This is a genomic window from Aurantimonas aggregata (assembly GCF_010500835.1).
Lineage (GTDB): Bacteria > Pseudomonadota > Alphaproteobacteria > Rhizobiales > Rhizobiaceae > Aurantimonas > Aurantimonas aggregata.
Map to the genome: position 1 here is coordinate 54,417 of NZ_JAAAMJ010000006.1, position 110,877 is coordinate 165,293.

At 67.1% G+C, this 110,877-nt stretch carries 115 protein-coding genes, 1 tRNA gene, 1 other RNA gene, 1 pseudogene and 1 riboswitch (2 of these 119 running past the window's edge); of the genes and pseudogenes, 53 read left to right on the plus strand and 65 right to left on the minus strand.

What is annotated here, in order from left to right:
• From GTW51_RS10295 to GTW51_RS10305, 3 genes are all read right to left on the minus strand, one after another.
• Positions 1-96, minus strand: the start of a protein-coding gene (locus GTW51_RS10295) for a cupin domain-containing protein (RefSeq protein WP_163043845.1). Its footprint begins 282 nt before the window's first position; 96 of the gene's 378 nt are visible here — the first part of the coding sequence; its start codon is at positions 94-96; its stop codon lies beyond the left edge, outside the window.
• 46 nt (positions 97-142) lie between these two features.
• Complete coding sequence (hemA, locus tag GTW51_RS10300) at positions 143-1,423, minus strand: 5-aminolevulinate synthase (protein ID WP_203566010.1); 1,281 nt, start codon at positions 1,421-1,423, stop codon at positions 143-145.
• A gap of 221 nt (positions 1,424-1,644) precedes the next feature.
• Entirely contained in the window at positions 1,645-1,824 is a 180-nt protein-coding gene (locus tag GTW51_RS10305; RefSeq protein WP_163043788.1) for a hypothetical protein, read from the minus strand.
• A gap of 170 nt (positions 1,825-1,994) precedes the next feature.
• Between GTW51_RS10305 and GTW51_RS10310 the strand changes: the two genes are divergently transcribed.
• Together GTW51_RS10310 and GTW51_RS10315 are read left to right on the plus strand one after the other, a co-directional pair.
• The gene (locus GTW51_RS10310) at positions 1,995-3,311 is read left to right on the plus strand and encodes an NAD(P)H-dependent oxidoreductase (protein ID WP_203566011.1); all 1,317 of its coding nucleotides are present in this window, start codon (positions 1,995-1,997) and stop codon (positions 3,309-3,311) included.
• A complete protein-coding gene (locus tag GTW51_RS10315; protein WP_163043846.1) occupies positions 3,283-4,011 on the plus strand; it encodes an endonuclease/exonuclease/phosphatase family protein in 729 nt (242 codons plus the stop codon). The genes GTW51_RS10310 and GTW51_RS10315 overlap by 29 nt, the downstream gene beginning before the upstream one ends.
• On the opposite strand, the gene GTW51_RS10320 is transcribed toward GTW51_RS10315, so the two are convergent.
• The 7 genes from GTW51_RS10320 to GTW51_RS10350 all read right to left on the minus strand — a co-directional run bounded on the left by GTW51_RS10320 (position 4,012) and on the right by GTW51_RS10350 (position 10,828).
• On the minus strand, positions 4,012-4,425 hold the full coding sequence (locus GTW51_RS10320) for a MarR family winged helix-turn-helix transcriptional regulator (RefSeq protein WP_163043847.1): 414 nt from the start codon (positions 4,423-4,425) through the stop codon (positions 4,012-4,014). It abuts the gene before it with no gap.
• A gap of 289 nt (positions 4,426-4,714) precedes the next feature.
• Positions 4,715-5,692, minus strand: a complete 978-nt coding sequence (locus GTW51_RS10325) for an oligopeptide/dipeptide ABC transporter ATP-binding protein (RefSeq protein ID WP_163043848.1) — start codon at positions 5,690-5,692, stop codon at positions 4,715-4,717.
• Positions 5,689-6,678, minus strand: coding sequence for an ABC transporter ATP-binding protein (locus tag GTW51_RS10330; protein WP_163043849.1), 990 nt, complete (start codon positions 6,676-6,678; stop codon positions 5,689-5,691). The genes GTW51_RS10325 and GTW51_RS10330 overlap by 4 nt, the downstream gene beginning before the upstream one ends.
• Positions 6,675-7,526, minus strand: a complete 852-nt coding sequence (locus GTW51_RS10335; protein ID WP_163043850.1) for an ABC transporter permease — start codon at positions 7,524-7,526, stop codon at positions 6,675-6,677. Before GTW51_RS10335 ends, GTW51_RS10330 begins: the two co-directional genes overlap by 4 nt.
• Positions 7,523-8,470 carry an ABC transporter permease gene (locus GTW51_RS10340; protein ID WP_163043851.1) on the minus strand — a complete coding sequence of 316 codons (948 nt, stop codon included), beginning with the start codon at positions 8,468-8,470 and terminating at the stop codon, positions 7,523-7,525. The genes GTW51_RS10335 and GTW51_RS10340 overlap by 4 nt, the downstream gene beginning before the upstream one ends.
• Positions 8,471-8,477: 7 nt before the next feature.
• The gene (locus GTW51_RS10345; RefSeq protein ID WP_163043852.1) at positions 8,478-9,986 is read right to left on the minus strand and encodes an ABC transporter substrate-binding protein; all 1,509 of its coding nucleotides are present in this window, start codon (positions 9,984-9,986) and stop codon (positions 8,478-8,480) included.
• Positions 9,987-10,111: 125 nt separating this feature from the next.
• Positions 10,112-10,828 (minus strand): class I SAM-dependent methyltransferase, encoded by a 717-nt coding sequence (locus GTW51_RS10350; RefSeq protein ID WP_343033984.1) that lies wholly within the window; start codon positions 10,826-10,828, stop codon positions 10,112-10,114.
• Between the two features lie 186 nt (positions 10,829-11,014).
• Between GTW51_RS10350 and GTW51_RS10355 the strand changes: the two genes are divergently transcribed.
• Complete coding sequence (locus GTW51_RS10355; RefSeq protein ID WP_163043854.1) at positions 11,015-13,708, plus strand: bifunctional acetate--CoA ligase family protein/GNAT family N-acetyltransferase; 2,694 nt, start codon at positions 11,015-11,017, stop codon at positions 13,706-13,708.
• Positions 13,709-13,729: 21 nt separating this feature from the next.
• Here the strand turns inward: GTW51_RS10355 and GTW51_RS10360 are convergent, their stop codons facing one another.
• Entirely contained in the window at positions 13,730-13,981 is a 252-nt protein-coding gene (locus tag GTW51_RS10360; RefSeq protein ID WP_343033985.1) for a hypothetical protein, read from the minus strand.
• A 212-nt stretch (positions 13,982-14,193) separates the two neighbouring features.
• Between GTW51_RS10360 and GTW51_RS10365 the strand changes: the two genes are divergently transcribed.
• On the plus strand, positions 14,194-14,865 hold the full coding sequence (locus GTW51_RS10365) for a hypothetical protein (protein WP_163043855.1): 672 nt from the start codon (positions 14,194-14,196) through the stop codon (positions 14,863-14,865).
• A 21-nt stretch (positions 14,866-14,886) separates the two neighbouring features.
• Here GTW51_RS10365 and GTW51_RS10370 read toward each other — a convergent pair whose 3' ends face one another.
• The 6 genes from GTW51_RS10370 to cpdR all read right to left on the minus strand — a co-directional run bounded on the left by GTW51_RS10370 (position 14,887) and on the right by cpdR (position 18,384).
• Positions 14,887-15,129, minus strand: coding sequence for a hypothetical protein (locus tag GTW51_RS10370; RefSeq protein ID WP_163043856.1), 243 nt, complete (start codon positions 15,127-15,129; stop codon positions 14,887-14,889).
• 85 nt (positions 15,130-15,214) lie between these two features.
• Positions 15,215-15,418: a hypothetical protein gene (locus GTW51_RS10375; RefSeq protein ID WP_163043857.1), complete on the minus strand. Its 204-nt coding sequence runs from the start codon at positions 15,416-15,418 to the stop codon at positions 15,215-15,217.
• Between the two features lie 39 nt (positions 15,419-15,457).
• Positions 15,458-15,931, minus strand: coding sequence for a hypothetical protein (locus tag GTW51_RS10380; protein WP_163043858.1), 474 nt, complete (start codon positions 15,929-15,931; stop codon positions 15,458-15,460).
• A 213-nt stretch (positions 15,932-16,144) separates the two neighbouring features.
• On the minus strand, positions 16,145-17,521 hold the full coding sequence (locus GTW51_RS10385; protein WP_163043859.1) for a GGDEF domain-containing protein: 1,377 nt from the start codon (positions 17,519-17,521) through the stop codon (positions 16,145-16,147).
• Between the two features lie 334 nt (positions 17,522-17,855).
• Positions 17,856-17,930: transfer RNA gene (locus tag GTW51_RS10390), tRNA-Val, on the minus strand.
• Positions 17,931-18,018: 88 nt separating this feature from the next.
• Positions 18,019-18,384 (minus strand): cell cycle two-component system response regulator CpdR, encoded by a 366-nt coding sequence (cpdR, locus tag GTW51_RS10395; protein ID WP_163043860.1) that lies wholly within the window; start codon positions 18,382-18,384, stop codon positions 18,019-18,021.
• A 163-nt stretch (positions 18,385-18,547) separates the two neighbouring features.
• On the opposite strand from cpdR, the gene GTW51_RS10400 reads away from it, so the two are divergent.
• Together GTW51_RS10400 and hisN are read left to right on the plus strand one after the other, a co-directional pair.
• Positions 18,548-19,444 (plus strand): N-formylglutamate amidohydrolase, encoded by an 897-nt coding sequence (locus tag GTW51_RS10400; RefSeq protein WP_425483238.1) that lies wholly within the window; start codon positions 18,548-18,550, stop codon positions 19,442-19,444.
• A gap of 229 nt (positions 19,445-19,673) precedes the next feature.
• Positions 19,674-20,447: a histidinol-phosphatase gene (gene hisN / locus GTW51_RS10405; RefSeq protein WP_163043862.1), complete on the plus strand. Its 774-nt coding sequence runs from the start codon at positions 19,674-19,676 to the stop codon at positions 20,445-20,447.
• Here hisN and GTW51_RS10410 read toward each other — a convergent pair.
• Positions 20,397-21,494 (minus strand): alpha/beta fold hydrolase, encoded by a 1,098-nt coding sequence (locus GTW51_RS10410; protein ID WP_163043863.1) that lies wholly within the window; start codon positions 21,492-21,494, stop codon positions 20,397-20,399. The two genes, hisN and GTW51_RS10410, sit on opposite strands and share 51 nt — an antisense overlap.
• A 581-nt stretch (positions 21,495-22,075) precedes the next feature.
• Between GTW51_RS10410 and GTW51_RS10415 the strand changes: the two genes are divergently transcribed.
• Positions 22,076-22,543: an Hsp20 family protein gene (locus GTW51_RS10415; protein ID WP_163043864.1), complete on the plus strand. Its 468-nt coding sequence runs from the start codon at positions 22,076-22,078 to the stop codon at positions 22,541-22,543.
• An 89-nt stretch (positions 22,544-22,632) separates the two neighbouring features.
• On the opposite strand, the gene GTW51_RS10420 is transcribed toward GTW51_RS10415, so the two are convergent.
• The 4 genes from GTW51_RS10420 to GTW51_RS10435 form a co-directional block, all read right to left on the minus strand.
• A complete protein-coding gene (locus GTW51_RS10420; protein ID WP_163043789.1) occupies positions 22,633-22,854 on the minus strand; it encodes a ribosome modulation factor in 222 nt (73 codons plus the stop codon).
• Between the two features lie 74 nt (positions 22,855-22,928).
• Entirely contained in the window at positions 22,929-23,978 is a 1,050-nt protein-coding gene (locus GTW51_RS10425; protein ID WP_163043865.1) for a threonine aldolase family protein, read from the minus strand.
• Between the two features lie 68 nt (positions 23,979-24,046).
• The gene (locus tag GTW51_RS10430) at positions 24,047-24,373 is read right to left on the minus strand and encodes a metal-sensing transcriptional repressor (RefSeq protein WP_163043972.1); all 327 of its coding nucleotides are present in this window, start codon (positions 24,371-24,373) and stop codon (positions 24,047-24,049) included.
• 133 nt (positions 24,374-24,506) lie between these two features.
• On the minus strand, positions 24,507-25,361 hold the full coding sequence (locus GTW51_RS10435; protein ID WP_163043866.1) for a manganese catalase family protein: 855 nt from the start codon (positions 25,359-25,361) through the stop codon (positions 24,507-24,509).
• A 533-nt stretch (positions 25,362-25,894) separates the two neighbouring features.
• Between GTW51_RS10435 and gltB the strand changes: the two genes are divergently transcribed.
• From gltB to GTW51_RS10455, 4 genes are all read left to right on the plus strand, one after another.
• On the plus strand, positions 25,895-30,568 hold the full coding sequence (gene gltB / locus GTW51_RS10440) for a glutamate synthase large subunit (protein ID WP_246232971.1): 4,674 nt from the start codon (positions 25,895-25,897) through the stop codon (positions 30,566-30,568).
• 108 nt (positions 30,569-30,676) lie between these two features.
• The gene (locus GTW51_RS10445; protein ID WP_163043868.1) at positions 30,677-30,928 is read left to right on the plus strand and encodes an antitoxin; all 252 of its coding nucleotides are present in this window, start codon (positions 30,677-30,679) and stop codon (positions 30,926-30,928) included.
• Positions 30,925-31,326: a PIN domain-containing protein gene (locus GTW51_RS10450; protein WP_163043869.1), complete on the plus strand. Its 402-nt coding sequence runs from the start codon at positions 30,925-30,927 to the stop codon at positions 31,324-31,326. Before GTW51_RS10445 ends, GTW51_RS10450 begins: the two co-directional genes overlap by 4 nt.
• A 23-nt stretch (positions 31,327-31,349) precedes the next feature.
• Entirely contained in the window at positions 31,350-32,804 is a 1,455-nt protein-coding gene (locus GTW51_RS10455) for a glutamate synthase subunit beta (RefSeq protein WP_163043870.1), read from the plus strand.
• Between the two features lie 18 nt (positions 32,805-32,822).
• Here the strand turns inward: GTW51_RS10455 and GTW51_RS10460 are convergent, their stop codons facing one another.
• Positions 32,823-34,205, minus strand: a complete 1,383-nt coding sequence (locus tag GTW51_RS10460) for an SGNH/GDSL hydrolase family protein (protein WP_163043871.1) — start codon at positions 34,203-34,205, stop codon at positions 32,823-32,825.
• A 21-nt stretch (positions 34,206-34,226) separates the two neighbouring features.
• Complete coding sequence (locus tag GTW51_RS10465; RefSeq protein ID WP_163043872.1) at positions 34,227-35,456, minus strand: lytic murein transglycosylase; 1,230 nt, start codon at positions 35,454-35,456, stop codon at positions 34,227-34,229.
• 217 nt (positions 35,457-35,673) lie between these two features.
• On the opposite strand from GTW51_RS10465, the gene galU reads away from it, so the two are divergent.
• A complete protein-coding gene (galU, locus tag GTW51_RS10470; RefSeq protein ID WP_163043873.1) occupies positions 35,674-36,567 on the plus strand; it encodes a UTP--glucose-1-phosphate uridylyltransferase GalU in 894 nt (297 codons plus the stop codon).
• A gap of 18 nt (positions 36,568-36,585) precedes the next feature.
• On the opposite strand, the gene GTW51_RS10475 is transcribed toward galU, so the two are convergent.
• Positions 36,586-38,304, minus strand: a complete 1,719-nt coding sequence (locus GTW51_RS10475) for an outer membrane beta-barrel protein (RefSeq protein ID WP_163043874.1) — start codon at positions 38,302-38,304, stop codon at positions 36,586-36,588.
• Between the two features lie 205 nt (positions 38,305-38,509).
• Here GTW51_RS10475 and GTW51_RS10480 point away from each other — a divergent pair, with 205 nt between their 5' ends.
• The gene (locus GTW51_RS10480) at positions 38,510-39,499 is read left to right on the plus strand and encodes a KpsF/GutQ family sugar-phosphate isomerase (RefSeq protein WP_425483239.1); all 990 of its coding nucleotides are present in this window, start codon (positions 38,510-38,512) and stop codon (positions 39,497-39,499) included.
• A 9-nt stretch (positions 39,500-39,508) separates the two neighbouring features.
• Here GTW51_RS10480 and GTW51_RS10485 read toward each other — a convergent pair whose 3' ends face one another.
• The 6 genes from GTW51_RS10485 to GTW51_RS10510 form a co-directional block, all read right to left on the minus strand.
• Entirely contained in the window at positions 39,509-39,976 is a 468-nt protein-coding gene (locus tag GTW51_RS10485) for an NfeD family protein (protein ID WP_343033987.1), read from the minus strand.
• Positions 39,973-40,989 (minus strand): SPFH domain-containing protein, encoded by a 1,017-nt coding sequence (locus GTW51_RS10490; protein ID WP_246232935.1) that lies wholly within the window; start codon positions 40,987-40,989, stop codon positions 39,973-39,975. Before GTW51_RS10490 ends, GTW51_RS10485 begins: the two co-directional genes overlap by 4 nt.
• 100 nt (positions 40,990-41,089) lie before the next feature.
• Complete coding sequence (hemH, locus tag GTW51_RS10495) at positions 41,090-42,151, minus strand: ferrochelatase (protein WP_163043875.1); 1,062 nt, start codon at positions 42,149-42,151, stop codon at positions 41,090-41,092.
• A 163-nt stretch (positions 42,152-42,314) separates the two neighbouring features.
• Positions 42,315-42,692 (minus strand): Omp10 family outer membrane lipoprotein, encoded by a 378-nt coding sequence (locus tag GTW51_RS10500; protein ID WP_163043876.1) that lies wholly within the window; start codon positions 42,690-42,692, stop codon positions 42,315-42,317.
• Between the two features lie 146 nt (positions 42,693-42,838).
• Entirely contained in the window at positions 42,839-43,282 is a 444-nt protein-coding gene (locus GTW51_RS10505; protein WP_163043877.1) for a nuclear transport factor 2 family protein, read from the minus strand.
• Positions 43,283-43,377: 95 nt separating this feature from the next.
• The gene (locus GTW51_RS10510) at positions 43,378-44,772 is read right to left on the minus strand and encodes a homospermidine synthase (protein ID WP_163043975.1); all 1,395 of its coding nucleotides are present in this window, start codon (positions 44,770-44,772) and stop codon (positions 43,378-43,380) included.
• 257 nt (positions 44,773-45,029) lie between these two features.
• Here GTW51_RS10510 and GTW51_RS10515 point away from each other — a divergent pair, with 257 nt between their 5' ends.
• Complete coding sequence (locus GTW51_RS10515; RefSeq protein WP_163043878.1) at positions 45,030-46,004, plus strand: small ribosomal subunit Rsm22 family protein; 975 nt, start codon at positions 45,030-45,032, stop codon at positions 46,002-46,004.
• 9 nt (positions 46,005-46,013) lie between these two features.
• On the opposite strand, the gene GTW51_RS10520 is transcribed toward GTW51_RS10515, so the two are convergent.
• Positions 46,014-47,843, minus strand: coding sequence for a M3 family oligoendopeptidase (locus GTW51_RS10520; protein WP_163043879.1), 1,830 nt, complete (start codon positions 47,841-47,843; stop codon positions 46,014-46,016).
• A 158-nt stretch (positions 47,844-48,001) separates the two neighbouring features.
• On the opposite strand from GTW51_RS10520, the gene GTW51_RS10525 reads away from it, so the two are divergent.
• Both GTW51_RS10525 and GTW51_RS10530 read left to right on the plus strand, forming a co-directional pair.
• On the plus strand, positions 48,002-49,462 hold the full coding sequence (locus GTW51_RS10525; protein ID WP_163043880.1) for a sigma 54-interacting transcriptional regulator: 1,461 nt from the start codon (positions 48,002-48,004) through the stop codon (positions 49,460-49,462).
• Positions 49,463-49,696: 234 nt separating this feature from the next.
• On the plus strand, positions 49,697-51,394 hold the full coding sequence (locus GTW51_RS10530) for a peptidoglycan L,D-endopeptidase MepK (protein ID WP_163043881.1): 1,698 nt from the start codon (positions 49,697-49,699) through the stop codon (positions 51,392-51,394).
• 236 nt (positions 51,395-51,630) lie between these two features.
• Here the strand turns inward: GTW51_RS10530 and GTW51_RS10535 are convergent, their stop codons facing one another.
• Complete coding sequence (locus GTW51_RS10535) at positions 51,631-51,888, minus strand: hypothetical protein (RefSeq protein ID WP_163043882.1); 258 nt, start codon at positions 51,886-51,888, stop codon at positions 51,631-51,633.
• 237 nt (positions 51,889-52,125) lie between these two features.
• Here GTW51_RS10535 and GTW51_RS10540 point away from each other — a divergent pair, with 237 nt between their 5' ends.
• Complete coding sequence (locus tag GTW51_RS10540; protein ID WP_163043883.1) at positions 52,126-52,557, plus strand: Ros/MucR family transcriptional regulator; 432 nt, start codon at positions 52,126-52,128, stop codon at positions 52,555-52,557.
• Between the two features lie 86 nt (positions 52,558-52,643).
• Here the strand turns inward: GTW51_RS10540 and GTW51_RS10545 are convergent, their stop codons facing one another.
• Both GTW51_RS10545 and GTW51_RS10550 read right to left on the minus strand, forming a co-directional pair.
• On the minus strand, positions 52,644-52,907 hold the full coding sequence (locus GTW51_RS10545) for a DUF2312 domain-containing protein (protein WP_163043884.1): 264 nt from the start codon (positions 52,905-52,907) through the stop codon (positions 52,644-52,646).
• A 103-nt stretch (positions 52,908-53,010) separates the two neighbouring features.
• A complete protein-coding gene (locus GTW51_RS10550) occupies positions 53,011-53,316 on the minus strand; it encodes a DUF1244 domain-containing protein (protein WP_163043885.1) in 306 nt (101 codons plus the stop codon).
• Positions 53,317-53,640: 324 nt separating this feature from the next.
• On the opposite strand from GTW51_RS10550, the gene GTW51_RS10555 reads away from it, so the two are divergent.
• Both GTW51_RS10555 and pyk read left to right on the plus strand, forming a co-directional pair.
• Entirely contained in the window at positions 53,641-54,111 is a 471-nt protein-coding gene (locus GTW51_RS10555) for a DUF1036 domain-containing protein (RefSeq protein WP_246232941.1), read from the plus strand.
• Positions 54,108-55,544, plus strand: coding sequence for a pyruvate kinase (pyk, locus tag GTW51_RS10560; RefSeq protein WP_163043886.1), 1,437 nt, complete (start codon positions 54,108-54,110; stop codon positions 55,542-55,544). The genes GTW51_RS10555 and pyk overlap by 4 nt, the downstream gene beginning before the upstream one ends.
• Before the next feature lie 71 nt (positions 55,545-55,615).
• Here the strand turns inward: pyk and GTW51_RS10565 are convergent, their stop codons facing one another.
• The 6 genes from GTW51_RS10565 to GTW51_RS10590 form a co-directional block, all read right to left on the minus strand.
• Complete coding sequence (locus GTW51_RS10565) at positions 55,616-55,843, minus strand: hypothetical protein (RefSeq protein WP_163043887.1); 228 nt, start codon at positions 55,841-55,843, stop codon at positions 55,616-55,618.
• 58 nt (positions 55,844-55,901) lie between these two features.
• Positions 55,902-56,645, minus strand: coding sequence for a tetratricopeptide repeat protein (locus GTW51_RS10570; protein ID WP_163043888.1), 744 nt, complete (start codon positions 56,643-56,645; stop codon positions 55,902-55,904).
• A gap of 80 nt (positions 56,646-56,725) precedes the next feature.
• Positions 56,726-56,851: a type B 50S ribosomal protein L36 gene (ykgO, locus tag GTW51_RS10575; RefSeq protein ID WP_163043889.1), complete on the minus strand. Its 126-nt coding sequence runs from the start codon at positions 56,849-56,851 to the stop codon at positions 56,726-56,728.
• Between the two features lie 177 nt (positions 56,852-57,028).
• Entirely contained in the window at positions 57,029-58,105 is a 1,077-nt protein-coding gene (locus tag GTW51_RS10580) for a 5-(carboxyamino)imidazole ribonucleotide synthase (RefSeq protein WP_163043890.1), read from the minus strand.
• The gene (gene purE / locus GTW51_RS10585) at positions 58,102-58,599 is read right to left on the minus strand and encodes a 5-(carboxyamino)imidazole ribonucleotide mutase (protein WP_163043891.1); all 498 of its coding nucleotides are present in this window, start codon (positions 58,597-58,599) and stop codon (positions 58,102-58,104) included. Before purE ends, GTW51_RS10580 begins: the two co-directional genes overlap by 4 nt.
• A complete protein-coding gene (locus GTW51_RS10590) occupies positions 58,596-58,799 on the minus strand; it encodes a YdcH family protein (protein WP_163043892.1) in 204 nt (67 codons plus the stop codon). The genes purE and GTW51_RS10590 overlap by 4 nt, the downstream gene beginning before the upstream one ends.
• Before the next feature lie 210 nt (positions 58,800-59,009).
• Here GTW51_RS10590 and GTW51_RS10595 point away from each other — a divergent pair, with 210 nt between their 5' ends.
• The gene (locus GTW51_RS10595; protein ID WP_163043893.1) at positions 59,010-59,186 is read left to right on the plus strand and encodes a YdcH family protein; all 177 of its coding nucleotides are present in this window, start codon (positions 59,010-59,012) and stop codon (positions 59,184-59,186) included.
• A gap of 46 nt (positions 59,187-59,232) precedes the next feature.
• Here GTW51_RS10595 and GTW51_RS10600 read toward each other — a convergent pair whose 3' ends face one another.
• Together GTW51_RS10600 and GTW51_RS10605 are read right to left on the minus strand one after the other, a co-directional pair.
• Positions 59,233-60,864 (minus strand): acyl-CoA synthetase, encoded by a 1,632-nt coding sequence (locus GTW51_RS10600; protein WP_163043894.1) that lies wholly within the window; start codon positions 60,862-60,864, stop codon positions 59,233-59,235.
• Positions 60,865-60,927: 63 nt separating this feature from the next.
• Positions 60,928-61,719, minus strand: coding sequence for a sulfite exporter TauE/SafE family protein (locus tag GTW51_RS10605; protein WP_163043895.1), 792 nt, complete (start codon positions 61,717-61,719; stop codon positions 60,928-60,930).
• 170 nt (positions 61,720-61,889) lie between these two features.
• Between GTW51_RS10605 and GTW51_RS10610 the strand changes: the two genes are divergently transcribed.
• From GTW51_RS10610 to GTW51_RS10645, 8 genes are all read left to right on the plus strand, one after another.
• Positions 61,890-62,543: a thiamine phosphate synthase gene (locus GTW51_RS10610; RefSeq protein WP_163043896.1), complete on the plus strand. Its 654-nt coding sequence runs from the start codon at positions 61,890-61,892 to the stop codon at positions 62,541-62,543.
• Positions 62,543-63,562, plus strand: a complete 1,020-nt coding sequence (locus tag GTW51_RS10615; protein ID WP_163043897.1) for a tetratricopeptide repeat protein — start codon at positions 62,543-62,545, stop codon at positions 63,560-63,562. The genes GTW51_RS10610 and GTW51_RS10615 overlap by 1 nt, the downstream gene beginning before the upstream one ends.
• Before the next feature lie 200 nt (positions 63,563-63,762).
• Positions 63,763-64,326 (plus strand): elongation factor P, encoded by a 564-nt coding sequence (gene efp / locus GTW51_RS10620; protein ID WP_163043898.1) that lies wholly within the window; start codon positions 63,763-63,765, stop codon positions 64,324-64,326.
• A 69-nt stretch (positions 64,327-64,395) separates the two neighbouring features.
• Positions 64,396-65,259 (plus strand): inositol monophosphatase family protein, encoded by an 864-nt coding sequence (locus GTW51_RS10625; protein WP_163043899.1) that lies wholly within the window; start codon positions 64,396-64,398, stop codon positions 65,257-65,259.
• A 171-nt stretch (positions 65,260-65,430) separates the two neighbouring features.
• Positions 65,431-66,462: a MotA/TolQ/ExbB proton channel family protein gene (locus GTW51_RS10630; RefSeq protein ID WP_163043900.1), complete on the plus strand. Its 1,032-nt coding sequence runs from the start codon at positions 65,431-65,433 to the stop codon at positions 66,460-66,462.
• Between the two features lie 3 nt (positions 66,463-66,465).
• Positions 66,466-67,494, plus strand: a complete 1,029-nt coding sequence (locus GTW51_RS10635; RefSeq protein ID WP_163043901.1) for a peptidoglycan -binding protein — start codon at positions 66,466-66,468, stop codon at positions 67,492-67,494.
• A 145-nt stretch (positions 67,495-67,639) separates the two neighbouring features.
• Positions 67,640-68,896 (plus strand): PQQ-dependent sugar dehydrogenase, encoded by a 1,257-nt coding sequence (locus GTW51_RS10640; protein WP_163043902.1) that lies wholly within the window; start codon positions 67,640-67,642, stop codon positions 68,894-68,896.
• Positions 68,897-69,014: 118 nt separating this feature from the next.
• Positions 69,015-69,350: a c-type cytochrome gene (locus GTW51_RS10645; protein ID WP_163043903.1), complete on the plus strand. Its 336-nt coding sequence runs from the start codon at positions 69,015-69,017 to the stop codon at positions 69,348-69,350.
• Between the two features lie 18 nt (positions 69,351-69,368).
• Here GTW51_RS10645 and GTW51_RS10650 read toward each other — a convergent pair whose 3' ends face one another.
• A complete protein-coding gene (locus GTW51_RS10650) occupies positions 69,369-71,162 on the minus strand; it encodes an ABC transporter transmembrane domain-containing protein (protein ID WP_163043977.1) in 1,794 nt (597 codons plus the stop codon).
• 202 nt (positions 71,163-71,364) lie between these two features.
• Between GTW51_RS10650 and rpmE the strand changes: the two genes are divergently transcribed.
• The gene (gene rpmE, locus GTW51_RS10655) at positions 71,365-71,586 is read left to right on the plus strand and encodes a 50S ribosomal protein L31 (RefSeq protein WP_163043904.1); all 222 of its coding nucleotides are present in this window, start codon (positions 71,365-71,367) and stop codon (positions 71,584-71,586) included.
• A gap of 64 nt (positions 71,587-71,650) precedes the next feature.
• Here the strand turns inward: rpmE and GTW51_RS23545 are convergent, their stop codons facing one another.
• From GTW51_RS23545 to rcdA, 6 genes are all read right to left on the minus strand, one after another.
• Entirely contained in the window at positions 71,651-71,818 is a 168-nt protein-coding gene (locus GTW51_RS23545; protein WP_203566012.1) for a hypothetical protein, read from the minus strand.
• Positions 71,815-73,146, minus strand: a complete 1,332-nt coding sequence (locus GTW51_RS10660) for an amidase (RefSeq protein ID WP_163043905.1) — start codon at positions 73,144-73,146, stop codon at positions 71,815-71,817. Before GTW51_RS10660 ends, GTW51_RS23545 begins: the two co-directional genes overlap by 4 nt.
• A complete protein-coding gene (locus GTW51_RS10665; protein WP_163043906.1) occupies positions 73,139-74,554 on the minus strand; it encodes a TRAP transporter large permease in 1,416 nt (471 codons plus the stop codon). The genes GTW51_RS10660 and GTW51_RS10665 overlap by 8 nt, the downstream gene beginning before the upstream one ends.
• Complete coding sequence (locus tag GTW51_RS10670) at positions 74,551-75,135, minus strand: TRAP transporter small permease subunit (protein WP_163043907.1); 585 nt, start codon at positions 75,133-75,135, stop codon at positions 74,551-74,553. Before GTW51_RS10670 ends, GTW51_RS10665 begins: the two co-directional genes overlap by 4 nt.
• Positions 75,136-75,212: 77 nt before the next feature.
• Positions 75,213-76,373 carry a TRAP transporter substrate-binding protein gene (locus tag GTW51_RS10675; RefSeq protein WP_163043908.1) on the minus strand — a complete coding sequence of 387 codons (1,161 nt, stop codon included), beginning with the start codon at positions 76,371-76,373 and terminating at the stop codon, positions 75,213-75,215.
• Between the two features lie 287 nt (positions 76,374-76,660).
• Positions 76,661-77,191: a protease adaptor protein RcdA gene (gene rcdA / locus GTW51_RS10680; protein ID WP_163043909.1), complete on the minus strand. Its 531-nt coding sequence runs from the start codon at positions 77,189-77,191 to the stop codon at positions 76,661-76,663.
• Positions 77,192-77,518: 327 nt separating this feature from the next.
• Here rcdA and GTW51_RS10685 point away from each other — a divergent pair, with 327 nt between their 5' ends.
• Both GTW51_RS10685 and GTW51_RS10690 read left to right on the plus strand, forming a co-directional pair.
• On the plus strand, positions 77,519-78,511 hold the full coding sequence (locus GTW51_RS10685; RefSeq protein WP_163043910.1) for an NAD(P)H-quinone oxidoreductase: 993 nt from the start codon (positions 77,519-77,521) through the stop codon (positions 78,509-78,511).
• A gap of 172 nt (positions 78,512-78,683) precedes the next feature.
• Positions 78,684-79,391: a cell cycle transcriptional regulator TrcR gene (locus GTW51_RS10690; protein WP_163043911.1), complete on the plus strand. Its 708-nt coding sequence runs from the start codon at positions 78,684-78,686 to the stop codon at positions 79,389-79,391.
• A 69-nt stretch (positions 79,392-79,460) separates the two neighbouring features.
• Here GTW51_RS10690 and GTW51_RS10695 read toward each other — a convergent pair whose 3' ends face one another.
• Both GTW51_RS10695 and GTW51_RS10700 read right to left on the minus strand, forming a co-directional pair.
• A complete protein-coding gene (locus tag GTW51_RS10695) occupies positions 79,461-80,252 on the minus strand; it encodes an SDR family NAD(P)-dependent oxidoreductase (protein WP_163043912.1) in 792 nt (263 codons plus the stop codon).
• Positions 80,253-80,337: 85 nt separating this feature from the next.
• Positions 80,338-81,147 carry an SDR family oxidoreductase gene (locus GTW51_RS10700; RefSeq protein ID WP_163043913.1) on the minus strand — a complete coding sequence of 270 codons (810 nt, stop codon included), beginning with the start codon at positions 81,145-81,147 and terminating at the stop codon, positions 80,338-80,340.
• 267 nt (positions 81,148-81,414) lie between these two features.
• Here GTW51_RS10700 and GTW51_RS10705 point away from each other — a divergent pair, with 267 nt between their 5' ends.
• The 8 genes from GTW51_RS10705 to phoB all read left to right on the plus strand — a co-directional run bounded on the left by GTW51_RS10705 (position 81,415) and on the right by phoB (position 90,208).
• Positions 81,415-82,518, plus strand: coding sequence for a hypothetical protein (locus tag GTW51_RS10705; RefSeq protein ID WP_163043914.1), 1,104 nt, complete (start codon positions 81,415-81,417; stop codon positions 82,516-82,518).
• A gap of 113 nt (positions 82,519-82,631) precedes the next feature.
• Entirely contained in the window at positions 82,632-83,948 is a 1,317-nt protein-coding gene (locus GTW51_RS10710) for an ATP-binding protein (RefSeq protein ID WP_163043915.1), read from the plus strand.
• Positions 83,949-84,085: 137 nt separating this feature from the next.
• A complete protein-coding gene (locus GTW51_RS10715) occupies positions 84,086-85,120 on the plus strand; it encodes a substrate-binding domain-containing protein (protein WP_163043916.1) in 1,035 nt (344 codons plus the stop codon).
• A gap of 73 nt (positions 85,121-85,193) precedes the next feature.
• Positions 85,194-86,576 (plus strand): phosphate ABC transporter permease subunit PstC, encoded by a 1,383-nt coding sequence (gene pstC / locus GTW51_RS10720; RefSeq protein ID WP_246232943.1) that lies wholly within the window; start codon positions 85,194-85,196, stop codon positions 86,574-86,576.
• Positions 86,569-87,858, plus strand: a complete 1,290-nt coding sequence (pstA, locus tag GTW51_RS10725) for a phosphate ABC transporter permease PstA (RefSeq protein WP_163043917.1) — start codon at positions 86,569-86,571, stop codon at positions 87,856-87,858. The genes pstC and pstA overlap by 8 nt, the downstream gene beginning before the upstream one ends.
• 85 nt (positions 87,859-87,943) lie before the next feature.
• A complete protein-coding gene (gene pstB, locus GTW51_RS10730) occupies positions 87,944-88,690 on the plus strand; it encodes a phosphate ABC transporter ATP-binding protein PstB (RefSeq protein ID WP_425483240.1) in 747 nt (248 codons plus the stop codon).
• 25 nt (positions 88,691-88,715) lie between these two features.
• Entirely contained in the window at positions 88,716-89,453 is a 738-nt protein-coding gene (phoU, locus tag GTW51_RS10735; RefSeq protein WP_425483241.1) for a phosphate signaling complex protein PhoU, read from the plus strand.
• A 5-nt stretch (positions 89,454-89,458) separates the two neighbouring features.
• Positions 89,459-90,208, plus strand: a complete 750-nt coding sequence (gene phoB, locus GTW51_RS10740) for a phosphate regulon transcriptional regulator PhoB (protein ID WP_163043920.1) — start codon at positions 89,459-89,461, stop codon at positions 90,206-90,208.
• 24 nt (positions 90,209-90,232) lie between these two features.
• On the opposite strand, the gene GTW51_RS10745 is transcribed toward phoB, so the two are convergent.
• Positions 90,233-90,787 carry a GcrA family cell cycle regulator gene (locus GTW51_RS10745; RefSeq protein ID WP_163043921.1) on the minus strand — a complete coding sequence of 185 codons (555 nt, stop codon included), beginning with the start codon at positions 90,785-90,787 and terminating at the stop codon, positions 90,233-90,235.
• Between the two features lie 404 nt (positions 90,788-91,191).
• On the opposite strand from GTW51_RS10745, the gene GTW51_RS10750 reads away from it, so the two are divergent.
• The 5 genes and pseudogenes from GTW51_RS10750 to GTW51_RS10770 all read left to right on the plus strand — a co-directional run.
• Complete coding sequence (locus GTW51_RS10750) at positions 91,192-92,400, plus strand: aspartate aminotransferase family protein (RefSeq protein WP_163043979.1); 1,209 nt, start codon at positions 91,192-91,194, stop codon at positions 92,398-92,400.
• An 11-nt stretch (positions 92,401-92,411) separates the two neighbouring features.
• Positions 92,412-93,356 carry an ornithine carbamoyltransferase gene (gene argF / locus GTW51_RS10755; protein ID WP_163043922.1) on the plus strand — a complete coding sequence of 315 codons (945 nt, stop codon included), beginning with the start codon at positions 92,412-92,414 and terminating at the stop codon, positions 93,354-93,356.
• Positions 93,349-94,389: an Hsp33 family molecular chaperone gene (locus GTW51_RS10760; protein ID WP_163043923.1), complete on the plus strand. Its 1,041-nt coding sequence runs from the start codon at positions 93,349-93,351 to the stop codon at positions 94,387-94,389. The genes argF and GTW51_RS10760 overlap by 8 nt, the downstream gene beginning before the upstream one ends.
• A 190-nt stretch (positions 94,390-94,579) precedes the next feature.
• Positions 94,580-95,038: a DUF4126 domain-containing protein gene (locus tag GTW51_RS10765; RefSeq protein ID WP_163043924.1), complete on the plus strand. Its 459-nt coding sequence runs from the start codon at positions 94,580-94,582 to the stop codon at positions 95,036-95,038.
• Positions 95,039-95,075: 37 nt separating this feature from the next.
• Positions 95,076-95,198: pseudogene (locus GTW51_RS10770) on the plus strand (Hsp33 family molecular chaperone HslO); the annotation flags it as partial.
• Positions 95,199-95,441: 243 nt separating this feature from the next.
• On the opposite strand, the gene GTW51_RS10775 reads toward GTW51_RS10770, so the two are convergent.
• From GTW51_RS10775 to apaG, 3 genes are all read right to left on the minus strand, one after another.
• The gene (locus GTW51_RS10775; protein WP_203566013.1) at positions 95,442-95,969 is read right to left on the minus strand and encodes a hypothetical protein; all 528 of its coding nucleotides are present in this window, start codon (positions 95,967-95,969) and stop codon (positions 95,442-95,444) included.
• A 162-nt stretch (positions 95,970-96,131) separates the two neighbouring features.
• A complete protein-coding gene (locus GTW51_RS10780; RefSeq protein WP_163043927.1) occupies positions 96,132-97,010 on the minus strand; it encodes a DMT family transporter in 879 nt (292 codons plus the stop codon).
• 156 nt (positions 97,011-97,166) lie between these two features.
• A complete protein-coding gene (apaG, locus tag GTW51_RS10785) occupies positions 97,167-97,559 on the minus strand; it encodes a Co2+/Mg2+ efflux protein ApaG (RefSeq protein ID WP_163043928.1) in 393 nt (130 codons plus the stop codon).
• 89 nt (positions 97,560-97,648) lie between these two features.
• On the opposite strand from apaG, the gene GTW51_RS10790 reads away from it, so the two are divergent.
• Positions 97,649-98,254, plus strand: coding sequence for a CDP-alcohol phosphatidyltransferase family protein (locus GTW51_RS10790; RefSeq protein ID WP_163043929.1), 606 nt, complete (start codon positions 97,649-97,651; stop codon positions 98,252-98,254).
• Positions 98,255-98,258: 4 nt separating this feature from the next.
• Here the strand turns inward: GTW51_RS10790 and GTW51_RS10795 are convergent, their stop codons facing one another.
• Positions 98,259-99,455 (minus strand): O-succinylhomoserine sulfhydrylase, encoded by a 1,197-nt coding sequence (locus GTW51_RS10795; protein ID WP_163043930.1) that lies wholly within the window; start codon positions 99,453-99,455, stop codon positions 98,259-98,261.
• Between the two features lie 71 nt (positions 99,456-99,526).
• Positions 99,527-99,604: riboswitch (SAM riboswitch) on the minus strand.
• A gap of 70 nt (positions 99,605-99,674) precedes the next feature.
• Here GTW51_RS10795 and GTW51_RS10800 point away from each other — a divergent pair.
• From GTW51_RS10800 to GTW51_RS10810, 3 genes are all read left to right on the plus strand, one after another.
• Positions 99,675-100,772, plus strand: coding sequence for a 2'-deoxycytidine 5'-triphosphate deaminase (locus tag GTW51_RS10800; protein WP_163043980.1), 1,098 nt, complete (start codon positions 99,675-99,677; stop codon positions 100,770-100,772).
• Positions 100,773-100,846: 74 nt separating this feature from the next.
• Positions 100,847-101,002, plus strand: a non-coding RNA gene (gene ssrS, locus GTW51_RS10805) — 6S RNA.
• A 69-nt stretch (positions 101,003-101,071) separates the two neighbouring features.
• On the plus strand, positions 101,072-101,677 hold the full coding sequence (locus GTW51_RS10810) for a 5-formyltetrahydrofolate cyclo-ligase (RefSeq protein WP_163043931.1): 606 nt from the start codon (positions 101,072-101,074) through the stop codon (positions 101,675-101,677).
• Here the strand turns inward: GTW51_RS10810 and GTW51_RS10815 are convergent.
• On the minus strand, positions 101,674-102,189 hold the full coding sequence (locus tag GTW51_RS10815) for a CAP domain-containing protein (RefSeq protein WP_246232945.1): 516 nt from the start codon (positions 102,187-102,189) through the stop codon (positions 101,674-101,676). The two genes, GTW51_RS10810 and GTW51_RS10815, sit on opposite strands and share 4 nt — an antisense overlap.
• A gap of 385 nt (positions 102,190-102,574) precedes the next feature.
• Here GTW51_RS10815 and GTW51_RS10820 point away from each other — a divergent pair, with 385 nt between their 5' ends.
• Positions 102,575-103,396: a TIGR00282 family metallophosphoesterase gene (locus GTW51_RS10820; RefSeq protein WP_163043932.1), complete on the plus strand. Its 822-nt coding sequence runs from the start codon at positions 102,575-102,577 to the stop codon at positions 103,394-103,396.
• A gap of 21 nt (positions 103,397-103,417) precedes the next feature.
• On the opposite strand, the gene GTW51_RS10825 is transcribed toward GTW51_RS10820, so the two are convergent.
• From GTW51_RS10825 to GTW51_RS10845, 5 genes are all read right to left on the minus strand, one after another.
• The gene (locus tag GTW51_RS10825; protein WP_343033989.1) at positions 103,418-103,861 is read right to left on the minus strand and encodes a PIN domain-containing protein; all 444 of its coding nucleotides are present in this window, start codon (positions 103,859-103,861) and stop codon (positions 103,418-103,420) included.
• A complete protein-coding gene (locus GTW51_RS10830) occupies positions 103,858-104,097 on the minus strand; it encodes a type II toxin-antitoxin system Phd/YefM family antitoxin (RefSeq protein ID WP_163043983.1) in 240 nt (79 codons plus the stop codon). Before GTW51_RS10830 ends, GTW51_RS10825 begins: the two co-directional genes overlap by 4 nt.
• 283 nt (positions 104,098-104,380) lie before the next feature.
• Positions 104,381-105,181: an MBL fold metallo-hydrolase gene (locus GTW51_RS10835; RefSeq protein WP_163043933.1), complete on the minus strand. Its 801-nt coding sequence runs from the start codon at positions 105,179-105,181 to the stop codon at positions 104,381-104,383.
• A 34-nt stretch (positions 105,182-105,215) separates the two neighbouring features.
• Positions 105,216-105,824 carry a tetratricopeptide repeat protein gene (locus GTW51_RS10840; RefSeq protein ID WP_163043934.1) on the minus strand — a complete coding sequence of 203 codons (609 nt, stop codon included), beginning with the start codon at positions 105,822-105,824 and terminating at the stop codon, positions 105,216-105,218.
• Positions 105,825-105,965: 141 nt separating this feature from the next.
• Positions 105,966-106,481: a GFA family protein gene (locus tag GTW51_RS10845; protein ID WP_163043935.1), complete on the minus strand. Its 516-nt coding sequence runs from the start codon at positions 106,479-106,481 to the stop codon at positions 105,966-105,968.
• 89 nt (positions 106,482-106,570) lie between these two features.
• Here GTW51_RS10845 and GTW51_RS10850 point away from each other — a divergent pair, with 89 nt between their 5' ends.
• On the plus strand, positions 106,571-107,320 hold the full coding sequence (locus GTW51_RS10850; RefSeq protein ID WP_163043936.1) for a YebC/PmpR family DNA-binding transcriptional regulator: 750 nt from the start codon (positions 106,571-106,573) through the stop codon (positions 107,318-107,320).
• 10 nt (positions 107,321-107,330) lie between these two features.
• On the opposite strand, the gene GTW51_RS10855 is transcribed toward GTW51_RS10850, so the two are convergent.
• Positions 107,331-108,365 (minus strand): serine hydrolase domain-containing protein, encoded by a 1,035-nt coding sequence (locus GTW51_RS10855; RefSeq protein WP_203566014.1) that lies wholly within the window; start codon positions 108,363-108,365, stop codon positions 107,331-107,333.
• A 184-nt stretch (positions 108,366-108,549) separates the two neighbouring features.
• Here GTW51_RS10855 and ruvC point away from each other — a divergent pair, with 184 nt between their 5' ends.
• On the plus strand, positions 108,550-109,068 hold the full coding sequence (ruvC, locus tag GTW51_RS10860; RefSeq protein WP_163043937.1) for a crossover junction endodeoxyribonuclease RuvC: 519 nt from the start codon (positions 108,550-108,552) through the stop codon (positions 109,066-109,068).
• Positions 109,069-109,110: 42 nt separating this feature from the next.
• Here the strand turns inward: ruvC and GTW51_RS10865 are convergent, their stop codons facing one another.
• Positions 109,111-109,302 carry a hypothetical protein gene (locus GTW51_RS10865; protein ID WP_163043938.1) on the minus strand — a complete coding sequence of 64 codons (192 nt, stop codon included), beginning with the start codon at positions 109,300-109,302 and terminating at the stop codon, positions 109,111-109,113.
• Positions 109,303-109,491: 189 nt separating this feature from the next.
• On the opposite strand from GTW51_RS10865, the gene ruvA reads away from it, so the two are divergent.
• Positions 109,492-110,112, plus strand: a complete 621-nt coding sequence (ruvA, locus tag GTW51_RS10870) for a Holliday junction branch migration protein RuvA (RefSeq protein WP_163043939.1) — start codon at positions 109,492-109,494, stop codon at positions 110,110-110,112.
• A gap of 46 nt (positions 110,113-110,158) precedes the next feature.
• Positions 110,159-110,877, plus strand: the 5' portion of a protein-coding gene (gene ruvB, locus GTW51_RS10875; RefSeq protein ID WP_163043940.1) for a Holliday junction branch migration DNA helicase RuvB. The gene runs 328 nt beyond the window's last position; only the first 719 of its 1,047 coding nucleotides appear in the window; the start codon lies at positions 110,159-110,161; the stop codon falls past the right edge of the window.

The window sequence follows — 110,877 nt, forward strand, 5'->3', positions numbered from 1 at the left end:
GTGCGCCAGCGCCTCGATGTCGAAGACGCCGTCGGGCCATTCGGCCGTGGCGGGGCGGGGCAGCTTGCCGACGAGGGCAGGGAGAGACAGCTTCATCGAATACCCATGGTGCGAAAGGGCGCCCGTGGGTCTTGCGAAGCGATCAGCCGCCTGCCTGCGAGACCACGAGCGAGGTAACCGCGGACGAACGCTCGGCATGCTGCGGCTGTTCCGTCGAGAACCGGATGCCGACGGTCTGCCAGGTCTCGACCAGCGCGTCCTTGAGCGTTTCGATCAGCCCGTCGCCGTGCAGCGGCGTCGGCGTGATGCGCAGCCGCTCGGTGCCGCGGGGCACGGTCGGATAGTTGATCGGCTGGATGTAGATGCCGTGGCGCTGCAGGAGGTGGTCGCTCGCCTTCTTGCAGAGGTCGGCATCGCCTACCAGCAGGGGCACGATATGCGTGTCGGAGGGCATGACCGGCAGCTTGGCGTCGCTGAACACCGCCTTGGCGCGGGCTGCTTGGCGCTGCTGCGCGTCGCGCTCGCTCTGCGAGGTCTTCAGGTGCCGGATCGATGCGGTGGCCGCGGCGGCGAGCGCCGGCGGCAGCGCCGTCGTGAAGATGAAGCCGGGCGCATAGGAGCGGATCGAGTCGATCAGCGCCCGGGTGCCGGTGATGTAGCCGCCGAGAACGCCGAAGGCCTTGGCGAGGGTGCCCTCGATGACGTCGATGCGCTCGGCGATGCCGTCGCGCTCGGAGATGCCGCCGCCGCGCGGGCCGTACATGCCGACCGCATGGACCTCGTCGATATAGGTCATGGCGTTGTAGTATTCGGCCAGCTCGACGATCTTCTCGATCGGCGCGACGTCGCCGTCCATCGAGTAGACGCTTTCGAAGACGATCAGCTTGGGCCGGGCCGGATCGGCGGCCTTCAGCAGCTCTTCCAGATGCGCGACGTCGTTGTGGCGGAAGATCTGCTTCTTGGCGCCGGACTTGCGCACGCCTTCGATCATCGACGCGTGGTTCAACTCGTCGGACAGGATCAGGCAGTCGGGCAGCAGCTTGGCGATCGTCGAGATTGAGGCCTCGTTGGAGACGAAGCCGGAGGTGAAGACCAGCGCCGCTTCCTTGCCGTGCAGGTCGGCGAGCTCGCGCTCCAGCTCGACCAGCGGATGATTGGTGCCGGAAATGTTGCGCGTGCCGCCGGCACCGGAGCCCATGGCGGTGACGGCCGCCGTCATCGCGGCGATGACGTCCGGATGCTGGCCCATGCCGAGATAGTCGTTGGAGCACCACACGGTGATCTCGCGCGCCTTGCCGTCATGGCGCCAGAGCGCCGTCGGGAACCGGCCCGCAATCCGCTCGAGATCAGCAAACACCCGGTAGCGTTTCTCGGCGTGGAGAGCTTCGATCGCGGACTGGAAATGGCTCTGATAATCGATCATGAGTGCTCCTTGTCAGAACCGTTCTAAGTCGGCCGTCCGGCGAAGTCCATGCCGTAGGGGGGCCTTGCCTGCCCATAAATGTCAATCTGAATTGACAGTAATCGTAATAATAATTGGACACATGCCGGATGGACATGAGCCGGGAGATACGCGCGATCCGGTGGTCGATGAACCAGGTAAACGCCCGGAACCGGGCGCCCGCCGGCCTTGCCGGATGTCGGTCAGTCGGTTGTTTCTCCGCCCGTCGCCGGCAGGCTGTCGCCGGGAAGCACGCCTTCCTTGCGGGGCTCGCGGCGAGCCCGGGCCTGTTCCTTGCGGCGCTTCAGATTGGCGCGGAGCTGTTCCTGGAGTCGTTCCTCCCGGGTCGGTTTGGGCGTGCGTGGTCTCTCGTCGTCGGTCATGTAATTGTTCCGTTTCTAGGAAGCGAGTGTGGGAGCGGCCTTGATCGAGGTCAAATCGCCGCGCCGGCGACGTGATGCGAACGGCGGTTACATCTGCGGTGAAAACCGTTAGATACCCCGCACTTGGCCGGAGCCATCCTGGCCATGCCCGCATCGAGGACGCCAGCCCCATGATCGAACGCGTCGGCTTCGCCGCCGAACTTGCCGCCTATACCGATCGGCATGGGCCGGTCACCATAGGTCTTGCCGGCGCGGGACAGATGGGCACCGACATCGTCGTCCAGGTGGCCCTGATGGCGGGCGTGAGGATCGGTGCGGTGGCGGCCAAAAGCCCGACCCGTCCGATGGCGGCGATCGCCATGGCCGGCCACGACGACGGACACGGCGCGATCGTCTCGGGCGCCGAGGCCATCGACCGGGCGATCGAGGCGGGGCGCATCGCCGTGACCGACGATCTCGGGGCGCTTTGCGCCAGCGGCCATATCGACGTGATCGTCGATGCCACCGGCAGCCCGGAGATCGGCACGTTCCTGGCGCTGGAAGCCATTTGCAATGGCAAGCATATCGTCATGCTCAATGTCGAGGCCGACATCACCGTCGGCCGGTTGTTGGCGCGCAAGGCGCGGGAGGCCGGTGTCGTCTATACCGGCTCGGCCGGCGACGAGCCGGCGGCGACGCTGGAACTGATCGGCTTTGCCCAGAGCCTCGGCATGGAGGTCATCGCCGCCGGCAAGGGCAAGAACAACCCGCTGCGCCATTCCGCCGTGCCGGAGGAGTACGAGGAAGAGGCGCGCGCCCGCGACATGAATGCGCGGATGCTGGTCGAGTTCATCGACGGCTCGAAGACCATGGTGGAGATGACCGCCATCGCCAATTGCACCGGCCTCAAGCCCGACGTGCCCGGCATGCACGGGCCGGAAGCGACGGTGGACAATCTCGGCCAGATTCTCTGCACCGAAGAGGATGGCGGCATCCTGTCGCGGTCCGGCTGCGTCGACTACACAATCGGCAAGGGCGTCGCGCCGGGCGTGTTCTGCATCGTCAAGCCGCGCCATCCGCGGGCTATCGATCGGATGGCCGATCTCAAGGTCGGTCCCGGTCCCTGCTTCGCCCTCGTCCGGCCGTTCCACCTGACCAGCCTCGAGACGCCCCTCTCGGCCGTCCGCGCCGTCATGTACCAGCGCCCCGACATGGTGCCGATCGACCGGCCGGTCGCCGAATGCGGCGCCGTCGCCAAGCGTCGGCTGATGCCGGGCGAGACGCTGGGACGGATCGGCCAGTCGGACTATCGCGGCTACGCCATGACCTGGGCCGACGGGCGCGCCAGGCGGGCTTTGCCGCTGGGCCTGGCGGAAAAGTCCCGCGTCACGGCGATCGTCGAGCCCGGCGATCTCCTCACGCACGACAACTGCACCGCCGATACCAGCCTGCTCGTCACCCGGATGCGCGCGGATCTTGATGCCGCCGACGAGCCGTACCTCGCCTGATCCTCGCGCCCCACGGCGCCTGCGCATCGTTTCATGGAACTGCCACGGCTCGGTCGGTCGCGACGGTCGCTGCGACCCGGAACGCACGCTTGCGGTCATCGCCGCGCTCGAGCCCGACATCCTCGCGTTGCAGGAGGTCGACGGCCGCTCGCATCTCGGACGCCGGAAACGGGCCTTCGAGTTCTTCGCCGAGCGCCTTGGTGGGCACAGGGTCGAAGCGCGCACCGTGCGACGGGAGCAGGGCGACTACGGCCATCTGCTCTGGTCGCGCGGCGCGATCCGGGACAGCCGCGTCCATGATCTGCCCGGCGGCGGCTTCGAGCGCCGCGCGGCGGTGGATGTCGTATGCGAGACGGCGCTTGGACCGGTGCGGATGATCGCCACGCATCTCGGTCTGGGGCCGCGGAACCGTCGCGTGCAGGCGGGCTTCCTTGCCTCGACGATCGGGACGGATGAGGGGCAGGTCGTCGCGCTCGGCGATTTCAACGAGTGGCGCCGGGACGGCGCGGTCGACGCCGCGCTGTCGGCGCCGCTCCCGGTCCGCGCCTCGGTGCCGAGCTGGCCGGCGCGCTGGCCGCTGGTTCACATGGATCGGCTTTACGCGTCGGCGTCCCTGCAGGTGACAATCCTGCCGGTGCCGGCGTGGATGGCGGCGGCATCCGACCATCTGCCGCTGGTCGTCGAGCTTCAGCAGGCCTGATCAGGGCAGGGTGGGAACTTCGCCGGACGTCGTCGCCCGGATCGCCTTCTCCAGGCTCTTCACCAATGTCTGCCGCTCATCCGCGCCAAGGCCGTCAAGGGCATCGGCGACCTTGCGGAGCGGATCCTTCTTGAGCAGCGTCAGACCGCGATCCGTCAGCTCCAGCTGTTCGGCCCGGCCACGCCCGATCGTGCCGCGCTTGATTAGATAGCCTTTGGTGATCAATGTCCGGACGGTCCGTGCTACCGCACCGGAAGCCAGTCCCTGGAACCGCGCTAGATCGATCGCGGTGCGCCGCTCCGGAGCAGCCAGCTGCACATAGCGAAGCGCGGCCCATTGTGCGGGAAACAGATGCGACGCGTAGCCCTGCGAATGCAGTCGTCGCGCCATCTGCTCCAGCAGGGCTGCCAGCACACCCGTCGAGATTTCCTCAGTTTCCAATAGTGTAAGGCCAATTTAGTTTCGCATCGCGCGACAAGCGCTTCGCTTCGAACAACCTACGGTACACGCTACTAAGGTAGCATAAATGTGGCGCGAGGTATTTAAGGCAATTTATGCATTACCGGGTTTAGTGGTGGTCCGCTCTGGCACTGTCCTGTAGCCGTTGAGCTTCATTTGCTCACTCGACGAATAAGAGCAGGTCATTTCGATCGGTTATATTAACGTTGCATGGCCTGGTATCACTCGAACCATTGGGGTTACCTCACTGGGACAGGGCTCCGGCGAAGTGACAGGCGCTCCTGCGAGATGGTCCGACCCGGCGCAGTAGAGGTTCCTCGGCGCAGATCGGGGCGGCAATGGGGCAGAAGCCGCGATAGAGGCACCCGCTTGCCGCAGGTGCGGCGAATCCAGCGTCCCGCGCGTCGGCCGGTCGAGGCTTCAGCGATTCGGGCCTGTCCAACGCGGGTTCGGCCAGGGCAAGCGCCCGCGTGTAAGGATGTCTGGGATCGACGAAGATCGCCTCGGCAGGCCCCGTCTCGACGATCCGTCCCCGGTACATGACGGAAACGATATCGGCGATCGCGGCGACAGCGGAGAGATTATGGCTGATGAACAGGATCGCCAGCCCCTCCTGATCCGAGAGATCGAGGAACAGGTTCAGGATCTGCGCCTGTACGGAAAGATCGAGCGCCGAGACCGCCTCGTCCGCGACCAGCAGCTTCGGGCGGGTGACCAGTGCCCGGGCAATGGCGATGCGCTGGCGTTGCCCGCCGGAGAATTCGTGCGGCCGGCGCATCGCGTCCGAAGCAGCGAGCCCGACGCTTTCGAGCACGACCTCGACCCGTGCCATACGCTCCGCCCGCGACAGCTTCGGCACGACAAGATGCAGCGGCTCGGCGACGATACGGCCGACACGTTGGCGCGGGTCGAGCGAGCCGTAGGGGTCCTGGAAGACCATCTGGATCTCCCGCCGCCTCGCCCGCAGCGCGGCAGCAGGCAGATCGTGCAGATCGTCCCCCTCGAGCAGCACGCGCCCGCTGCTCGGCCGGTCCAGCGCCGTGACGATGCGCGCCAGGGTAGACTTGCCGCTGCCGCTCTCACCGACGATGCCGTGGATCTGCCCCGCGCTCACCTCCAGGCTGACGCGGTCGAGCGCCGGCAAGGGCGGTCGACGGCTGAACAGCCCGCCGCCGGCGTAAAGCTTCGAGACCGCATCGACGGCGAGCAGCGACGCGCTCATGGCCTGGCGCCTTCGCGCGTCGCCCGGATGCAGCGCACGGCCCGCTCTGGTCCGATCGCCCGCCAGGCGGGCTCGCCGTCGTCGCAAGCCGGGATGTGCTCGGGGCAGCGATTGGCAAATCGGCAGCCGGGCGGGAGCGCGCCGAAGGCCGGCACGGTGCCGGCGATGACCGCCAGGCGCTGGCGGCCGGCGCCCGCGTCTGTTCGCCGGCGCGGCATCGCGCCGATCAGGCCGCGCGTATACGGATTGGCCGGTTCGGCCAGCAGCGCACTGGTCGGCGCTTCCTCGAAGCGGGTTCCGGCATAAAGCACCAGCGTCCGGGCGACGGTCCGGGCGATGACCCCAAGATCATGGCTGACGAGGATCAGCGCCATGTTCGCCTCGGCGACGAGCTCGCCGAGAATGTCCAGCACGTCCCGCTGCACCGTCACGTCGAGCGCCGTCGTCGGCTCGTCGGCGACCAGCAGCGAGGGCGATCGCGCCAGTGCGATGGCGATTATGACACGCTGGCGCTGGCCGCCGGACAATTCGTGCGGAAAGGCGTCGATGCGGTTCGCCGCATCCACGATGCGCACTCGGTCGAGCAGCGCCAGCGCCCCGGCGCGGGCCGCCGCCGGGCGCGCCCCGTCCAGCCGCAGCCCCTCGGCGATCTGGTCGCCGATCCGCATCGCCGGGTTGAGCGCCGTCATCGGCTCTTGGAAGATCATCGCAATCCGTCGGCCCCTGATCGCGCGGAGTTCCGCCTCGCTCGCCCCGACGAGGTCGCTGCCCTCGAAACGGATGCTGCCGCTGAGGACCGCGGATCCGGGCAGGAGTCCGATCAGCGCCAGCGCCAGCAGCGACTTGCCGGAACCGGATTCGCCGACGATGCCGAGCGTCTCGCCTGCCGCAAGATCGAAGCCGACATCGTGAAGGATCGGCAGGAGCGATCCGTCCGGCTGGGCCAGCGACACGCCGAGATTCGCGACGGAGAGCAGCGGGCTCATCGACCGAGGTCCCGGCGCGGATCGAGGCGGTCGCGCAGGCCGTCGCCCAGGAGGTTCAGCCCAAGCACGGCGATGGCGATCGCCAGCCCCGGCGCGACGGCGAGCCAGGGCGCGGTGGTCAGATAGGTCTGCGAATCGGCCAGCATCCGGCCCCAGCTGGGCGCCGGCGGCGCCAGGCCGAGGCCCAGGAAGCTGAGCCCTGCTTCGGTCAGGGTTGCGAGGCCCAGCTGGATCGTCGCCTGGACGATCAGGTCGCCCGAGATGTTCGGCAGCACGTGCTCGACCGCGATGCGCGGACCGCTCTTGCCGGCGCCCCGCGCGGCGAGGATGTAGTCGCGGGCGAGAATCCGCATCGCCGCGCCGCGGGTGATGCGGGCGAACACCGGAACCATGAACACGGCGATCGCGACGATGGCGTTGATCATGCCGGTCCCGAGCAGGGCCGCCAGCATCATCGCGGAGAGGATCGGCGGAAACGCGAAGACGACGTCCATCGCCCGCATCACCCCGGCCTCGATCCAGCCGCGGCGCGACGCCGCGATCAGGCCGAGCAGCGTGCCGAGACTGGCGCCGATGGCGACGGCGGTAACGGCGATCACCAGCGAATTCACCGCCCCCGCCATCAGCAGCGACAGCACGTCCCGGCCCAGCTGGTCGGTGCCGAGAAGGCCACCCGTCAGGGGCGGGCGGAGCCGGGCGGCGATGTCGAGCTTCGTCGGAATGGCCGGCGTCCATACCAGCGACAGCAGCGCGACGGCGACAATCCCGGCGACGATCGCGCCGCCGACGGCGAGGCGCCATCCGGGTGCGGTGCCGCGCATCCGCGTCGCTCCGACGACGACGCTCATGCCGACGCCCTCAGCCGCGGATCGAGCACGAGATAGGAGAGATCGACCAGGAAGTTCACTACGATGACCAGCGCCGCCAACAGCAGCACGACGTCCTGCATGACGACCAGGTCGCGCTGCTGCAGCGCCTGCAGGGCGAGGCGGCCGAGGCCGGGGAGGCCGAAGACGTTCTCGACCAGCACCGCGCCGGCGATCAGGAAGGTGAATTGCAGGCCGACGACCGTCACCACCGGCAAGAGCGCGTTCGGCACCGCGTGACGCCAGAGGGCCGCGCGCTTCGTCAGGCCCTTGGCGCGCGCGGTCCGCACGAAATCCTCGTGCAGCACGTCGAGGACCGCCGACCGTGTGACGCGGGTCAGCACGCCGGCCTGCGGAAGCGCCAATGCGATGGCAGGCAGCGCCAGGGCGGCAAGGGCCGGCGGGATGCCGGCATCCCAGCCCGGAAAACCACCGGACGGCATGATCCCGAGGGTCGAGGCAAAGACCAGGATGAGCAGGATGCCGACCCAGAAATTCGGCATCGCGACGCCGATCTGGGCGACGCCGGTGGCCAATAGATCCCAGGCACTGCCGCGCCGCGACGCCGCGAGAATGCCGAGCGGCAGCGCCAGCGCGACCGACAGGACGATCGCCATCAGCGCCAGCGGCAGCGTTACCCCCAACCGGTCGAGGATCAGGCCTGCCACCGGGCCGCCATAGGTGGTGGAGGTGCCGAGATCGCCTGTCAGCACGCCGCCAATCCAGGCGGCAAAGCGCAGCGGCAGCGGCTGGTCGAGCCCGAGCTCGAGGCGCAGCGCCGCCAGCGTGTCGGGTCGTGCAGAGGTGCCGAGCATGATCGCTGCCGGATCGCCTGGCAGCACGTCCATGACCAGGAATATTACGACCGATACCGCCAGCAGCGTGACGACGAGGCCGGCGAGCCGCCAGGCGATCATCCGCAGCATGGACGGGTCAGTCGGTCCACGCGACGTCGGTCAGGTCGTTGGAAGGGATCGGCTCGTTCTCCCAGAGACCGGTGAGGGCGGCGTTCCAGACGCCGAGCTTCGGCATCACGAAGAGGTAGAGGGCCGGCACCTCGTCGGCGAGGATGCGCTGTGCCTCGCCGTAGCGGGCAATCCGCTCCGCCGGATCGGTGGCGGTCTCCGCCGCGACGATGGCGGCGTCGAAGGCCGGGTTGGCATAGCCGAAATAATAGTCCGGCCGCGCGTAGATCCCGATGTCGAGCGGCTCGGCATGGGCGACGATGGTCATGTCGAAATCATGCCGGGTGAACACCTCGTCGACCCAGCGTGCCGGAAACTCGGTGGGGACGATCTGAAGCGTCACGCCGATATCGGCGAAGAAGGCCTGCAGTACCTCGGCGGAACGGCTCGCATAGGCCATTTGCGGCGCCTTGATCGTCAGCGCGAACCCGTCCGGATAGCCCGCCTCGGCGAGCAGTTGCCGCGCCGCCACCGGATCGTAGGCGTAGGTGCCGGTAAGATCGACATAGCCCGGATCGTTCGGCGCGTAATGACTGCCGATCGGCTCGCCATAGCCGGCATAGACTCCCTGGATCAGCGTCTCGCGATCGACGGCCATCATCAGCGCCCGGCGGACCCGCGGATCGTCGAACGGTGGTTTGCGGCCGTTCATCCCGGCGACGACCTTCAGTTCTGTGCTGCCGACGACCGTGGCGAGATCGGCTTCGCCCTCCAGCGTCGCGTAAAGCTCCGGTGCGCCGAATTCCGGGAAGGCGTCGATGTCGCCGCTGCGGATTGCCGCGGCCTGCGCCTGGGGGTCGGCGACGAAGCGGAACGTCGCGCCCGCCAGCGCCGGGACGTCATCGGCGTTCCAGTAGTCCTCGCGGCGTCTGAGCTCGATCCGATCGCCCTGCCGCCACTCGGCCAGCGCGAAAGGCCCTGTGCCGACCGGCCGGACATTGTTGGTTGCGGCGGAACCGGGCTCGACCATCACCGCCGCCGGCCAGGCGAGCCAGTAGAGCAGGTTGCCGGTCGGCTGCGACAGCGTCACGGTGAGCGTCTGCGGATCCGTCGCCTCGACCGTCTCGATCGTCGCGAAGAACTGCTTCTGCGGGTTGGTCGAGCTCTCGCCACGCGCCCGGTCTAGCGCGAACTTCGCCGTTTCGGCGGTGAAGGCCGCGCCGTTGGAGAAGCTGACGTCCGGCTCGAGCGTGAAGACGTAGGTTAAACCGTCCTCGGAGATCGTCCACGCGCGCGCCAGCTGCGGCTGCACGTCGCCGTCGCGGTCGATCCGGGTCAGGCCCTCGTAGATGTTCTGCCAGGTCACCTGACCGATGGCGACGGGCGCCGCAGCGGTCGGGTCGAGGCCGGCGGGCTCGATCGCCATGCCGATGGTCGCCGTGTCGCGCGCCTGCGCCAGGGCGGCATCGGGCAACGCGGCGAGGGCCATCACGAGGGCGGCGAGAACCCGAAGGCCGGCGACGGGACGGATCGGCATGGAGCGGCTCCGGAATGTGTGGAAGGACGAACGGGCAGGGCTGGCGGCCGGCGCGACTGCCCTGCGGCATTCGGACGGAAAACCCGCCCGGGTGCAAGACACGACGCCAATTCTTGCGCGGCTCGTCAGACGGGAACGCGAAGCCAGTAGATCCGCAGCGGCTGGGTGAGAACCTTGCGGCCGGACGCGTCGGTCGTCGCGCGTGCGGCAAACAGCCGGGCCACCTCGTCGCGCTTTTCCTCGATGATGGCGGCGCGTGACGGGGCGATCGCCTCCAGCCGCTGGATGAAGGCCTCGGCATCCGCATAGGGCTGGTTGCGCCGGTAGACGACGTTGCCGCGCAGTTCCAGCAATTGCGACCGCACCGCGTCGGCGACGGCCCGCGCCGCGGCGTCCAGCACGGCCGTCTCGTCTTCCACCGGCCGCATCACCTCGTGTTGCGGCCCCTCGGCCAGCGGCTCGACGACGAAGATCGTCCCGCCGCGGCGGGTGACCCGGGCGGCTTCGCCGAGAGCCTTGGCCATCTGCTCGACAGGCACGTGATGCAGCGAGTTGACGAATACCGCCGCGTCGAAGCCGGCGTCCGCAAACGGAAGGGCCTCGGCACCGCCGATGTCGAACCGGGCGCCCCGAAAATCCGCCTTGGCGCGCTCGATCGCTTCGGCATTCGGGTCGATGCCGGTGACGGCAAAGCCGCCATCGCTCAGCGCCCTGGCAAGACCACCGCTGCCGGCGCCGATGTCGAGCACCGTGCGCGCCTTCTCCTCGGCGAGCCCCGCCGCGATTACCGCCGCCGTGTCGCCGGCGGCGAAAGCCTTATCCAGAGTACCCGGTGTCAGCACGATCGTTCTCCTCGCGAGGCCAGCCCCCTCGCGCCGACATAGGCGACGCGGCGCCAAAGAGCGAGGCCGAAGCGATTCCGGTTTGACCCTGATCAGGGCCATGCGACGCTGGCTGGCGCTAGCTTGGCCCCATCGTGCCTCGCGCCTCGCCGCACGATCCGCAGACGCCCACACGACGGAGACCCGATGAGCATCCGCAACTTCGACGCGATCTTCGCGCCGCGCGCCATCGCGCTGGTCGGCGCCAGCAACGAGCCGGGGACGGTCGGCCGGGTGCTGGCGGAGAACCTGCTGCGCGGCGGCTTCGCCGGACCGGTGATGACCGTCAATCCGCACGAATTCGCCATCCAGTCGACGCTGAACTACCGCTCGATCGATGCCTTGCCGATTACCCCGGACCTCGCCGTGGTGGCGACGCCGGCAGCCTCGGTGCCGGGCGTCATCGGCGAGCTGGCGCGGCGCGGCTGCCGCGCGGCCGTGGTGATCAGCGCCGGGCTGGGGATCGACGAGCATGGCCACGACCTCAAGCGCGAGATGCTGGAGGCCGCCCGGCCGCATCTGATGCGCATCGTCGGGCCGAACTGCATCGGCGTGATCTCGCCGGCCAAGGGGCTCAACGCCAGCTTCGCGCATCTGACGCCGCGATCCGGCGACATCGCGCTGGTCAGCCAGTCCGGGGCGATCGTCACGTCGGTGCTGGACTGGGCCGACGAGCGCGGCATCGGCTTCTCGCACGTGATGTCGCTCGGCGACATGGGCGACGTCGATTTCGGCGACATGCTGGATTTCCTCGCCGGCGACCGGGCGACCCGGTCGATCCTGCTCTATGTCGAGAACGTCACCCACGCGAAGAAATTCATGTCGGCGGCGCGCATCGCCGCGCGCGCCAAGCACGTCGTGGTGATCAAGGCCGGACGCAGCGCCGAGGGCGCCCGCGCCGCGCAGTCGCATACCGGGGCGCTAGCGGGGTCTGACGCCGTCTACGACGCAGCTTTCCGCCGCGCCGGTCTCCTGCGGGTCGGCCAGCTCGACGAGATGTTCGAGGCCGCCGCGACGCTGGCGACGCGGCTGCGCGTCGTCGACGACCGGCTGACCATCCTGACCAATGGCGGCGGCGCCGGGGTCCTCGCCGTGGATGCGCTGGAGGCCGAGGGCGGCCGGCTGGCACCGCTCAGCGATGCGGCGATCGCCCGGCTCGACGCGGTGATGCCGTCCACCTGGTCGCGCGGCAATCCGGTGGACATCATCGGCGATGCGGACGGCGCGCGCTACGCCGCGGCCCTCGACATTCTCGGCGAGGAGCAGGACAGCGACGCCATCCTGGTGATCAATTGCCCGACTGCCGTCGCCAGCCCGATGCAGGGCGCGCAGGCGGTGGCCGACGCGGTGGTGCAGCGGCCGCAGCGACCGATCCTGACCACCTGGCTCGGCGGAACCGCCGCGGCGCCGGCCCGGGCGTTCTTCGCCGCCCGCAAGATTGCCACCTTCGACGGGCCGGACAAGGCGATCCGCGCCTTCATGCATCTCCATCGCTACCGACGGAACCAGGAGATGCTGATGGAGACGCCGGCAGCGGGCGTGGTGATCGGCCCCGACGACCTCGAGGCGGCGCGCGCGATGGTGCAGCAGGTCCTGGCGACGGGGCGCACGGTTCTCACCGAGCCGGAGTCCAAGCAGCTCCTGTCCTTGTTCGGCATCCCGATCGTCCAGACGCTGCTGGCGGCGGACCCGGAGGAGGCCGGCCGACGCTTCGGCGAAGTCGGCGGACCGGCGGTGCTGAAGATCGTCTCGCCGGCGATCAGCCACAAATCCGACGTCGGCGGCGTCCGCCTGAACATCCGCTCGGCCGAGGAGATGGAGGCGGCGGCGCGGACGATGCTGGAAACGATCCGGCAATCCCTGCCGGATGCGCCGCTGGAAGGCTTCTCGGTGCAGCCGATGGTGGTCCGCGCCGATGCGCAGGAACTCATCGCCGGCATCGCGTCCGATCCGACCTTCGGGCCGGTGATCCTGTTCGGGCGCGGCGGCAAGGCGACGGAGGTGATCGGCGACCGGGCGATCGGCCTGCCGCCGCTCAGCTCGGTGCTGGCGCGCGAGATGATCGCCTCGACGCGGATCTCCAAGCTGCTGGCCGGCTTCCGCGACGTGCCGCCGGTGCCGCTCGACCGCATCGTCGACGTGCTCTTCCGCCTTTCCGAGTTGGCGGTGCTGCTGCCGGAAGTCGCCGAACTCGACATCAACCCGCTTCTGGCCAATGCCGGCGGGGTGATCGCCCTCGACGCGCGCGTCAGCGTCCGGCCCGCCTCCGCGGCCCTGGTCGGCCCGGCAATCCGCCCCTATCCGCGCGAGTTCGAGCAGATGATCGAGATCGGCGACGGCACCTCGCTGCTCCTGCGGCCGATCCGCCCGGAGGACGAGGCGGCGCTGGCCGCAATGGTCGAGCGCTGTACGCCGCGCGATCTCCGGCTGCGCTTCATGGGACAGATGCGGGCATTCCCGCACCAGACGGCGGCGCGCTTTTCGCAGATCGACTACGACCGCGAGATGGCGCTGGTGGCGATGGGCGAGCCCGACGAAGCCGGTAGGCTCTCGATCCTTGGTGTCGTGCGGCTGGTCTCCGATCCCGAGAACGAGGCGGCGGAATTCGCCGTGCTCGTGCGCTCCGACATGAAGGGGCGCGGCCTCGGCTACCGGCTGATGACGGCGATCCTCGACTACGGCCGTCGGCGCGGCCTGCAGCGCGTCTATGGCGAGATCCTGCGCGAGAACGCCACTATGCTGCGCATGGCGCGCGAGCTGGGCTTCGAAACGGAGGAGGGCGACCCGCAGGACGACACGGTCAAGGTCGTCGTGGCGTTCGACGCCCGGACGCCTGCATGACGCGGGGCCTGCCCGCCGAACTCACGCGATGGCGGACCGGATCCAGGCGACGGCCTCGTTCAGTGAGGCGAAGGGCGGCAGCTTGGTTCCCGTCGGATCACACCGGCCAAACCCTGCCTCCAGGAACCAGTGCCCGTCATGGGAGCCGTAATGCTCGCCGCTTAGCTGGGTGAGCACGGCCACCAGCACCCCGTCGACGAAGACGATCTGGCCATCCAGTTGCTCGGCCCCGCAGGCGATCGGCGCGGACTGACATGAGAGAACTTGTTCCACCGCCTGGAATCCCGTCGTCGATTGACTGGGACAATACGCCGCGCGGGCCCTCCGGTTCACGAAATTGGTGAAAATCTCCTCAGCCGGGAAAGCATCTGCGGCTCTCGCAGCGCCGAGCGGTGGGCCGATGATGGCAACCCGTCGCGTGCCGAATGCGCGATGCTCGTCTCGGGAAATCGGCTAAGGGAGTGGCAGCAGCCAGGAGGCAAAGGATGCGTTTCTTCGATTTCAGTTCGTGGCAGAGCGTGCTCACGACCATGCTCGGGATCGCCATATTCGCGCTGGTCGGCGTCGGCATTCGCGTCTTGATGATGCTCACGCTGCAGCAGCGCCAGCAGCGGATGAACCGGCAGATCAACGAGCGCCTCAAGACGCTGATCGCGGCGTATCGAACGCTGGGCGGCTCGTTTACCGGCGAGCTGACAGTCAGTCCGGGGCATCTGCGGGACCTTCGCGGCGGCGCCGAGGGCCAAACCACCGAGCCGGCAGACCTGCCGGCGGCTGCGCCCTCCGATCGTCCGCGCCGCATTCGCGATGCCGTCGAGGCGGCCTTGTCGGATATCCTGCTGCTGGGGACAGAAGAGCACGTGCGCCTCGCCGGAAAGGCGGCAAGCGACATGGCGGCCGGCCGGCCGATCCATACGGCGGAGCTGGTCATTTCGCTGCGCAACTACGTCCGCAAGGCGCTCGACCTCGATCCGATCCCCGCGGCGGTGGCGATACCCCTGCAAGGCCCGACGAGACTGCAGGGCGGGCAGGGTCGCGGCGGCGGAAGGGGTGACGCAGGCAAGGGCGGCGGCGGCGCAGGCGGCGGCGGAATGGGCGGCGACGGTGGAATGGGGATGGGCGCGGGACAGAAGTCCGACCCAACGACCGGAAACTAGAGGACGGGCCGGATCAGGGTGCTACAGGGCCGGTGGGGCGGGCGCCGTCTGCTGCTGGGCAGGCGAGGTGCCGGGCGCTGCCTGCTGGGCAGGCAGATCGCCGGGCGCTGCCTGCTGCTGCACGCTGCTGTCGGCGGGGGCGCTGCTGCGCAGGTCGTAAAGGATCAGCGCGGCGACGCCGAGACCGACAATCGCCAGCACGACATAGCCCGCCGCCGATCGGTCCGAAGCGGATCGGTCCTCGTAGTCGTGATCTTTCGGCATCGTCTCTCCCTGAGCGGCTGCGAAACGGCATCAGAGTAACCGGCGAAAGCGTGCGCCACGAAGGTAGCGCACGCTTTGTGGGCCGTTATTCAGCCGGCGGGACGACCACGGGCGCTGTGCCCTCTTCGGTCACCATCGGCACGACCTCTGCCTCTTCCTCGTCGAAGGAGCCAAGGGCCCATGCCAGCAGGATCAGCGCGAGGATCACGGCAATGGCGATGCCGATCCATTTGCCGACGCTGCTCTTGTTCTCGGTCGTGGTTACTTTCGGGTCACGGTAATTGCTCACGGGATAATTCCTTGATTGAATTTCTGGATCAGAACGGGATCAGTTGTCGCTCAGCGACGAGCCGCGACGGTAGGACCGCACGTCGGAGCCGGTGTAGGCGGGGTCCCGCTCGGCGCGCAGCGCCGGGTCGACGGTCCGGGTCGTGTCGCTGGGTGCGAGGAAATCGTAGTCGCGGAATTCCTCGTCGCGCGCGTCGAGATTGTGAGCTTCGGCTTCCGGGCGGCGCATGATGGCCTGGATGCGCTCGATCCGATCGTCGCCGGCATTGACCGAGACGACGTAGTCGCCGTTCCGGATGCTCGCCTGGTACGTCCGGGCGTCCGCGTCCGGCAGATGCAGGTCATGGATCGCGTCGTTGTAGCGCGTGTGGTCAGTGTCGGTGGCGTCGACGCGGCGGTCGTGATCCGGGATCACGTGGATGTGGCCGCTCGAAACGCCCTCCGCTTCGAGTTCCTGGCGAACCAGTTCGGCGACAGCGTGGGTGCGGTAAATGGCGGTTACGTTGCGGTTCATGTTTTGCCTCCTGAAACATTATCGTTGTGAGGCTAATCCAGCCGGCCCTTTGGAGTTCCATAGGCAATCGAGCACCCGTGCCGAACTCGGACGGCGCCGCTTCACAGTCCAGTTGCTGGAATGTCTGCAGTGAGCGTCAGGAGGCATTCGAGACTATCGGGCCCGGAGCGGTTTCGGCACTCACGCGATACTTCGCGGTGACAGACGAATTCTCTAGGGCGTCCTCGAGGCCAGATTAGCGGGCGCTAATGATGGCGCCCGCGAATGCGGTGGGCTTGCTGCGGGAGGCGCGGAAACGCCATCTCTCGACGGGATGAGGTCGGTGTCCCCCGATCCATGCAGAACGACGCGATTTCTCCCGGCCAACTTGGCCTGATAGAGGGCCGCGTCCGCCTGGTTCTGCAGTTTTTCCGGTGAGATATCGGCGCCAGGCACCTTGACCGCCAGTCCGATGCTCACTGTCACGAAGGGCGACGTCTGGGATGTAGGATTGGGCAGTGCCGCAGCTTCGACGGCCAGGCGGATCCGTTTGGCCGCCGCGAGGGCACCCCGCTCACCGGCTCCGGGAAGGACCACCAGGAACTCTTCGCCGCCATAGCGCGCCAGATGATCGTTTCCCCGGCGCAGGCAGCCCTGGATGATGGCCGAGACCGCCACGAGACAGCGGTCGCCTTCGGCATGGCCGAGGTGGTCGTTGAGGTTCTTGAAATCGTCGAGGTCGCACATCAGCAAAGCGACGGCTGCAGGGGCCGACTCATGACCGACCCAGATGTCGTCGAGGATTTCCTTCATCCAGCGCCGGTTCGCTGCCCCCGTCAGCGGATCCGTCCGTGCCAGCTGCTCCAGCCGGTCATTGGCTTCGGCAAGGTCTTCGACGCGCTTGCGGTCGCGGAGCTCCAGCAGAAATGCCTTCTGAGCCAGGAGCGTCATCGTCCGTCGAGCGACGACCGTGGCAATGATGCCGCTGGCGAAGAACAGCGCGCCGTCCACTGCACTCGAAAGGGCGATGCCGGGATTCTGGAACTGGAAGAAGACATAGATCCCCATGGCGATCGCCGCGATCGTCACGGTCCAGGCAAGGGGCACGCTGAAGATGATGATGCCGGTGATCGCCACGAACAGCATGATGTTCAGATGGCGCTCGTAGAACTCGCCGCCCGCACTGACGCCGGCGAGGGCGATTGAAAGGAGGATGAGTGCCATCCCGCCGACGAGGGAGAGTTGCTGCAGCCAGAGGGCACGCGGCTGCCGCCAGAGGAGCAGGACGGCGATGGCTACCGGCGGGAGGATGGTGGCCGGGAGTATCATCGACGCAGAGATGGCTTCGGGAAGCGTCAGCAGGCTGAGCACCAGGGTCAGCATGGCGAGGATCGCGACCCATTTCATCCATGAGCGGATGATCGTCGCCGTCTGCGGCCAGGAACGCTCGCGAAACAGCCGGTGGATTTCGCCGGTCAAGCGCACACTGCGCGTGCGTCCAGCCAAAAGCCGCTCGACCTCGGCCATGACGGCGGGATTCGGCACGGCCAGGGGCGGACGAGCATGTCCGTGCGTCGGGGTCGCGAGCGCCGTGTGCTTCTGAATGGTCATGGAAGCCAACTTTCGGAAACTTGCCGTGTCGATCTCGGCTAGTCCCGGGATGTCGAACCGTGATCGCCGCGTCCAGCGCAGATCCGATCATGAAAGACATAGGGCGGAGGCGAGCGAAAGCTATCGCCATCCGCCGTCGATTCTGCTGCGGCGACCATTATGGCGCGACAGGCAGGCATGGTCGGGTTCACCGTTGAAGGGTATCAGGCGACGCGCGCTTGGCCGACGCCGGTTCGGCTGGATAGCTCCGTCTACGAGACCGCCGAGGTCGCGTCCCCAATGAAAGACACTCCTTCAGTGGATCGCCGTATTCGATTTTTGGGAAGAAGTCGGATGGTGGGCGTGACAGGGATTGAACCTGTGACCCCTTCGATGTCAACGAAGTGCTCTCCCGCTGAGCTACACGCCCATCCGACGGAGCGGCATAGATCACAGGACCAAAGCCGCCGTCAATAGTCTTCCGCCACGGGACGAAAACGCGCCCCGTGTGGCGGGTTTCAGGCAGCGTCGGCCAGCATCTTCGCCACTTCGTCCACCAGTTCGCGCAAGTGGAACGGCTTCGACAGGATCTTGGCGTCCTTGGGAGCCTTCGAATCGGGGTGCAGTGCGACGGCGGCGAAGCCGGTGATGAACATGACCTTCAAATCGGGATCGAGTTCGGTGGCGCGACGCGCCAACTCGATCCCGTCCATCTCCGGCATGACGATGTCGGTCAGGAGCAGCGAGAACGGCTCCTCGCGCAAGCGCTCGTAGGCGCTGCCGCCATTGTCGTAGGTGACCACCTCGTAGCCGGCGCGTTCCAGCGCCTTGGCGAGGAAGCGGCGCATGTCGTTGTCATCTTCGGCAAGTAGGATCTTTGACATTCACGTTATCCGCATGCGCCGTGGCAACGATCCCGGCGGCTGGTTCGTTCATAAGCCAATCCCATAGCAGAATGCCCGAACATTTTCTAAAAGGAATGGCCGGCGTGGGCCCGGTTTGTAAAATTTTGCAGGGCAGTCACCGAAAGGGGCGAGATTGGGGAACGTGCCAACAGTCAGGACCGCCAGCGGCGACGTCCCGGCCTATGAACTCATCGAGCCCGCCGAAGCACGCATTCCCTTCGTCTTCTGCTCCCCCCATTCCGGCAGCGATTATCCGCTGGAGCTGATCGCCGCCACGCGACTCACCGACCAGACCGTCCGCCGCTCGGAGGACCTCTTCGTCGACCGCCTGTTCGACTTCGTGCCGGGCATGGGCGCGCCGCTGCTCGCCGCCCGCTTTCCGCGCGCCTATCTCGACGTCAACCGCGAGCCCTACGAGCTCGATCCGGGGATGTTCTCCGAGGAGCTGCCCGATTACGCCAATGTCGCTTCGGTCCGGGTCGCGGGGGGGTTGGGTACGATCCCGCGGATCGTCGCCGAAAACGAGGAAATCTACCGGACGGCCTTGCCGCTGTCCGAGGGGCTGCAGCGGATCGAGACCGTCTACAAGCCGTTTCACCGCACGCTGGAGGAAGCCCTCGGCCGGGTGCGGGACCGCTTCGGCATCGCGGTCCTCGTCGACTGCCATTCGATGCCGTCCAGCGTTCGGGCGCTGCCGGGCGGCAGGCGTCCGGACATGGTGATCGGCGACCGATTCGGCACCAGTGCGGCGGGGCGCCTGGTGACCATCGCGACGTCACGGCTCGCGGCCCAGGGCTACGACGTCGCCCGCAATAAGCCCTATGCCGGCGGCTTCATCACCGAACGCTACGGGCGCCCGCCGGTGGGGTTTCATGCCATCCAGATCGAGATCAACCGCGCGCTCTACGCCGACGAGCGGACCTATCTGCCGCATGAGGGATTCGCCGTCCTGCGGGACCGGCTGGCAGCCTTCGTGGCGGGCTTTGCCGCGGACGTCGATGCCGAATACCTGCAACCTTCCGCCGCCGCGGCCGAGTAGAATCGGACCTGGGGAGCCCAAGGCCAAAAAGAACCGCACTGCGGTGAGACAGTGCGGTCTAGTCTAGGGAGGAAACGCCCGTAAGGGCAACGGCACGCCAATGCCGCACTGCAAAACTACGACTCCCGCCAGAGGGTGTCAAGATGATTCTGCACCATATCCGTGCAGATTCGAAACCGCCGTTTCTTTTTGCACATGCTGCGCAATGACTGAGCCCGATCGGATTCCCATGCCCTCTCCGGATATCGACTTCCTGCTGGCGCTCGCCGACGTCGCCGACGCCGAGACGCTGCCGCGCTTCCGGAATGGTGCTGGCGTCGACAACAAGCTGGTCGCGGCCTTCGATCCGGTCACGGAAGCGGACCGCGCGGCCGAACTTGCGATCGTGTCTGCCATAAGGGGCCGGTACCCGGAGCACGCCGTCCTCGGCGAGGAATATGGCCTCACCGGCGAGGGCGACCGGCTCTGGGTGATCGATCCGATCGACGGGACGCGTGCCTTCATCGCAGGCGTACCGGTCTGGGGCACGCTGGTCGGGTATTGCGAGGCGGGCATCGCCCGTCTCGGCCTGATGTCGCAACCCTTCACCGGCGAACGCTTCATCGCCGACACCGATGCCGCCTGGCTCGAGCATGGCGGCCGGCGACAGCGCCTCGCCGTGCGCCGGACGGAGGAACTCGCGGCAGCGACGCTCTTCACCACCACGCCGCGGCTGTTCACGGGCGAGGCGCTGCGTCGCTTCGAGGCGCTGGAGAGCCAGGCACGCCTGACGCGCTTCGGCGTCGACTGCTACGCCTTCTGCATGCTCGCCGCGGGCCATGCCGACCTGGTCGTGGAAACGGGCCTTAAGCCCTACGACATCGTCGCGCTGGTGCCGATCATCGAGCGGGCCGGCGGGGTGATCACCAATTTCGCCGGTGATCGGCCGGAGGCCGGCGGCGACATCGTCGCCTCAGCCACGCCCGTCCTGCACCGCCAGGCCCTCGATATCCTGAACGGCTGATTCGTCGTCCACGATCGCGAGATCTGCGGCATCGATCGACAGATCATCGGGCGCCTCCGGCTTGGTGCCGGCGTTCTCCGGCAGCGGCAGAGCGGTTGCCGTGAACGCCTCGAAGGCTTCCAGCAGCGGCTCGCGATAGTGGTCCGCTTCCTGGAGCAGTTCGTGGCGGGCAAGCGGTATCGTCAGGCTGGAGCCGCTGCGCATCCGCCAGGCCAGCCGTTCCGCCGAGGCGGTGCCGACCACCGCGTCGCCGCCGGCACAGATCATCAGCGTCGGAACCGCCAACCGGGCGATCTCGTCGGAATCGTCCAGCCGGATCATGGCCCCGGTGACGGCCGCCAGCCACGACACGGTCGGCTTGCCGAGGAACAGCTGCGGTGCCGCGGCGACGAGGTCGCGGTTACGCGCGAACCGGCGCGGATCGCTGGTGAGGACGTTGTTTGCGACGGTCATGTCGCGGGCGGGGACGAACCGCATCGGCACCGCCATGCGGCCGAGCCCGACGAGCCGGGCCGCCTTGGCGAGGCGGTGGATCGCCCGTGTGCCCATCCGGCGCCGCTTGAAGGCGATCAGCGGCGCGCAGAGCACCATGCGCTCGACGATGTTGGTCAGCCGCGCCGAGGCGCGCAACGCCACCAGCGCCCCCATCGAATGGGCGAGAATGGCATAGGGGCCGCGGCAGTCCGGCAGCACGATATCCTGGATGACGCATTCGAGGTCGCCGACATACTGGCCGACATGCCGGACATGGCCGAGATTGCTGCCGCGCAGCAGCCGGCCCGACCCGCCCTGGCCGCGCCAGTCGAAGGTCACCACGATGTAGCCGCGGCGGTTGAGGTCGCTGATCGTCTCGAAATATTTCTCGATCGCCTCGTTGCGGCCCTGTAGCAGGATGACGGTGCCGCGGGTTGCGTCGAGCTGGCTGGGCGAGACGGCGCAGCGCAGCCGCGTCCCGTCGAGCGTCCGCACGGTCTGCACGACGATGCCCGCCGGGGGCGGATTGCCCTCCACGATGACCAGTTCGTTCGCTTGGTTGGTGGCGTCCATCGATCCGGGCTCGGCGCAACGCCCGCTCCGGCCGGTCCGGAAGGGTGCACGACGACCGGCTTTTAGGCGGCCTGCCGCGACCGGTCAAAGCTTCTGTCGTTCGCCCACCCTCGAGAGCAGGCCCAGCGGACAGATAGGAGGGGAGGGTAAGGAGGCCGGGAACCTCTTTCGGAGGCTCCCGGCCGGAGCGGCCGCAACGGAAGGGACGGGACGTTGCGACCGTTTGACGGCCCGCCTTCGTGCGGCGGGCAAACGGTGGGTCGCCTGGCTCGTCTGTTCCCCTCGAGGCGGGGAAGTGAACCGGTTGACCATGACGGCCAATATGCCGGGGCCGAGGTGAACGCTGTCGGACGGGCGCGTTCATCCGCGGTTCACGCAAGCTGCCCGCTGCGCACGACGCCGAGGAAAGGCGCCATTTCTCCGCGTAATCGCGTGACGAAAAAAACTCTTGAACCCGAAAATGCGGCCCCCCATTTTTGTCCTGCGGTCGCCAGAACGGGGCCGCTGGCCGGAGGTGTCGCCCATTGCGGGATGCCGTGCCGTGTCAATCGAACGCCAACGTTGCTCTTAAGGAGAACACCATGCGTCACATCGACTTTGCCCCCCTCTATCGCTCCACCGTCGGCTTCGACCGGCTCTTCTCGATGCTCGACGGCGTCTCCCAGCCGGAGAACGGGCAGACCTATCCGCCCTACAATATTGAGCGGACGGGCGAGAACGCCTATCGCATCACCATGGCGGTCGCGGGCTTCGGCGAAACCGAACTCTCGATCGAGTCGCGCGAGAACGTGCTGACGGTAACGGGCGAGAAGTCCGAGAAGACGGAAGAGGCCGCCGAGACGCTCTATCGCGGCATTGCCGGCCGTGCCTTCGAGCGCCGCTTCCAGCTCGCCGAATATGTCGAGGTGAAGGGAGCCAGCCTGAAGAACGGGCTGCTGCACATCGATCTCGTGCGAGTCATCCCCGAGGCGATGAAGCCGCGCAAGATCGACATCACCACCGCCGCCGGGAACGAGAACGCCCGGCAAATCGAGGCGAACGCCGCCTGACACGACGACCGTCGAAACGAAAACGGCGCCCTCTCGGGCGCCGTTGCATTTGGTCGAAGCAGTCGCGCGGCATGCCGCGCGACTTTTTGTCAGGACTCGTGGACGTCCGGCTGCCCGACGCGGGCGGCGCGCTTGGCGTCCGCCATCATGCCGGGACGGTCACCGCCGCCCGCCGGCGTAGCGTTGCGGGCTTCCGTCCAACCATCCATCCAAGCCTGTCGAAGCGACGACCCTTTCGGGTAGTCGCAGGAAGACATCGGGTGATTGTGCTGGAAGGCGAGTTTGCCTTGCTCGTACGCATCTGTGGACATGACAGCCTCCTTTGCGTTTAGGAAGCAATTCTACCCCGCGCCGTTGGTTCCGTCACGTTGCGATCGTGATCGCCTCAGGCCAGCAGCTGGCTGAAGCGATCGACCTCGGCTTCCTCGGTCGACCAACTGGTGACCAAACGGACCAGCGTCTCGTTCTCGCCGATCAGCGTGTGCAGGGCATGCGGTGGGTTCCAGTCGTAGAACACCGCGCCTTCCGCCCGCAGACGCTCCGCCGTGGGCTTCTCCAAGATGGCGAAGCTCTCGTTGGTGTGTGTCTCCCAGGCCTGGCGGGCATGCGGGCTGGCGTCGATGCCGGCGCGCAGCCGGTCGGCCATGGCGTTGGCATGGGTGGCCATCTCCAGCCACAGCCCGTCCCCGAAATATGCCATGAACTGGGCCGCGACGAAGCGGGTCTTGGAGAACAGCTGGGCGCCGCGCTTGCGGATATAGGGGAACTGCCGGGCGCGCTCGGGCTCGAAGAACACCACCGCCTCGGCGCACCAGCAGCCGTTCTTCGTCGCCCCGAAGGACAGGATGTCGACGCCGCGCTTCCAGGTCATCTCGGCCGGCGACAGGCCCGATGCGATCAGCCCGTTGGCAAAGCGCGCGCCGTCCATGTGCAGCGCCAGGTCGCGGCCATGGGCGATCCCGGCGATGACCTGGATTTCCTCGGCCGAATAGAGCGTTCCGGCCTCGCCGGGCTGGCTGATCGAGACCGCCATCGGCTGGCCGGCATGGACGAAGTCCGGCTTGAAGCGGCTGAGTTCGCGCTGCAGGTTGACCGGATCGATGCGGCCGCCGTCCCCGTCGATCGGCGCCATGCGCGCGCCGTGGGTGAAGAACTCGGGCGCGCCGCACTCGTCCTCGATGACATGCGCCTCGCGATGACAAAGAACGACGCCGCCCGGCCGGTTCACCGCGGCGAAGGCCAGCGAATTGGCCGCCGTGCCGGTGCCGACGAAGAACACCGCCACCTCACGCTCGAAGATTTCGTTGAAGCGCTGTTCGACCGCACGGTCGAGGGTGCTGGCGCCGTAGGCGGCGGCCATGCCCCCGCTTTCTGCGGCGATGGCGGCATTGACAGCGGGGTGGGCGCCGGACCAGTTGTCGGAAGCAAATATCATGGCGCCGACCTATAATGCAGCGCGGTAAAGGGCAAGCGCCGCCCGCGGGCGGACCGGCGGACGCACCGTCAGTCGCGCTCACGCATCGCGGCCCGCAGCACGCGCATCACGTCGTCGACGGCGATCTCCACGGTCTTTTCGGATTCGCCACGGTGGGATGCGAAACGAATGCCCTCGGTGACGTGCTGGCCGATGACGATCAGCGAAAGTTCGCGCAAGGCCGCGGTGATGGCGTTCACCTGCTGGATCTCGTCCAGGCAGTACCGGTCCTCGGCGATCATCGCCTTCAGACCGCGGACCTGGCCTTCGATGCGGTTCAGGCGCTGCAGGAGAGGCTTCTTTTCCTCGTCGCTCCGCCTGAGCTCGATGTGACTGTCTACAACCGTACTTTCGATGTCCGTGCTCCTTCACGCCTTCCCGATCAAGGGAATAGCCGGAAAGGCCGGAGCAGGTGAAGGGCTCTTCACCTGCTCGTGCACAACCTGAAGGGCCCCGCGTGACAGGCGGGACCCTTCCCTCGACAGATTGTTACATCTGCTCCTTCTGGGCGCTGCTGTCCGGACGTGCCGGCCCGAGATCCGGGACGTCGCCGAGCGGCTGGTTCTGGAACACGGTGAACTCGCCCTTGCCGTCGAGCGAGGGTCCTTCGGTCCAGCGTCCGGCCGGCGGCGGGGAACCGTCTGCCGCGGTGGCGAAGAAGTCGTAATTGTGCTCCTGGTTTTCCTTCTCCTGCGGGAAGCTGTTCGGAATAGGCAGGGCGCCGGCGTGACCGCCAAGTTCCTCGATGACCGCGAGCCACTGCTGCTGATGCATGGTGTCGCGAGCAATCATGAAGTGGAGCATGTCCTTCATGCCGTCGTCATGTGCCGCATTGTAGATGCGGGTCGCCAGCACCCGGCCCGTCGCCTCGGCCGCGACGTTGCAGTACATGTCGGCCGCGAGGTTGCCGCTGGCGTAGATGTGCGACATGTCGAACGGCACGCCGTCGGCATTGGCCGGATAGGCCGACATGCCGGTCGACAGGATGTGCCGCTGCAGCATGCCCTCGATGACGTGGCGCGGATTCTCGCCGCCCATCACGGCGCCGACGATATTGTCGGCCGCCCCGGCTTCCTGCAGGCTGGCAGGGGCTTTCTCGAGGTTCAGCGCGACGGCGGTCGCCAGCATCTCGATATGCCCCATTTCCTCGGTCGCGGTATGCAGGAGCATGTCGCGGTATTTGGGGTTCCGGCCGCGGGCGCCCCATGCCTGGAAGAAATACTGCATGGCGACGCGGATTTCGCCTTCGACGCCGCCGATGGCCTGCTGGAGCATGCGGGCAAAGGCGGGGTCTGGCGTTGTGACCTTGACGGGGTACTGCAGACGCTTGTCATGATAGAGCATAGCTGGTGTCCCTTTGTTCATCAGGAGCCTGCCGCCGTCCTTGAGACGCGGCTTCCACGATACTCTGGGCGAGTATGTTCTCCTGCTGGCCGAACGGCTCACGAGCGGTGTAGGTTCAGGGCCGATGGATCGAATTTCGTGACCCGGCTATCGGATGCGGCCAAGCCTGGCTGCCAAAGCCTCAGAAACCAGCGCATTACCCGCGGTCTTGTTCCGCGACCGCAGTTCTGTCATATTGCCGAGGATAGGACAGTAGCACTGCCATAAAATGGGCAGCACAGGCGGATCGGCGCAGGGCATCGCCGAAAAGACGCGGCCGGGTTCTATCCTTGACACGGACGGCCATGCGAAAAGGCCGATAATATGGCGAACGATGTTCGGCAGCCTGAGCGCGGCCCCGGGACGATGCGTCCCGAGCCGCCGCTGGTGCCGGACGCAACCGCGCGGCCGGTTCTGGCTGCGCGACGACGGGAGACGACGCGATGACGAAGCTGACGCCAGCACACGCCGCGCCATCCGAGGCAATCGCCCCGATGGTCGAGACAGCCGCTGTCCGCGCTGCGCCGCGCACGTTGCCGGACGCGGTGGGCCTGTATGATCCCCGCAACGAACACGATGCCTGCGGCGTCGGCTTCATCGCGCACATGAAGAACCAGAAGTCCCACTCGATCATCGAGAAGGGCCTGCAGATCCTGCAGAACCTGACGCATCGCGGCGCCGTCGGCGCCGACCCGCTGATGGGCGACGGCGCAGGCATGCTCGTGCAGATCCCGCACCGTTTCCTTGGCGAGGAGATGGTGGCGCAGGGCGTGACGTTGCCGGAGCCCGGCCATTACGGCGTCGCGCATGTCTTCATGCCGCAGGATGCGGACAAGCGCGCTCATATCGAGGCCTTGTTCGAGGAAGTGGTGCGCGCCGAGGGCCAGTCGGTGCTCGGCTGGCGCGACGTGCCGGTTTCCAACGAGGAACTGTCGAAGGCACCGGAAATCGTCGCGACCGAGCCTGTCCACCGGCAGGTGTTCATCGGCCGCGCCCAGGCGATCACCTCGGACGACGAGTTCGAGCGCAAGCTGTTCATCCTGCGCAAGGTCGTCTCCAACCGCGTCTATGCCGAGACCGATGGCCGCGACATCGGCTTCTACATCGTCTCGCTGTCGTCCCGCACGCTGGTCTACAAGGGCATGTTCCTCGCCTACCAGCTCGGCGCCTACTACAAGGACCTCACCGATCCGCGCTTCGAGAGCGCGCTCGCCCTCGTGCACCAGCGCTTCTCGACCAATACCTTCCCGTCCTGGAAGCTCGCCCATCCGTACCGGATGGTCGCCCATAACGGCGAGATCAACACGCTGCGCGGCAACGTCAACTGGATGGCGGCGCGCCAGGCATCGGTCGATTCCGAGCTTTACGGCAACGACATCTCCAAGCTCTGGCCGATCTCCTACGAGGGCCAGTCGGACACCGCCTGTTTCGACAACGCGCTCGAGTTCCTGCACGAGGGTGGCTATCCGCTGACCCACGCGATGATGATGCTGATCCCGGAAGCCTGGGCCGGCAACAAGCAGATGTCGCCGGAGACCAAGGCCTTCTACGAATACCACGCGGCGCTGATGGAGCCGTGGGACGGGCCGGCGGCCGTCGCCTTCACCGACGGTCGGCAGATCGGCGCGACGCTCGACCGCAACGGCCTGCGGCCGGCGCGCTACGTCGTCACCGACGACGATCTGGTGGTCATGGCGTCGGAAGCCGGCACGCTCGAGATCCCGGAGGAGCGGATCGTCAAGAAGTGGCGGTTGCAGCCGGGCCGCATGCTGCTCATCGACCTCGAGAAGGGCCGCATCGTCTCCGACGAGGAGATCAAGCGCGAGATCGCCGGTGCCAACCCGTATCGCGACTGGCTGAAGAACACCCAGATCATCCTGGAAGACCTGAAGCCGGTGGCGCCGCGCGCCTCGCGGTCCGACGTATCGCTGCTCGATCGCCAGCAGGCCTTCGGCTACACGATCGAGGACACCCGCACGCTGATGGCGCCGATGGCGACCACCGGCCAGGAAGCCATCGGCTCGATGGGCACCGACACGCCGATCTCGGCGATGTCGGACCAGTCGAAGCTGCTCTACACCTATTTCAAGCAGAACTTCGCCCAGGTCACCAACCCGCCGATCGATCCGATCCGCGAGGAGCTCGTGATGAGCCTCGTCTCCTTCATCGGGCCGCGGCCGAACATCTTCGACCTCGAGGGTTCCTCGCGCCGCAAGCGGCTGGAGGTGCGCCAGCCGATCCTGACCAATGGCGATCTCGAGAAGATCCGCAACATCGGCCACACCGAGGATCGCTTTGACACCAAGACCATCGACATGACCTACGCCGCCGACAGCGGCGCGGGCGGCATGGCGGGGGCGCTCGACCGGCTCTGCGAGCGGGCCGAGGCGGCGGTCGTCGGCGGCTACAACATCATCATCCTGTCGGACCGGCAGATCGGACCGGATCGCATCCCGATCCCGGCGCTGCTCGCCTGCGCCGCCGTGCACCACCATTTGATCCGCAAGGGGCTCCGCACGGCCGCCGGCCTGGTCATCGAATCCGGCGAGCCGCGCGAGGTGCACCACTTCGCCTGCCTCGCCGGCTACGGCGCCGAGGCGATCAACCCGTATCTGGCCTTCGACACGCTGCTGGAGATGCACCGCCGCAAGGAGTTCCCGCCGGAGGTGGACGTCAGCGAAGTCGTGACCCGCTACATCAAGTCGGTGGGCAAGGGCCTGCTGAAGGTCATGTCCAAGATGGGCATCTCGACCTACCAGTCATATTGCGGCGCGCAGATCTTCGACATCGTCGGCATGCAGTCGGACTTCGTGAAGCGCTACTTCACCGGCACCGCGACGACGATCGAAGGCGTCGGCCTCGACGAGGTGGCACGCGAGACCGCCGAGCGCCACGTCCGGGCGTTCTCCGACGATCCGATCCTTGCCCGTTCGCTGGAAGTCGGCGGCGACTATGTTTACCGGATGCGCGGCGAGAGCCATATCTGGTCGCCGGACGCCGTGGCGACGCTGCAGCATGCGGTGCGCACCGACTCCTGGGACAAGTACCAGGACTATGCCGCGATGATGAACGAGGCGGCGGTCGAGAACTCGACGATCCGCGGCCTGTTCCGGATCCGCAAGGCCGAGGAGGCCGGGCGCACGCCGATCCCGCTGCACGAGGTCGAGCCGGCCAAGGACATCGTCAAGCGTTTTGCCACCGGGGCGATGAGCTTCGGTTCGATCTCGCGCGAGGCGCACACGACGCTGGCGCGGGCGATGAACCAGATCGGCGGCAAGTCGAACACCGGCGAGGGCGGCGAGGAGTCCGATCGCTTCCTGCCGTTGCGCGACGGCTCGGCCAATCCCGAGCGCTCGGCGATCAAGCAGATCGCCTCGGGCCGCTTCGGCGTGACGGCGGAATATCTCGTCAATGCCGACATGCTGCAGATCAAGGTCGCCCAGGGCGCCAAGCCCGGCGAGGGCGGGCAGCTGCCCGGCCACAAGGTCGACGCGACCATCGCCAAGACCCGGCACTCCACCCCCGGCGTCGGCCTGATCTCGCCGCCGCCGCACCACGACATCTATTCGATCGAGGATCTGGCGCAGCTCATCTACGACCTGAAGAACGTCAACCCGGCGGCCGACATCTCGGTCAAGCTGGTCTCGGAGGTCGGGGTCGGCACCGTCGCGGCCGGTGTCGCCAAGGCGCGCGCCGACCACATCATCGTCGCCGGCTATGACGGCGGCACCGGCGCCTCGCCGCTGACCTCGATCAAGCATGCCGGCTCGCCCTGGGAGATGGGGCTCGCGGAGACCCAGCAGACGCTGGTGATGAACGGTCTGCGCAGCCGCGTCTGCCTGCAGGTCGACGGTGGCCTCCGGACTGGCCGCGACGTCATCATTGGCGCGCTGCTCGGAGCCGACGAGTTCGGCTTCTCGACTGCGCCGCTGATCGCCGCCGGCTGCATCATGATGCGCAAGTGCCATCTCAATACCTGCCCGGTCGGCGTCGCGACGCAGGATCCCGTGCTGCGCAAGCGCTTCAAGGGCACGCCCGAGCACGTCATCAACTTCTTCTTCTACGTCGCCGAGGAAGTGCGCCTGCTGATGGCCGAGATGGGCGTTCGCCATCTTTCCGAACTGATCGGCCGGTCCGACCTGCTCGACCGCCGCGAGATGATCGACCACTGGAAGGCCAAGGGGCTCGACTTCACCAAGGTGTTCCACAAGCCGGCGGCGGAACCGGACGAGCTTCGCTGGACCAAGCGCCAGCAGCATCCGATCGACGACGTGCTCGACCGCCGGCTGATCGCCGAGGCCGAGCCGGCGCTGACGGCGCGCCAGAAGGTGACGATCGAGACGGCGATCACCAACGTCGATCGCTCGACCGGCGCGATGCTTTCCGGCGAAGTCGCCAAGCGCTTCGGCATGAAGGGACTCCGCGACGACACGATCACCGTCAAGCTGACCGGCACCGCCGGCCAGAGCTTCGGCGCGTTCCTCGCCCGCGGCATCACCTTCGAGCTCACCGGCGACGGCAACGACTATGTCGGCAAGGGCCTGTCGGGCGGGCGCATCGTCGTGCGGCCGCGGCCGAACAGCCGCGTCGTGCCGGAGGAGTCGATCATCGTCGGCAACACCGTGCTCTACGGCGCGATCTCGGGCGAATGCTACTTCCGTGGCGTCGCGGGCGAGCGCTTCGCGGTCCGCAACTCCGGCGCGATCGCCGTCGTCGAGGGCGCCGGCGACCATGGCTGCGAGTACATGACCGGCGGCGTCGTGGTGATCCTCGGCCAGACCGGGCGCAATTTCGCGGCCGGCATGTCCGGCGGCGTCGCCTATGTCTACGACGAGGCCGGCGACTTCGCCGAGCGCTGCAACATGGCGATGGTCGATCTGGAGCCGGTTCCCGAGGAGGACGACCTCCTCGAGAAACTGCACCACCATGGCGGCGACCTGCAGCACAAGGGCCGCGTCGACGTCTCGTCGGACATGACCGGCCACGACGACGAACGGCTGTTCCAGTTGATCTCCAACCATCTCCACTACACCGGCTCCGGCCGGGCGAAGGAGATGCTGGAGAACTGGGAGACCTTCCGGCCGAAATTCGTGAAGGTCATGCCCGTCGAGTACCGCCGGGCGCTGCAGGAAATGGAACGCATGCGCATGGGCGTGGCGGCGGAATAGCGGCCGACGTTTGCCTTCTGCCCCCGGGTCCAGGATCGTTCGCCCGGGACGGGGGCGGGAGACTGCATTGATTGGCGGGGAGGTGGCTCGATGGCGACCAGGCAAGAGATGGAGAAGGAAGTCAGCGTCTTTCGGGACGGAGGGCGTCAGGCTGTCCGGATACCGGAGGAGTTCGAGATCGCTTCTGATCGCGTGATGGTGTCCCGGCAGGCTGACGGATCGCTGCTGCTTCGTCCCACCCACAGTCGGATGTCGCTCGTCGAGGCGCTGGACTGGATGAAAGAGCAGGGCCCGCTCGAGGACTTTCCGGGCGATCCGGGCGACGAGGGAATGCTGGCGCTGGATGACGTCAAGCTTTGACGCGGTTCCTGCTGGATACGAACATCATCTCCGATGTCTTCCGCAACCCAGGAGGCCGGGTTGATAATGCGCTGCGGGAACGTCAGAACGCGGGGATAGGGACCAGCCTGATCGTGGTGGGAGAAATTCTGTACGGGCTGAAGAAGAACCAGAACATGCGTGGCCTGCAGCGGTTCGAAGTGTTCATGCGGTCCATTTCGGTATGGGCGCTGGAGCCGCCGGTCGCGACGATCTACGGGGAAGTCAGGAATGCCTGCGAACGTATGGGCAAGAGCGTGGGGCCAAACGATCTGTGGATCGCCGCGCACGCTGTCGCCCTCGACGCGACCCTGGTCACCGACGACAGAGCCTTCGAGCACATCTCGGCTCTGACTGTTGAAAATTGGTTGCGCGCCTAGGCGCCCGAAAAATTGAGAAGAATATGGGTAAGGTAACCGGATTTCTCGAGATCGACCGGCAGACGCACAAGTACCAGCCGGCGTCCGACCGCATCCGGCATTTTCGCGAGTTCACGCTGCCGATGTCCGACGAGGAAGTCGGCAAGCAGTCGGCGCGGTGCATGGATTGCGGCATTCCCTATTGTCATGGGCCGACCGGCTGTCCGGTCCACAACCAGATCCCGGACTGGAACGATCTCGTCTATTCCGGCGACTGGGAGGGCGCGGCACGCAACCTGCACTCGACCAACAACTTCCCCGAATTCACCGGCCGCATCTGCCCGGCGCCGTGCGAGGAAGCCTGCACGCTGAATCTCGAGGACGCGCCGGTGGCGATCAAGACGATCGAGCAGGCGATTGCCGACAAGGCCTACCAGCTCGGCCTGATCAAGCCGCAGCCGCCGAAGCAGAAGACCGGCAAGCGCGTCGCCGTCATCGGCTCGGGTCCCGCCGGCATGGCGGCGGCCCAGCAGCTCGGCCGCGCCGGCCACGACGTCCATCTGTTCGAGCGGGAGTCGCGCCCGGGCGGCCTGATGCGCTACGGCATTCCCGACTTCAAGATGGAGAAGCACTGGATCGACAAGCGCGTCGAGCAGATGCAGGGCGAGGGCGTGACGTTCTTCTGCGGCGTCAATGTCGGCGTCGACCGCAAGCTCACCGACATCGCGGCCGAATACGACGCCGTGCTCTATTGCGGCGGCTCCGAGCAGCCGCGCGAGGCGGGTATCCCGCGCAACGGCCTCGGCGGCATCTACGACGCCATGCCCTATCTCGTGCAGCAGAACCGCCGGGTCGGCCGCGAGCCGATCGGCAGCGTCGGCTGGCCGTCTGAGGAGATATGGGCCGGCGGCAAGCATGTCGTGGTCGTGGGCGGCGGCGACACCGCTTCGGACTGCGTCGGCACCGCCTTCCGGCAGGGCGCCGTCAAGGTCACCCAGCTCGACATCCGGCCGCAGCCGCCGAAGACCGAGAACAAGCTGGAAGTCTGGCCCTACTGGGCGACCAAGATGCGAACGTCGTCGAGCCAGGCCGAAGGCGCCATCCGGGAATTCCAGATCGCCACGCTGGAGTTCGTCGGTGAAGACGGGGTGCTGACCGGCGTTCGCTGCGCCGAGGTCGACGAGGCCCGCAAGCCGATCCCGGGCACGGACTTCATCATCAAGGCCGATCTCGCCTTCATCGCCATCGGCTTTGCCGGGCCGATCGCCGACGGTTTCCTCAAGGATGCCGGCGAAGCGCTCGCGACGAAGACCGATCGGCGCGGCAATGTCTCGATTGCCGCCGACGACCAGACCTATCTCACCTCGGTCGAGAAGCTCTACACGGCAGGCGACGTCCGCCGCGGCCAGTCGCTGGTGGTCTGGGCGATCCGCGAAGGGCGCCAGGCGGCGCGGGCGATCGATCTCGACCTGATGGGCACCACGACACTGCCGCGCTGACGATCGCGCCCGGTCGGCCTATTCCGGCCGGGCCGCGTCGTTCTGGCGGCTCCAGTCCTCGATGATCGCATCGAGGATCGTCGGCATTTCGTCGGGCGGCACTATGCCTTCCGATTCCCGCACGCTCTGCAGGCTGACCGACCCGCGCGAGACGATGGGCGGCCCGCTGGGCGTCACGGCCGCGCTCTTCTCGCTCCAGGCGAAATCGTCGGCGCGGCCTTCGGTGCCGCCGGTGCCGCCGCCATTGATCACCAGCCGCTCGCGCGGCGACGGCTCCAGCGAGAAGCCGCTGGCTGATCCGGTCCCGAGCAGCGTGTCGGGACCGTCGAGGGAGGGGTCGTCGATCGAGACCGGCGCCGCCTGCAGGGCATTTGCGGCATTGCCGATCGGCGGCAGCTGGATCGTCGGCAACTGGTCGGGGCCGAGCGTGAACGCACCCGTCGCCGCGAGCGTCGTCCCGAGCAGCCGGTTGATCGCCCGTTCGGCGAAGAAGGCGAGCTTGTCCTCGCCGGCATTGCTCATCGTGATGCCGTCGGAGTTGCGCAGCTGCGTCGTCTGGCCGTTGACGCCGGGACCGGAATAGACGAACGCACCATTGGCGTCGACGAACCCGTCCCAGATGTCGACATACTCGCCGGAGACGCTCGATGCGGCCTTGCGGTAGAGGTCGTTGAGGAAGACCATGTCCTCGCTCATCCGGTCGAACTTGAAGGCCGGCATGCCCACCCAGACCAGCGGAATGCCGCGGCTCTTGGTCGCCTCGGTGATCTCGCCGATGCGTTGCTCGTAGTTCTTCACCCATTCCTCGGAGCGCGAGGGAAAGGACTGCGAGCCGACGGCCATCGGCTGGCGGTCGTTGGAGCCGAGCATCATCACCAGGACGGCAGGCTTGGCCTCGTCGAGGATCGGGCCGAGCTTTTCCGTCCAGTCATAGTGATCTTCGCGGACGAGGCCGGACGAGCCGTCCGTCCGGGCCTCGATCACGATCATCTCGTTGTCGGCGTAGAGATTGGAGAGCCCGTCCGCCAGTGATGCGGCGAGGAAATCGCCGGCGACGAGGACCGTCTTGGCATCCTCGTTCTTGGACGTCGGCGCCACGGCGGCCGCGGCGGCGCTCTGCTGCTGGCCGGATGGCTTCGGCCGGGCCGCCTGGGTGCGCTGCTTCTTCTGCCGGGCCGGCCTCGTCGCCCGGACCTTCTTCTTGCGTACCACCGGCTTGCGGACGGCAGGCCGTTGCGGCGCGGCCTGCTGCCCGCCGCCGAAGAGCATCTCGAGCACCGTACGGGGCCGCTGCTGCGCCTCGGCGGTGAAGCCCGTCACAAGGACGGCGAAGGCGGCCAGCAGAGCGACGAGGGCCGTCCGAATGGGCCGGGCACTTGCGCTGCGTTCTGCTGCCGCCATCCGATGATGTCTCCGTTCCGCTTAGTTCCGTCGCAGGAAGTCGAGAAGCGCCTTCGACGCGTTGCCGTCCTGTGCGAGGCCGGCATTACCCTGCAGTGCCATGATGGCGGTTTTCGAGCCATCGCCGATCTTACCATCGATCTTGCCGTCATACAGCCCGCGCGAGGCGAGGTGCTTCTGGAGCTCGTAGCGCTCCTGCGTCGACAGCGGCGTGTAGCCGCGCGGCCAGTCGCGCTGTGGGCCGCCATAGCCGGCGATCCGGTCGGCGAGCAGGCCGACGCCCAGGGCGTACGTGTCGGCATTGTTGTAGTTCTTCAGCACGAAGAAGTTCTTGGTCATCAGGAAGGCCGGGCCGTTGTCGCCGGCAAGCCGGACCAGGTTGGCGCGGTCCGACGGATAGGCAAAGCCCGATCCGCTCGGCCGCTGGAAGCCGAGGCCCTGCCACTGCGCCAGGCTGCGGTTGTCCCGCTCGAGCTTCCCACGGTACTGTGCCGGCACATTGACCTCGTAGCCCCAGGTCTTGCCGCTCTCCCATCCGTTCTTGCGCAGGAGGTTGGCGGCCGTCGCCAGCGCGTCCGGCACCGATTCCCAGATATTGGCGTGGCCGTCGCCGTCCATGTCGGCGGCATAGGCCTGGTAGCTGGTCGGGATGAACTGCGTGTGGCCCATCGCGCCGGCCCATGAGCTGGTCAGCTTGTTCGGCGCGACATGGCCTGCCTGGGCGATCTTCAGGGCTGCGATCAGCTGCTGGCGGGCAAACTTCGCCCGGCGTCCGTCCTGATAGGCAAGCGTCGCCAGCGACCGCGGCAGGCTCTTCATCACGCCCTCGCGGCTGAGGGCTGCACCGTAATTGGTCTCCATCGACCAGATCGCCAGAAGGATGTGGCGGTCGACGCCGAAGCGCTTCTCGATGCGGTCGAGCCAGCTGGCGTATTTCACCGCCATGGCGCGCCCCTCGGCGACGGACTCGTCGTTGACGCGGTTGTCGATATAGTCCCAGACCTTGGCCTTGAACTCCGGCTGGTAGGCGGCCTTCTGCAGGACCTCGGGGTCAGGGCTGGTGACGCCCGCAAAGGCTGCGCGGTAGACGTTGCGGCTGACGCCGTTGCTCGCCGCCACGCCCTCGAACTGCTGGATCCAGCGCTGGAAGCCGGCGTCGGCCGCGGCGGGCAGGGCGAAGGAGGTCGCGATGATCATCGCGACGAGAGCCGAGCCGAGACGGGTCATCCGGGATGCGGTCGATCGTTGCATGGCAGGCATTCTCCTCGATAAGTCCATGGAAAGACCGGAACGCTACAGGTCGCGTGGTTAAGAAGCCGTTTACCAATCCCTGTGCACCGAGCGGGGACGAGGGCTGGCATTCCTTCAATGTTTCGCTATTTCACGGCGAAAGCACGGCGCCGGGAAGTCTCGGCGCAGCCGCGGCGTGTTATCGCCTGCGTTTGAGGGGAAACATCCGAGGATGGTGATGAAGAAAGTCAGAAAGGCCGTATTCCCGGTAGCCGGGCTCGGCACGCGGTTTTTGCCGGCCACCAAGGCGATTCCAAAGGAGATGCTGACGGTCGTCGACCGTCCGGTGATCCAGTACGTGGTCGACGAGGCATGGGAAGCCGGCATCGAACATCTGATCTTCGTCACGGGTCGTAACAAGGCTGTTATCGAGGACTATTTCGACATCCAGGTCGAATTGTCGGCGACGCTCGCCGAGCGCGGCAAGAAGATGGAGCTGCAGCTTCTCGACGATCTGCAGCCGAAACCCGGCACCTCCAGCTTCACCCGCCAGCAGGCGCCGCTGGGTCTCGGCCACGCCGTCTGGTGCGCTCGCGAACTGGTCGGCAACGAGCCTTTTGCCCTGCTCCTGCCGGACATGATCATGCAGGCCGAGAAGGGCTGCCTGTCGGAGATGGTCGAACTCTACGAGGCCACCGGCGGCAACGTCATCTCGGTCGAGCAGTGCGATCCGCAGGAAACGCACAAATACGGCATCGTCGGCAGGGGCGACGACGTCGGCACGGGCTTCCGGGTCACCGGCATGGTCGAGAAGCCGAAGCCGGAGGAAGCCCCGTCGAACTATTCGATTTCCGGCCGCTACATCCTCCAGCCGGAGATCTTCGACATCCTGTCGACGCAGGAGCGCGGTGCCGGCAACGAGATCCAGCTGACCGACGCGATGCTCAAGCTCGCCGACCAGCAGGATTTTTCCGCCTACCACTTCACCGGGCGGACCTTCGACTGCGGCTCCAAGGAAGGCTTCATCGAGGCGAACGTCGCCTTCGCGCTCTGGCGCCCGGATATCCGCGAGAAGGTCATCGGCAATATCGGCCGCCTGCTGCGGACGGTGGAACCGGCCGATTTCGACTAGGGTTTGACGCGGCGCGGCTCAGCGCTGCAGCTTGACGCCGAGGCGGATGGTGTCTGCCCGGTAGTCGGCGCCGGCGACCTCCGAATAGAGCTCGCGGTGGCTGTAGATGCCGGTCAGCGCGAGGCTTCTTGTCAGCCAGTAATTGAACCCCGCCTCGCCGATCCACTCGATCTCGTCGCTGCTGGGCAGCGATGAGTCGGCGAGGGTGGCGGTGATCGCGGCGGTCAGGTCGGTTCGAGCGGTGAGGATGTGCGTCACCCCGAGCGATCCCTCGTAGGAAACCGTGGTCGACTGGCCGGAACTCTCCGGCTCGAACGTCGTGCGAGCGGCGAGCGTGACGTCGGTGCCGCGGCGCGGCGACCATTGCAGGGAAGCGTCCAGCGTCGGCGCGGCGGTCGTCTCCGCCCGGTCGTCCTCGGGCTGGTTCCACGCATAGCCGGCCGCGATTTCGCCGCTCAGCTTCTCCGAAAGATCGATCCCGACGCCGGCGCGCAACGCGGGGATCAGCGAGTCCCGCCCGACGTCGCCGGTATCCGTCTCGTCGAACAGGCGCTGGCCGAGACTGCCTTCGAGGAAGGGCTGCAAGGCCGGTGACAGCCGGTAGCCGGCCCGCAATGCGCCGGTCAGCGTGGTGTAGCTCTGATCGGAGAAGCCCTCGGGTAGGCCCGAGTAATCCTCCCGCGCCACCGTGCCGGTCCCACCCAGCACCAGCCGGCCGAACTCGCGCTGCAACTGCGCCGAGGCGGAGCCGCTGAGCACGTCCGGGCGCTCGGCGCCGGCCAGCGCCACGTCGATCTCGACGGGGTCCTCGCGCCGATATTCCAGCGCGCCGCGAAACGTTGCGGTGGTCACCCGATCGATGTCGAGCCGCAGGCGGCCATCGACGGCGGCGCGCGGATCCTCCGGCACCTCGCCGGCGAAGTTCCGACGATAGGTCAGCCGCGTGTTGAATTCCGCTTCGTGCATCGACCAGTCCGACAGGAGGCGGGCGGAGACCGTCGTCTCGCTGAAGACCCCGCCTTCGCCGCCCGGTTCCTCGTCGAGATTGGTCGAGGCACCGATATCCTGGATCAGCTCGGGAAACAGGATGAAGCTGCCGGCGCGGATGCCGATCGGCGCGAACGGGTCGTCGGCTGGCCGGCGGACGATGCGCTGCAGCGCCAGCGCCGGGCGGTTGCCGCGCAGCTGGTCGAACGAGCCGGGCGTCTCGCCGGCGACGCCGGCTGACAGCGGCGGGTTGCTGGCCGTCGGTAAGGCGGGTGTGGCCGCTGACTGCCGGAATGCCGGATCCTCGAAATCGTCCTCCTGATCGGAGCGCAAGGCCGCGCCGGGAATCGGCCGCACCGGCCGGGAGCGGCCGGATAGGCCGGCCTGTCCGGCAGGGCGGGGCGGGGCTGCCTCGAACAGGTCGAAGCTCGGCGCGACGGGCGGCTCCTCCTCGTCGATCTCCTCCGCCAGCGGCTCGTATCTCTCGTCCGGTGGTAGCGCCTGGTCGGACGACCGCCCGGACCGAAGATCCTGCGAATTTGTGTCGAGCGCCTCGCCTGTCCCGACCCTCGGCTTGTCGGCCTGGCGCCGTATCCCGTCCAGTGCCTCGCCGCCCATCAGGTCCGAGCCGGTGCGCAGTTCCGGCATGACCAGGGTCTGGGCGGCGGCATGATCGGGCGACGCGGTCGTCAGCGCGCCGAGGGCGGCTGCAACGAGCAGGGTCGAAAGACGGGGGAAAAGCGGGGTCATCGCGTGTATTCGGGCACCTTGATCGATTGTCCGCGGACCGCCGGGCTTGCCGAAACGTAAATTTTCTTGGTTAAGGATTGGTTGACGAGATTGTCCGAATCCTGCGTCGCCGACGCCCTGTCGCTGCGTCATGATTTGGCCCGACGCGCCTGATCAGTTGCGCGCCATGCCGGCCGAAGGGCCGTACCGGAGAAGCCAGACAGTGATCCCCCAAACGCTTGCCGCACCCGAGAGCCTTGGCTCCGCATCGGCCGTCCACACGATCGAGACCGAGGCCGAAGGGCTGCGGGTCCTCGCCGGCCTGCTGCGGGGCGAGATGGCGGCGCCCTTCGAGCGCGTGCTGGAGCTGATCTCGCGGGTCACCGGGCGCATCATCGTCACCGGCGTCGGCAAGAGCGGCCATATCGGCGCGAAGATCGCCGCGACCTTCGCGTCCACCGGCACGCCGGCCTTCTTCGTCCACCCGTCGGAAGCCAATCACGGCGATCTCGGCATGATCGGCCGCGACGACGCGATTCTTGCAATGTCATGGTCGGGCGAAAGCGCCGAGCTGAAGGGTATCGTCGCCTATTCGCGCCGATTCCGCATCCCGCTCGTCGCGCTCACCTCGCGGCGCGAATCGACGCTGGGCCGCGAGGCCGACGAGGCGCTGATCCTGCCCCGCGCGGCGGAAGCCTGCCCGCATGGTCTGGCGCCCACGACGTCGACGACGCTGCAGGTGGCGCTGGGCGATGCGCTCGCCGTGGCGCTGCTGGAGCGCCGCGGCTTCACGCCGAGCGACTTCCGCGTGTTCCACCCCGGCGGCCAGCTCGGCGCGAGCCTGACCCATGTCGGCGACATCATGCATGTCGGCGAGTCGCTGCCGCTGGTGCCGGAAGGCATGCTGATGTCGGAAGCGATCCTGATCATGTCGCGCAAGGGGTTCGGCTGCGTCGCCGTCGTCGACGGCGAGGGGCTGCTGCGCGGCCTTGTCACCGACGGCGATCTGCGGCGGCATCTGGCCGGGGACCTGCTCAGCAAGCAGGTCGATGCGGTGATGACCCGCAACCCGAAGACGATCGAGCCGGAGACGATGGCGGCCAAGGCCCTCGACATCGTCAACAGCCTCAACATCACGGCGCTGATGGTGGTCAGGCAGGGTCGTCCGGTGGGCATCGTCCACCTCCACGACCTCCTGCGGATCGGCGCCGCCTGAGGCGAGGGATCAGCCCGCCGGAGACGTTGCAGGCTCGACCCTGAGCACGCTGCCGTCGGCGCCGACGACCCGCACCCGCGCGCCCGCCGGCAGGTCGGGTCCCTCGACGCTCCACCAGCTGTCTTCCAGCCCGACGCGTCCGCGTCCGTTGACGATGTCGTCGCTGAGCACAGCCTCGCGGCCGATGAGCCGCTGCGTGCGCTTGTTGAGCGTGTCGGATTGCGGGGTCTCGCTCTTCGCCCCGTACCATTTCCGGCCGAGAAACACCGCGACGGCCGATACGACGACATAAGCGAGGACCTGCTGCTGCCAGCCGAACCACTCGCCGCCGATCAGGAGCACGTTCATGCCGACGACCAGCGCCGCAATCCCGAAGAACAACAGATAGACCCCCGGCAGCACCGTTTCGAGCATCAGCAGCAGGAGGCCCAGAATCCACCAGCCGTAGTCGGACAGGGCGCCGGTCCAGTCCGTCACGTGTCGCTCCCGCCGCCCGGGAAGGTCGGTACCGCGCTGCGCCGCCCGGTGCCACCCTTGCGCGGCGTCGTGGGCGTGCCGGGGGCGTTCGGCTCGGGATCGTTGAACGTCGCGCGGGCGATCTCGGCGATGCCGGCGATCGAACCGATGAGCGACGATGCCTCGAGCGGCATCAGGATGACGCGCTGGTTCGGGGCGGAAGCAATCTTGCCGAGTGCCTCGGTGTATTTCTGCGCCACGAAGTAGTTGATCGCCTGGACGTCGCCGGCGGCGATCGCCTCGGAGACCAGCCGGGTCGCTGTGGCTTCCGCCTCGGCCAGCCGCTCGCGGCCCTCGGCCTCGCGATAGGCGGCGTCGCGCCGGCCCTCGGCCTGCAGGATCTGCGACTGCTTCTCGCCCTCGGCCCGCAGGATCGACGCGTTGCGCGAGCCTTCCGCCTCGAGGATCTCCGCCCGCTTCTCGCGCTCGGCCATCATCTGCCGCGCCATCGAGTCCACGAGGTTCTTCGGCGGATTGATGTCCTTGATCTCGATGCGGGTGATCTTGATTCCCCAGCCACTGGCCGCCTGGTCGACGACCCGCAGGATCTTCTCCGAGATTGCGTCGCGATTGGACAGGAGGTCGTCGAGATCCATCGAGCCCATGACCGAGCGCAGATTGGTCATCACCAGGTTGAGGATGGCGTTCTCCAGACCCGAGACTTCGTAGGCGGCCGCCGCCGCGTCCAGAATCTGATAAAAGGCGACGCCATCGGCCGCGACGGAGGCGTTGTCGCGGGTGATCACCTCCTGGGTCGGCACGTCCAGCACCTGCTCCATCATGTTGAGCTTGCGGCCGACGCGCTCGATGAAGGGCATGATGACGTTGAGGCCGGGGGTCAGGGTGCGGGTATAGCGGCCGAAATTCTCGACCGTGTAGTGATAGCCTTGCGGCACGATCTTGATCGTCGAGAACAGGACGACGATCGCGAAGAACAGGACGACCAGGACCAGGATACCGGTAGCGGTGAGCATGTTGTGGTCTCCGTTCAACGCGACTGGCTGCGGTCTCGAGGCACCGCAGCGGGATTGACTATCGGTGCCCGACCGGGCCGCGGCAAGCCGTGTCCGTTTGTCAGTCGACCCAGCCGCGCAGCTCGCGCCGCACCATCGCTTCGATGACGTCCATGCCGGGCTCGGAATCGTTCAGGCACGGGATGTGGGCGAAGTGCTCGCCGCCCGCCTCGTGGAAGATCTCGCCCGCCTCGCCGGCGATTTCCTCGAGCGTCTCCAGGCAATCGGAGACGAAACCCGGATTGAACACCGCAATCCGCTTGATGCCCTCTTTCGCCAGGGCCTCGACGGTCTTGTCGGTGTAGGGCTGCAGCCACTCTTCCGGGCCGAAGCGCGACTGGAAGCAGGTCATCAGCCGGCCCTTCGGCCAGCCGAGCCGCTCTTCCAGCAGCCGCGAGGTCTTCTGGCAGTGGCAGTGATACGGATCGCCCTTGCGGAAATAGCTCTGCGGAATGCCGTGATAGGAGGCGATCACCCGCTCCGGCTCGAAGTCGAGCGTCGCCAGATGCGTCTCGATCGAGCGGGCGAGCGCGTCGATGTAGATGGGCTCGTCGTGATAGGGCGGCACGGTCCGGACCGCCGGCATCCAGCGCTTGCTCATCATGTGCTCGAAGAACTTGTCGTTCACCGTCGCCGTCGTTGCCGCCGCATATTGCGGATAGAGCGGGTAGACGAGGATCCGGTCGCAGCCCTGCTCGAGCAGGTAGTCGGTCCGCGCCGCGATCGACGGATTGCCGTAGCGCATCGCCCAGTCGACGACGATCTCGCCCCGTCCCGCGAGCCGCAGCGCCAGCTTCTCGCCCTGCGCCCGGGTGAAGGTTCGAAGCGGCGACTCGTTGCGCTCGTGGTTCCAGATCTCGGCATAGGCAGCGCCCGACTTCTTAGGCCGGGTGTTGAGCACGATGCCGTAGAGGATCGGGTACCAGGCGGCCCGGGGCCATTCGATGACCCGCTTGTCGGAGAGGAACTCCTTCAGGTAGCGGCGCATCGGCTTGAAGTCGGTCCCGTCCGGGGTCCCGAGATTGACCAGCAGGACGCCGACCTTCGGCTGCTTCACCGTCGGATGACCGGCAGGCAGCGGGCCCGTCGCCCGCTCCGCGATGGTCTTGGTCAGGGCGTTCATGGTCGCATCCTCAAGCAGTTTCGGCACTCCGCTTCCCGCGGCACGGCCATGTCGACCGGCCCACTGGTGTCCGTGCCCCCATGCGCCGTCTCTGACAGGCGATATAGGCGCGTTTACCGCCAGGCGAAACGCGACGGACCGTCTTGCCGGTGCGACGAATTGCTCAGCCGCGCGCCAGGCTGAAGCTCGAACCGTCGGCCGCGGTGCAGGTCATCTGCCCGGCGGCGTGGTTGCAGTTGGCGGCCAGCTGCTGGTTTCGCTGCAGCGAACGGTAGTTGATCTGGATCTGGCCGGCGCCCGTTGTCGTGTAGGTGCCTTCGGCGAGCAGGCCGTTGGTGGCGCTTTCGGCCGAGGTGAAACGGCCGTTCTGGAACCGGGCATTATAGGGAACAGGCCCGCCGACATTGCGCCAGCTGCCTTCGACACCGAGCGGCATCTGCTGCTGCGGCGGCAGGGATGGCGCGAGCGAAGCCTGGCGTTCCGACTGGCAGGCCGCAAGAGTGAGGGTCAGCAGGGCAAGGCACAAGGCAGAACGGCGCATGCAAAAGTCCTTCGACTGCGCTGCCAACGGCTCGCGCGGAACACAACATTACGAGCGGCAATCAGGCACGCGGCATGATTCCAGGGTCGCTGATGCCAAGGTTAACCCATTCCCGCAACACTGTCATCGCGCCGCGACGGTGCGGATCAGACAGTTTCGGGCCGCCGCAGGGCCAGGACGGAATGGATCGAGCCGATCGTCTCGATCGAGCGGATCCGGCCGTCGGTGGTGAAGGCGAACCAGTACATCGTCGTGCCGGTGATCAGGGTTCCGGTCTGCTCGTCCCGGCGCGTCCAGTCGCAGCGGCTGGCGGCTTCGTCGAGCTCGCAGACGATGCCGCGGGGCTCGTAGGAGATGTAGTTGGTCCGCTTCATCAATTCCTGGAGGAAGGCGGTCGCCTCCTCCTCGCCCTGCAGGCGGAACTCGCCTTCCATTCGCCCGAACCAGGGGGCATCGGCCATCGCGTCGTTGCTGCGCTGGGAGAATACCGCGCCGGGCGCGAAATGGCGCGCAATGTTGCCGGGCGTGCCCGACATCACCGCGTCCATTACAGCCTCGACCACCTGGCGCCGGGCATCGTTGTCGGTCATCACATGCTCCATTGCGGTGGTACATTTGTAGCCACCTAATGGTAAAGCGCACGCTTTACCAGCCCGACCAAGATGATCGGGCCGGAGCAAAACGATCACCTGACGAGGATGTTCCTGAACTGCCACGGATCCTTGTCGTCGAGGTCTTCCGGGAACAATCCCGGGCGGTCCTTCAACGGCGTCCAGTCGGTATAGTAGCCCTTGACCGGGCCGAGATACGGTTGCTGCACTTCCAGGCAGCGCCGGTAATCCATCTCGTCGGTCTCGACGATCCCCGCTTCGGGGTTCTCCAGCGCCCACACCATGCCGGCGAGCACCGCAGAGCTCACCTGCAGGCCGGTGGCACTCTGGTAGGGCGCCAGCTTGCGCGCCTCTTCGAGCGACAATTGCGAGCCATACCAGTAGGCGTTCTTCTCGTGGCCGTAGAGCAGCACGCCCAGCTCGTCGACGCCGTCGAGAAGTTCGCTCTCGTCGAGCACGTGATGCTCGGGCTGGATCTTGCCGGCCGCGCCGAACAGTTCGTCCAGCGACAGCACCGCGTCGTTGCACGGGTGATATGCGTAGTGGCAGGTCGGCCGGTACGTCACCTCGTCGTCGCGGTTGCGATGGCTGAAATAGTCGGCGATCGAGATCGACTCGTTGTGGGTGACGAGGAAGCCGTATTGCGGCCCTGGCGTCGGGCACCAGGATCGGACCCGCGTGTTGGCGCCGGGCTGTTCGAGGAAGATCCCCGACTGGTGGCCCTTCTTGTGCATGCGGGCGTTCTTCGGCATCCACTTCTCATGGGTGCCCCAGCCTAGCTCCGCCGGCTGCATGCCTTCCGACAGGAAGCCTTCCACCGACCAGGTGTTCCAGAACACGTTGAGCGGCTTCGGCGCCTTGGCGCGCTGGGTGTCGCGCTCGGCGATGTGGATGCCCTTGACCCCGACGCGCTTCATCAACTTCGCCCAGCCCTCGCGATCGTCCGCGGTCGGCTCGGTGGATTCGAGGCCGATCTCGCGCGACACGTCGATCAGCGCCTGCTTGACGAACCATGAGACCATGCCCGGATTGGCGCCGCAGCAGGAGACGGCCGTGGTGCCGCCCGGATGCTTGCGCTTCTCCTTGCGCACCGTTTCGCGCAGCGCATAGTTCGTGCGATCGGCGTTGGACAGCGACTCGTTGAAGTAGAAGCCGAGCCACGGCTCGACGACCGTGTCGATGTAGAGAACGCCGAGCTTGCGGCAGAGCTTCATCAGGTCGAGCGAGCCGGTATCGACCGACAGGTTGACGCAGAAGCCCTGGCCCTTGCCTTCGGTCAGCAGCGGCGTCAGCAGTTCCTCGTAATTCTTCTTGGTCACCGCCTCGTTGACGAAGCGGATGCCGCGCTCGTCGAGGAGCGCCTTGTCGGCATCGTTCGGATCGATGACGGTGAAGCGCGACTTGTCGTAGTCGAAATGCCGCTCGATCAGTGGCAGGGTTCCCTTGCCGATCGAACCAAAGCCGATCATCACGATGGGCCCTGAAATCTTTGCGTGTATCGGGTGCTTGTCACGTTTCACGGACAGCCCTCCTGGTAGTTGAATTGTGCCGAGGGGTTTCGGCGAAGGCGCTAGTACAGATTTAAGACACGGGCTAGGACAGTTAGGTGACAAATGAAAGGGCGAGGGCCCTGACCGGCGCTCCGACGTCAGTGTCGCCCTGCGTCTCAGGGCGGTCAGATATCCCTCGCTCATCTCCCTCCGAGACCGCAACGACCGAGACCTGAATGCAGCTTCCCCCGGCCTTGCGGCTTGCCCTCGACGCTCATCTAGACGACCGGCCCCTCGCCGGTCTGCGCACCGAAGGCGCACGACTGTCGCAACGCTACCGTGCCGAGACGCGCGACGGCAAACGCCATCTGGACGGCGAGGCGGCGGTGCTGGCCTATCTGGCGGCCCGAATGCCGGCAACCTTCGCCGCGGTGAGGGCGAGCCTTGCCGCAGTCGCCCGGCGTCAGCCGGATTTTACCCCGCGAACGCTGCTCGACGTCGGGGCAGGGCCGGGCACCGCGCTCTGGGCCGCCCTCGACGCGTTCGACAGCCTTGTCGCGGCGACATTGGTCGAGGCCAGCCCACCGGCCATGGCAGTCGGCCAGGCGCTCTGCGATGCGGGCCTGTCGGACTCTGTCGTCGATGTCGAATGGGTCGCGGGCGATGCCCTGTCCGGCCTTTCGGCCCGCGAGCCGGCCGACCTCGTCTCGCTCGCCTATGTCCTCGACGAACTGCCGCCGGCCGCCATCCCCCGCCTCGTTGCCGACCTCTGGCGCCTGACGCGCCACGTGCTGGTGATCGTCGAGCCCGGCACCACGGCGGGCTGGCGCCGCATCCTCGCAGCACGCGACCAGCTGCTGGCCGAAGGCGGCGCGATCCTGGCGCCGTGCCCGCATGCCGCCGCCTGTCCGCTGACGCCGCCCGACTGGTGCCATTTCGCCGAACGGGTCGAGCGCTCGCGCACCCATCGCCTGACCAAGGGCGGCACCGTGCCCTACGAGGACGAGAAGTTCATCTATCTCGCCGTCGCCCGCGAGCCCGCCGCCCCGCCTGCAGCGCGGGTACTGGCGCCGCCGCGCAGCGGCAGCGGCAAGGTCCAGCTGAAGCTCTGCACCGCCGGCGGCACGCTGCAGGAGCGACTGGTGACCAAGCGCGAAGGCGAGACCTTCCGCTCGGCGCGGCGGCTGGAATGGGGTGATGAATGGGGATGATCTGGAGGTTCAATCCTCCATCGCTTCCAGCTCGTCGATGAAGCCGGAGATCATCGCCAGGCCGCGCGACCAGAAGGCCGGGTCGGAGGCGTCGAGGCCGAAGGGCTTCAGGAGTTCGGAGTGATGCTTGGTGCCGCCGGCCTTCAGCATCGCGAAATACTTCTCCTGGAAGCCGGATTCGGAGTTCTCGTAGACCGCGTACAGCGAGTTCACCAGGCAGTCGCCGAAGGCGTAGGCGTAGACGTAGAACGGCGAATGGATGAAGTGCGGCACGTAGGTCCAGTAGGTCTCGTAGCCGTCGCCGAGCCGCAGCGACGGGCCGAGGCTCCTGGCCTGGACGTCCATCCAGATCTCGCCGATCCGCTCCGTCGTCAGCTCGCCCTGCCGGCGCTCCTCGTGCAGCGCCCGCTCGAACTGGTAGAAGGCGATCTGGCGCACCACCGTATTGATCATGTCCTCGACCTTGGAGGCGAGCAGCGTCTTGCGCTCAGCCTTGGTCCTGGTCTGGTCCAGCAGCGAGCGGAAGGTCAGCATCTCGCCGAAAACCGAGGCAGTTTCGGCCAGCGTCAGCGGCGTCGCCGCCATCAGCGCGCCCTGGCGCCCGGCCAGCACCTGGTGGACGCCATGGCCGAGTTCGTGCGCTAGCGTCATCACGTCGCGCGGCTTGCCCATATAGTTGAGCAGCACATAGGGATGGACGCTCGGCACCGTCGGGTGGGCGAAGGCACCCGGCGACTTGCCGGGCCGGATCGCCGCGTCGATCCAGCCATTGCTGAAGAACGGCTCGGCGATCGCGGCCATCTCCGGCGAGAAGCCGGAATAGGCCGACAGCACCGTCTCGCGGGCCTCGTCCCAGGAAATGTCGCGGCGGCGGGCGTCCGGCAGCGGCGCGTTGCGATCCCAGAAGTCGAGGACCTCGAGCCCCAGCCACTTCGCCTTCATGGCGTAATAGCGGTGCGAGATCGACGGATAGGCATCCGACACCGCCTTCTCCAGCGCGTCGACCACCTCCCGCTCGACCCGGTTGGCGAGGTGGCGCGAATCGGCGACGTCCTCGAAACCGCGCCAGCGATCGGAGATTTCCTTGTCCTTCGACAGCGTGTTGGTGATCAGCGTAAAAGTTCGCAGATTGTCGCTGAAGACGTTGGCCAGCGCGCTCGCCGCCTTGCGGCGCTTCTCGCCATCCGGGTCCTGCAGGAGGTTGAGGGTCGCCTCCAGCGCCAGGTCGTCGCCGTCGACGGTGAAGCGCAGCGAGGTCAGCGTCTCGTCGAACAGCCGATTCCAGGCGCCCCGGCCGGTGATCGCCTTTTCGTGGAAAAGCTCCTCGACCCGGTCCTCCAGCTGGAACGGCTTGTCCTGGCGAAGGTCGACCAGCCACGGCCGGTAGTGGGCGAGCGCCGGGTCCCGATCCATCGCCGCATCGACCACCGCATCGTCGATCCGGTTGAGCTCCAGCGGGAAGAACAAGAGACGCGACGAGATGTCGGTTACCGCCGACTGGATGTCGCCGTAGAACTTGGCGCGCGTCGGATCGGACGTGTCGCCGGAATAGATCAGGCCGGCATAGGAGATGATCCGACCGAGCAGTTCCTCAAGCGCCTCGAAGGCGACGACCGCTTCGGCAAGGCTCGGCTCCCCGGTCGTCGCCGCCTCGGTCAGCGTTCCGCGCCAGCGCGCCTGGAAGGCCTCGGCGAGGCGGCGCGCCTCGGCCAGATCGTCGGCGAGCTCCTGGCTGTCCATCGACGGATAGAGGTCGGCGAGGTTCCACTCCGGCAGCGCGGCGGTGCCGTCGCCGGCAGCCTCGAGGGCGGAGAAGATCGGACGGAAGGGCAGGTTCATCGCGTCATGCTCGTTCTGGAGGGCAGGCGGCCATCAGCCGAATCGTTCGAATTGTCGCCAAATCGGATCGCGGTCGTTGATCACGTCCGTTCAGCCGAATTTCAGTCGGTCGTGCCAAATTGGGTCATCCTCGCGCCGTGACGAGGTCGGAGGCTGACGTGTCGCGAACTGTACTCATTGTCGACGACGATCCTATACAACGCCGATTGCTCGACGCCCAAGTCGCGCGCATGGGCTACACCCCGATTTGCTGCGCCGGCGGCCGCACCGCGCTGGACGCGCTCGACGGCAAGCATCGCGGGTCGATCCTGGCCGTCGTCCTGGACCTGATGATGCCCGATTCCGGCGGCCTCGATGTTCTGGCTGAGATGCGCCGCCAGGAAATAGAGATTCCCGTCGTCGTCCAGACTGCAAAGGGCTCGATCGAGACGGTCGTCGAGGCGATGCGGGCGGGGGCGTTCGACTTTCTCGTGAAGCCGTTCTCCCCGGAGAAGCTGCGCGACGTGCTGGGCAGCGCCGCCCGCATGCAGGCCGCGCCACGTCGGCCGGTTTCGGCGGCGAGGACACGAAAGCTGCTGGCAGAGACCAACGCGTCCCCAGCGCTCCGCCCGGTTCTGCTGGCGGCGGCGAAGGCGGCCCGCTCGGCCATCCCGGTGCTGATCGAGGGCGAGACCGGTGCCGGCAAGGAATGGCTGGCCGCTGCGATCCAGGCTGAAGGCGACCGCGCCGAGCGCCCTTTCGTGACGCTTAACTGCGGCGCCATCCCCGCCGACCTCGCCGAAAGCATCCTCTTCGGACACGAGAAAGGTGCCTTCACCGACGCCGGACGGCGCCATGACGGCAAGTTCCTGCAGGCCGAGGGTGGCACGCTCTTCCTCGACGAGGTGGGCGAACTGTCCATGGCCGCTCAGGTCAAGCTGCTCCGCGTGTTGCAGACGGGCGAAGTCGATCTCGTCGGGGGCTCGGCCAGGCGCCGCGTCGACGTGCGGATCATCTCGGCAACCAATCGCAGCCTTGCGGCCGCCGTGGCGACGGGCCGATTCCGCGAGGATCTCTACTACCGGCTGAACGCCTTCGAGATCCACGTCCCGCCGTTGCGCGAGCGTCGGGACGAAATTTCCCACCTCGCAAGCGGCTGTCTGGAGCGCTTCGGGCGGGTCGAGCGGCAGGCACCCGGGCGCCGCCTGTCGCGCGGCGCGCTCGACCTGCTGCAGCGATACGACTGGCCGGGCAATATCCGCCAGCTGGAGAATGCGGTCTACCGCGCCCTGGTGCTCAGCGAGTCGGAAATCCTCGAAGCGGCGGGTTTCGCCCATGTCGCCGCGCTGGTCTCGGCGACGTCGCGGCCGGCGGCAGTGGTATCCGGCAGCGCGCCCGATGACGCAAGCGAGCCGAATGCGGTGCCGAGCCCGACGAGCCTGGAGACTGACGTTGCGCCGACGGCATTTCCCCTGCGCGACGAGGCGGGACAGATCCGCCGCATCGACGATATCGAGGCGGATGTCATCCGTGTGGCGCTCTGCCAGTATGGCGGGCAGATGAGCGAGATCGCCCGCCGGCTGGGCATCGGGCGATCGACGCTCTACCGCAAGATGCGCGAATACAATATCGGCGCCTGACGTTCCGACCGGCGAATCTAACGCGGCGATGCGCCGAGCAGTAGCCAAGTCCCGGGCAAATAACCTTAATTGGAGCTTAACGCTTTCGGAGCAAAATCCGCAGGAAGTTTGGCGACTGTCATCTTGATGCCGCAGTTTTGGAAAAACTGGACGTGTGGGGTGACAGTTCCTATGACAGCAGTGCCCCGGGGGACAGGCGCGGGGCCTGCAGCGGTTTTTGAGGGGAAACACCGAATGCTCGGACACACCGCCCGCGCGGGCCGCTTGGCCAAGCGCATCGCGATGCTCGCCGCTCTCGTCATGTTCGGATTGGGGGCTACGACGGCGGCCAAGGCCGAGACAAGGGTCATCAAGCTCTACAACGTTCACAACAAAGAGCAGGGCTCCTTCGCCTACAAGCGCAATGGCCGCTACGTCGCGGCCGAGATGAAGAAGATCAACTGGTTCCTGCGCGACTGGCGCCGCAACGAGCCGACCACGATCGATCCCCGCCTCATCGATCTCGTCTGGGAAGCCTACCGCCAGACAGGCTCGCGCAACGCCATCAACGTCGTCAGCTCCTACCGCTCCTCCGCTACCAACAACATGCTGCGTTCGCGCAGTTCCGGCGTCGCCAAGACCAGCCAGCACACGGCCGGCAAGGCGATGGACTTCTTCATCCCGGGCGTGCCGATCAAGAAGATGCGCGACATCGGCCTGAAGATGCAGGTCGGCGGCGTCGGCTATTATCCGAAATCCGGCTCGCCCTTCGTGCACTTCGACGTCGGCAATGCCCGCCACTGGCCGCGCATGAGCCGCAAGGAACTCGTTGCCGTCTTCCCGAAGGGGAATACCGTGCACGTTCCGTCAGACGGCAAGCCGCTGCCCGGCTACCAGCAGGCGCTCGCCTCCTACAAGCAGCGCAAGGGCGCCTCGGACATCCAGGTTGCCAACGCCAGTTCGTCGGGCGGTGGGGGCAAGACGCTTCTCGCCATGCTGTTCGGCGGCGGAGCAGACGAGGCCGACGACGAGGCGGAGGTCGCGGCGCCAGCCCGTGCCGCCCCGGCAGCCCGTACGCCGCGCCAGGCGGCGCCTGAAGTCGTCGTCGCCGCCGTGACGCCGCAGTCCCGCCCGAACCAGACCCAGCCGAATGCCGTCGCCGTGCCCGTCGGCGACCGCTTCGACGTGAGCTCGCCAGCCCGTGCGAGTGCCCCGGCCACCGAGACCGAGGTCGCGTCGTTGGAGTCTGCCAAGATCCCGGTCCCGACCTGGGCGCCATCGCGCGCCATGGCTGAAGCCATCGCGGAAGTGCCCGCCGCAGCCGAGCCCGACGCCGTTTCATCCCTGGTCGCAGCCCTCGAGACCCAGGCCGCCGAGACGGTTGCCATGGGTGAGATGGCCTATGCCGTGCCGACACCGCGTGACCGGCCGCAATTCGACGCCGTACTGAACGAGCCGGCTGTGGTTGCCGCCGCGCCGGCACCGGCCCCTGCCGCCGCGCCCGCTAGCGCTCCGGCCGCGCCGACGGTCGTCGCGGCCGCCCCGGTTCCGGCTGCCTCGCCGCGGCCGCTGGTCAAGCCGGAAGCCACCCAGGTCGCCTCCCTGATCACCGCCGCATCCAGCCGGCCAACTCCGCTGGTGCAGCCGGCGCGGGCGCCGCTGGTCGAAGGCAAGGGCGGACGTGTGCTGAAGGAAGCGACCCTTCCGCCGGCCAAGGCCATCACCGTCGACCCCCAGGAAGCCATCGCTTCGCGCATCGCCGTCGCCGCTTTGGTCGCCGATCCTGCCCAGCGCGCCCGCGAGCCGCAGCAGATGCCGGACGGGAAGAGTCTGGTCAGCGACATCCCGTCATCGGTGTTCGCCGCAGGCTTCGCGCCCGCAACCGCTGCGCAGAAGACCGGTCGCTTCTCGGGTTCGGCGGTGACCTTCCTGCCGCTCGTCAAGCTGCAGTAGCAGCGCAGCCGACTGTTCTTGCGCGACAGGTCGCCGCAGAACACGTCTGGAAGCATCCATCGGGGGCAAGCAGCGGCAACCGGCCCGCTGCTTGCTCCCGATGCGTTCGGCATCAGGTGAGTGGGCGTCATGCGCTTTGGCGGCCAACGGCTTCCCTCGGCCTTTGCCGCAACAGCGAACGCCAAGGTCTTCCACGCCGTGATATGCGGCGGAACCCTTGGCAAACTCGCGCATTTTCAAAATACCGCAGAGCTATAGGCCGCGCCGCTGTCGCCGGAATCGTCGGTAGTTCCGAAATAGGTGTTCCGGCGCGAGCAAAACGTGCGGATGCGGTACGCCTGCAACTCACTGGCGAAATCAATTCGGCCTGAAAATATTGGGATCGTCGCTGAACCGCGGGCGGAAAACTTCGCCTGAAGGAATTGAATTGTGACAGCGTAGGTCAGCGTGGAAATGATGGGCTCTGTGAATTCTTGCCGGCGCGTGATGATCACGTCGCCGTAGTCCGGCTATGCTCGCGATTGAATGATCCCATGACCACTCGGAAATGAAAAACCTTGGGATTGTAAAGCCTTCGCTTGACACTAAGTATAGAACTATGAATACGGATCTCTAAGGTCGTTGTATGACGCATCGTACCGCCGAATCGCACGTAACATGTACGCTGCCGCGGAGATCACCACTGCGGACCAGCTAGTCCGCCTCCCTCTTCGCACACGATTGGAAAAAACATGGATCAGATCGAAAACGTCGACAACAACGAGATGCTGATGGAACTGACGGCCGAAGTGGTCGCCGCCTATGTCAGCAACAATTCTCTGCCTGTGTCTGAGCTTCCGGGACTTATCTCGGACGTCTATGGCGCCCTCGGACGCACCACCATCGCGCCGCAGGCGCCTCTGGCCGAGAAGCCGAAGCCGGCCGTGCCGGTGAAGAAGTCGGTCACCGATGACTTCATCATCTGTCTCGAGGACGGCAAGAAGTTCAAGTCGCTGAAGCGCCATTTGATGACCCACTACAGCCTGACGCCCGAGGACTACCGCGAGAAGTGGGATCTGCCTTCGGACTACCCGATGGTCGCCCCGAACTACGCGGCGGCGCGTTCGCGTCTCGCCAAGCAGATGGGCCTCGGCCACAAGCGGCGCCGTGCCGCAGCCCGGTAATTGATCCGGCGGCAGCCTGCTGCCGTCGCCATGAAAAAAGGCCCGCCGGCTTTCGCCCGCGGGCCTTTTTCTTGTCGATCGGGAAGTCAGTCCTTGGCGAGATCGGCAGCCATGCCGAGTGCCTGCAGATAGAGGTCGAGGATCGCCTCCTGCTCCTGGCGCTCGTTCTGGTCCTGCTTGCGCAGCGAAATCACCCGCCGCAGCACCTTGGTGTCGAAGCCGTTGCCCTTGGCTTCCGCATAGACGTCCTTGATGTCGTCCGCGATGGTCTTCTTCTCTTCCTCGAGTCGTTCGATCCGCTCGACGAAGGAGCGTAGTTGATCCTGAGCGACATCATGCACGTCGGACATGTCGGGTCTCCGTATGGCGCCGTCATGCGGCATTCGCGCAGCGGCCTAGCAGACGCGGGCGATTCGTTGAATGGGCCGGCGCGAAGGCCGGGCGTATCTCTCGTCAGTCGTGCGGGCGCGACGTCTCGAAGCGCGCCTGGGAATCGGGGGCGGCTTCCGTCTGGTAGGTCTCGCGCCACACCTCGTAGGGCATCCCGTAGACGATTTCCCGCGCCTCGTCCTTCGAGATTTCCTGCCCGTCCGCAGCGGCCGCGTCGCGAAACCAGTTGGACAGGCAGTTGCGGCAGAAGCCGGCGAGATTCATCATGTCGATGTTCTGCACATCGGTGCGGGCGCGCAGGTGATCGCGCAGCCGCCGGAATGCGGCGGCTTCGTATTCGAGGCGCTGCCTGTCGCTGATCTCGTCCATGCTTGCGGCTCCTTGTGCGGCTCTGCTGGTCCCAAGCCCCGCATATCGCCCCCGCCGCGACACGGATCAAGCCCGGGGGCGGTGATGGCCGGGCTCGCCTATTGCGGCGCGATAGGCTAGGTGCGGAGCAGGTCGTGCGCGTTGGGGGCCGGCAATGCTTCGCCGCCGGTGCGATCGGCGGCACTCGGCAGCTTCAGCGCGGGGCCGCCCCGGTGGCCGGAAGCTGCGCCAGGGCAGCCTCACGCAAGTCATCGCGTTGACAGCATTGGCCGCTATGCGAAGAAGAGGCATTCTGCGACCCGATCCGCAAGCGAGGATAGCGTGATGAAATCTGACTCCCTGCGCTGGCTTTGGAACGGCGCGGCAGCCTGCGTGACGGCCATCGGCCTCACCATCCTGTCGGCGCCGCTCACGGCCGACGCCGCAAAGGCCGATTTCCGCGTCTGCAACGGCACGCAGTCGCTGGTCGGCGTCGCCATCGGCTATCGCGCCGAGGCAGGCTGGACCACCGAAGGCTGGTGGCGCATCCCGGCGACGACCTGCAAGTCGATCATCGAGGGGCCGCTGTCGTCCCGCTATTACTACCTCTACGCCGAGGATGCCGACGGAAACGGCCGCTGGGCTGGCTCCGTCAGCCTCTGCATCGCCGAGAACGAGTTCAAGATCGCCGGCGTCAAGGACTGCTTCCAGCGCGGATACCAGAAGATGGGCTTCCGCGAATACGACACAGGCGAGCAGGCCAGCTGGATGGTCCAGCTGACCGAGGCGCCGCGCGAAGGTACGGATACACAATGAGACGCAATCGCAGGGTCAAGATTCTCGCCACGCTCGGACCCGCTTCGTCGTCGGAGGAGATGATCCGCAAGCTGCACGAGGCAGGTGCCGACGTCTTCCGGATCAACATGAGCCATGCCGATCACGACACGATGCGGGAGCTGGTCAAGCGGATCCGCCGGGTCGAGGAAGCGGTCGGGCGGCCGATCGGCATCCTCGCCGACCTCCAGGGACCGAAGCTGCGGGTCGGCCCCTTCGAGGACGGCAAGGTCACCCTCGCCGTCGGCCAGGAATTCACCCTCGACGACGACCCGACGCCCGGCAACCCGACGCGGGTCTACCTGCCGCATCCCGAGATCCTCGTGGCGGTGCAGGAGGGTCATAGGCTGCTGATCGACGACGGCCGGCTGCAGCTCGTCTGCATCTCTACCGACCAGCACCACATCAAGTGCCGCGTCGTCGCCGGCGACAAGATCTCCGATCGCAAGGGCGTCAGCCTTCCCGACACGACGCTCGCCACTGGCGCGCTGACCGACAAGGACCGCCGCGATCTCGACGCGGTGCTGGCCGAGAATGTCGACTGGGTGGCTTTGTCATTCATCCAGCGCCCCGACGATCTGGCCGAGGCCCGCAAGATCGCCCGCGGCCGCGCCTTCATCCTGTCGAAGATCGAGAAGCCGCAGGCGGTCGAGCGCCTCGACGAGATCATCGAGCTGTCGGACGCGATCATGGTCGCCCGCGGCGATCTCGGCGTCGAGCTGCCGCTCGAGACCGTCCCCGGCATCCAGAAGCGCATCACCCGTGCCGCCCGCAAGGCCGGCAAGCCGGTGGTCGTCGCGACGCAGATGCTGGAATCGATGATTTCCGCGCCGGTGCCGACGCGCGCCGAGGTCTCGGACGTTTCCACCGCCGTCTACGAGGGCGCCGACGCGGTCATGCTGTCGGCGGAATCGGCCGCCGGCGACTATCCGGTCGAGGCGGTCGCGACGATGGACCGCATCGCCGTGCAGGTCGAAAAGGATCCGCTCTATCCCGGCATCATCTTCGCCCAGCGTCCGGCGCCCGAGCCGACCGGCGCCGACGCCGTCTCGCTCGCCGCACGGCAGATGGCCGAGACCCTCGGCGTCGCGGTGATCGTGACCTATACGGCGACCGGCACCACCGGCCTGCGCACGGCCCGCGAGCGGCCGCAGATCCCGATCCTGGCGCTGTCGCCGGTGGTCGAGACGGCCCGCCGCCTGTCGCTTGTCTGGGGCCTGCATTGCGTCGTCACCGAGGACGCGCAGGATCTCGACGACATGGTCGATCGCGCCTGCCGCATTTCGGTCGAGCAGGGCTATGCCCGATCGGGCGAACGGCTGATCGTCACGGCCGGCGTGCCGCTGCGCACCCCCGGCGCGACCAACATGCTGCGCATCGCCTATATCGGTTCGGATGGCCTCTCCGCCGTCTGACGCTGCTGCAAGCCTCGATGAGATCCGCTCGCGACATTTGTTATGCGCGAGCGGCTCTCTTCAGCGCTGCTTCAATTGCGATATTTTGAGAAGACAGCGCTTACCGCCGCATCCGTGGCTATCTCGCCGCGCCGGACTTCGGCCTCGGCCTCGATGAGATCGGCTTCTTCCCCCGGTGACAGTTGATAGACGGCGTCGTCGTCGCCAGTCAGGCGCAGAAGGATGCGCGCGTACTCATCCTGCAGTTCAGCAGGCAGGGTCCGGACTCGCTCCAGGGCTTGTTCCAGCAATGCTGTCATGACGCCGTTATCCCTGTGATTTACAGCAAATAAAGTGCTCGCTCGCCTGCCGCCGAGCTCAGAGCAGCGGGCCGACCAGTTCATCGGACAACCGCCCGGCGGCGTCCTGCGCCGATTTGAGCGACGGATAGACGCTGAGCACCTGCATGTAGGCCTCGAGCGCCTTGTCCTTGTGGCCGGTCCGCTCGAGGATCGTGGCAAGGCCCATGAGGGCGCCCCAGTGGCGCGGCTCGCGGAGCAGCGTCTGCTCGATGTCGGCGAGCGACTTGCCCCAGTCATCGGTGGTGAAGCTCAGCGTCGCGCGGCGATTCCATGCCTCGGCATAATCGGGCGCGAGCACCAGCGCCTGGTCGAGCAGGTCGCGCGCCGCGGCACTGTCTTCCTCGGACATCGCCTTGGCGGCACGCAGCATCAGGAGATCGATCGTGGCGCTGCCGCTGCGTCGCCATTGCCGCTCGATCCGCGAGGCGATCAGGCGCGCCTTGCCCTCGTCGGGTTCCTTGCGCAGTTCGGCGAACAGCCCGTCGATGGTCCGCTCCGGCGTCGCCGGGTCGTCGTCGGTCACGGCGGCTTCCTGCGCGTCCCCGTCGGGAAGCGGCTCGCTGCCGAAGGCGTCGGGTGATTCTTCGAGGTCCTCGTCCGGTGCCGGCAGGACCATCGGCGGGTCCTCGGGGCCCGGCGCCATATCCGGCGACGCCTCGGGCAAGGCCGCCGGCGGCTCGACGCCCTGCGCGAGGGCAGGGGAGACTGCCGAAGACGCGAGGATGAGGCTGAGGGCGGTAGAAATCAGAACGGCGCGCATGGGAAGAACCTACGTCTCCCGTGCGCGCCGTCAAACTGAAATATCGGTGAGCGGCCTGCCCGAAGGCGGCCGGCTCGGGATCAGCCCTGGCGGGCCTTGAAGCGCGGGGCTTCCTTGTTGATGATATAGACGCGGCCCTTGCGGCGAACCAAGCGGTTGGCGCGGTGGCGGGTCTTCAGTGCCTTGAGCGAATTCTTGATCTTCATGACATCACCGGATCGTCTGAAGCGACGATCGGATCCTTTCCGTTCCGCCGCATAGGGAAGGGGCGCGCTGGCCGAGGCCTGCTACGCAAGTGCTGCGGAGATAGCTTTGCCCGCCGGCATTGTCAACGAGTCGTGGCCGAGCCGGGCGATTGTGTCGGCCGCCGCGACCATCGCCATCTATCGGCGCGCCAGACGGGTGAAATGGCCCATCTTGCGGCCCGGCCGGGCCGCCGCCTTGCCGTAGAGATGCACCACGGTCTCCGGCTCGGCGAGCAGTTCGGCGACGCGGCCGATCTCGTCGCCGATGAGATTTTCCATGACGCAGTCCGAGTGCCGGACGGGATCGCCGAGCGGCAGGCCGGCAATGGCCCGGACATGCTGGTCGAACTGCGACACGGCGCAGGCGGCTTCAGTCCAGTGGCCGGAATTGTGGACGCGCGGCGCGATCTCGTTGACCCGCAGGCTGTCGTCGGCCAGCACGAAGAACTCGACACCGATGACGCCGACATAGCCGAGCCGCTCGGCAATGCGGGCGGCGATCGCCTTGGCGGCTTCGGCCACGCCCGGGCTCACCCGCCCCGGCACGGTCGAGCGCCGCAGGATGCCGAGACTGTGGACGTTCTCTGCCGGATCATAGGCGATGACGGCGCCATCCGTGCCGCGCGCCGCGATCACCGAGCATTCGTAGGCAAAGGGGACCTTCTTTTCCAGGATCGACGGCACGCTGCCGAGGCTCTCGAAGGCGTCGGCATAGGGGCCGTTCGGCCGGATGATCGCCTGGCCCTTGCCGTCATAGCCGAAGCGGCGGGTCTTCAGGATGCAGTCGCCGCCGAGATCGAGCAGCGCATGGCCAAGTTCCTCGATCGAATCGACGGCCCGCCATTCGGCGGTCTCGACGTCGATGCCGTTGAGAAACGCCTTTTCCACCACGCGGTCCTGCGCGACTTCGAGCGCCTCGGCAGGCGGATAGAGCAGCGCCACGCCGATCGCCGCGCGCACCGGCTCGACGGGGACGTTCTCGAATTCGTAGGTGACGACATCGCAGCTTTTGGCGAGCCGGCCGAGTGCGCCGACATCGTCATAGGAAGCGACAATGATCTCGCTTGCCACCTGCGCCGCCGGACAACCGGCGTCCGGGTCGAGGACGGTGAGGCGATAGCCGAGGCGAGCCGCGGCCATGGCCAGCATGCGGCCGAGCTGGCCGCCGCCGATGATGCCGATCATGCTGCCGGCGGGCAAAGGCGCGCCGTTCATGCCTCGTCCCGCGGCTCGGACGCGACGGCGTCCGTCTGGGCCTGCCGCCAGGCATCGAGCCGGGCGGCGAGGGCATCGTCGGAGAGCGCCAGCACGGCGGCGGCGAGCAGGGCGGCGTTGACCGCGCCGGCCCGGCCGATCGCCAACGTCCCGACCGGAATGCCGGCCGGCATCTGCACGATCGACAGCAGGCTGTCCTTGCCGGACAGCGCCCGGCTTTCGACCGGCACGCCGAAGACCGGCAGTGGGGTGAGGGCGGCGGTCATGCCCGGCAGATGCGCCGCGCCGCCGGCGCCGGCGATGATGACCTTGAAGCCCGCGTCGCGTGCGCCGCGGGCGAATTCGTAGAGCCGTTCCGGTGTGCGGTGCGCCGAGACGATCCGCGCGTCGAACGCCACGCCGAGCGCGTCCAGCGTGTCGGCGGCGTTCTTCATCACGCTCCAGTCCGACTGGCTGCCCATGATGATGGCGACGGGGGTGGCGGCCTGGCTCATGCGCTGATGTCCGGGATGATCTGGTCCTCGAGGTCCTGCAGGCGGTCCTTGATCGCGAGCTTCTTCTTCTTCATGCGCTGCACCTGAAGCCTGTCGCAGCCCATTGCCTCCATCGCATTCACGGCGGCGTCGAAATCCGCATGTTCCTGCCGCAGGCGCGCGACCTGGAGCCTCAGGCCCGCCTGTTCCTGATCCGCCATCATCATCCTTTCGGAACGTCTGCTCGCCGTCGAATCGTGCCCCGGCATTGCCATTGTGCGGGCTCGGCGATGATTAACAAATGCCGCATTGAGGCGATAGCAATGGACCTGTCAGCCGTTCGACAGTGCTACCGAATTATGACACCTTCGAACGGTCGACGTCGCGGTCCCGCAGTCGGGGCCGCGGCCTCACTCACGAAGGGAGAAGCCATGTCCTTGGATACCCATCTCGCGACGCTCGAACAACGCCACACGGCGCTGGATGACGAGATTTCGAGCGCCCTGGTTTTGAAGCCGGCCATGACCGACGCGGAACTTGCGGAGATGAAGCGGCGGAAGCTGAAGCTGAAGGACGAGATCGAACGTCTCCGCCAGCCCAGGAACTGAGCCTTTCGCCGGGTGCGGGAACGCCCCGCGCCCGGTCGCCGACCCTTTATTCGAGCATCTTTCGCAGCACGTATTTCTGGATCTTGCCGGTGGATGTTCGTGGCACCTCGGCGAAGCGGATTTCCTTCGGGCACTTGAACCGCGCCAGATGCGCCCGGCAGTGTTCCATGAGCGCCTCGGCGGTCACGCTGCGGCCGGGCTTCAGTTCGACGAAGGCCAGCGGCGTCTCGCCCCATTTCTCGTCGGGCCTTGCCACCACCGCCACCGTCGCCACGTCCGGATGGAGGTACAGCGCGTTCTCCACCTCGATCGACGAGATGTTTTCGCCGCCCGAGATGATGATGTCCTTCGCCCGGTCCTTGAGCTCGACATAGCCGTCCTCGTGCATCACGCCGAGATCGCCCGAGTGGAACCAGCCGCCGCGGAACGCCTCCGCCGAGGCGTCCGGGTTCTTCAGGTAGCCGCGCATGACAATATTGCCGCGGAACATCACCTCGCCGATCGTCTCGCCGTCGGCGGCAACCGGCGCCATCGTCGCCGGATCCATCACGGCAAGGTCTTCGAGCGCCGGATAGCGCACGCCCTGCCGCGCCGTCTGCGCGGCGCGGGCCGGTCCCTCGAGACCGTCCCATTCCGGTTTCCATTCATTGACCACCGCCGGCCCGTAGGTCTCGGTCAGCCCGTAGAGATGCGTCACCTCGAAACCGGCGTCGCGCATCCCGGCCAGCACCGCCTGCGGCGGCGGCGCGGCCGCGGTGTTGAAGGCGACGCCCTGCGCAAAGGCCCGCTTCTCGCTGTCGTCGGCGTTGATCAGCATCGACATGACGATCGGCGCGCCGCAGAGATGGGTGACGCCGTGCTCGGCGATCGCCGCGTACATCGCCTTCGCCCGCACCCAGCGCAGGCAGACATGCGTGCCGGCCTGCACCGCCAGCGTCCAGGGGAAGCACCAGCCGTTGCAGTGGAACATCGGCAGCGTCCACAGATAGACGGGGTATCGCCCGAGCCCGGCGGCGATGACGTTGGCATAGCCCATCAGCGCCGCGCCGCGGTGGTGGTAGACGACGCCCTTCGGGTTGCCGGTCGTCCCGGACGTGTAGTTGAGCGAGATCGCATCCCATTCGTCGCCCGGCATCTGCCAGTCGTAGGCGGGGTCGCCCTCCGCCAGCAGCGCCTCGTATTCGAGACTGCCGATGAGGTCGCCCTTCTGAGCCGGGGCGTCGGCGGGAAACTCCGGATCGTCGTAGTCGATCACCAGCGGCCGGCACGCGGCCATTGCCAGCGCCTCGCGCATCACCGCGGAGAACTCCCGGTCGACGATCACTACTGTCGCCTCGGCATGGTCGAGCTGGAAGGCGACGATCGCGGCGTCCATCCGCGTGTTGATCGACAAAAGCACGGCACCCGCCATCGGCACGCCGTGATGGGCCTCGAGCATCGCCGGCGTGTTCGAGAGCATCACCGCGACCGTCTCGCAGCGCTTGACGCCGCGGCGCTCCAGCGCCGAGGCGAGCTGCCGCGAACGGCGGTAGAAGTCCGCATAGGTCCGGCGGAGCGAACCGTGGATGATCGCGACCCGGTCTGGGTGCACCTGTGCCGCGCGCGACAGGAAGGTGAGCGGCGTCAGCGGCTGGTGGTTCGCCGGGTTGCGGTCGAGATTGTCGTCGTAAATGCCCATGGTTCCCCCCGATCGGCGTTCCGCCGTTGCGGGAAACCATAGAAGACCGCGAAGCGTCCGTCATCACGACGCCAGGCCGACCACTCCGTCATAGACGAGCTTCGCCCCGACCGGGATCAGGACGCCATAGGTGACCCAGTAGAACGACGCCGGATCGATACGCCGCACGATCCAGACGCCGGCAAGCGTGGTCACGAGGGCGACGGGCAGCAGGACCGCCGATGTGGCAAGGTTCTCGGCGGAAAACTGCCCGAGCAGGAAATAGGCCGGCAGCTTGGCGGCGTTGACGGCGGCGAAGAACACCACCGAGGTGCTGGCATAGACCGGCGGCGTCAGTCGCAGCGGCAGGACGTAGACCTGGTAGGGCGGCCCGCCGGCATGGCTGACGAAGCTCGCAAAGCCCGACATCGCGCCCCAGAAGCCGGCCCGCAGCCGGTTCGGCGCCCGCGCGTGCTCGTGATGGCGCGACGACAGGAACCACTGGAGGGCGAACCACAGCGACAACAGCCCGAGCAGCACGCGGAAACCGTCCGCCGGGATCAGCGCCGCGGCGAAATAGCCGAACGCGATGCCGCCGAACGCCGCCGGGAGCATCGACAGGAGCACCTTGCGGTCGAACTCGCGGCGCCAGGCGACGAGGCCGATCAGGTCGGTCGCGACGAGGATCGGCAGGAGGATGCCGGCGGCCGCGACCGGGTCGATGACGAAGGCCATGAGCGGCACGCCGAGCAGCGTGATCGAACCGCCGAAGCCGCCTTTCGACAGGCCGACGAGGATGACCGCGGGAACGGCGAAGACGTAGAAGAGCGGGTCGGTGATCAAGCGCTGGCCGGTCCGGTGACGATCGGTCGCCATCCTTACGGTCGGCGCCGGGCCCCCGCAACCATGGCCGGCAGCGTGGCCGCCGTTCGCGCGCTTGTGTGCACGGCCGGTTTCGCAAGCCGCGCGGGATTTGCTAAAACCCCCGCGGGCGTCCAAGTGTCGCCACGAACCAGCCAGAACTCCCGCGAGAACGCCGTCCGCCGATGAATGAAGACCTGATCCGTCCGAGGCTCGTCCTCATCACCACGCCGCTTTCCGACGCCGATGCGGAGACTGCGATGCGCGCGGCGCTCGCCGGCGGCGACGTCGCCTCCGTCATCATCGACCCCGCCGGGCGCGACGACGCTGCGTTCCAGCGCCTCGCCGAGCTGCTGGTGCCGATGATCCAGGAGGCGGGCGCCGCGGCGATCATCGTCGACGACACCCGCTGCGCCGGCCGGGTCGGCGCGGACGGCATCCACGTGACCGGCGGCGACATCGCCGCCCTGGCCGAGACGATCGAGCGTTTCGCGCCGAAGTTGATCGTCGGCGGGTCCGGCTTCGAGACCCGCCACGAGGCGCTGGAGGCCGGCGAGAAGCTCCCCGACTATCTGTTCTTCGGCCGCCTCGGCGCCGATCTGGCCGACGAGGCGCACGAGAAGAACCTCGAGATGGCCGAATGGTGGGCCGATATCGTCGAGCTCCCCTGCATCGTGATGGCCGGCCGCAGCATCGAGAGCGTTGCCGAGGCGGCGTTGACGGGCGCGGAGTTTGTCGCGGTGTCGACGGCGGTCTTTGCCGACCCGCAGGCCGCCGGAGCCGCGGTCGCCCGCGCCAATGCCCTGTTCGACGAATATATGGAAAGCGAGGCGGCGTGATGCGTCTTCGCCTGCTTCGGGTGCTCGCGCCGCTGCTGGGCGGGTTGGCCGCGCTCGCCGCGGTCCCGGCGGCGGCGCAGGAGGACGACGGCAAGGTGACGATCGACGAGATGCTGCGCGGCTCGCAGGGCGAGGATCTGCCGACGCCGTCCGCGGTGCCGGAACAGGCAGCGCCCGCTGCCGCAGCGCCGGCAAGAGCCGATCTCGCCTACGGCGCCTTCCAGCGCGGCTTCTACCTCTCCGCCCTGAAGATCGCCGAGCCGCTGGCCAATCTCGGCGACCCGGCGGCGCAGACGCTGCTCGGCGAAATCTATTCGCGCGGCCTCGGCGTGCCCCAGGATCTTGCCGCGGCAGCCAAATGGTATGAGGCCGCCGCAAATTCGGGCAGCGCCGAGGGGCAGTTCCGCTACGCGATGATGCTGCTCGACGGCACGGCCGGCAAGGAAGACCTCGCCCAGTCGCGCGACCTGATGAAGGCGGCGGCCGACCAGGGCCTGCCGCTGGCGCAGTACAATTATGCGCAGATGCTGATCGAGGCCGCGCCCACCGCCGGGTTCGACGAGGCCCGGCCGCTGTTCGAGAAAGCTGCCAATGCCGGCGTTCCGGACGCGCAATATGCGATGTCGCAGCTCTATGCCTATGGCCGGGGCGTTGCCGCCGACGCGGCCCGTGCCCGCACATGGCTGCGGGCGGCGGCGATCAACGGCCAGGACACCGCCCAGGTCGAGTACGGGATCTGGCTGATCAACGGCAAGGGCGGGGAGGCCCGGCCGGAGGAGGGGTTCCGCTTCCTCAGACGCGCCGCCGACCTCGGCAACCCGATCGCCATCAACCGCGTCGCGCATCTCTACAAGGACGGCATCGGCACCGAGCCGGACACGGTGGAGGCTGCGAAATGGGCGGTGCTGGCCAAGCGCCTCGCCAACACCGATCCGGTCCTCGACGATTTCTTCCGCGGCCTCGACGCCGAAGCGCAGAAGTCCGCGCTTGAAGCTGCCAACCGCCTCGGCTCGGGCTGAGCCACGCTGCCAAGACTTGAAAGAAACGCGCGATTGTGGTCTTGAGCCGCGATCGGTGAGCTTCGCGCGCGATCTCGGCGCGCCTCGCGCAAGGCCAGCAGCAGTGCCCGGCGCCCGATTGAAGATGCCCGACGTTACGCCCAACCGATGATGCCGCGCGACCGCGACAAGGGTCGCGGCCGAACCCTTCGAGAGCTTTCATGAAGATCAACGGAAACGAAATCCGCCCCGGCAATGTGATCGAGCACAATGGCGGCCTGTGGGCTGCCATCAAGACCGCCCACGTCAAGCCGGGCAAGGGCGGCGCCTTCGCTCAAGTCGAGCTGAAGAACCTGATCGACGGCACCAAGCTCAACGAGCGGTTCCGGGCGTCGGAGACGGTCGAGCGGGTTCGCCTCGAGCAGAACGACTACCAGTTCCTCTACGCCGAGGGCGAGATGCTGGTGTTCATGGACACCGGCACCTACGAGCAGCTGGAACTCCAGAAGGATTTCGTCGGCGACCGCGCCGCCTTCCTGCAGGACGGCATGATGGTCACCGTGGAAAGCCACGAGGAGAAGCCGATCGGCATCAAGCTGCCCGACCAGGTCGTGCTGACCATCGTCGAGGCCGATCCGGTGGTGAAGGGGCAGACCGCCGCCTCGTCCTACAAGCCGGCGGTGATGGACAACGGCATCCGGGTGATGGTCCCGCCCTTCATCGAGGCGGGCGAGAAGATCCTCGTCGATACCAACGAGATCACCTATCTGCGGCGCGCCGACTGATCGGTCGCCGCCCGACATTCGCTTCTTCTTCCCGGGCCCCGGCCCAAACTTCCTTTCTGAAAGCATGCAATGGCTCGTTCTGCCCTTCTCAACGTCATGGTCCAGGCCGCCATGAAGGCCGGCCGCGGGCTGATCCGCGACTTCGGCGAGGTTGAGAACCTGCAGGTCTCGATGAAGGGGCCGGCCGACTTCGTCTCGAACGCCGACCGGCGTGCCGAAGAGGTGATCTTCCAGGAACTCTCCCGCGCCCGGCCGGACTGGGGCTTCCTGATGGAGGAGCGCGGCACCGTCGAGGGCCGCGATCCGCAGCACCGCTGGATCGTCGACCCGCTCGACGGCACGACCAACTTCCTGCACGGCCTGCCGATGTTCGCGATCTCGATCGCGCTGGAACGCGACGGCCAGCTGGTCGCCGGCGTCATCCTGAACCCCGCGATGGACGAACTCTTCACGGCCGAAAAGGGCGGCGGCGCCTTCCTCAACGATCGCCGTCTGCGGGTCGCTGCGCGCAAGAGCCTGCCGGAATCGCTGTTTGCCACCGGCATCCCGTTCCTCGGGCAGGGCGACCATGCCGCCGCGCTCTACGAGATGCGCCAGATCATGGGCGAGACCTCCGGCATCCGCCGCATGGGCGCCGCCGCGCTCGACCTTGCCTATGTCGCGGCCGGCCGCTTCGACGGCTACTGGGAGCGGGCGCTGCGGCCATGGGACGTCGCGGCCGGCGCGGTGCTGATCCGCGAGGCCGGCGGCTTCCTTTCCGGCATGGACGGCGAGAAGTTCGACCACATGCAGGGCGACGTCGCCTGCGGCAATGAATTCATGCACAAGTCGCTGGTCGAACAACTGCAGCAGGCGACGTTGCGGCGGAAGGCGGCAAGCGCAACCCTGAGCGCCTTGCCGCGCCGGAATTCGGGAAACTTAACGCGAATTTAAGCCAAATGCTGCTGCGTTGCAGCGACGAACGTTTAAATGCGCCGCATTGTTGCCTATCCTCGGTTCGGAATTCGAGTACAAGCGGCGTGGGAGACGACATGCCGGATGTGCGTTCGCGCGGATAGTCGCCGTCTGCGGCACCGGATCCCCCACGGGAGTTGATGGAACGCGATGCAGGTCTTCAGTACGCCAGCCAAGTCCGGGAGACCGGACGATTTCGACCCGATCCGGCTTTCCAGCCCCCTCGTGTTCCTCTGGTCGATGCTGGTGTTCCTGGCGCTCGTCGGCTTCGTCGCGGCGATCCTCGGTCGCCAGGTCGCCTCGGCCTTCGTTACCAATCCGGGGCTGAACGGCCTGATCATCGGCGTTCTCTGCGTCGGCATCTTCCTGGCCATGCTGCAGGTCTTGCGGCTGCAGCGCGAGGTCCGCTGGGTCAACGCCTATCGCGACGGCGCCGACGATTTCGACCAGATGAAGGATCCGGTGCTGCTGGCGCCGATGCGCGCCATGATCGGCCGGCGCCGCTCGCTGTCGCTGTCGACCCAGTCGATGCGCTCGATCCTCGACTCGATCGCGACGCGCCTCGACGAGACCCGCGACATCGCCCGCTATCTCATCGGCCTGCTGGTTTTCCTCGGCCTGCTCGGCACGTTCTGGGGCTTGCTTCGCACCATCGGCTCGATCGGCGCGACCATCCAGGGCCTCGACCCCTCGATCGGCGACACCAACGCCATCCTCGATTCCCTCAAGGCGGGCCTTGCGGCACCGCTGTCGGGCATGGGCACGGCCTTCTCGTCCTCGCTGTTCGGCCTCTCCGGCTCGCTCGTCCTCGGCTTTCTGGACCTGCAGATCGGCCGTGCGCAGAACCGCTTCTACACCGAGCTGGAAAACTGGCTGTCATCGGTCACCGATGTCGGCTCCGACATGGTTCTGGCACCCGGCGCGGCCGGCGAGGCGAGCGGCGACCTGCGCCTGCTCTCCGAGCGTCTCGGCAAGCTGGTGCAGGACCAGGGCGCCAATCCGCGCACCAGCGCGGCCATGGCGAATCTCGCGGAAAGCATTCAGGGACTGGTCCAGCACATGCGCGGCGAGCAGCAGATCCTGCGCGATTTCGTCGAGGCGCAGGCCGGCGAGCAGCGCGAGCTCCGCAAGGTGCTGGAACGCCTCTCCACCCAACTCGGCAGCGGCGACAAGGGGCGCTGATCGATGGCGATCTCGAGAAACCGGCGGAGCGAACGCAACATCGATTACTGGCCGGGCTTCGTCGACGCCCTGTCGACGCTGCTCCTGGCGATCATGTTCCTCCTGTCGGTGTTCGTGCTGGCGCAGTTCATCCTGTCCCGCGAGATCTCCGGCCAGGACGAGGCGCTGGACCGGCTGAACAGCCAGATCAACGAACTGACCCAGCTTCTCGCGCTCGAACGCTCGTCCGGCCAGGATTTCGAGGACCAGATCGCCTCGCTCGAGGCCTCGCTCGCCTCCGCCGACGCCGAGCGCAGCCGCCTGCAGCAGGCGCTGGATTCCGGCTCCGGTTCGGCCGCGATCGCCGGGGCGCAGGTTGGCCAGCTGGAGAGCGCGCTGGACGAGGAGCGCTCGCTGTCGCAGCGCGCCCGCAGCCAGGTCGAGCTGCTCAACCAGCAGCTCTCGGCGCTCCGCCAGCAGATCGCCGCCCTCGAAAACGCGCTCGAAGTCTCCGAAGTGCGCGATGCCGAAAGCCGCACCCGCATCGCCGATCTCGGCCGCCGGCTCAACGTCGCCCTGGCACAGCGCGTGCAGGAGCTGTCGCGCTACCGCTCCGACTTCTTTGGCCGGCTGCGCGAGATCCTGTCGGACCGCGACAACATCCGCATCGTCGGCGATCGCTTCGTCTTCCAGTCGGAAGTGCTGTTCCCGTCCGGATCGGACGTCTTGCAGCCAGCCGGCGCCGAGGAGATGGCCAAGCTCGCCAGCGCCATCGTCGAGCTCAACCGCGAGATCCCCTCGGACATCAACTGGATCATCCGCGTCGACGGCCATACCGACAACGTGCCGATCTCGGGCGGGCGGTTCGAGGACAATTGGGAACTCTCGACCGAGCGCGCGGGCGCCGTCGTCAAATACCTGATCAGCCAGGGCGTGCCGCCCGAGCGCCTGGCGGCGACCGGCTTCGGCGAGTTCCAGCCGATCGAGCCGGGCGACAGCCCCGAGGCCCGCGATCGCAACCGCCGGATCGAGTTCAAGCTCACCGAGCGCTGATCCCCCTTGCAACCGCTACCATCCATGCGGCGATTGGCTGCGCGGCGCGGATGATTGACGGCCGCGCCGGAGCCCTGCCAGCATTCCTTCCGTAGGGGCGAAGCCCCTGTAAAAGACCGTGTAGCAAGCACGGCAGGGAGGAAACATGATTAGAATGCTGATGAGCACGGTGGCCCTTGCCGGCCTCGTGGCGGCGACGAACGCGTTCGCCCAGGGCGACGACAACATGACGAAGCTGCGGGGGATGCAGTCGACCGGCACGTCGATGGACTTCCGCACGATCGAGCAGACCGGCGACTATGCCGACCAGCTGCGGTCCAATCTCGAGAACGTCAAACTTCCATCCGGTTTCAAGATCGAACTCTACGCCGTGGTGCCAGACGCCAGGCACATCGCGATCGGACCGCAGGGCGTGGTGACTTTCGTCGGCACCCGCAAGCAGGACGTCTGGGCGGTCACCGACCGCGACAAGAACCGCGTCGCCGACGAGGTCAAGCAGTTCGCCCCGTCAATCGACTTCGCGATCCCGAACGGTGTCTGCTTCTCCGATGACGGGTTTCTCTATCTCGCCGAGCAGAACCGCGTCCTGGTCCTGCCGGCGGCGGAGTTCTTCTACGAGAGCCCCGATGTCGCGGTCGACGAGATCGTGCCGAAGGGCGAACTGGTCCCCACCTCGGAGGAATCCTTCAACCACACCGCCCGCGTCTGCCGGATCGGGCCGGACGACAAGCTGTATGTCTCGCTGGGCCAGCCGTTCAACGTGCCACCAACGGAAAAAGCCGGTCTCTACGAGCGGACCGGCATCGGCGGCATCATCCGGATGAACCGCGACGGCTCCGGCCGCGAGGTCTTCGCCCGCGGCGTGCGCAACTCCGTCGGCATGCAGTTCAACCCGGCCAATGGCGACCTCTGGTTCACCGACAACCAGGTCGACGGCATGGGCGACGACATCCCGCCGGGCGAACTCAACCGCGCCACCGAAGCCGGCCAGAATTTCGGCTTCCCCTGGTATGGCGGCGGCACCGTCCGCACCAACGAGTACAAGGATGCCGAGGTGCCGGCCGACGTGGTGCAGCCGGAGGTCGAGATGGCGGCGCACGCCGCCGATCTCGGCATGGACTTCTACACCGGCACCAGCTTCCCGCAGAAATATCGCGGCGGCATCTTCTCGGCCCAGCACGGTTCCTGGAACCGCACCCAGCCGGTCGGCGCACGGGTGATGTTCACCCCGGTGAACGAGGACGGCACCGCCGGCGAGACCGAGGCCTTTGCCGAAGGCTGGCTGACCGACAGCGGCGAATATATCGGCCGGCCGGTCGATGTCGCGGTGATGAAGGACGGCTCGCTGCTGGTCTCCGACGACCTTGCCGGCGCGATCTACCGGATCTCGTACGACGACTGATCCCGCCTTCGTCGAGGCGCCTGCGCCCGTTTCGGGCGCGGGAGCTGCGCTTCCGGCCGCCGCCGCCGCAAGCCGCCCGGCAGGCGTCCGTTTGATCCCCATCCAGGAAACAGACCAGATGACCCGTCTTTCGCTGCTCGCCGCAGCTCTTCTCGCCATGCCCTTCGTCGCCGGTCCGGGGCTTGCCGCCGATATCGCCGCCGGCAAGCAGAAGGCGCAGATGTGTGCGACCTGCCATGGCCGCGACGGCATCGCCACGGCGCCGGACGCGCCCAACCTTGCCGGCGACAGCGACATCTATCTCGCCGAACAGCTGCGGGCGTTTCGCGACGGTCGCCGCCGGCACCAGCAGATGTCGATCATCGCGCAGGGCCTCAGCGACGAGGACATCGCCGATCTGTCGGCCTGGTTCGCCGCGATCGAGGTGACCGCTACTTTGCCGGCGGTGGACTGACCAGTCGGGCAGGACGCCCTATTCGGCCGCCTGGCGCTCGCCGGCGCCGTCGTTGAACTGCAGCCGGGCGAGCCTTGCATAGAGGCCGTCACGGGCGACCAGCGCCTGGTGCGTGCCTTCCTCGACGACCCGGCCCTGGTCCAGCACGAGAATGCGGTCGGCCTTCAGCACCGTCGCCAGGCGATGCGCGATGACCAGCGTCGTGCGGCCTTCCATCAGCTTCTCCAGCGCGATCTGCACCAGCTTCTCGCTCTCGGCGTCGAGCGCCGACGTCGCTTCGTCGAGCAGCAGGATCGGCGCGTCGCGCAGGATGGCTCGGGCGATCGCGATGCGCTGGCGCTGCCCGCCCGACAGGGTGATGCCACGCTCGCCGATGATCGTGTCGTAGCCCTTGTCCAGCGCCTCGATGAAGCCGTCGGCAAGCGCCGAGCGGGCGGCCGAGCGGATCCGCGAATCGTCCGGGTCGATCTCGCCGAAGCCGATATTCTCCGACGCGTTGGCGGCGAAGATCGAGACGTCCTGCGGCACCAGTGCGATGCGGCTGCGCAGCGCGTGGAGGTCGGCCTGCCTTATGTCCACGCCGTCGACGAGGATGCGGCCGGCATCCGGATCATAGAAGCGCTCGATCAGCGAGAAGATCGTCGACTTGCCGGCACCGGACGGCCCGACGATCGCCACGGTCTCACCGGGGCGGATCGCGAAGGACAGCTGGTGCACCGTCGGCAGGTCCGGGCGCGTCGGATAGGCGAAGCTGACATCCTCGAACACCACGGCGCCCTGCGCCGGCATCGGCATAGGCATCGGATGGGCCGCCTCCCGCACGCCGGATTCCTCGCCGAGCAGCTCGCTGAGGCGCTCCGTCGCGCCGGCGGCCTGGGCGAGTTCGCCCCAGACCTCGGACAGCTGCCCGAGCGCACCGGCTGCGAACACCGCGTAAAGCAGGAACTGGCCGAGCGTGCCCGGGGTCATCGTGCCGGCCGTCACCTGCTGCGCCCCGATCCACAGCACGGCGATGATCGAGCCGAAGATCAGGAAGATCGCGAAGGCCGTGAGAAAGGCCCGGGCGGTGATCGACGAGCGTGCCGCGCCGAAGGCGAGCTCCACCGCGCGGGAGAACCGTCCGGATGCCGCCGCTTCGCCGGTGAAGGCCTGCACCGTGCGCATCGCGCCGATGGCCTCGCTGGCATAGGCGGTGGCGTCGGCCAGCGTGTCCTGTGCCAGGCGCGAGCGACGGCGCACCGAGCGGCCGAAGGCGACGAGCGGCAGGACGATGATCGGGATCGCACCGATGACGATCAGCGACAAGCCGGGGCTGGTGACCACCATCATCGTCACCGCACCGAGGAAGAGGATGGCATTGCGCAGGGCGAGCGAGGCGGTGGCGCCGACGGCGGACTTCACCTGTGTCGTGTCGGCGCTCAGCCGCGAGATGATCTCGCCCGACATCGACCGGTCGAAGAATCCCGGCGATAGCCGCGTGACATGGGCGAAGACGTCCTTGCGCAGATCCGCCACAACCCGCTCGCCGAGCGTGATGACGAAGAAATACCGTCCCGCGCTGGCGACGGCGAGGACGAGCGCCAGCAGGATCAGCGTCGCGAAATAAAGGTCGATGAAGCCGGTGTCGGACGTCGCGAAGCCGTGGTCGACCACCCGCCGGACGGCGAGCGGCAGCGACAGCGTGGTGATGGCGGCGAGAGACAGGCAGACGACCGCACCTGTCATCAGCCCCTTGTAGCGGAACATGTAGGGCGCCAGCCGGGCCAGCGGCCTCAGATTGCGCCGGCTGGCAGCGCTCTTCTGTTCCGCCATGATGATATCGGACACACGTGTCTCCCGGCTATTGGGCGCCGGGGCGGCTCTTGTGCCCCGACCGGCCCTGATGTATAGGCTCGACCCTGATTTTGGAAGCGAAGCGCGCTCCGTGATCCCCGCGACATCGAGACCGTCGGGCGGCTTTGCCGCAGTGGCTCAAGCGTGCCGGGGGGGCCGGCAGGACCAAGGACCGAAGGCGATGAAGAAAGACATCCACCCGAACTACCACAACATCACCATCGTGATGACCAACGGCACCGAGTACGAGACCCGGTCGACCTGGGGTTCGGAAGGCGACAAGATGAACCTCGACATCGACCCGACCAGCCATCCGGCATGGACCGGCGGCAACCAGCATCTGCTCGACCGCGGTGGCCGCGTGTCGCGCTTCAAGAAGCGGTACGAAGGTCTCAAGATCTAAGTTCCAGCGACAAGTCGCTCGAAAAGCCCGGCCCTCGTGCCGGGCTTTTTCGTGGCGCCTGGCTCTACCGATGCGGCGGGACACGGTGGAAGAACAGGTCGTAGCCGCACAAGAGCACGGTGACGAGTACCACGATGGTGAGGTCGAGCGTCGCGACCTTGGTGACCAGCACTCCCAGGAAGATGCAGAAGGTCACGAAGGCGAGGGCGGCCAAGAAGCGCTCCAGGGTCATTCCTGCATCTCCCGTTCAAACAGTGTTTCCAGCCATTGGGCGGTGCGCAGCAGCCGCGCGTCCTCGCCGCGCCGTCCGACGAGTTGCACGCCCATCGGCAGGCCGTCCGGCGTCTCCAGCAGCGGCAGGCTGAGGCTCGGCACGCCGAGAAAAGCCCAGAGCGCGTTGAACGCCGTCGCATCCGCGGTTCCCTCGCCGTCGCGGGCCGGCCCGATGGCAGCCGGCGTGACGATGGCGTCGCAGCGCTCGAGGATCGCGTCGAGCCCGGCATAAAGCACCGTCCGCCAGTCGAGCGCCGCCAGATAGTCGCGGGCGAGCATCGAGTCTCCCTTGTCCAGCGCGTCCTTCAGGGCTGGCGACAGCGCCGCCTGATGCCGCTGCTGGATCCCGGTGAGGTTCTTCGCCATCTCGGCGAGCATCACCCGCTCGGCGAGAATTCGGCTGTCGGCGAAGATCGCCGGAAGCGGCGCCTCGAAGCAGCGATCGCCCAGGGCGGCGACCAGCTCGTCGAAGGCCTCCTGCATCTCCGGACTGGCGCAGTCCCACCAGGGGGTCCGCACGAAGGCGAGAGTCGGCACCACCGGCGGCGCCGTGCCGGCATGGTCGGCGAGCCGCGGATGCGGGGCCAGCGCCGTCGCGGTGTCGGCTGAGTCAAAGCCGAACAAGGCTTCCGCCAGCAGCGCCACCCCGGAGACGTTTGGCGCGAAGACGCACGGGGCGCTGAGGCTCGGCACCAGATCCAGCGTGCCGCGGCGCGAGATCGCGCCGAAGCTCGGCCGGTAGCCGGTGACGCCGGCCTGCGCTGCCGAGCCGACGAGCGCCGAGCGGCCGTCCATGCCGACCGCCAGCGGCACGACGCCCGTTGCGACCGCGATCGCTGCGCCGTCGGGCGTCGATCCGCCCCAGCTCTGATCCTCTCGCCGGCAGGCCCCGACGCCGAGTTCGCCGACCCGTGTCTTGCCTGCCACCATCGCCCCGGCGCTGCGCAGCCGCTCGACGATGGCCGATTCCTTCTCCGGCACGCGCCCCTCGAATGCGGCAAAGCCCCGCTCGGTCGGGATCCACGCGGTATCGATCGTGTCGTCGACCGCGACGGCAAGCCCGTGCAGCGGGCCGAGCGCTCGTCCGCGGCCGCGGAACTGGTCGAGCGAGGCCGCCTGCCGCCGCGCGAAGCTGGCGTCGAACCAGGCAAACCCGGTCGTGGCCGCCCCCAGGCACTCGACCCGCGCGACCACCGCCTCGGTCAGCTCGATCGCCCGCATCGCGCCGGAGGCCAGCCGCTCGCGCAGGAGGACGGCCGGCAGGTCGAGGATGCGCCGGTCACCCATAGAAGACGCCGGGCAGGTAGAAGACGATCTGCGGGAAGATGTAGACGATCGCCATCGCCAGGAACACCATGAAGAGGAACGGCATGATGCCCTTGAAGATCTGCGTCAGGCGCACCTCGGGCGGGGCGATTCCCTTCAGATAGTACGCGCTCATCGCCATGGGCGGCGTCAGGAACGAAGTCTGCAGGTTCAGCGCGACGAGGATGCCGAAGAACAGCGGGTCGATGTCGAAAATCGCCAGCAGCGGCAGGAAGATCGGCACGAAGATGATGATGATCTCGCTCCACTCCAGCGGCCAGCCGAGCAGGAAGATGATCACCTGGGCAAGCAGCAGGAACTGCAGCGGCGTCAGGTCGAGGCCCTGGACGAACTCCGAGATCACCGCCTCGCCGCCGAGATAGGAGAACACCGAGGAGAAGGTGTAGGAGCCGACGAACAGCCAGCAGACCATCGCGGTGGTGCGCACCGTCAGATAGACCGACTCGCGCAGCCGCTGGAAGGTCATCGCCCGGTAGATCACCGCCAGCAGCAGGCCGCCGAGCGCACCGATCGCCGCCGCTTCGGTGGGCGTCGCGAGGCCGAACAGGATCGATCCGAGCACCGCCATGATCAGCACGAAGAGCGGCAGGAACGACGTCGCGATCATGAGGATCAGCTTGCCGACCGGCACGTCCGGGATCTCGCCGGGTGCCGGCTTGGGGGCGACCGAAGGCTGCAGGATCGATCGGCCGATGACATACACCAGGTACAGCCCGACCAGGAGGAGCCCCGGGAGCAGCGCGCCGGCATAGAGCCGGACGATCGATGTGCCGGATGCCGCCGCATAGACGATCAGCATGATCGAGGGCGGGATCAGGATGCCGAGCGTGCCGCCGGCGCAGATGATCCCCGAGGCGAAGGAGGGGTCGTAGCGCGCCTTCAGCATCGCCGGCAGGGCCAGCAGCCCCATCAGCGTCACCACCGCGCCGACGATGCCGGTGGCCGTGGCGAAGAGGGCGCAGGTGATCAGCGCGGCGACGCCCAGCGAGCCGGGAATGTTCTTCGAGGCGATGTTCAGCGTCGTGAACAGCCGGTCGACGATGTTGGCGCGCTCGACGACGTAGCCCATGAACAGGAACAGCGGGACTGCGGTCAGCACCTCGTTGCTCATCACCGTGTAGGTCTGGTTGATGAACAGGTCGAAGATCCGGCTGTTGAAGAAGCCGTCGATCCAGAGGCTGACCGTGTCGTAGGTGCCTGCGTCCTCACCGAGCCGGTTGAAGGAGCGCCACATCCTGTCGGCATCGAAATAAGCGTAATAGCCAAAGCCGATGCCCATCGCCATCAGCGTGAACGCAATGGGAAAGCCGAGAAATACGAGGAAGATGAACAGCCCCAGCATGAACAGGGCGAGCTGCGGTTCGGTCATGGATGTGCGTCGCTTTCAGCGGCAGTGGCTTTGTTGAGAATGATGTCCTCGGTCTCCTGCACGTCGTCTTCGGCGCGCAGCCAGATGCCGGTGCGGATGCAGTGGATGCAGCGCAGGATCTCGGCGATTCCCTGGATGAACAGCAGGATGCCGGCGGCGACCATGACGGCCTTGAACTGGTAGATCGGGATGCCGGCGGGGCTGTTGACGCTGACCTCCCCGTAGCCGACGGAGCGCGCGGCGTATTTCCAGCCGGTGACGATCAGCGCCGTCACGCCGGGAAAGAAGAAGAAGAGGTAGAGGACGAGGTCGACCGTCGCCTGGGTCCTCGGTTTCCAGAGCCGGTAGAGGAAGTCGCCGCGGACATGGCCGCCGCGCGACAGCGTGTAGGCGCCGCCCATCATGAACAGCGTGCCATACATGATGAAGGAGACGTCGAAGGCCCACGCCGTCGGCTGGTTGAGGACGTAGCGGACGAACACCTCGTAGCTCGTGCCGAACGTCATCAGGAGGATCAGCCACCCGAACGTCTTGCCGAAGGCGGCCGACAGCGAGTCGGCGAAGCGTATGAATGCGATCATGGGTTCCCGGATCCGTCTGCAGAAAGGCCCGGTGGCCATGGCCACCGGGCTGGTTCAAGGCTTCTGCGGGGTACGGGTCAGCTGTCGAGCTTGCCGGGGAAGAAATGCTCGTAGGCCAGGCGGTAGTCCGGCGCATTGAGGATTTCGTAGTAGGTCACCCGCTCGACCCACGCGCGCTGGCTATCGAGCACCTTCTTGATGAACGGGTCGCCCTCGAGTTCGGTGATCATTTCGGACCACGCCTCCAGCTGCGCTTCGAGAATTTCCTTCGGCGTCTGGTGCACGGTCACGCCGCTCTCGCTCTGCAGTTTCTGCAGATCGGCGGAATAGTTGTCGAGTGCGAAGGCGGTGTTGGCCGTCGAGGCCGCCTCGACGCCGTATTCCATGATGGCCCGCAGATCGTCGTCGAGATCCTCCATGAAGTCCCGGTTGAACAGGAATTCGAATGCTTCCGACGCCTGATGGTACGATCCGAGATAATAGTTCTTGGCGACGTCCTGCGCGCCGAAGCGCATGTCGGACGACGGGTTGTTGAACTCGAAGGCGTCGATGACGCCGCGCTCCATCGCCGGGACGATTTCGCCGCCGGGCAGCTGGGTTACGCTCATGCCCATCGACTGCATGAGATCGGCCGCAAGGCCGACGGTGCGGTATTTCAGGCCGCCGATGTCCGCGACGGATTCCACCGGGTTCTTGAACCAGCCGAGCGGCTGCGCCGGCATCGGAAAGCCGAGCAGGCCGACGATGTTCAGGCCCATGTTGTCCTGCGTGAGCTCGCGATAGAGCTCGCGCCCGCCGCCCTGGTAGAACCAGGAGAGCATGGTCGTCGGATTGCCGCCGAAGACCGGGCCGGTGCCGAACAGCGAAGACGCCTTGTTCTTGCCGTACCAGTAGGCCGAGACCGAGTGCGCCGCGTCCAGCACACCGTCATTGACGGCGTCGATGACCTGGAAGGCACCGACGACGGCGCCCGCCGGCAGAAGATCGATCTTGAGGCGGCCGCCGCTCATCTGCTCGACGCGCTCGACATATTGCCGGGCCATGTCCATCCAGATGTCCGACGCCGGCCAGGACGTCTGCATCTTCACCACGAGCGGCGACTGCGCGAGGACTGCGGGCGCCGCCAGGCTGGTCGCCGCAGCGCCCGCCACCACCGCGCCGCCTCTCAGGAACTTGCGTCGAGTTACCGAGGCATCCGCTGCCGGCAAACCTGCGTCGTTATTTGTGCGTCGCACCATGGTATTCCTCCCTTACAGTTATTCGGAAAATCTAGTCTTGTGCCTCCCAGCCCGGCGAAGATTGCCGATTAGGTCCTTTGCGTCAATGAAGGGAATGTCGATTGCCGATACTGGCGCACCGGCGCCGTTCGCGTGCGGCTGCGAAGATCGACGCGGGCGCAGCAATGCGGCCCGGCGCGGAAGGCGCCAGGCGAGAGGTCGATCGGATTGGGGAGTTCGGACGTTTGAAGAGCCCGCTGGGCAGCCGCGGGCCCCCAGCGGTTCAGCCCGTCAGGCCGCCGGCGCTATCAGCCGTTGAAGGCGGTCTTCAAGAGGTTGATTTGCTCGCCCACCGGGTTGGTGGTCGGCCAGTCCTCGCCGCGCGCGGCGTCGCCGTAGATCTCGCGGTCGAGCATGGCGATCCGCCGCTCGAGCTTCACCGCGCGCTCGACGATGTGGCAAAACGTCTCGGGCAGTTCGGCGTACTGCGGGGATTCGCGGGCGCTGCCGAGCCCTTCCAGCCGCACCTTCACCTTCTCCGCCTCGACCTGCGCCCGGGACATGTCGCCCTGGTTGGCGGCGCGCTGCAGCAGCAGCCAGGAGGCGACCTGCATCAGCCGCGTCGTCAGCCGCATCGACTCGGCGGCATAGAGCGTCGCCGCCGCCTTCGACATCGCCTTCGCCTCGAGACGTCCGTCCCCGTCCAGATAGACCGCCGTCTCGTCGACCAGGGCCATGCCCTCGTTGAACAGCGGCTGGAACGAGCGCGAGAACGCCAGATGCTCGGCAAGCCGGATGGTCCGGTCTCCCGTCGGTGTATCGGTGTTCTGCGTCGTCATTGGCTGCGACAGCCTCCCGGCGGCCTGCGTCTTGCCAGTGTCGGCAGACGGAGATTCGTGCGTTCGGGGAAAGTGCGGCGGCACCCCCCGAATGGCAAGCTTGTGCCGGTAACGATGGTTAACCGATGTCCGGCCGATCGCACGCAAAAAAAGAGCCGCGCGAGCGGCTCTCAGGAGTTTCAACAGGGAGGCGTCAAACGGGGCGACCAGCGCTCCGCCTATCCAATCAATCTGGACTGATCGCAGTTAAACACCGGAAACCTTACCCGCGAATTAACGCCGCCTCGCCATCGCAAGATTCTCTCTACCTTCCTTGGCCGGAGGCAGATGATGATGACGCATGACATGACGGTCGTAGAGTTCGACGGGTTCGGCGGACCGGAGGTCCTGAAGCCGGGCCGGCGTCCGGTTCCGCAGCCGGCGCCCGGGGAGATCCTGGTGGCGATCGCGGCGGCCGGGGTGAACCGGCCGGACGTGCTGCAGCGCCTCGGCGCCTATCCGCCGCCGGCGGGGGCGCCCGACTGGCCGGGCCTGGAATTCGCCGGCACCGTCGCGGCGCTCGGCGAGGGTGCAACGCGCTTTGCGGTCGGCGACAAGGTGATGGCGCTCGTCGCCGGCGGCGGCTACGCCGAATATGCCACCGTCGCCGAGACCAATGCGCTGCCCGTGCCGGAAGGGCTGTCCCTCGAGGAGGCCGCCGGCATCCCGGAGACCTTCTTCACCGTCTGGCACAACGTCTTCCAGCGCGGCGCCCTGAAGGCGGGCGAAAGCATCCTCGTCCATGGCGGCACCTCCGGCATCGGCACCACCGCGATCCAGTTCGCCCAGGCGTTCGGGGCACGGGTCTTCGCGACCGCGGGCAGCGACGACAAGTGCCGGGCCGCCGAGAAGCTCGGCGCCGAGCTCTGCGTCAACTACCGCAGCGGCGACTTCGTCGCGGCGCTTTCCGAAGCGACCGGGCGCAGGGGCATCGACCTCGTCCTCGACATGGTCGGCGGCGACTACACCAACAAGAACCTGACGCTCGCCGCCGAGGACGGGCGCATCGTCCAGATCGCCTTCCTGAACGGCCCGAAGGTCGAGATCGACCTCAACCTCGTCATGCGCAAGCGCCTGACCCTGACGGGCTCGACGCTGCGGGCGCGGTCCGTGGACTTCAAGGCCGGCATCGCCAGGGAGCTCGAGGAAAAGGTCTGGCCGCTGCTCGCCGCCGGCACCGTCCGGCCGCTCATCGAGGCGCGCTACAAGCTCGCCGAAGCCGCCGAGGCGCATCGGCACATGGACGAGGACCATATCGGCAAGATCGTGCTGACGACCTGATGTACACGGTTGCCTCGCCGGCAGTCGTGCACGGCGCCGTATAATATGTGCGTGCCTGCTCGCTATCCTTGCACCCATGCGGCCGACGTTTTATAACCGCCGCCAATTCCAGGACATGTGGTGAGATTCCACGTCCTGCCCCCCGGGGCAGGCACTAAGGAGGATTGTATCCGTGGCACAGCAACTATTGATGCCGAAGGCGACGGCGGTTTGGCTCGTCGACAACACCTCGCTTTCCTTCGAGCAGATCGCCGATTTCTGCACGCTGCATCCGCTCGAGGTGAAGGCGATCGCCGACGGCGAGTCGGCGACCGGCATCAAGGGCCTCGACCCGGTGATGAACGGCCAGCTGACGCGCGACGAGATCGAGAAGGGCGAGAAGGATTCCAACCACCGGATCAAGGTCGCTGCACCGAAGGTCCGCGTGCCCGAGGCCAAGCGCAAGGCGCCGCGCTATACGCCGGTGTCGAAACGCCAGGACCGGCCGAACGCCATTCTCTGGCTGGTGCGCAACCATCCCGAGTTGAAGGACGCGCAGATCTCGCGTCTCGTCGGCACGACCAAGAACACCATCCAGCAGATCCGCGAGCGCACGCACTGGAACTCCGCCAGCCTCCAGCCGATGGACCCGGTGACGCTCGGCCTCTGCTCGCAGATCGATCTCGATCTCGAGGTCGAGAAGGCCTCGCGCGGCATCGTTCGCCCCGAGGAGATCGCCGAGGAGGAGCGCCTGCTGTCGGCGTCGCAGACCCAGAACTGGCATCGCCATGAGCCGGCCGCTCCGGCCGAGGATGGCGAGCTCGACGCAGCGGCGGTGTTCGCCAAGCTCACCTCGATGCGTCGCACCGAGACCGACGAGGACGGCGACGAGCGCGGCTGATCCCGGCTCGCGCAGCAATTTCGATGCCGGGGCCGTGGCCCCGGCGCGATCTTCCGGATTGCGACCCGCTCAGTCCTCGTCCGGCACGGGCATTGTGTAGTTGAGCCCCAGCCGTCCGCCATCGGCGTAGATCGTTTGGCCGGTGACGTAGCTGGCGTCCTTCGAGGCGAGGAACGCCGCGACTCCGGCGATCTCCTCCGGCTCGCCGATCCGCCCCAGCGGGGTGCGCGACAGGATCTTCTTGGTCGCCGCCTTGTCGCTGGCCACCGCCTTCAGGAGGTCGGTCATGATCGAGCCGGGGCCGATCGCGTTGACCCTGATCCCGTAGGGCGCCAGCGACAGCGCCATGACCTTCGTCAACTGGCTGATGCCGCCCTTCGAGATCGAATAGGCGACCTGGTCTGGCAGGGCGAAGACGGCGTTCACCGACGACATGTTGATGATCGAGCCGGGCTCGCCGCCGGCCTTCACCTTCTCGACCAGATGTCGCGCGACTGCCTGGCCGCAGAGGAACGAGCCCTTGAGGTTCACGCTCATGACCCGGTCGAAGGCGCTTTCTTCCAGATCAAGGAAGTCCGCCTTGTGGACGATGCCGGCATTGTTGACGAGGATGTCGACGTCGCCGAATTCGCCGAGCGCCATGGCGAGAAGATTGTGGACATGCAGCCGGTCGGCGACGTTGCAGACCGCGGCGCGCACCTCGCCCCATTCCGCCAGCGACTTTTCCGCCGCCGTGCCGGCCTTTTCGTCGATGTCGGCGATGACCACCTTGGCGCCGTCCTGCAGGAAGCGCTGGGCGATGGCATAGCCAATCCCCTTGGCGCCGCCGGTGACGATCGCGACCTGTCCCTTGAGTGCCATCGCGCTGCTCCTTCGTTGCTTCTTGCTCGGGCTGGCAAAGCGCCTGCATAGCAGAAGGCCGAGCGTCGACGCGAGGGCGGTCGCCTCAGCCGTTGCCGCGGAAGCCCGGATGGAGCGTCATGCCGCCGTCGACGAACAACGTCTGCCCGGTGATGTAGTCGGCAGCGTCCGATACCAGCCACGCCACGGTCCGCCCGACATCGGCGGGTTCGCCGATCCGCCCGTACGGAATGAGCTTCAGCATCGCTTCCTTGTCGTCCTCGCGCTCCTCGGCGTTGATCGCGGTGGCGATGGCGCCCGGCGCTACGGAATTGACCCGGATCTTTTCCGTCGACACTTCCTGCGCGATGGAGCGCATCAGGAGGTCCAGCCCGCCCTTGGACGCAGCATAGTTGACCCGGAACGCCCACGGGATCACCTGGTGGACGGAGGAATCGAACACCAGCTTGCCGAGCGCCGGGCTGACCGTCTCCCGCAGTCCCTTGGCGCGGAAGCGCCGGATGGCCTCGCGGCCGACCAGGAACGAGCCCGTGAGATTGACGGCGATGACGGCGTTCCAGTCGTCGAGGCTCATCTCGGCGATCGCGGCGTCCTTCTGGATGCCGGCATTGGAGACGACGATGTCGAGAGGCCCGAGCTCGTTCTCGGCCTCGTCGAACATCGCGACGACATCGCTCTCGGACGAGACATCGGCGGCGATCGCGATGGCGCGCCGGCCCAGCGCCTCGACCTCGGCGACCGCCGCGTCGCCCTTCTCGGCAGAGCCATGGTAGTTGATCACGACGTCGGCCCCGGCACGCGCCAGTTCGATGGCCGTCGCCTTGCCGATTCCCGACGAGGAGCCGGTGACGAGGGCGATCTGGCCGTCGAGGCCGAGCAGGTTGGTCGATGTCATGAATATCCTCCGTCGATGCGATTGGGGCGGTCGGCAGTGCCTTGTGCCGTCCGGTCAACGCGGTGTGCCGGAATTGGCTGCGACGAAAGTTGCCGCTTGGTCCGAGAAGCGCTGAGGAGCGCCGCGATGCTCCCGGCCGGTCATCGCGAGCCCCGTCATGGCTAACCGGTTGTTAGCCGTAGTTGGACGAGGCGCCTGCGCGTACTATGCTGCAAGCTCAGTGCTCGTCCCCCGGGCTTTGCTTCGATTGACAAAAGGCAGCGTTATTTGGCCAGCACGATTGAAACGAGTGTCCGCCGCGCGCTGCAGGATGGAAATGCCGACGATCCGGACTTCCGGGTCCAGGTCTACGAGGCCGCCGAACGCGCCATCCAGCGGGTCGTTGCCGAAAAGCATGTCGGCCAGGCTGCGGCGGACCGCCAGCTCGAGCAGCTGATCGCGGCGATCGAGCGGATCGAAGCCGACTATCCGCCGGGCGGAGCGGCGGCGCACGATGCAGACGAGCCGGTTGCCGAGCCGCTACCCGCCGTTTTCGAGGTGACCACCTCCGGCGTCGATGATGCATCGGCACCGCAACCGCCGCTGCCGGACGACGAGACTTCGGAGCCGGCGCTTCCTCCCGAAGACCGGCACCCCGTCGGCGACCGGCCAGACCATGACGCGCCGGCGCAGCCGGTGCCCATGGCGGCTGAGCCGCCGCCCGCCGGCGACTGGTCGCCAGGCAACCGCAAGCCGTCGGCCTCGAGATCGCGGCGCGCGCCGCGCTGGCTCGTCGGCGTGATTGCCGCGATCGCCGTTCTGGCGCTGCTCGCGGTCGCGGCTTGGTGGCTCTATGCCTCGGTGATGGCGACGCCGGAGGTCGAGACCGGCGGCATGACCGTCGAGCAGGCCATCCGCTCCGCATCGGGTGACACCGAGGAGTCCACCGCCGAATGGATCGGCATTTTCGACGGCAGCGACATCGAGGTGGTGCGGGCGACCGACGGCGGCCGCGTGACGGCCGAACAGACCACCGGCGGCCGCTCCGGCGTGCGGATCGAGGTGCCGACCGTCGGCGGCGGTACCGAGATCGGCCTGGTCGTCGGGCCCGGCGTGGTCCGCTCGCTGGCCGGGCAGACGGTGCGCGGCGAACTGACCGTCGGCTCGCCCGACGGCACGCCACGGGAATTCAGCGTGCGCTGCGTCTTCGCCGGCGACACGACCTGCGGCCGGCAGCGTTTTGCCACCAGCGTCGCGGAAGAGACCTTCATCTTCGACATGGAGATCCCCGCCGGATCGACGACCGAGGGCCAGCTCGCCATCGATCCCGGCATCGGCCAGGATTCGCGCGACCTGATGGTCTTCGCGCTCCGGCTGCGGCCGGCGGCGTGAACGACGGCGGGTCGCTGTCGTCCCGTCATGAAGCTCTAAAGTTTTCGCCCTAGGACGGTGCGATGATCAGCCGATTGTGCCGATTCGGCCATCCGGGGAAGCTCTGACGAACGATGACCAACGAAATCCAGGACGAGGAGGAAGCGCCGGTGCGCGCCGGTCCCCGACGCCGTGCCAAGACGATCACCGTGGCCTCGGCCGCGCTCTTCGCGCTCCTCGGCGCGGGGTTCCCGGATGCCGCGGCGGGCTGCTTTGCCGCCTTCGTCGGCCTGATGCTCGTCGTCCACTGGCCGAGTCGCGACACCGGCCCGCGCCGGATCCGCGCCGCCGAGCGGGACGTGGTCTGGCCGGGCCGCGGCATGAAGGCGGTGGTCGAGGCCTTCCAGGAGCCGGCCTTCATCGTCGACCGCGCCATGCTGCTGCGCTATCGCAACCCGGCCTCGCTGATCGCCTTCGGCAACATGGCGCTCGGCGATCCGGTCTCGTTGCGCTTCCGCTCGCCCGAGCTGCTGTCGGCCGTCGAGCGGGTGATCGAGCATCATCAGCCGGGGCTGGCGACGATCGAGGACCGGCGCCCGCTCGACCGGACCTGGCAGGTCGAGGTGGTGCCGATCCCGCCCTACCAGGGCGAGAGCCCGCATTTCTTTCTAATGCTGTTCCGCGACCGCACCGCCGAGCTGCGGCTGGAACGCATGCGCACCGATTTCGTCGCCAATGCCAGCCACGAACTGCGCACGCCGCTCGCCTCGCTGACCGGCTTCATCGAGACGCTGCAGGGCCCCGCCCGCAACGACGCCGCCGCCCGCGACCGCTTCCTCGATATCATGCGCGAGCAGGCGACCCGCATGTCGCGGCTGATCGACGATCTCCTGTCGCTGTCGCGGATCGAGATGAAGCGCCACGTCCCGATCGCGACGAAGGCCGACCTCGCAGCCCTGTTCCGCCAGGTCGAGGCGCAGATGCGCCCGCTCGCCGAGCAGCGCGGCCTGACGATCGAGCTGATCCTGCCGGAGGAGCCGGTGCTGGTCATCGGCGACGAGGACGAGCTGATGCAGGTCTTCGGCAATCTCGTCGAGAACGCCTGCAAATACGGTGATGGCGGCGGGCGCGTCGAGATGCAGCTGGCGCGTGCCGCCGAACGCGGCGCGCCGGTCATCGACGCCTCGGTCCGCGATTTCGGCCGGGGCATCGCCGCCGAGCACGTGCCGCGCCTGACGGAGCGCTTCTACCGCGTCGATCTCGGCAAGGACCGCTCGCAGCGGGGCACCGGGCTCGGCCTGTCGATCGTGCGCAACATCCTCCTGCGCCACCGCAGCCGACTCCTGATCAGCTCGAAGGTCAACGAGGGCTCGGTTTTCACCGCCCGTTTCCCCGATCCGGGCACCCTCGACGACATGTCCGCTGGAAAGCCATCAAAATCAATAGCTTAAAGTGTCATAATAGTGAGACGTTTCTGTCATAGAGACTTCGTGTCGCGCCGATAGAGGTTACCGCGAACCGTAGCCGCCAAACAGGGTGGCCTCGCAACACTCGGTTCGGAAACGTAACTCCTCAAGGAGACTCATCCGTGAAAAACACACTCATCGCCGGCCTCGCGCTCGGCACCGCACTTGCGCTGGTCGGCCATGCCGGCGCGCAGAGCCGCGACCAGATCCAGATCGTCGGTTCGTCGACGGTTTTCCCGTACACGCAGGCAGTCGTTGAGCAGTTCGCGAACGAGTCGGGCATGGCTGCTCCCGTTCTCGAGTCGACCGGTACCGGTGGCGGCATGCAGATCTTCTGCGGCGGCGTCGGCGCCCAGACGCCCGACATCACTGGTGCCTCGCGCGCCATGACCGAGTCGGAGTGGGAACTCTGCAAGACCAACGGCGTCACCAACGTCACCGAAATCCTGCTCGGCTACGACGCCCTGTCGCTGGCGAGCGCCCGCTCGGGTGCCGATCTGAGCGTCACGAAGGCACAGCTCTTCCAGGCTCTGGCCGGCGAAGTTGAGGTCGACGGCGAGATCGTCCCGAATCCTTACGAAAACTGGAGCCAGATCGACTCGTCGCTGCCGGACCAGCCAATCCTCGTCTACGGCCCGCCTCCGACGTCGGGTACCCGTGACGCGTGGGTCGAGCTCGTCATGGAAGAGGGCTGCGAGGCTTTCCCGGCGATCGAAGCCCTCGAGGACGACCGCAAGGAAGAAGTCTGCCAGCGCATGCGCACCGACGGCCCGTTCGTCGAAGCCGGCGAGAACGACAACCTCATCGTCCAGCGTCTGACGTCTGACGATAATGCCGTCGGCATCTTCGGCTACTCGTTCCTCTTCGAGAACCAGGACACGCTCAAGGGCGCCGCGATCGATGGCGTCCAGCCGTCGGAAGAGACTGTCGCTTCTGGCGAATACGCCGTGTCGCGCCCGCTCTTCATCTACATCAAGAACGACCACCGCCAGGCCATCCCGGGCCTCGAGGAGTTCGTCGCCGAGTACGTCAGCGACGAAGCTCTCGCCACCGGTGGTTACCTCGAAGAGCGTGGCCTCGTCCCGCTGTCGGAGGAAGAGCTGAAGAAGGTTCAGGAAACCGCCACCGCCGGTACGGCGATGGAAAACCCTTCCTGAAGCTGAAGTCTTCTTAGGGACAGACCGTCTGCCGGCCATTACGGCCGGCAGACATTTTGAGGGGATCAGCGCCTTGCCACTTACTTATGTTTTCCTCATCCCCGTCGCCTTTGCCTTCCTGGCATTCGGCATGGCCGCGCGCCGCGCCGCAGCCATCCCGCGCGGCGAAGAGGGCAAGCTGCATTCCCTGCCGAAATATCACGGCTATCTCGTCGCCCTGAGCGTGCTCGTCCCGAGCCTGCTCCTGATCCTCGCCTGGCTGATGCTCGAGCCGCTGGTGCTATGGAGGATCGTGGTCGCGGATCTGCCGGACCTGATCCGCGATGCCGGCTCGTCGGCTCAGTTGAGCCTGATCGTCAGCCAGGTCCAGCAGGCCGCCACCGGCACGACCTTCGGCACGCCGGAACCCTACATTGTCGAAGGCGCCCGCACGCTCGTCGCCGCCCAGCAATGGTCGCGCTGGCTGCTGCCCGTCGTGGTCGTGTCGATCTGCCTGCTCGCGATTTTCCTCATCCTGCCCCGGATCTCCCTGCGCTTCCGGGCGAGAGACAAGACCGAGCGCGTCATTCGCGGCATTCTCATCGTCTGCGCGATCGTCTCGATCCTCGCCACCGTCGGCATCCTCGCCTCGCTGGTGTTCGAGGGCTACCGCTTCTTCTCGCTGGTCCCTTTGACCGAATTCCTGTTCGGCACCCGCTGGGACACGCAGATCGCCATCCGGCCCGACCAGGTCGCGTCTTCTGGTGCCTTCGGTGCGATTCCGGTCTTCGCCGGCACGCTGATGATCGCGCTGATCGCCATGGCCGTGGCCACGCCGGTCGGCCTCTTCGCCGCGATCTACATGGCCGAGTTCGCCTCGCCGCTGATGCGGGGCGTGGTCAAGCCGCTGATCGAGGTGCTCGCCGGCATTCCGACGATCGTCTACGGCTTCTTTGCCGTACTGGTCGTCTCCCCGGCGATCCGCGAGTGGGGCGGCGCCATCGGCCTGTCGATCTCGCCGACGGCGGCTATCGTGCCCGGCCTTGTGATGGGCGTCATGCTCATTCCGTTCATCTCCTCGCTGGCCGACGACGCCATCAATGCGGTGCCCACGTCGCTGCGCGACGGCTCGCTGGGCCTCGGTGCCGATCGCAACGAGACGGTCACCAAGGTCATCCTGCCGGCGGCGCTCCCCGGCATTGTCGGCGGCATCCTGCTCGCCACCAGCCGCGCCATCGGCGAGACGATGATCGTGGTCATGGCGGCCGGTCTCACGGCCAACCTTACCGCCAATCCCTTCGAGGGCGTCACCACCGTGACCGTCCAGATCGTCACCCTGCTGATCGGCGACACCGCCTTCGACAATCCGAAGACGCTGGCCGCTTTCGGCCTCGGCCTCAGCCTGTTCGTCGCGACCCTGGGGCTCAATCTCCTCGCCCTCGGGATCGTCAGAAAGTATCGGGAACAATATGACTGATACCACCCTGGATGATGCATCCGCGCAGCCCGAGACCGATGTCCGGACGGCGATCCGCAACAGCCTGAAGTCACGCCGGCGCAAGCAGACCCGCCTGCGGCTCTATGGTCTGACGGCGATCCTCTTCGCCCTCGCCATGCTGGCGGTCCTGATCGGCTCGGTGGTCATCACCTCGCTGCCGGCCTGGACGCAGACGCAGGTGCGCATCGACGTCACCGTTCCGCCGGAGGCCGCCGAGGGAGTCAACGTGCGGCCAGGGCCGCTGGCCGACGAATCCATCCTGGCGCTGTTTCCGGGCGCCGAGAGCCGCGCCGAGCAGCGCGCCGTCACCTCGATGCTCAGCAACGGGGCGCAGTACAGTATCCGCGACACGCTCGAGGCCGGGACATTGCGACCGGGCGAGACGCTGTCGATCTGGGTGCCGGTCACCGATGCCTACGAGCAGCTCCGCGAAGGAGTGATCACCCGCGATCAGCCGGAAAACCGCCGCCCGCTCAACGATGCCGCGATCGAGCGTTTCGAGACGCTGGAGGCCGATGGCCGCGTCCGCTCGGCCTTCGCCTGGGACCTGTTCACCTCGTCGGACAGCCGCTTTCCGGAGATCGCCGGCCTGCGCGGCGCCATCGTCGGCTCGTTCTACCTGCTGCTGATCTGCCTCGTCGTCAGCGTGCCGCTCGGCGTCGGGGCGGCGGTCTATCTCGAGGAATATGCCAGCAAGAACAAATTCACCGACTTCATCGAGATCAACGTCAACAATCTCGCGGCGGTACCCTCGGTGGTGTTCGGCCTCCTCGGCCTGGCGCTATTCATCGGCTTCTTCGGCATGCCGCGATCGGTGCCGCTGGTCGGCGGCCTGGTGCTGGCGCTGATGACCCTGCCGACGATCATCATCACGACGCGCAGCGCGCTGAAGGCGGTGCCGCCGTCGATCCGCGAGGCCGCCCGCGGCGTCGGCGCATCGGACATGCAGGTGATCGGCCACCATGTGCTGCCGCTGGCGGCGCCCGGCATCATGACCGGCGTCATCATCGGCCTGGCCCAGGCGCTCGGCGAGACGGCGCCGCTGCTGCTGATCGGCATGAATGCCTTCATCGTCTCCGCGCCGGGCGGCATCCTCGAGGCCTCGACGGCGCTTCCGACCCAGATTTTCATCTGGTTCGACAGTCCCGAGCGCGGCTTCGTCGCGCGCACCAGTGCCGCGATCTGCGTCCTCCTGATCTTCCTTTCGCTCATGAACATCACCGCAATCATCCTGCGTCGCCGCTTCGAGCGGCGCTGGTAGAATGCTACGGGACACCGCCATGATGGAACACATCCAGCCGACGCTAACCAAGGGTGCTGCCGTGCAGCCGATCAGTCCGACCAAGATGCAGGCCGAGAAGGTTTCCGTTCACTACGGAACCAAGCAGGCGCTGTTCGATGTCAACCTGGAGATCCTGGATCGCGAGGTGACCGCGCTCATCGGCCCGTCCGGCTGCGGCAAGTCGACCTTCCTGCGCTGCCTCAACAGGATGAACGATGCCATCGCGTCCGCCTCGATGACCGGCAAGATCACCCTCGACGGCGGCGACATCTATTCGCCCGGCCTCGACGTGGTCGAGTTGCGCGCCCGGGTCGGCATGGTCTTCCAGAAGCCGAACCCGTTCCCGAAATCGATCTTCGACAACGTCGCCTACGGCCCGCGCATCCACGGGCTGGCGCGCAACAAGTCGGACCTGCAGGAGATCGTCGTGGGCAGCCTGCGCAAGGCCGGCTTGTACGAGGAGGTCAAGGACCGGCTCGACGAGCCGGGCACGGGCCTCTCCGGCGGCCAGCAGCAGCGTCTCTGCATTGCCCGCGCCATCGCCGTCTCGCCCGAGGTGATCCTGATGGACGAGCCCTGCTCGGCGCTCGACCCGATCGCCACCGCGCGGGTCGAGGAGCTGATCGACGAGCTCAAGCAGAACTACACGATCGTCATCGTCACCCATTCGATGCAGCAGGCCGCGCGCGTGTCCCAGCGGACCGCGATGTTCCATCTGGGCTATCTCGTGGAAGTCGGGCCGACGGAGAAGATGTTCTCCAATCCCGACGACAAGCGCACCCAGGACTACATCACCGGCCGCTTCGGCTGATCGACAGGAGTAAGCGGCCATGGTCATGTCCGAGCACATCGTGACGTCCTACGAGGACGAGCTGAAGAACATCGTCCGCCGCATCTCCGAGATGGGCGGCCAGGCCGAGCGCATGGTCGAACAGTCGGTGCTGGCGCTGACCCGCAGCGACTGGGCCCTGGCGCAATCGGTGGTCGCCGACGACCTGCTGCTCGACGCCGCCCAGCGCGATCTCGACGAGCGGGCGATCCTGACGATCGCCAAGCGCCAGCCGATGGCGGTCGACCTGCGCGAGATCGTCGGGGCGATCCGCATCTCCAACGATCTCGAGCGCATCGGCGATCTCGCCAAGAACATCGCCAAGCGCGTCATCGCCGTGCACGACCACAGCCAGCCGGTGCAACTGGTCCGCGGCCTCGAGCATCTGTCGGATCTCGCCCTCGAGCAGCTGAAGGAGGTGCTCGACGCCTATGGCGCCCGCGACGAGATGCGGGCCATGGCGGTGCGCGAGAACGACGAGGAGATCGACGCGATGTACACGTCGATCTTCCGCGAGCTCCTCACCTACATGATGGAGGATCCGCGCAACATCACCGCCTGCACCCACCTCCTGTTCACCGCCAAGAACATCGAGCGCATCGGCGATCACGCGACGAACATTGCCGAGACGATCTACTACATCAAGACCGGCGAGCAGATGGAGGCCGAGCGTCCGAAGGGCGATCGCACCACGTCGATGATGCAGCCGGGGTCGAACCTTCCGCCCGCCGGGCTTGAAGGATAACGCCCATGGCCATGCGGATCGCCGTCGTCGAGGACGAGGAAGCGCTCGGTGTCCTGCTTCGCTATAATCTCGAGGCCGAGGGCTACGAGGTCGACGTCATCGCCCGCGGCGACGAGGCCGACATCCGCCTGCGCGAGGAGGTCCCGGACCTCCTGATCCTCGACTGGATGCTGCCGGGCCTTTCCGGCGTCGAGCTGTGCCGGCGGTTGCGCCAGCGCGGCGAGACCGAACGCCTGCCGATCATCATGCTGACGGCGCGCGGCGAGGAGAGCGAGCGGGTGCGTGGCCTGTCGGTCGGCGCCGACGACTACGTCGTCAAGCCGTTCTCGACGCCGGAGCTGATCGCCCGCGTCCGCGCCATGCTGCGAAGAGCCAAGCCGGAGAAGGTCTCCAGCCAGCTCAGCGCCGGCGACATCGACCTCGACCGCGAGACCCACCGGATCCGTCGCGCCGGCCGCGAGGTCAAGCTCGGACCGACGGAGTTCAAGCTGCTCGAATTCTTCATGCAGTCGCCGGGCCGGGTCTTCTCGCGCGAGCAATTGCTCGACGGCGTCTGGGGCCGGGACATCTACGTCGATGAACGCACGGTCGACGTCCATGTCGGCCGGCTGCGCAAGGCGATCAACCGGGGCCGCCAGCGCGACCCGATCCGCACCGTCCGCGGCGCCGGCTATGCGCTCGACGAGCAGTTCACGGCCGCCAAGCCGGCCGCCGTGAAATCCCGCGACAGCGCGGGTTCCGAACCGCGCCTCTAGATATCGCAGGCTCGAAGCCGCGCCTTAACGGGCGCGGCGGCGGTCCGAGACCGGCTGGAACGCCATCTTGGCGTGATACTGGCAGTAGGGCGAGGCGTCCTTGGAATTGTTGCCGCAGAAGTGGAAGTCCGGCTTCAGCGGATCGCCGACCGGCCATTTGCAGGTGCGCTCGTTGAGCTGCACCAGCGTCAGCTTGCGGGCAATGGGCACCACTTCGCCGCTCTGGCGCCGCGGCTCTTCGAGGACTTCCAGCTCTTCCTCGTGATCGATCTTCAGCGCCGTCGCGCCCATCGAGCGCGGCATGGCACGGGGAGCGGAAGCAGCCTGGGAAGCGACGAAGCGGCTGGCCATCATGACCTCGACCGTCTCGACTTCCACCTGCCGGACCGGCTGCGGCTCGGCGGCGTGCGTCTGCAACGTCGCCGGGGCCTTGGCCCGGGACTCCAGCTTCAGCCGGTGCACCTTGCCGATGACGGCATTGCGCGTCACGCCGCCCAGCCGGTCGGCGATCTGGCTGGCGCTGAGGCCTTCGGTCCACAGTTGTTTCAACAACGCGACGCGTTCATCTGTCCAGCCCATGACAAGCTCCTTGATCGTATGTTTGCCGCGGCCGGAATCCCAACGCCTGCGCATCACGAGGGTGCGCGTAGGCACTCACTACATCTATTCAGGAACCAGGTCCGCCGCACGAAATCTGGTGTGTTGAGGCCAATTTAACGCACGCCTTGACTCCGTGACAAGAGTCGCAGGGATGGATTGAATCGCGACAGTGGCTTTTCCCCAGAGTTCTGCCCCCTTCGATGCGGCAGCATGATGGCCGCAGCGCAGACGGCTTGCCGCAGCGGTTGATTGACACCCGTCGGTCTGGGCATGGTATAGCCACGGTTCCGAGTGCTCGGAACGTCGTTCGAAGCCTGCCCCAACGGCAGGCTTTGATGTTTCAGGAACTGATCCGCCGAGGATCCGCAACGAAGTCGATGGTCATGGCCAAGGACGCGCATTCGCCGCTTTACGACACATACGCCCGGGCGCCGCTCAGCTTCGAGCGCGGCGAGGGCGTCTGGCTGGTCACCGGCGAGGGCCGACGCTACATGGATTTCGCCGCCGGCATCGCGGTGAACTCGCTGGGCCATGCGCATCCGCATCTCGTCGCGGCGCTGACCGAGCAGGCCGGCAAGCTCTGGCATCTCTCCAATCTCTACGAGATCCCGGGCCAGCGACGCCTCGCCGAGCGGCTGACGGCGGCGAGCTTCGCCGACCGCGCCTTCTTCACCAATTCCGGCGCCGAGGCGCTGGAATGCGCGATCAAGACCGCGCGCCGCTATCATTATGTCGACGGCACGCCGGAGCGGTATCGCATCCTGACCTTCGAGGGCGCCTTCCACGGCCGCACCCTGGCGACGATCGCCGCTGGCGGCCAGGCGAAATATCTCGAGGGCTTCGGCCCCAAGGCGCCGGGCTTCGACCAGCTGCCCTTCGGCGACCACGAGGCGCTGAAGCAGGCCGCGGCCGAACCCGATGTCGCCGCCATCCTGATCGAGCCGATCCAGGGCGAGGGCGGTGTCCGCTCGGTGCCGCCGCAATGCCTGCAGGGCCTGCGCGATCTCTGCGACGAGCACGGCATCCTCCTGATCTACGACGAGGTGCAGACCGGCATCGGCCGCACCGGGCGCTTCTATGCCTACGAGCATTCCGGCGCCGCGCCCGACATCCTGGCCTCCGCCAAGGGCATCGGCGGCGGTTTCCCGATGGGCGTGTGCCTTGCCACCGAGGCGGCCGCGCGCGGCATGACCCCCGGCACGCACGGCAGCACCTATGGCGGCAATCCGCTGGCCATGGCCGTCGGCAATGCCGTGCTGGACGTCGTGCTCGACGAGGGCTTCATGATCCACGTGCAGGACATGGCGCTGCTGATGAAGCAATCGCTGGCCTCGCTGGCCGACCGCTATCCCGACGTCGTCGGCGAGATCCGCGGCCAGGGCCTCCTGATCGGCCTGAAGGCCAAGGTGCCCAACGTCCAGCTCGTCGCCGCGCTGCGCGACGAGGGTCTGCTTGCCGCGCCCGCCGGCGACAATGTCGTGCGGCTGCTGCCGCCGCTGATCGTCACGGCGGACGAGATACACGAGGCCATGGGCCGCATCGAAGCGGCCGTCGTCGGCCTGTCGCTGGCTGGCCAGCGCAAGAGCGCATGAGGCATTCCGCCATGAGAAACGGCAATCCGAGGCATTTCCTCGACATCTCCACCGTCGCGCGCGGCGAGCTGCGCGCCATCGTCGACGACGCGGCGTCCCGCAAGACGCTGGGCACCGGCGCCTCGCGGCCGCTCGAGGGCAAGACGCTGGCGATGATCTTCGACAAGCCGTCGACCCGCACCCGCGTCTCCTTCGACGTGGCGATGCGCCAGCTCGGCGGCGAGACTCTGATCCTCTCCGGCGCCGAGATGCAGCTCGGGCGCGAGGAGACCATCGCCGACACCGCCAAGGTTCTGTCGCGCTATGTCGACGCGATCATGATCCGCACCACCGCCCATGACCGCCTGACCGAGCTCGCCGCGAACGCCACCGTGCCGGTGATCAACGGCCTGACCGACGACACCCATCCCTGCCAGATCATGGCCGACCTCCTGACCTTCGAGGAAAAGCGCGGGCCGGTGCGCGGCAAGATCTTCGCCTGGTCGGGCGACGGCAACAACGTGCTCGCCTCGCTCGTCGAAGCGGCGGCGCGCTTCGAGTTCACGCTGCGCATCGCGACCCCCCCGGGCTCGGAGCCCGACATGCGCTACGTCGAAAATGCCCGCGGCGAGGGCGCCGACGTGCTGCTCACCAACGATCCGGTCGAGGCCGTCACCGGCGCCCACTGCGTCGTCACCGACACCTGGGTGTCGATGGGCCGCGAGGACAAGGCGCGCGGCCACAACGTCTTCATGCCCTATCAGGTCAACGAGCGGCTGATGGCGCATGCCGACCCGGAGGCTTTGTTCATGCACTGCCTGCCCGCCCATCGCGGCGAGGAGGTCACCGATGCGGTGATGGACGGGCCGCAGTCGGTGGTGTTCGACGAGGCCGAGAACCGCCTGCACGCCCAGAAATCCATCCTCGCGTGGTGCTTCGGCGAGGTCGCGCCGGCTGCGGGTGCCGCGCATGGCTGATCCCGACCTGAACCTCGGCGAGTTCGGCTTTGCCGGCGACGACGCCGTCGTGCCGTTTGCCGTCGAGGCGCTCGACGCCCGCGGCCGCGCGGTCCAGCTCGGGCCGATGCTCGACGACATCCTGAACCGCCACGATTATCCCGAGCCCGTCGCGCGCCTCCTCGCCGAGATGGTGGTGATGACGGTGCTGCTCGGCACGTCGCTGAAGTTCGACGGCAAGTTCATCGCGCAGACCCAGACCGACGGGCCGGTCGATCTCCTCGTTGTCGATTTCACCACGCCGTCGAGCGTCAGGGCCTATGCCCGCTTCGACGAAGCCAAGCTCCAGGCCGCCATCGACGCCGGCGAGACCTCGTCGGAGGCGCTGCTCGGCATCGGCGTCATGGCGATGACCGTCGACCAGGGCGCCTACATGCAGCGCTACCAGGGCATCGTCGAGCTCAACGGCACGACGATCGAGGAAGTGGCCGAAGGCTATTTCCGCCAGTCCGAGCAGATCCCGACGGCGATCAAGCTCGCCGTCGCCCGCATCGCCCGGCGCGGCGAGAACGGCGGCTTCGTCGAGAGCTGGCGGGCCGGCGGTCTGATCGCCCAGTTCCTGCCCGAGTCGACCGACCGCATGCGCATGCCCGACCTGCCGGGCGGCGACGCGCCGGAAGGCGCCGACGACGACGAGGGCGCGTTCGAGCCCGACGACGCCTGGCTCGAGGTCCGCGCGCTGGTCGACACGATCGAGGCCTCCGAACTCGCCGATCCCGAGATCGGCGTCGAGCGCCTCTTGTTCCGCCTCTTCCACGAGCGCGGCGTGCGGGTCTTCAAGCCGCACCCCGTCGACGACGAATGCTCCTGCTCGCGCGAGCGGATCAAGGAAGTGCTCTCCAACTTCTCCGCCACCGAGATCACCGACAGCATCGAGGACGGCCGCATCGCCGTCACCTGCGAGTTCTGCGGCGAGGCCTACGAGTTCGAGCCGGAAGAGTTCGCGGCGGACGCGGAGACGACACCGGGCGACGACGAGCCGCGCGAGGGGTGAGGCGAGGCATCCCGGGGAGAGCCTGCCGGCTCTGAGCCGGGGTCATTCGCGGCTGACGCCTTGCCGAGCTGTTCACGCCTCGAAATCGTACCTCGGATACTCTGCCGGGTTAAGCCGCGTCGGGGAATGACCGTCGCTGAACCCTATCGCCGTTCATCCGTTGTCGGATGACATATCGATAGGACACCTCATGCTACGCTCGATCCTGATGGGCCTCGTCGCCGGCCAACGCTCGATGACGCCGCTTGCCGCGCTCGCCGGCGCCGCACGGCGCGGCACGCTTCCGCACGACAATTCCGAAGCACGGCTGATGGCGCTGCCCGTGATCGCCGCGGGTGGCGTCGCCATGGCCGCCGCGGAGATGGCGGGCGACAAGATGAAGACCGCTCCCGACCGGACCGTCTTCCTCGGCCTGCTCGCCCGCGTCATCACCAGCGGCTTTGCAGGGGCCGCCCTCGCTCCTTCGGACCGTCGCCTGGCCGGCGCGACACTCGGTGTCGGCGCGGCGATCGGCTCCTCCTATCTCGGTCTCGCCGCGCGGAAGTGGGCGACACGCCGCTGGGGCCAGACGCCGACCGGCTTCGCCGAAGACGCGCTCGTCTTCGCCGCCGCGACGATGATCGCCAACGCCAGACCGAAGCGCTTCTGAGGGCGAGTCCGCTGGAGTTGGATTTGTGCTGGACAGCGAATGCTCCTGCTCGCGCGAACGCCTCAAGGAGGTCCTCTCCAACTTCTCCGCCACCGGGATCGCCGAGAGCATCGAGGACGGCCGCATCGCCGTGACCTGCGAGTTCTGCGGCGGGACTTAGGAGTTCCAGCCGGAGGAGTTCGCGGCGGAGGCGGAGACGACGCCGGGCGAGGACGAGCCGCGCGAGGGGTGAGGCGGGGGTCTGAGAGGATCATATGTCGGCTAGGAGGCCGCCTCCTGTGCAGGCCGATGCCTATCACCATAGGTTGCTCCGGCGTGCGCTTTCGACCCTTCAGAGACATCAACTTCGAAGCGCAGCTACGCTCGAAGCGGACACCCAGCCCCGCCTACCACTCGAACTGTTTCATAGATGCCGGGACTGCACGTCCGGTCCGATCTTGGCCTTCAGCGGCGGATGCAGCTCGATCATAGCCAGCAGCAGATCACGAACTGACCACTGCGTATGCCGAAGCGATATAATAATCGAGGAGCGCGTCGTCCAAAGTCGTTGGGAGCGGCTCGGATGCCATTGAAGCAACGTGACCCGGTCGCCCGTTGGTGGCACTTCCACCGAGACGATATCTTTCCATCCGATGAAACGGTCGGAGAACGAATAGACGGCGCGCACGCCTCCGACGGATAGAGTCGCGGAGTAGCCTACGATTAGCTCACGCAGCCGGAAAACCGGTAGCGCGATCATGCCGAGACCGACGATACCCAACAGCATCGCGTCGGTCGTCGGGTCGAAGAGCATTCGACCAAATACGCCGCTTCCCCGCATGAACGCGCCGAAGAAAATGCCCACTCCGATAGCGACGCAACCGAGCAGGAGCAGGATCAGGGGCACCCGTGAGATCGAAATAACTTTCACATCTGAGATACTCACGTGCATCAATCCTCCTAAACGGTCTGCATTTCTCATACTTTATATATTTGAACGGGGCGATACCGATCTGGCTGACGGCAGCTTGTTGTCTCCGTGCGCCATGAACCGGACCGATTGCTTTCCACCCATTGCAGCCGTCTGTTCGGGCCACGCCTAGTCTCGCCTCCATCACCGCCCGACCCTGTTCTCCCGCCAGATCGTGAACACCCCGCTGGCGACGATCACCGCTGCGCCGACGAACACCGGCGAATCCGGCAGCTCATTCCAGATCAGCCAGCCGATCAGCGTCGCCCAGATCAGCGCCGTGTAGTCGAGCGGCGCGACGACGACGGCGGGGGCGAGGCGGAAGGCCTGGGTCATCAGCGTCATTCCCACCGTCCCGAAGAGGGCGATGGCCGCGAACAGTCCGTAGTCGGCTGGCCGCACCGGCACCCAGACGAAGGGCACGACGAGGGAACTCAGCAACGCCCCCGCGCCGGTCAGGTAGAGCAGCAGCGTCCAGACGCTCTCGCGCCGGTCGACCCAGCGGGCGCTGATCATCAGGAACGCATAGAAGAGGGCCGTCGCGACCGGCAGCAGCGAGGCGGGCTGGAAAGCGGCGGCGCCGGGACGCACCGCGATCAGCACGCCGGCGAAGCCGACCAGCACCGCCAGCCAGCGCCGCCAGCCGACGGGATCGCGCAGGAACAGCGCCGAGATCGCCGTGATGAACAGCGGCGCCACGAAGACCAGCGCCGTCGCCTCGGCCAGCGCCAAATATTTCAGGCTGGAGAAGAACAGGAAGGCGGCGCAGATCCAGAGCAGCCCGCGCATGAGATGCGTCACCGGCCGATGCGAGCGCAGCGCCGCCGCCCCGCCCATGCCGGCGGCGATCACCACGGCGAAGGGCAGGGCGATCAGGTTGCGCAGGAACAGGATCTGCAGCGGCGAATAGGTCGAGGCGAGCGCCTTGGCGAGGGCGTCGTTGACGCTGAGGCACGCGACCCCGACGCACATCATCGCCATGCCCACCAGGGATGCGCGTCTCGATTCCAGAATTGCCTGCATGCTGCACTCGCCGTTTCGGCGCGACTCCTAGCAGGTTGCCGAAGATTGTCATGGGGGCGGGGAGCGGTGCCGTCGGTCATGCCCGACTGGCGGCGGATGGCGGCGGCGCAGACCAGAGAGGAACCCGCTCAGCCCGCCTCGACCGACAGCCTGTGCTTAGTTCAACACTCGCGAACGCGCCGGCAGGTCCAGCGAGAAGGCCGGGATCTCCACCTCGAAGAACGAGCCGTCCGGGGCCTGCATGCGGTAGTGGCCGCGCATGAAGCCGGACGGCGTCGGCAGCGGGCAGCCGGAGGTGTAGGTGAAGCTGTCGCCCGGCGAGAGCGTCGGCTGCTCGCCGACGACGCCAGGGCCGCTGATCTCCTCGACATGGCCGTTGGCGTCGGTGATGTGCCAGTATCGTGACCGCAGCTGGACGACGTCCGGGCTGCCATTGGCGATCTCGACCGTGTACGCCCAGACCCAGCGTCCGTCGTCGGGGGCCGACTGGTCGTCGAGATAGCTCGGCGTCACGCTGACGGTGATCGCCCTGGTCGTCGCCGTGTACATGCCTTGGCCGCCTTGCATCGCTTCGGCCTATCTTATCGCGGCGCACGCTTGCCGGGTCAACGGGCCGGTGAACACGCGGGGAGGTCCTCTTGCTCGACGGGGTGCTGAAGAAGCGGATCGATCCGCCGATCGCCTTTCTGGCCGCGGTCCTCTGCCGCCGGGGCGTCGGCGCCGACGCCGTGACGGTGGCGGGCCTCGTCCTCGGCCTTGCCGCGGCATTCGCCATCGCCGTCGGCCAGCTCTGGCTCGGCCTTGCCCTCATCCTCGTCTCGCGCCTTGCCGACGGTCTCGACGGGGCGGTCGCCCGGCTGACCCGCCGGACGGACCGCGGCGGCTATCTCGACATCGTCTTCGACTACATCTTCTACGGCGCGATCCCGCTCGCCTTCGCGATCCTCGACCCGGCCGCCAACGCGCTTGCCGCCGCGGTGCTGCTCGCGAGCTTCTACGCCAACGGTGCGAGCTTCCTCGCCTTCGCGGTGATGGCCGAGAAGCGCGGGCTCTCCACCGAGCAGCGCGGCAAGAAGTCGCTGTATTTCTCGACCGGCCTCGCCGAGGCGACGGAGACCATCGCGACCTTCGTGCTGTTCTGCCTGTTCCCCGGCCATTTCGCCGTCATCGCCTATGTGTTCGCGGCGATGACGGCGTGGACCTGCGTGTCGCGGATCAGGCTCAGCCTGCAGCTCTTCCGCTGAGGCGTCAGGTCGCTGAAAGCGCCGCGTCGATGTCCTCGATCAGGTCCTCGACGTCCTCGATGCCGACCGAGAGCCGCAGCAGCCCGTCGGAAATGCCGAGTTCGGCCCGGGCCTCGGGCGTCAGGTTCTTGTGCGTCGTCGTCGCCGGGTGGGTGATCAGGCTCTTGGCGTCGCCGAGATTGTTGGAGATCAGGATGATCCGCAGCGCATTGGCGAAGGCGAAGGCCGCCTTCTTGCCGCCGGTGAGCTCGAAGGCGAGCAGCGTCGAGCCACCGGTCATCTGCTTGGCGATGATCGCCGCGTCCGGATGGTCGGCCCGGCCGGGATAGAGCACCTTGGCGACTTCCGGCCGTTCTGCGAGGAAGTCGGCGATCTTGCCCGCGCTCGTGGTCTGCTGCGCCACACGCAGTGGCAGCGTCTCCAGGCCCTTCAGCAGCGTCCAGGCGTTGAACGGCGAGAGCGACGGGCCGGTGTGGCGGAAATAGTCGTGGAGGTTCTCGTCGATCCAGCCCTTCGAGGAAAGGATCACGCCGCCGAGGCAGCGGCCCTGGCCGTCGATGTGCTTCGTCGCCGAATACACCACGACGTCGGCGCCGAGTTCCAGCGGGCGCTGCTGCATCGGCGTCGCGAAGACATTGTCGACGACGAGCCGGGCACCGGCGGCATGGGCGATCTCCGCCACCGCCGGGATGTCGATCACCTCGAGCGTCGGGTTGGTCGGCGTCTCCATGAAGAACACACGCGTCTCCGGCCGCACGGCGGCGCGCCATTCGTCGAGATTGCGCCCGTCGACCAGCGTGCAGTCGACGCCGCAGCGCGCCATCACCGTCTCGACGACATAGCGGCAGGAGCCGAACAGCGCCCGCGCCGCGACGATGTGGTCGCCGGCCTTCACCTGGCACTGGATCGCCGCGGCGACGGCAGCCATGCCGGAGGCGGTGGCGCGCGCATCCTCGGCGCCTTCCAGCGCCATCATCCGCTCCTCGAACATGCGCGTCGTCGGGTTGGCGTAGCGGCTGTAGATGAAGCCGGGTTCCTCGCCCTTGAACCGCGCCTCGGCGGCCTCGGCGCTGTCGTAGACGAAGCCCTGGGTGAGGAAGAGCGCCTCGGAGGTCTCGCCGAAGCCCGAGCGGGCCGTGCCCGCGTGGACCATGGCGGTGGCGGGGCGCAACTTGCGGGGCGTATCCGACTTCTTCAGCATCGCGTCGTCTCCGAACAAAAATAAACCGGCTGCCGCGTCGCCGCGAAGCCGGTTGGTCGAAGGCGCAAGGGCCATATCGTCAATCGGCCCTTTAGCGACTTGTTTTACGTGGCTGCAAGCCGGCCGGCCAAATCACCACTCTAGGGCCTTGCAAATAGACCCGATGCCGTTACGCGTCAATCGACGGCGCGTCGCGCCGGGACGACGAGGGGAATGCAATTGATGCAGGGCGGAATTCTGCCGGACCGCGAGATCGCGGCGCTGTTCGAGACGGGGGCCATTGCCGCGCCGCTGCCCCGCGACGGCGACCAGATCCAGCCGGCGAGCCTCGACCTGCGGCTCGGGGCGAAGGCCTACCGGGTGCGGGCAAGCTTCCTGCCGGGCGCCGGACAGACGGTCGCCGGCAAGCTCGCGCGCTTCTCGCTGCACGAATTCAGTCTCACCGAAGGCGCCGTGCTGGAGACCGGCTGCGTCTATGTCGTGGAACTCCTGGAAGCCTTGAAGCTGCCGGCCGACGTGCGGGCGACGGCGAATCCCAAATCCTCCACCGGCCGGCTCGACATCTTCACCCGCGTCCTGACCGACGGGGCGCATGAGTTCGACAAGCTGCCGGCGGGCTACGAGGGCCCGCTCTATGTCGAGATCTCACCGCGCACCTTCCCGGTCCTGGTGCGCCAGGGCTCGCGCCTGTCGCAGATCCGCTTCCGCACCGGCGAGCCATTGCTGGCCGAAGTCGATCTGGCGGCGCTGCATGCGACCGACCAGCTGACCTCGGCGCCGGGCGCCAACATCTCCGGCGGTGGCATCGCGCTGTCGATCGACCTGTCGGGCGACCCCGCCGGCGGCAGCGACGCGCTGGTCGGCTACCGCGGCAAGCGCCACACCGGCGTCGTCGACGTCGACAAGCGCGGCGCCTACCGCCTCCAGGACTTCTGGGAGCCGATCCATCGCAGCCAGGGCGGCGAGCTGATCCTCGATCCGGACGAGTTCTACATCCTCGCCTCGAAGGAATCGGTGCATGTACCGCCCGCCTTCGCCGCCGAGATGACCCCCTACGATCCGCTGGTCGGCGAATTCCGCGTCCATTATGCCGGCTTCTTCGATCCGGGCTTCGGCCATTCGGCGGCCGGCGGCACCGGCAGCCGGGCGGTGCTCGAGGTCCGCAGCCACGACGTGCCGTTCATTCTCGAAGACGGCCAGATCGTCGGCCGGCTGGTCTACGAGCACATGAAAGCCTTGCCCGACCGGCTGTACGGCCTCGACCTGAAGTCGAACTACCAGGCGCAGGGGCTGAAGCTGTCGAAGCACTTCGTCTGAGCCGTGCGAATAAACCGCTGCGGCGCGCGTCCTGCCTATGGAACGGGAGGGGTGTGTCGCCTATGTTCTGTCACGGCGGGCTGCGCGGTGCGACAGGGGTGACATTTGCTCGGGGCCTTAGTCTTCCCCAGGGAGCTGTCCCTGCCTTGGCTCGTGGGCCGGGGCACACGGCGCCCACCTACTCTGTAGGTTCCCGGGATCGACTACTCCATCGGCCGGGTGGCTCGCCGCTTCTCTTCTCTTTCGCGTCTTTCCTTTCGCGCTGAAATCGGACAGGTCTCCGCCAGGAGGCGATGCCGATGCGTGACGAGATCCGGAACCAGAAGGCGGAGCTGCGCCGTGCGGCTCTGGCCCGCCGCGACGCCATGACCACCGAGGCGCGCATCGAGGCTTCGCTCGCCGTCGCCGATCATGTCGCCGCGTCGGTCGACGTCACCCCCGGCATGGCGGTGTCCGGCTTCCTGCCCATCCGCTCCGAAATCGACATCCGCCCGCTGATGATGATGCTCGCCGACCGCGGCGCGCGTCTCTGCGTACCGGCCATCGTCGAGGGAAAACTGGTGTTCCGCCAGCTGGTGCGCGGCGCGCCGCTCGAGCCACAGGGCTTCGGCACTTATGCGCCGGGGCCTGATGCCGCGATCCTCGACCCCGAGCTCATGCTGGTGCCGCTGGCGGCTTTCGACCGAAGCGGCGGCCGGGTCGGCTACGGCCGCGGCTATTACGACGGCGCGATCGCCAGCCTGCGCGAGAAGGGGGTCGACCCCCGTCTCGTCGGCATCGCCTTTGCCGTCCAGGAAGTCGGCGAGGTGCCGATGGAGCCGCACGACATCTTCATGGACAGCGTCGTCACCGAGGCCGGCGTCGCCGCCCAGGCAGCGGACGCCTCGGGGCGCGCAGCGCCCTAGCCGCGGCGCTTGACCTGCGTGCCGAGGATCATCGCCCAGTAGGGCTGGCCGTTGCGGCCGGTCGCGGCGGCGAAGCCGATCTCGGTCACTTCGGGCTTCAAGAGGTTGCGGCGATGTCCGGCCGAATTCTCCCAGCCGCGGATCACCGCCGCGGTCGACGGATAGTTCCAGCCGATATTCTCCGCGACGCTGCCGTAGTTGTAGCCGTAAGCCTTGACCCGTGCCGGCAGGGCGCCCTCGACCGAATGGCTGAGCTTGCCCCGGGCTGCCATGGCGCGCGCCTGCCGCGTCGCCGCCTCGTCGAGGACTGAACTGTAGCGCAGCGCAGGCAGGCCGTGCGTCGAGCGGAACGCGTTGACGCGGGCGAGGCCGGCGCTCCGGTCCACGGATATCTCGCGCGTCGAGGCGACGTCGATCGAACCGGGTGTCGCCGTACAGCCGGTGGCGAACAGCACGGCGGCGAGCGCCGCCATGCGGAGCGGGCCGAGACGGTTGAACGGGGTGGTTTTCATGGCCTGTGTCCTCGTGCGATACCCGGCTTCCGCAAGGCAGGGTTTTGAGTTGACCGTTGCTGCGTCCCGGCCGGAAGGCTCACCGAAAGTCCGACATGCGCGAACGGCCCATCATGCTCACTGACATCTTGTCCGGGAATGTCTCAACGGATTGCGAACATGGTCGCAACATTGCCGGTAAACTGGATGCTCGCCCGAGCCTTCGGACGATGACCGTCGGGATGTCTCGGCATATTCGTCAGCCTGGCGTAGCGTCACCAGAACTTACCTTCCGTGTGAACGCGCATTCGGGCGACTTGATGCTGATTTCGCGGCGAGCCGGTGTCCAGAACCCGGTGATAAGCCGACAACCGCCAAGGCTGCAGGTGCGGCGGGGGACAGACTGATGCGCTTCCTGTTTCTCGGCGACATGGTCGGCCGCACCGGTCGCACGGCCGTCTTTGACAAACTGCCCGGCCTCGTCGCCGACTGGCGGCTCGATTTCGTCGTGGTGAATGGCGAGAACGCCGCCGGCGGCTTCGGCATCACCGAGGACATCTTCAACGCCACGCTCGCCGCGGGCGCCGACGTCGTCACCACCGGCAACCACGTCTGGGACCAGCGCGAGGCGCTGAGCTTCGCGCCGCGCGAGCCGCGCTTCCTGCGCCCTGTGAACTATCCCAAGGGCGCGCCGGGCGCCGGGTCGGGGCTGTTCGAGGCGAAGAACGGTGCGCGGGTGCTGGTCGCCAACATCATGGGCCGGGTGTTCATGTCGCCCGATCTCGACGATCCCTTTGCCGCCGCCGAGCATCTCGTCTCGACCTGTCCGCTGGGCGAGCAGGCGGATGCCATCATCTTCGACTTCCACGCCGAGGCGACCAGCGAGAAGCAGTGCTTCGCGCATTTCCTCGACGGGAGGGTTTCCGTCGTCGTCGGCACCCACACCCACGTGCCGACGGCCGACCACCAGATCCTCGTCGGCGGCACCGCCTACCAGTCGGATGCCGGCATGTGCGGCGACTACGATTCCTCGCTCGGCATGGAGAAGGAGGAGCCGATCAACCGCTTCGTCACCAAGCTGCCGCGCGGCCGCTACGAGGCGGCGCAGGGGCCGGCGACGCTCTGCGGCCTGGCGGTGGAAATCTCGGACCGGACCGGGCTCGCGGAAAAGATCTCGCCGGTCCGCATCGGACCGCGGCTCGCGGGTGTCGTGCCGGATTTCTGGTAGCGGAAGGCACCGTTTCGTGGTTCAGGGCATCCCGGCGAGGTTGTAGACTGGCACACCAAGGGGTTCGAAGTGCCGCACATTCTCGGTCAGGACGGCCAGATCGTGGGCCCGCGCCGTGCCTGCGATGGCCACGTCGGGAAAACCGGGGTGTCGACCCATCGCGGTTGCGGCGTCGGAAATCTCTCCCGCGGCTTCTGCAGCCTCCACCCCGAACGGGAGCACGCGATCTCCGTAGGCGGCCCGGAAACCGAGCGTCCATTCCTCGATTGCATCGGCTTTCGCCGTCGCGTGATTGCGGCGCAACTTGCAGATGCCTTGCCGGATCTCGGCGAGCGTGATCGTCGAGAGATAGAGCCGGGATGCGTGGGCGCGGAGTTTGTCGCCTGCGCCTTCGGGCAGGTCTGGCCTTCTCCCCGGCGAGAGAAGAGAGAGCGTCGAGGTGTCGATAAGAAAGCCGCTGGTCACAGATCGATCGACCGCATGGGCGTCTGATCGCGATCGAACTCGTCTGCCCCGGGGAAGGCCATCAGGAACTCCGCGAAGTCGGTTTTGTCCGGGTAAATGCGCCGCGCGGCATCCACCGGGACCATGACCGCGGCGGGTCGGCCGTGTTTGGTGATTGTCGTTGGCTCGCCTCTTTCGGCCGCCTCGACCAACGCCGAGAAGTTCGCTTTCGCGCTTCTCACCTGAACCGTCTGCATCCGATGTGTGGGTGGGGTGGAGGGCATGGGGGTGCCCTTGGGCCCGGTAGTCTCGATCAAGCTGCCACTACGGGGGCCAACCAGGCGAGATTGGTCTGACTTGGGACCTTCTGCCGATTGCATTAATACACCTTGGCCGGGCTTCGAAGGAGGGGCCTTTTTCGCCATGGGAAACTCCTTATGACCACATGTAGTCATAATATGAGCTCCGGTAATATCTTCAAGGAAAAAGGGGCGGCCACTGGGGCCTCCCTCTGTCACTTGCTGTCTGCGGCTAGTGCGTTCACACGCCTCTCAACACGATCACCGTCGGCGTCCGCGGCAGCGTCCTGACCGACACGGTGAAGCCCGGCTCGTCTCGCATGTCCACCGCGAAGTCCGGCAGCCTGGCCAGAAAGCGCTCGATCGGGCCGCTGAAGCGGTGCATCGGCAGGACGATGGACGAGCGCAGCCGTTCGGTGATCTCGCCGATGCCTTCCTGGCTCATCGTCAGGCCGCCGTCGACCGGCACCATGACGATGTCGAGCCGGCCGATCTGGGCGAAGTCGGAATCCGTCAGCCGGTGATGCAGATGGCCGAGATGGCCGATGCACAGGCCCGCGACCTCGAAGATGAAGATCGAATTGCCGTCCGGCTCCATGCCGTCGTAGCTGCGGATGTCGGTCGGCACGTTGCGCACATATATGTCGTCGACGGTGAGGGCATGGCGCGCCGCGCCCCCTTCGGGGTTCCAGCCGCGCAGCACGTGCGCGATGGCCGGGTCGGGGAAGGGCGTGTTGTGCGAGCCATGCGCCTTGTTCATCGTCACGATGTCGGGGGTTGTCTCCCCCGCATAGCCGGCGAAGTCCGTCGCCACCACCACGCCGCCGGGGCTCTCGATCCGGTAGGTGGCGTGAGTGACGTAGGTGATCGTCACCTCCTCGTTGATCTGGGCGAGCCGCGTCGGTCCGGCCATCGACACGAAGGTCGCCCGCGGCACTGCCTCGGCGACCGCATGGCAGGTACTCGGCACCATCTGGGCCGTGGCTGGGGCCGGCGCGAAGGCGAAGCCGGCGAACAGCGCGGCGCAGGCGAGATATCTCATCGGCAAACTCCGGGGGCGGCGAGGGGCGGATGCGTCACAGATCGATGCCCGACGGGGCGGCCGGCGCCACGGGAACGATCATTCCGCGCTCCTTGAGGAAAGGATGGATCGCGACTGCGGCGCGCAACTGGCTCTGCGCCAGGCCGAAGCGGCCCTGGCGCATCAGGATGATGGCGCGGCCGGACATCGCGGCGAAATGCCTCGGCTCCAGCGCGATGGCCTGGTCGACATCGCCCAGCGCGCCGTCGAAATCGTCCTGCAGGAAGCGCACGAAACCCCGCTGGTTCCAGGCCTCGGCGTAGCCGGGCGCGGCAGCGATGGCCTTGTCCAGAAGGCTGCGGGCGCCGGCGAAGTCGTAGCTCTCCCGCCGTTCCATTGCGCGCTCGAGAAGCTGGCGTGTGGCAAGGTTCGGGGCGGTCGCCATCCAGTGGCGCCAGATGGCAGCTTCGGCGGCGCGGCCCTCCGCCTCGCTGGAAGCGTTCTTCAGCGCGGCGAAGAGACGGGCGTCGGCAGGGTGGTTGTCCTTCGGTAAAGGGGCCTGCAGCCCGGCGCCCGGCTCCACCATCTCCGCCGAAGCGGGCAGCGCCGCGAGAACGACGCCGGCCCCAAGGGCGGATCGAAACAGCGCAGCGCGATATCGCATGGTCGCCTCTCCTGACCATCGGCGCGGACGCGGGGCGTGCCGGCCGCTTACCGCAAGAGGCTACCGTCCCGGACGGAGAAGCAAAATCACCGTGGCGTCATCGCGCTTCGTGGGCCGGGCGGATCGACGCCAGCCGGTCGCTCAAGTTGCCGCGCCCGCTGCGACCATCGCCTGCCAGCGGGCGATCAGCGCCGCGAAGCGGTCTTCCGGCGCGTGGCGATAGGCGAGCTCGTCGGCGCCGATCCGCACGAAACCCTGTTTCGACGCCGTCCAGATATGTCCGGCCGGGATCAGCCATGACGTATCGTCGAGCGTGCCCGCCTTGATGTTCACCCGGCTCGGATCGCCTTCCGAGCGGTGCTGGATGCGCACCCCGCATTCGGGACAGAAATCCCCGAGCCGGACCGTGCCGCTGTCCGACAGGCGGCGGGTCGTCGCCATCCGGCCGGTGATCGTCACCGAACCGGGATCGACGCGCAGCGACTCGCCGAAGGCGCTCGAGGTCTGGGTCTGGCACTCGGTGCAGTGGCAGAGATAGAAGACGGAAGGCGCGGCATCGATCGTGTAGCGCAGGCCGCCGCACTGGCAGCCGCCGGTCAGCGGCAGCATTGGCATCGTCACCGGTTCGATCGGGTCGCTCGTCATCGGGTCGGTCATATTGCGTCGCTCATGCATTGGCCGTTCTGGACGTTTGTCGTGTCCTTTACTATGACGGGCACCTTCACGCTTAGACAGACGGGTTCGCCATGGCCGGCCATTCACAGTTCAAGAACATCATGCATCGCAAGGGCCGCCAGGACGCGGTCCGTTCGAAGCTGTTCTCCAAGCTCGCGCGCGAGATCACCGTGGCGGCGAAGTCGGGCCTGCCCGACCCCGACATGAACCCGCGCCTGCGCCTGGCCATCAACAACGCCAAGGCGCAGTCGATGCCCAAGGACAACATCGAGCGGGCGGTCAAGAAGGCCGCCGGCGGCGACGCCGAGACCTACGAGGAAATCCGCTACGAGGGCTACGGGCCGGGCGGCGTCGCGGTGATCGTCGAGGCGCTGACCGACAACCGCAACCGCACTGCCTCCAACGTCCGCTCCTATTTCACCAAGTCGGGCGGCGCGATGGGCGAGACCGGCTCGGTCGCCTTCATGTTCGACAAGGTCGGCGAGATCGTCTACCCGGCCGCCGCCGGCAGCGTCGACAAGGTGATGGAAGCCGCCATCGAGGCCGGGGCGGACGACGTCGTCTCCGACGAGAACGGCCACACGATCATCACCGCCTTCGAGGATTTGAACGACGTCTCCGGCGCGCTGGAGAAGCTGCTTGGCGAGGCCGAGAGCGTGCGCACCATCTGGCGGCCGCAGACCGGCACGCCGGTCGACGAGGACAAGGCGATCAGCGTCATGAAGCTCATCGCCAATCTCGACGACGACGACGACGTGCAGAACGTCTACGCCAATTTCGAGGTCGACGACGCGGTGATGGCCAAGCTGTCGGCCGCCTGAGCCGAAGCGCCTACCCCTCCGACTGGCGGGCTGCCGCTGCCGGCACGATCGTTTCGGTGACGAGGCGGTGCAGGGCCTCGCGGTGTCCCGTCCGTCCGGACGGGCTGTTTGCGTCGGAGGTGATCACGACGGTCAGGTCGAGCTCCGGCAGGACATAGACCATCTGGCCGCCATAGCCCCAGCCGTAGCGCACGTCGTAGCCGCCGAACTGCTCGATGAACCAGCCATAGCCGTAGCGCCCGGCATGGAAGCGCGACTGCGTCCGCGGCTCCCAGGACGCGTCGATCCACTCGGCGGGAATGACGGCGCGTCCGTCCGGAGCCTTGCCGCCATTGCGGTAGAGTTCGCCGAAGGCCAGCAGCGAGCGCGGCGTCATCGCCATCTGGTTGCCGCCGAGATAGATGCCCTGCGGGTCGCGCTCCCAGGCGGTGATGGAAACACCCGTGTCGCCCAGCCAGTCGCGGGCGAGCTCCAGCGTCGAGCGGCCGCTTTCGCGGGTCAGGATCGCCGACAACAGATGCGTCGAGCCGGTGGAATACAGCATCGAACTGCCCGGGTCGTTCTCGAATGGCCGCGCGAGAGCCGCGCGCACCCAGTCGCGGCTGGCGACCCAGCTGCCGTAATTGGCGCCGGACGTGCGCCCGAGACCGGCCTGCATCGACAAGAGATGGCCGATCGTCACCTCGGCCATGCGGGGGTCGGGATCGGCCGGCAGCTTGTCGCGTAGAAGCGGCGCGATGGGCTGGTCGACGCCGTCGAGCACGCCCTTGTCGATGGCGATGCCAACCAGCGCCGAGATGATCGACTTGGACGCCGACTTGATGTTGGTCGATTCGCTCGTCTCATGGCCGCGGAAGCCTTCGTCGACCAGCATCTCGCCGCCTTGCGCGACCAGCAGCGTCTCGACAGGCTCGAGGCTGCGGGCGCGCTCGACCGCCGGCTGGAAGGAGGAGCGGATCGATGCGTCCTGCGCGGAAGCGCCGGGGGGGACGAGAATCAGCGAGGCGAGAGCGGAGGCGAGGAGGCTGCGTCGGGATATGATCATCGGCGCCACATGGGGCGGATTCTGCCGCGCTGCACCCTCTTCACCGAAAGCTGATCCGGTTGCCTCGCGGGCGCTATGGTCGGGTTCTTGCGGCAGATCAAACCAGAGCGCGCTTCGTTTTTGGTTTGTTCATGCTTCGTCTTCTCAATGCGCGGAGATTCGGGTAGGCATAAAGGTTAAGAGAATGTTGCAGGAGCGGGTCATTCGCATCATCGGCATCGATCCGGGGCTGAGGAATACCGGCTGGGGGGTCATCGAGATCGTCGGCAACTCGCTGCGATTCGTTGCCAGCGGCACGGTGAAGTCCGACGCCAAGACGGACCTCGCCACCCGCCTGAAGACGCTGCATGACGGGCTGACGGCGGTGATGGCGGAATACGCGCCGCACGAGGCGGCGGTGGAGCAGACCTTCGTCAACAAGGATGCGGTGGCGACGCTGAAGCTCGGCCAGGCCCGCGGCATCGCCATGCTGGTGCCGGCGCTGGCCGGCCTGCCGGTGGCCGAATATGCGCCGAACGCCGTCAAGAAGACGGTGATCGGCGTCGGCCATGGCGACAAGAAGCAGATCCACATGATGGTGAAGGTGCTGATGCCGAAGGCGACATTCGACTCGGACGACGCCGCCGACGCCATCGCCATCGCCATCTGCCACGGTCATCACCGCCAGTCGGCGCAGTCGCGGGCGATCCTCGCCGGGCTCTGACGGTCGCGTCAGGCAGCGGCGAGGATCCGCTCGAGTCCGACGTCAGTCCGCGCTGCCGCCGGTGTCGGACTGGCGCAGGCCGGGGATCAGGCTGTCCTTGCCGGCCGTGTCATCGGATCTCGCCTTGTTCATTGCTTCGTTGGCTTCGCGGGCTTCCTTGCCGGAGTCCTGCTCGAGTTCCTTTGAGTCGGTCGGGTGCTTTCCGTCGATGGGGATCTGCGGCTTGGCGTTCATCGTCGTACCTCTCGGGAGCGTTGATCTGGAGGACGAACGCGCTGCAGGACCAAGCGATCCCTGCCGCCCGGCTGCGGGCGCATCTGTTCCCGCCTTGTTCCGCCGGGCGTTTTGCGCGATACGGAACGGGTCGCGCGCCGCGATGCCGGTCCGCCGGGACCGTCATGCACCAGCCCCGGAGACGCATCCTTGATCGGCAAGCTGAAGGGCACTCTCGACGAGATCGCCGAGGACCACGTGGTCGTCGACGTGCACGGCGTCGGCTACGTGGCGTTCTGCGGCGCCCGCACGCTCGCCTCGCTCGGCGGCGTGGGCGAGGCCGTGGTGCTGTTCATCGAGACCTATGTGCGCGAGGACATGATCCGGCTCTACGGCTTTGCCAGCGAGAACGAGCGCGGCTGGTTCCGCCTGCTGCAGAACGTGCAGGGCGTTGGCGCCAAGGTGGCGCTCGCCGTGCTCGGCACGCTGTCGACCGGCGATCTCGCCAATGCCGTGGCGCTGCAGGACAAGGCGATGGTGGCGCGGGCGCCCGGCGTCGGGCCGAAGGTCGCCGCGCGCATCGTCGCCGAGCTGCGCGACAAGGCGCCGGCGATGTCGGGTGCTGCCGACGCCGAATCCTTCGCCCTGAAGCGCGGCCTCGGCGACGGTGTCGCGCCCGGCCCGATCGCCGACGCCGTCTCGGCGCTGGTCAATCTCGGCTATCCGCGCGACCAAGCCGCCTCGGCCGTGGCGGTCGCGGTGAAGGAGGCCGGCGACGATGCCGCCTCGACCGTGCTGATCCGCCTCGCGCTGAAGGCGCTCAGCCGATGACCCGCCGGATTGACTTCGCCGGCGCTTGGCGCCAAGCGCTCGGGACATGAGCGAGACCCGCATCATCACGCCGGAAAAGCGCGGCGAGGACCTCGACACGACGCTGCGCCCGCAGCGCCTCGACGAGTTCGTCGGCCAGGCCTCTGCGCGCGCCAATCTCAAGGTGTTCATCGAGGCGGCGCGCAATCGCGGCGAGGCGCTGGACCACGTGCTGTTCGTCGGCCCGCCCGGCCTCGGCAAGACGACGCTGGCCCAGATCATGGCCAAGGAACTCGGCGTCAATTTCCGCGCGACCTCCGGCCCGGTCATCGCCAAGGCCGGCGACCTCGCGGCGTTGCTGACCAACCTCGAAGAGCGCGACGTCCTGTTCATCGACGAGATCCATCGGCTCAGCCCGGCGGTCGAGGAGATCCTCTATCCCGCGATGGAGGATTTCCAGCTCGATCTGATCATCGGCGAGGGGCCGGCGGCCCGCTCGGTGAAGATCGATCTGTCGAAATTCACCCTCGTCGCCGCGACGACGCGGCTCGGGCTTTTGACGACGCCCTTGCGCGACCGCTTCGGCATCCCGGTCCGGCTCAGCTTCTACACGGTCGAGGAGCTCGAACACATCGTCAAGCGCGGCGCCCGGCTGATGGGCCTTGCCATGGCCGAGGAGGGGGCGCGCGAGATCGCCCGCCGCGCTCGTGGCACGCCGCGCATCGCCGGAAGGCTGCTGCGCCGGGTGCGCGACTTCGCCGACGTCGCCGGCGTGCCGATCGTCGA

Bases quoted from the DNA above. Each gene is read 5' to 3' on its own strand.
- cpdR (WP_163043860.1), bottom strand. From the start codon at position 18,384: ATGTCAAAGATCCTACTTGCCGAAGATGACAACGACATGCGCCGCTTC.
- GTW51_RS10775 (WP_203566013.1), bottom strand. From the start codon at position 95,969: ATGCACGTGAGTATCTCAGATGTGAAAGTTATTTCGATCTCACGGGTG.
- GTW51_RS10765 (WP_163043924.1), top strand. From the start codon at position 94,580: ATGCTACGCTCGATCCTGATGGGCCTCGTCGCCGGCCAACGCTCGATG.
- GTW51_RS10510 (WP_163043975.1), bottom strand. From the start codon at position 44,772: ATGATCGGCTTTGGTTCGATCGGCAAGGGAACCCTGCCACTGATCGAG.
- GTW51_RS10345 (WP_163043852.1), bottom strand. From the start codon at position 9,986: ATGCCGATCCGTCCCGTCGCCGGCCTTCGGGTTCTCGCCGCCCTCGTG.
- GTW51_RS10595 (WP_163043893.1), top strand. From the start codon at position 59,010: ATGTCCTTGGATACCCATCTCGCGACGCTCGAACAACGCCACACGGCG.
- GTW51_RS10435 (WP_163043866.1), bottom strand. From the start codon at position 25,361: ATGCTCTATCATGACAAGCGTCTGCAGTACCCCGTCAAGGTCACAACG.
- GTW51_RS10340 (WP_163043851.1), bottom strand. From the start codon at position 8,470: ATGCTGCGGATGATCGCCTGGCGGCTCGCCGGCCTCGTCGTCACGCTG.
- GTW51_RS10855 (WP_203566014.1), bottom strand. From the start codon at position 108,365: ATGATCATATCCCGACGCAGCCTCCTCGCCTCCGCTCTCGCCTCGCTG.
- GTW51_RS10425 (WP_163043865.1), bottom strand. From the start codon at position 23,978: ATGATATTTGCTTCCGACAACTGGTCCGGCGCCCACCCCGCTGTCAAT.
- GTW51_RS10815 (WP_246232945.1), bottom strand. From the start codon at position 102,189: ATGAAAACCACCCCGTTCAACCGTCTCGGCCCGCTCCGCATGGCGGCG.
- GTW51_RS10670 (WP_163043907.1), bottom strand. From the start codon at position 75,135: ATGATCGCATTCATACGCTTCGCCGACTCGCTGTCGGCCGCCTTCGGC.
- GTW51_RS10695 (WP_163043912.1), bottom strand. From the start codon at position 80,252: ATGGCACTCAAGGGACAGGTCGCGATCGTCACCGGCGGCGCCAAGGGG.
- GTW51_RS10315 (WP_163043846.1), top strand. From the start codon at position 3,283: ATGCCGCCGACGAGCCGTACCTCGCCTGATCCTCGCGCCCCACGGCGC.
- GTW51_RS10365 (WP_163043855.1), top strand. From the start codon at position 14,194: ATGCGTTTCTTCGATTTCAGTTCGTGGCAGAGCGTGCTCACGACCATG.
- galU (WP_163043873.1), top strand. From the start codon at position 35,674: ATGAAGAAAGTCAGAAAGGCCGTATTCCCGGTAGCCGGGCTCGGCACG.
- pyk (WP_163043886.1), top strand. From the start codon at position 54,108: ATGAGACGCAATCGCAGGGTCAAGATTCTCGCCACGCTCGGACCCGCT.
- GTW51_RS10415 (WP_163043864.1), top strand. From the start codon at position 22,076: ATGCGTCACATCGACTTTGCCCCCCTCTATCGCTCCACCGTCGGCTTC.
- GTW51_RS10550 (WP_163043885.1), bottom strand. From the start codon at position 53,316: ATGGACGAGATCAGCGACAGGCAGCGCCTCGAATACGAAGCCGCCGCA.
- hemH (WP_163043875.1), bottom strand. From the start codon at position 42,151: ATGAACGCCCTGACCAAGACCATCGCGGAGCGGGCGACGGGCCCGCTG.
- rpmE (WP_163043904.1), top strand. From the start codon at position 71,365: ATGAAGAAAGACATCCACCCGAACTACCACAACATCACCATCGTGATG.
- GTW51_RS10545 (WP_163043884.1), bottom strand. From the start codon at position 52,907: ATGTCCGACGTGCATGATGTCGCTCAGGATCAACTACGCTCCTTCGTC.
- GTW51_RS10780 (WP_163043927.1), bottom strand. From the start codon at position 97,010: ATGCAGGCAATTCTGGAATCGAGACGCGCATCCCTGGTGGGCATGGCG.
- GTW51_RS10490 (WP_246232935.1), bottom strand. From the start codon at position 40,989: ATGCTCACCGCTACCGGTATCCTGGTCCTGGTCGTCCTGTTCTTCGCG.
- GTW51_RS10310 (WP_203566011.1), top strand. From the start codon at position 1,995: ATGATCGAACGCGTCGGCTTCGCCGCCGAACTTGCCGCCTATACCGAT.
- GTW51_RS10850 (WP_163043936.1), top strand. From the start codon at position 106,571: ATGGCCGGCCATTCACAGTTCAAGAACATCATGCATCGCAAGGGCCGC.
- GTW51_RS10520 (WP_163043879.1), bottom strand. From the start codon at position 47,843: ATGAACCTGCCCTTCCGTCCGATCTTCTCCGCCCTCGAGGCTGCCGGC.
- GTW51_RS10650 (WP_163043977.1), bottom strand. From the start codon at position 71,162: ATGGCGGAACAGAAGAGCGCTGCCAGCCGGCGCAATCTGAGGCCGCTG.
- GTW51_RS10710 (WP_163043915.1), top strand. From the start codon at position 82,632: ATGACCAACGAAATCCAGGACGAGGAGGAAGCGCCGGTGCGCGCCGGT.
- GTW51_RS10335 (WP_163043850.1), bottom strand. From the start codon at position 7,526: ATGAGCGTCGTCGTCGGAGCGACGCGGATGCGCGGCACCGCACCCGGA.
- purE (WP_163043891.1), bottom strand. From the start codon at position 58,599: ATGAGCCAGGCCGCCACCCCCGTCGCCATCATCATGGGCAGCCAGTCG.
- gltB (WP_246232971.1), top strand. From the start codon at position 25,895: ATGGTCGAGACAGCCGCTGTCCGCGCTGCGCCGCGCACGTTGCCGGAC.
- GTW51_RS10420 (WP_163043789.1), bottom strand. From the start codon at position 22,854: ATGTCCACAGATGCGTACGAGCAAGGCAAACTCGCCTTCCAGCACAAT.
- apaG (WP_163043928.1), bottom strand. From the start codon at position 97,559: ATGTACACGGCGACGACCAGGGCGATCACCGTCAGCGTGACGCCGAGC.
- hisN (WP_163043862.1), top strand. From the start codon at position 19,674: ATGCCCTCTCCGGATATCGACTTCCTGCTGGCGCTCGCCGACGTCGCC.
- GTW51_RS10530 (WP_163043881.1), top strand. From the start codon at position 49,697: ATGCTCGGACACACCGCCCGCGCGGGCCGCTTGGCCAAGCGCATCGCG.
- phoU (WP_425483241.1), top strand. From the start codon at position 88,716: ATGTCCGAGCACATCGTGACGTCCTACGAGGACGAGCTGAAGAACATC.
- GTW51_RS10615 (WP_163043897.1), top strand. From the start codon at position 62,543: ATGCGTCTTCGCCTGCTTCGGGTGCTCGCGCCGCTGCTGGGCGGGTTG.
- GTW51_RS10380 (WP_163043858.1), bottom strand. From the start codon at position 15,931: ATGAACCGCAACGTAACCGCCATTTACCGCACCCACGCTGTCGCCGAA.
- ruvC (WP_163043937.1), top strand. From the start codon at position 108,550: ATGTTGCAGGAGCGGGTCATTCGCATCATCGGCATCGATCCGGGGCTG.
- hemA (WP_203566010.1), bottom strand. From the start codon at position 1,423: ATGATCGATTATCAGAGCCATTTCCAGTCCGCGATCGAAGCTCTCCAC.
- ykgO (WP_163043889.1), bottom strand. From the start codon at position 56,851: ATGAAGATCAAGAATTCGCTCAAGGCACTGAAGACCCGCCACCGCGCC.
- GTW51_RS10625 (WP_163043899.1), top strand. From the start codon at position 64,396: ATGGCTCGTTCTGCCCTTCTCAACGTCATGGTCCAGGCCGCCATGAAG.
- GTW51_RS10600 (WP_163043894.1), bottom strand. From the start codon at position 60,864: ATGGGCATTTACGACGACAATCTCGACCGCAACCCGGCGAACCACCAG.
- GTW51_RS10570 (WP_163043888.1), bottom strand. From the start codon at position 56,645: ATGCGCGCCGTTCTGATTTCTACCGCCCTCAGCCTCATCCTCGCGTCT.
- pstA (WP_163043917.1), top strand. From the start codon at position 86,569: ATGACTGATACCACCCTGGATGATGCATCCGCGCAGCCCGAGACCGAT.
- GTW51_RS10555 (WP_246232941.1), top strand. From the start codon at position 53,641: ATGAAATCTGACTCCCTGCGCTGGCTTTGGAACGGCGCGGCAGCCTGC.
- GTW51_RS10505 (WP_163043877.1), bottom strand. From the start codon at position 43,282: ATGACCGACAACGATGCCCGGCGCCAGGTGGTCGAGGCTGTAATGGAC.
- GTW51_RS10845 (WP_163043935.1), bottom strand. From the start codon at position 106,481: ATGACCGACCCGATGACGAGCGACCCGATCGAACCGGTGACGATGCCA.
- GTW51_RS10675 (WP_163043908.1), bottom strand. From the start codon at position 76,373: ATGGTGCGACGCACAAATAACGACGCAGGTTTGCCGGCAGCGGATGCC.
- GTW51_RS10500 (WP_163043876.1), bottom strand. From the start codon at position 42,692: ATGCGCCGTTCTGCCTTGTGCCTTGCCCTGCTGACCCTCACTCTTGCG.
- GTW51_RS10635 (WP_163043901.1), top strand. From the start codon at position 66,466: ATGGCGATCTCGAGAAACCGGCGGAGCGAACGCAACATCGATTACTGG.
- GTW51_RS10325 (WP_163043848.1), bottom strand. From the start codon at position 5,692: ATGAGCGCGTCGCTGCTCGCCGTCGATGCGGTCTCGAAGCTTTACGCC.
- GTW51_RS10355 (WP_163043854.1), top strand. From the start codon at position 11,015: ATGAGCATCCGCAACTTCGACGCGATCTTCGCGCCGCGCGCCATCGCG.
- GTW51_RS10760 (WP_163043923.1), top strand. From the start codon at position 93,349: ATGGCTGATCCCGACCTGAACCTCGGCGAGTTCGGCTTTGCCGGCGAC.
- GTW51_RS10810 (WP_163043931.1), top strand. From the start codon at position 101,072: ATGCGTGACGAGATCCGGAACCAGAAGGCGGAGCTGCGCCGTGCGGCT.
- GTW51_RS10565 (WP_163043887.1), bottom strand. From the start codon at position 55,843: ATGACAGCATTGCTGGAACAAGCCCTGGAGCGAGTCCGGACCCTGCCT.
- GTW51_RS10610 (WP_163043896.1), top strand. From the start codon at position 61,890: ATGAATGAAGACCTGATCCGTCCGAGGCTCGTCCTCATCACCACGCCG.
- GTW51_RS10665 (WP_163043906.1), bottom strand. From the start codon at position 74,554: ATGACCGAACCGCAGCTCGCCCTGTTCATGCTGGGGCTGTTCATCTTC.
- GTW51_RS10590 (WP_163043892.1), bottom strand. From the start codon at position 58,799: ATGGCGGATCAGGAACAGGCGGGCCTGAGGCTCCAGGTCGCGCGCCTG.
- efp (WP_163043898.1), top strand. From the start codon at position 63,763: ATGAAGATCAACGGAAACGAAATCCGCCCCGGCAATGTGATCGAGCAC.
- GTW51_RS10475 (WP_163043874.1), bottom strand. From the start codon at position 38,304: ATGACCCCGCTTTTCCCCCGTCTTTCGACCCTGCTCGTTGCAGCCGCC.
- rcdA (WP_163043909.1), bottom strand. From the start codon at position 77,191: ATGACGACGCAGAACACCGATACACCGACGGGAGACCGGACCATCCGG.
- GTW51_RS10830 (WP_163043983.1), bottom strand. From the start codon at position 104,097: ATGCAGACGGTTCAGGTGAGAAGCGCGAAAGCGAACTTCTCGGCGTTG.
- pstB (WP_425483240.1), top strand. From the start codon at position 87,944: ATGCAGGCCGAGAAGGTTTCCGTTCACTACGGAACCAAGCAGGCGCTG.
- GTW51_RS10445 (WP_163043868.1), top strand. From the start codon at position 30,677: ATGGAGAAGGAAGTCAGCGTCTTTCGGGACGGAGGGCGTCAGGCTGTC.
- GTW51_RS10745 (WP_163043921.1), bottom strand. From the start codon at position 90,787: ATGGGCTGGACAGATGAACGCGTCGCGTTGTTGAAACAACTGTGGACC.
- GTW51_RS10540 (WP_163043883.1), top strand. From the start codon at position 52,126: ATGGATCAGATCGAAAACGTCGACAACAACGAGATGCTGATGGAACTG.
- GTW51_RS10580 (WP_163043890.1), bottom strand. From the start codon at position 58,105: ATGAACGGCGCGCCTTTGCCCGCCGGCAGCATGATCGGCATCATCGGC.
- GTW51_RS10835 (WP_163043933.1), bottom strand. From the start codon at position 105,181: ATGAGATATCTCGCCTGCGCCGCGCTGTTCGCCGGCTTCGCCTTCGCG.
- GTW51_RS10700 (WP_163043913.1), bottom strand. From the start codon at position 81,147: ATGACATCGACCAACCTGCTCGGCCTCGACGGCCAGATCGCCCTCGTC.
- GTW51_RS10640 (WP_163043902.1), top strand. From the start codon at position 67,640: ATGATTAGAATGCTGATGAGCACGGTGGCCCTTGCCGGCCTCGTGGCG.
- phoB (WP_163043920.1), top strand. From the start codon at position 89,459: ATGGCCATGCGGATCGCCGTCGTCGAGGACGAGGAAGCGCTCGGTGTC.
- GTW51_RS10820 (WP_163043932.1), top strand. From the start codon at position 102,575: ATGCGCTTCCTGTTTCTCGGCGACATGGTCGGCCGCACCGGTCGCACG.
- GTW51_RS10370 (WP_163043856.1), bottom strand. From the start codon at position 15,129: ATGCCGAAAGATCACGACTACGAGGACCGATCCGCTTCGGACCGATCG.
- GTW51_RS10305 (WP_163043788.1), bottom strand. From the start codon at position 1,824: ATGACCGACGACGAGAGACCACGCACGCCCAAACCGACCCGGGAGGAA.
- GTW51_RS10660 (WP_163043905.1), bottom strand. From the start codon at position 73,146: ATGGGTGACCGGCGCATCCTCGACCTGCCGGCCGTCCTCCTGCGCGAG.
- GTW51_RS10795 (WP_163043930.1), bottom strand. From the start codon at position 99,455: ATGCTGAAGAAGTCGGATACGCCCCGCAAGTTGCGCCCCGCCACCGCC.
- GTW51_RS10630 (WP_163043900.1), top strand. From the start codon at position 65,431: ATGCAGGTCTTCAGTACGCCAGCCAAGTCCGGGAGACCGGACGATTTC.
- GTW51_RS10410 (WP_163043863.1), bottom strand. From the start codon at position 21,494: ATGGACGCCACCAACCAAGCGAACGAACTGGTCATCGTGGAGGGCAAT.
- GTW51_RS10385 (WP_163043859.1), bottom strand. From the start codon at position 17,521: ATGACCATTCAGAAGCACACGGCGCTCGCGACCCCGACGCACGGACAT.
- GTW51_RS10645 (WP_163043903.1), top strand. From the start codon at position 69,015: ATGACCCGTCTTTCGCTGCTCGCCGCAGCTCTTCTCGCCATGCCCTTC.
- GTW51_RS10455 (WP_163043870.1), top strand. From the start codon at position 31,350: ATGGGTAAGGTAACCGGATTTCTCGAGATCGACCGGCAGACGCACAAG.
- GTW51_RS23545 (WP_203566012.1), bottom strand. From the start codon at position 71,818: ATGACCCTGGAGCGCTTCTTGGCCGCCCTCGCCTTCGTGACCTTCTGC.
- GTW51_RS10465 (WP_163043872.1), bottom strand. From the start codon at position 35,456: ATGCAACGATCGACCGCATCCCGGATGACCCGTCTCGGCTCGGCTCTC.
- GTW51_RS10685 (WP_163043910.1), top strand. From the start codon at position 77,519: ATGATGATGACGCATGACATGACGGTCGTAGAGTTCGACGGGTTCGGC.
- GTW51_RS10840 (WP_163043934.1), bottom strand. From the start codon at position 105,824: ATGCGATATCGCGCTGCGCTGTTTCGATCCGCCCTTGGGGCCGGCGTC.
- GTW51_RS10865 (WP_163043938.1), bottom strand. From the start codon at position 109,302: ATGAACGCCAAGCCGCAGATCCCCATCGACGGAAAGCACCCGACCGAC.
- GTW51_RS10750 (WP_163043979.1), top strand. From the start codon at position 91,192: ATGGCCAAGGACGCGCATTCGCCGCTTTACGACACATACGCCCGGGCG.
- argF (WP_163043922.1), top strand. From the start codon at position 92,412: ATGAGAAACGGCAATCCGAGGCATTTCCTCGACATCTCCACCGTCGCG.
- GTW51_RS10460 (WP_163043871.1), bottom strand. From the start codon at position 34,205: ATGGCGGCAGCAGAACGCAGCGCAAGTGCCCGGCCCATTCGGACGGCC.
- GTW51_RS10515 (WP_163043878.1), top strand. From the start codon at position 45,030: ATGCAGCTTCCCCCGGCCTTGCGGCTTGCCCTCGACGCTCATCTAGAC.
- GTW51_RS10330 (WP_163043849.1), bottom strand. From the start codon at position 6,678: ATGAGCCCGCTGCTCTCCGTCGCGAATCTCGGCGTGTCGCTGGCCCAG.
- GTW51_RS10605 (WP_163043895.1), bottom strand. From the start codon at position 61,719: ATGGCGACCGATCGTCACCGGACCGGCCAGCGCTTGATCACCGACCCG.